This is a genomic window from Pseudomonas sp. No.21 (assembly GCF_054558415.1).
This window is the reverse complement of record NZ_BAAJNO010000001.1, coordinates 115,344-227,725: the sequence shown is the minus strand read 5'-3', so window position 1 is coordinate 227,725 and position 112,382 is coordinate 115,344. Positions and strand designations below refer to the sequence as shown.

At 67.5% G+C, this 112,382-nt stretch carries 101 protein-coding genes and 3 pseudogenes (2 of these 104 cut by a window edge); 56 read left to right on the top strand and 48 right to left on the bottom strand.

Translation table 11 applies throughout. From position 1 onward, the window contains the following. Both ACYJSS_RS01000 and ACYJSS_RS00995 read left to right on the top strand, forming a co-directional pair. A protein-coding gene (locus ACYJSS_RS01000; RefSeq protein ID WP_236205225.1) for an HAD family phosphatase crosses the window boundary here: on the top strand, positions 1-594 show its 3' portion. Its footprint begins 147 nt before the window's first position; only the last 594 of its 741 coding nucleotides appear in the window; its start codon lies beyond the left edge, outside the window; it ends in the stop codon at positions 592-594. Positions 595-722: 128 nt separating this feature from the next. Beyond that, positions 723-986, top strand: coding sequence for a DUF4404 family protein (locus ACYJSS_RS00995; protein WP_111261538.1), 264 nt, complete (start codon positions 723-725; stop codon positions 984-986). Positions 987-1,074: 88 nt separating this feature from the next. Here the strand turns inward: ACYJSS_RS00995 and queF are convergent, their stop codons facing one another. The 4 genes from queF to copI all read right to left on the bottom strand — a co-directional run bounded on the left by queF (position 1,075) and on the right by copI (position 4,890). Continuing rightward, positions 1,075-1,905 (bottom strand): NADPH-dependent 7-cyano-7-deazaguanine reductase QueF, encoded by an 831-nt coding sequence (gene queF, locus ACYJSS_RS00990; RefSeq protein ID WP_236205224.1) that lies wholly within the window; start codon positions 1,903-1,905, stop codon positions 1,075-1,077. A gap of 78 nt (positions 1,906-1,983) precedes the next feature. Next, a complete protein-coding gene (locus ACYJSS_RS00985) occupies positions 1,984-2,685 on the bottom strand; it encodes a copper resistance protein B (protein ID WP_236205223.1) in 702 nt (233 codons plus the stop codon). Further along, on the bottom strand, positions 2,672-4,345 hold the full coding sequence (locus ACYJSS_RS00980) for a copper resistance system multicopper oxidase (RefSeq protein ID WP_236205222.1): 1,674 nt from the start codon (positions 4,343-4,345) through the stop codon (positions 2,672-2,674). Before ACYJSS_RS00980 ends, ACYJSS_RS00985 begins: the two co-directional genes overlap by 14 nt. Beyond that, the gene (gene copI, locus ACYJSS_RS00975; RefSeq protein ID WP_236205221.1) at positions 4,342-4,890 is read right to left on the bottom strand and encodes a copper-resistant cuproprotein CopI; all 549 of its coding nucleotides are present in this window, start codon (positions 4,888-4,890) and stop codon (positions 4,342-4,344) included. The genes ACYJSS_RS00980 and copI overlap by 4 nt, the downstream gene beginning before the upstream one ends. Positions 4,891-5,034: 144 nt before the next feature. On the opposite strand from copI, the gene ACYJSS_RS00970 reads away from it, so the two are divergent. Both ACYJSS_RS00970 and ACYJSS_RS00965 read left to right on the top strand, forming a co-directional pair. Continuing rightward, positions 5,035-5,715, top strand: a complete 681-nt coding sequence (locus ACYJSS_RS00970) for a heavy metal response regulator transcription factor (protein ID WP_111261543.1) — start codon at positions 5,035-5,037, stop codon at positions 5,713-5,715. Then, on the top strand, positions 5,715-7,052 hold the full coding sequence (locus ACYJSS_RS00965) for a heavy metal sensor histidine kinase (RefSeq protein ID WP_275672225.1): 1,338 nt from the start codon (positions 5,715-5,717) through the stop codon (positions 7,050-7,052). The genes ACYJSS_RS00970 and ACYJSS_RS00965 overlap by 1 nt, the downstream gene beginning before the upstream one ends. Here the strand turns inward: ACYJSS_RS00965 and ACYJSS_RS00960 are convergent. Next, positions 7,041-9,086, bottom strand: coding sequence for a WG repeat-containing protein (locus tag ACYJSS_RS00960; RefSeq protein WP_236205220.1), 2,046 nt, complete (start codon positions 9,084-9,086; stop codon positions 7,041-7,043). The two genes, ACYJSS_RS00965 and ACYJSS_RS00960, sit on opposite strands and share 12 nt — an antisense overlap. Positions 9,087-9,193: 107 nt before the next feature. Continuing rightward, entirely contained in the window at positions 9,194-9,937 is a 744-nt protein-coding gene (locus ACYJSS_RS00955; RefSeq protein ID WP_236205265.1) for an SDR family oxidoreductase, read from the bottom strand. Positions 9,938-10,329: 392 nt separating this feature from the next. On the opposite strand from ACYJSS_RS00955, the gene ACYJSS_RS00950 reads away from it, so the two are divergent. Then, a complete protein-coding gene (locus ACYJSS_RS00950; RefSeq protein WP_236205219.1) occupies positions 10,330-11,331 on the top strand; it encodes a TRAP transporter substrate-binding protein in 1,002 nt (333 codons plus the stop codon). A gap of 6 nt (positions 11,332-11,337) precedes the next feature. Here the strand turns inward: ACYJSS_RS00950 and ACYJSS_RS00945 are convergent, their stop codons facing one another. Both ACYJSS_RS00945 and ACYJSS_RS00940 read right to left on the bottom strand, forming a co-directional pair. Further along, the gene (locus ACYJSS_RS00945) at positions 11,338-12,534 is read right to left on the bottom strand and encodes a CynX/NimT family MFS transporter (RefSeq protein WP_236205218.1); all 1,197 of its coding nucleotides are present in this window, start codon (positions 12,532-12,534) and stop codon (positions 11,338-11,340) included. Further along, entirely contained in the window at positions 12,521-12,982 is a 462-nt protein-coding gene (locus ACYJSS_RS00940; protein ID WP_236205217.1) for a nucleoside deaminase, read from the bottom strand. Before ACYJSS_RS00940 ends, ACYJSS_RS00945 begins: the two co-directional genes overlap by 14 nt. 105 nt (positions 12,983-13,087) lie before the next feature. On the opposite strand from ACYJSS_RS00940, the gene ACYJSS_RS00935 reads away from it, so the two are divergent. Beyond that, the gene (locus tag ACYJSS_RS00935; RefSeq protein ID WP_236205216.1) at positions 13,088-13,945 is read left to right on the top strand and encodes a LysR family transcriptional regulator; all 858 of its coding nucleotides are present in this window, start codon (positions 13,088-13,090) and stop codon (positions 13,943-13,945) included. A 603-nt stretch (positions 13,946-14,548) separates the two neighbouring features. On the opposite strand, the gene ACYJSS_RS00930 is transcribed toward ACYJSS_RS00935, so the two are convergent. The 4 genes from ACYJSS_RS00930 to ACYJSS_RS00915 all read right to left on the bottom strand — a co-directional run bounded on the left by ACYJSS_RS00930 (position 14,549) and on the right by ACYJSS_RS00915 (position 23,640). After that, positions 14,549-16,036, bottom strand: coding sequence for an efflux transporter outer membrane subunit (locus tag ACYJSS_RS00930; protein WP_236205215.1), 1,488 nt, complete (start codon positions 16,034-16,036; stop codon positions 14,549-14,551). Then, entirely contained in the window at positions 16,033-19,140 is a 3,108-nt protein-coding gene (locus tag ACYJSS_RS00925) for an efflux RND transporter permease subunit (RefSeq protein WP_236205214.1), read from the bottom strand. The genes ACYJSS_RS00930 and ACYJSS_RS00925 overlap by 4 nt, the downstream gene beginning before the upstream one ends. A 118-nt stretch (positions 19,141-19,258) precedes the next feature. Continuing rightward, on the bottom strand, positions 19,259-22,354 hold the full coding sequence (locus ACYJSS_RS00920; protein WP_236205213.1) for an MdtB/MuxB family multidrug efflux RND transporter permease subunit: 3,096 nt from the start codon (positions 22,352-22,354) through the stop codon (positions 19,259-19,261). Beyond that, on the bottom strand, positions 22,351-23,640 hold the full coding sequence (locus tag ACYJSS_RS00915) for an MdtA/MuxA family multidrug efflux RND transporter periplasmic adaptor subunit (protein WP_021219152.1): 1,290 nt from the start codon (positions 23,638-23,640) through the stop codon (positions 22,351-22,353). Before ACYJSS_RS00915 ends, ACYJSS_RS00920 begins: the two co-directional genes overlap by 4 nt. Before the next feature lie 236 nt (positions 23,641-23,876). Here ACYJSS_RS00915 and ACYJSS_RS00910 point away from each other — a divergent pair, with 236 nt between their 5' ends. Then, a complete protein-coding gene (locus tag ACYJSS_RS00910) occupies positions 23,877-25,307 on the top strand; it encodes a TldD/PmbA family protein (protein ID WP_236205212.1) in 1,431 nt (476 codons plus the stop codon). Next, a complete protein-coding gene (locus ACYJSS_RS00905; protein ID WP_236205211.1) occupies positions 25,307-26,644 on the top strand; it encodes a TldD/PmbA family protein in 1,338 nt (445 codons plus the stop codon). Before ACYJSS_RS00910 ends, ACYJSS_RS00905 begins: the two co-directional genes overlap by 1 nt. Positions 26,645-27,074: 430 nt before the next feature. Here the strand turns inward: ACYJSS_RS00905 and tpx are convergent, their stop codons facing one another. The 6 genes from tpx to ACYJSS_RS00875 all read right to left on the bottom strand — a co-directional run bounded on the left by tpx (position 27,075) and on the right by ACYJSS_RS00875 (position 32,971). Further along, a complete protein-coding gene (gene tpx, locus ACYJSS_RS00900; protein ID WP_043244675.1) occupies positions 27,075-27,572 on the bottom strand; it encodes a thiol peroxidase in 498 nt (165 codons plus the stop codon). A 179-nt stretch (positions 27,573-27,751) separates the two neighbouring features. After that, a complete protein-coding gene (locus tag ACYJSS_RS00895) occupies positions 27,752-28,006 on the bottom strand; it encodes a DUF2790 domain-containing protein (RefSeq protein ID WP_236205210.1) in 255 nt (84 codons plus the stop codon). A gap of 202 nt (positions 28,007-28,208) precedes the next feature. Further along, positions 28,209-29,093, bottom strand: coding sequence for an efflux RND transporter periplasmic adaptor subunit (locus ACYJSS_RS00890; RefSeq protein ID WP_111261557.1), 885 nt, complete (start codon positions 29,091-29,093; stop codon positions 28,209-28,211). Positions 29,094-29,100: 7 nt separating this feature from the next. Further along, positions 29,101-29,301: a DUF1656 domain-containing protein gene (locus tag ACYJSS_RS00885; protein WP_111261558.1), complete on the bottom strand. Its 201-nt coding sequence runs from the start codon at positions 29,299-29,301 to the stop codon at positions 29,101-29,103. Then, complete coding sequence (locus tag ACYJSS_RS00880; RefSeq protein ID WP_236205209.1) at positions 29,291-31,456, bottom strand: FUSC family protein; 2,166 nt, start codon at positions 31,454-31,456, stop codon at positions 29,291-29,293. The genes ACYJSS_RS00885 and ACYJSS_RS00880 overlap by 11 nt, the downstream gene beginning before the upstream one ends. Positions 31,457-31,465: 9 nt before the next feature. Next, complete coding sequence (locus ACYJSS_RS00875; protein ID WP_236205208.1) at positions 31,466-32,971, bottom strand: efflux transporter outer membrane subunit; 1,506 nt, start codon at positions 32,969-32,971, stop codon at positions 31,466-31,468. A 170-nt stretch (positions 32,972-33,141) separates the two neighbouring features. Here ACYJSS_RS00875 and ACYJSS_RS00870 point away from each other — a divergent pair, with 170 nt between their 5' ends. From ACYJSS_RS00870 to ACYJSS_RS00825, 10 genes are all read left to right on the top strand, one after another. Further along, positions 33,142-34,095: a LysR family transcriptional regulator gene (locus tag ACYJSS_RS00870; RefSeq protein ID WP_236205207.1), complete on the top strand. Its 954-nt coding sequence runs from the start codon at positions 33,142-33,144 to the stop codon at positions 34,093-34,095. 213 nt (positions 34,096-34,308) lie between these two features. After that, entirely contained in the window at positions 34,309-34,872 is a 564-nt protein-coding gene (locus ACYJSS_RS00865) for a hypothetical protein (RefSeq protein ID WP_236205206.1), read from the top strand. A gap of 9 nt (positions 34,873-34,881) precedes the next feature. Then, positions 34,882-35,169, top strand: a complete 288-nt coding sequence (locus tag ACYJSS_RS00860) for an EF-hand domain-containing protein (RefSeq protein WP_236205205.1) — start codon at positions 34,882-34,884, stop codon at positions 35,167-35,169. Positions 35,170-35,186: 17 nt separating this feature from the next. Continuing rightward, positions 35,187-35,759 carry a sigma-70 family RNA polymerase sigma factor gene (locus ACYJSS_RS00855; RefSeq protein WP_236205204.1) on the top strand — a complete coding sequence of 191 codons (573 nt, stop codon included), beginning with the start codon at positions 35,187-35,189 and terminating at the stop codon, positions 35,757-35,759. Beyond that, on the top strand, positions 35,749-36,051 hold the full coding sequence (locus ACYJSS_RS00850; RefSeq protein ID WP_236205203.1) for a hypothetical protein: 303 nt from the start codon (positions 35,749-35,751) through the stop codon (positions 36,049-36,051). The genes ACYJSS_RS00855 and ACYJSS_RS00850 overlap by 11 nt, the downstream gene beginning before the upstream one ends. Next, the gene (locus ACYJSS_RS00845) at positions 36,048-36,479 is read left to right on the top strand and encodes a periplasmic heavy metal sensor (protein ID WP_111261566.1); all 432 of its coding nucleotides are present in this window, start codon (positions 36,048-36,050) and stop codon (positions 36,477-36,479) included. Before ACYJSS_RS00850 ends, ACYJSS_RS00845 begins: the two co-directional genes overlap by 4 nt. A 5-nt stretch (positions 36,480-36,484) precedes the next feature. Continuing rightward, on the top strand, positions 36,485-37,789 hold the full coding sequence (locus tag ACYJSS_RS00840; RefSeq protein WP_111261567.1) for a DUF1800 domain-containing protein: 1,305 nt from the start codon (positions 36,485-36,487) through the stop codon (positions 37,787-37,789). Positions 37,790-37,798: 9 nt separating this feature from the next. Continuing rightward, positions 37,799-38,917: a DUF1501 domain-containing protein gene (locus ACYJSS_RS00835; protein ID WP_236205202.1), complete on the top strand. Its 1,119-nt coding sequence runs from the start codon at positions 37,799-37,801 to the stop codon at positions 38,915-38,917. Positions 38,918-39,027: 110 nt separating this feature from the next. Further along, entirely contained in the window at positions 39,028-39,795 is a 768-nt protein-coding gene (locus ACYJSS_RS00830; protein ID WP_236205201.1) for a substrate-binding periplasmic protein, read from the top strand. Positions 39,796-39,910: 115 nt separating this feature from the next. Continuing rightward, positions 39,911-41,524, top strand: coding sequence for an FMN-binding glutamate synthase family protein (locus ACYJSS_RS00825; protein WP_111261570.1), 1,614 nt, complete (start codon positions 39,911-39,913; stop codon positions 41,522-41,524). 40 nt (positions 41,525-41,564) lie between these two features. Here ACYJSS_RS00825 and ACYJSS_RS00820 read toward each other — a convergent pair whose 3' ends face one another. From ACYJSS_RS00820 to gcvA, 3 genes are all read right to left on the bottom strand, one after another. Continuing rightward, on the bottom strand, positions 41,565-42,053 hold the full coding sequence (locus ACYJSS_RS00820; RefSeq protein WP_111261571.1) for a DUF7689 domain-containing protein: 489 nt from the start codon (positions 42,051-42,053) through the stop codon (positions 41,565-41,567). Between the two features lie 99 nt (positions 42,054-42,152). After that, entirely contained in the window at positions 42,153-42,620 is a 468-nt protein-coding gene (locus tag ACYJSS_RS00815; protein ID WP_236205200.1) for a GNAT family N-acetyltransferase, read from the bottom strand. A gap of 10 nt (positions 42,621-42,630) precedes the next feature. Further along, positions 42,631-43,512 (bottom strand): transcriptional regulator GcvA, encoded by an 882-nt coding sequence (gcvA, locus tag ACYJSS_RS00810; protein ID WP_236205199.1) that lies wholly within the window; start codon positions 43,510-43,512, stop codon positions 42,631-42,633. 133 nt (positions 43,513-43,645) lie between these two features. Here gcvA and ACYJSS_RS00805 point away from each other — a divergent pair, with 133 nt between their 5' ends. From ACYJSS_RS00805 to ACYJSS_RS00795, 3 genes are all read left to right on the top strand, one after another. Continuing rightward, complete coding sequence (locus ACYJSS_RS00805; RefSeq protein ID WP_236205198.1) at positions 43,646-44,602, top strand: DMT family transporter; 957 nt, start codon at positions 43,646-43,648, stop codon at positions 44,600-44,602. 202 nt (positions 44,603-44,804) lie between these two features. Next, on the top strand, positions 44,805-45,086 hold the full coding sequence (locus ACYJSS_RS00800) for a hypothetical protein (protein ID WP_111261574.1): 282 nt from the start codon (positions 44,805-44,807) through the stop codon (positions 45,084-45,086). Between the two features lie 121 nt (positions 45,087-45,207). Next, positions 45,208-45,684 carry a DUF488 domain-containing protein gene (locus tag ACYJSS_RS00795; RefSeq protein WP_236205197.1) on the top strand — a complete coding sequence of 159 codons (477 nt, stop codon included), beginning with the start codon at positions 45,208-45,210 and terminating at the stop codon, positions 45,682-45,684. On the opposite strand, the gene ACYJSS_RS00790 is transcribed toward ACYJSS_RS00795, so the two are convergent. Beyond that, positions 45,641-46,459 (bottom strand): hypothetical protein, encoded by an 819-nt coding sequence (locus tag ACYJSS_RS00790; protein ID WP_236205196.1) that lies wholly within the window; start codon positions 46,457-46,459, stop codon positions 45,641-45,643. The genes ACYJSS_RS00795 and ACYJSS_RS00790 overlap by 44 nt on opposite strands. Positions 46,460-46,686: 227 nt before the next feature. On the opposite strand from ACYJSS_RS00790, the gene ACYJSS_RS00785 reads away from it, so the two are divergent. Further along, a complete protein-coding gene (locus ACYJSS_RS00785) occupies positions 46,687-48,690 on the top strand; it encodes a peptidase U32 family protein (protein WP_236205195.1) in 2,004 nt (667 codons plus the stop codon). 60 nt (positions 48,691-48,750) lie between these two features. On the opposite strand, the gene ACYJSS_RS00780 is transcribed toward ACYJSS_RS00785, so the two are convergent. Continuing rightward, complete coding sequence (locus ACYJSS_RS00780; RefSeq protein ID WP_236205194.1) at positions 48,751-49,641, bottom strand: oxygenase MpaB family protein; 891 nt, start codon at positions 49,639-49,641, stop codon at positions 48,751-48,753. Positions 49,642-49,725: 84 nt separating this feature from the next. Between ACYJSS_RS00780 and ACYJSS_RS00775 the strand changes: the two genes are divergently transcribed. Then, positions 49,726-50,334, top strand: a complete 609-nt coding sequence (locus ACYJSS_RS00775; protein ID WP_236205193.1) for a TetR/AcrR family transcriptional regulator — start codon at positions 49,726-49,728, stop codon at positions 50,332-50,334. A 249-nt stretch (positions 50,335-50,583) separates the two neighbouring features. Here ACYJSS_RS00775 and ACYJSS_RS00770 read toward each other — a convergent pair whose 3' ends face one another. Continuing rightward, positions 50,584-51,432 (bottom strand): CAP domain-containing protein, encoded by an 849-nt coding sequence (locus ACYJSS_RS00770; RefSeq protein ID WP_236205192.1) that lies wholly within the window; start codon positions 51,430-51,432, stop codon positions 50,584-50,586. Between the two features lie 258 nt (positions 51,433-51,690). Here ACYJSS_RS00770 and ACYJSS_RS00765 point away from each other — a divergent pair, with 258 nt between their 5' ends. The 7 genes from ACYJSS_RS00765 (at position 51,691) to ACYJSS_RS00735 (ending at position 59,164) form a co-directional block, all read left to right on the top strand. Further along, positions 51,691-52,449 (top strand): class I SAM-dependent methyltransferase, encoded by a 759-nt coding sequence (locus ACYJSS_RS00765; protein ID WP_236205191.1) that lies wholly within the window; start codon positions 51,691-51,693, stop codon positions 52,447-52,449. Between the two features lie 385 nt (positions 52,450-52,834). Continuing rightward, the gene (locus ACYJSS_RS00760; RefSeq protein ID WP_236205190.1) at positions 52,835-53,332 is read left to right on the top strand and encodes a BRO-N domain-containing protein; all 498 of its coding nucleotides are present in this window, start codon (positions 52,835-52,837) and stop codon (positions 53,330-53,332) included. A 683-nt stretch (positions 53,333-54,015) separates the two neighbouring features. Next, the gene (locus ACYJSS_RS00755) at positions 54,016-55,212 is read left to right on the top strand and encodes a hypothetical protein (protein WP_236205189.1); all 1,197 of its coding nucleotides are present in this window, start codon (positions 54,016-54,018) and stop codon (positions 55,210-55,212) included. Beyond that, on the top strand, positions 55,209-55,664 hold the full coding sequence (locus ACYJSS_RS00750; protein WP_236205188.1) for a hypothetical protein: 456 nt from the start codon (positions 55,209-55,211) through the stop codon (positions 55,662-55,664). Before ACYJSS_RS00755 ends, ACYJSS_RS00750 begins: the two co-directional genes overlap by 4 nt. Beyond that, positions 55,661-57,490, top strand: coding sequence for a DUF3732 domain-containing protein (locus ACYJSS_RS00745; RefSeq protein WP_236205187.1), 1,830 nt, complete (start codon positions 55,661-55,663; stop codon positions 57,488-57,490). Before ACYJSS_RS00750 ends, ACYJSS_RS00745 begins: the two co-directional genes overlap by 4 nt. A gap of 70 nt (positions 57,491-57,560) precedes the next feature. After that, positions 57,561-58,148: a hypothetical protein gene (locus ACYJSS_RS00740; protein WP_236205186.1), complete on the top strand. Its 588-nt coding sequence runs from the start codon at positions 57,561-57,563 to the stop codon at positions 58,146-58,148. A gap of 206 nt (positions 58,149-58,354) precedes the next feature. After that, positions 58,355-59,164 carry a DUF6602 domain-containing protein gene (locus ACYJSS_RS00735; protein WP_236205185.1) on the top strand — a complete coding sequence of 270 codons (810 nt, stop codon included), beginning with the start codon at positions 58,355-58,357 and terminating at the stop codon, positions 59,162-59,164. Positions 59,165-59,281: 117 nt separating this feature from the next. On the opposite strand, the gene ACYJSS_RS00730 is transcribed toward ACYJSS_RS00735, so the two are convergent. Continuing rightward, a complete protein-coding gene (locus ACYJSS_RS00730; protein ID WP_236205184.1) occupies positions 59,282-60,253 on the bottom strand; it encodes a helix-turn-helix domain-containing protein in 972 nt (323 codons plus the stop codon). 262 nt (positions 60,254-60,515) lie between these two features. Between ACYJSS_RS00730 and ACYJSS_RS00725 the strand changes: the two genes are divergently transcribed. From ACYJSS_RS00725 to ACYJSS_RS00700, 6 genes and pseudogenes are all read left to right on the top strand, one after another. Then, positions 60,516-61,049: a 2,4'-dihydroxyacetophenone dioxygenase family protein gene (locus ACYJSS_RS00725; RefSeq protein ID WP_021221744.1), complete on the top strand. Its 534-nt coding sequence runs from the start codon at positions 60,516-60,518 to the stop codon at positions 61,047-61,049. A 44-nt stretch (positions 61,050-61,093) separates the two neighbouring features. Further along, a pseudogene (locus ACYJSS_RS00720) lies at positions 61,094-62,364 on the top strand (MFS transporter). Beyond that, positions 62,364-63,422 carry a 2,3-butanediol dehydrogenase gene (locus ACYJSS_RS00715; RefSeq protein ID WP_236205183.1) on the top strand — a complete coding sequence of 353 codons (1,059 nt, stop codon included), beginning with the start codon at positions 62,364-62,366 and terminating at the stop codon, positions 63,420-63,422. Before ACYJSS_RS00720 ends, ACYJSS_RS00715 begins: the two are co-directional and overlap by 1 nt. 2 nt (positions 63,423-63,424) lie before the next feature. Further along, a complete protein-coding gene (locus tag ACYJSS_RS00710; RefSeq protein ID WP_236205182.1) occupies positions 63,425-64,159 on the top strand; it encodes an SDR family NAD(P)-dependent oxidoreductase in 735 nt (244 codons plus the stop codon). Between the two features lie 108 nt (positions 64,160-64,267). Continuing rightward, complete coding sequence (locus tag ACYJSS_RS00705) at positions 64,268-65,569, top strand: carbohydrate porin (RefSeq protein ID WP_236205181.1); 1,302 nt, start codon at positions 64,268-64,270, stop codon at positions 65,567-65,569. Between the two features lie 17 nt (positions 65,570-65,586). Then, positions 65,587-67,254: a GMC family oxidoreductase gene (locus ACYJSS_RS00700; protein WP_236205180.1), complete on the top strand. Its 1,668-nt coding sequence runs from the start codon at positions 65,587-65,589 to the stop codon at positions 67,252-67,254. Between the two features lie 206 nt (positions 67,255-67,460). Here ACYJSS_RS00700 and ACYJSS_RS00695 read toward each other — a convergent pair whose 3' ends face one another. Further along, positions 67,461-68,012, bottom strand: coding sequence for a TetR/AcrR family transcriptional regulator (locus ACYJSS_RS00695; RefSeq protein ID WP_031288592.1), 552 nt, complete (start codon positions 68,010-68,012; stop codon positions 67,461-67,463). 106 nt (positions 68,013-68,118) lie between these two features. On the opposite strand from ACYJSS_RS00695, the gene ACYJSS_RS00690 reads away from it, so the two are divergent. Beyond that, positions 68,119-69,054, top strand: a complete 936-nt coding sequence (locus tag ACYJSS_RS00690; RefSeq protein WP_021221736.1) for an alpha/beta hydrolase — start codon at positions 68,119-68,121, stop codon at positions 69,052-69,054. A gap of 101 nt (positions 69,055-69,155) precedes the next feature. Here ACYJSS_RS00690 and ACYJSS_RS00685 read toward each other — a convergent pair whose 3' ends face one another. The 3 genes and pseudogenes from ACYJSS_RS00685 to ACYJSS_RS00675 all read right to left on the bottom strand — a co-directional run bounded on the left by ACYJSS_RS00685 (position 69,156) and on the right by ACYJSS_RS00675 (position 71,214). Further along, positions 69,156-69,605 carry a methyl-accepting chemotaxis protein gene (locus tag ACYJSS_RS00685; RefSeq protein ID WP_373874047.1) on the bottom strand — a complete coding sequence of 150 codons (450 nt, stop codon included), beginning with the start codon at positions 69,603-69,605 and terminating at the stop codon, positions 69,156-69,158. A gap of 78 nt (positions 69,606-69,683) precedes the next feature. Beyond that, positions 69,684-70,454, bottom strand: a pseudogene (locus tag ACYJSS_RS00680) (PAS domain-containing protein); the annotation flags it as partial. 316 nt (positions 70,455-70,770) lie between these two features. Further along, positions 70,771-71,214, bottom strand: a complete 444-nt coding sequence (locus ACYJSS_RS00675) for a hypothetical protein (protein ID WP_236205178.1) — start codon at positions 71,212-71,214, stop codon at positions 70,771-70,773. A 365-nt stretch (positions 71,215-71,579) separates the two neighbouring features. Between ACYJSS_RS00675 and ACYJSS_RS00670 the strand changes: the two genes are divergently transcribed. Further along, on the top strand, positions 71,580-72,722 hold the full coding sequence (locus tag ACYJSS_RS00670) for a hypothetical protein (protein WP_236205177.1): 1,143 nt from the start codon (positions 71,580-71,582) through the stop codon (positions 72,720-72,722). An 18-nt stretch (positions 72,723-72,740) separates the two neighbouring features. Beyond that, positions 72,741-73,514, top strand: coding sequence for a hypothetical protein (locus ACYJSS_RS00665; protein ID WP_236205176.1), 774 nt, complete (start codon positions 72,741-72,743; stop codon positions 73,512-73,514). A 15-nt stretch (positions 73,515-73,529) separates the two neighbouring features. Here ACYJSS_RS00665 and ACYJSS_RS00660 read toward each other — a convergent pair whose 3' ends face one another. From ACYJSS_RS00660 to ACYJSS_RS00650, 3 genes are all read right to left on the bottom strand, one after another. Continuing rightward, a complete protein-coding gene (locus ACYJSS_RS00660) occupies positions 73,530-74,189 on the bottom strand; it encodes a hypothetical protein (RefSeq protein ID WP_236205175.1) in 660 nt (219 codons plus the stop codon). A gap of 71 nt (positions 74,190-74,260) precedes the next feature. Continuing rightward, positions 74,261-74,653, bottom strand: coding sequence for a hypothetical protein (locus ACYJSS_RS00655; protein WP_111261592.1), 393 nt, complete (start codon positions 74,651-74,653; stop codon positions 74,261-74,263). A 26-nt stretch (positions 74,654-74,679) separates the two neighbouring features. Further along, positions 74,680-75,228: a hypothetical protein gene (locus tag ACYJSS_RS00650; RefSeq protein WP_111261593.1), complete on the bottom strand. Its 549-nt coding sequence runs from the start codon at positions 75,226-75,228 to the stop codon at positions 74,680-74,682. Positions 75,229-75,476: 248 nt separating this feature from the next. Between ACYJSS_RS00650 and ACYJSS_RS00645 the strand changes: the two genes are divergently transcribed. Then, entirely contained in the window at positions 75,477-76,727 is a 1,251-nt protein-coding gene (locus tag ACYJSS_RS00645) for a hypothetical protein (RefSeq protein ID WP_236205174.1), read from the top strand. A gap of 61 nt (positions 76,728-76,788) precedes the next feature. On the opposite strand, the gene ACYJSS_RS00640 is transcribed toward ACYJSS_RS00645, so the two are convergent. The 5 genes from ACYJSS_RS00640 to ACYJSS_RS00620 form a co-directional block, all read right to left on the bottom strand. Further along, a complete protein-coding gene (locus ACYJSS_RS00640) occupies positions 76,789-78,228 on the bottom strand; it encodes a catalase (protein ID WP_236205173.1) in 1,440 nt (479 codons plus the stop codon). 12 nt (positions 78,229-78,240) lie between these two features. Continuing rightward, a complete protein-coding gene (locus tag ACYJSS_RS00635; protein ID WP_236205172.1) occupies positions 78,241-78,852 on the bottom strand; it encodes a cysteine hydrolase family protein in 612 nt (203 codons plus the stop codon). 129 nt (positions 78,853-78,981) lie between these two features. Then, complete coding sequence (locus ACYJSS_RS00630) at positions 78,982-79,551, bottom strand: cysteine hydrolase family protein (RefSeq protein ID WP_236205171.1); 570 nt, start codon at positions 79,549-79,551, stop codon at positions 78,982-78,984. Positions 79,552-79,604: 53 nt separating this feature from the next. Next, positions 79,605-80,429 (bottom strand): alpha/beta fold hydrolase, encoded by an 825-nt coding sequence (locus ACYJSS_RS00625; protein WP_236209414.1) that lies wholly within the window; start codon positions 80,427-80,429, stop codon positions 79,605-79,607. Positions 80,430-80,574: 145 nt separating this feature from the next. After that, on the bottom strand, positions 80,575-81,603 hold the full coding sequence (locus tag ACYJSS_RS00620; protein WP_236205170.1) for an SMP-30/gluconolactonase/LRE family protein: 1,029 nt from the start codon (positions 81,601-81,603) through the stop codon (positions 80,575-80,577). Between the two features lie 319 nt (positions 81,604-81,922). Here ACYJSS_RS00620 and ACYJSS_RS00615 point away from each other — a divergent pair, with 319 nt between their 5' ends. Further along, positions 81,923-82,306: a helix-turn-helix domain-containing protein gene (locus ACYJSS_RS00615; protein WP_236205169.1), complete on the top strand. Its 384-nt coding sequence runs from the start codon at positions 81,923-81,925 to the stop codon at positions 82,304-82,306. On the opposite strand, the gene ACYJSS_RS00610 is transcribed toward ACYJSS_RS00615, so the two are convergent. Beyond that, the gene (locus ACYJSS_RS00610; RefSeq protein WP_236205168.1) at positions 82,293-83,249 is read right to left on the bottom strand and encodes an AraC family transcriptional regulator; all 957 of its coding nucleotides are present in this window, start codon (positions 83,247-83,249) and stop codon (positions 82,293-82,295) included. The genes ACYJSS_RS00615 and ACYJSS_RS00610 overlap by 14 nt on opposite strands. Before the next feature lie 228 nt (positions 83,250-83,477). On the opposite strand from ACYJSS_RS00610, the gene ACYJSS_RS00605 reads away from it, so the two are divergent. Genes ACYJSS_RS00605 through ACYJSS_RS00585 form a run of 5 tightly spaced genes read left to right on the top strand, consistent with a single transcriptional unit; the run spans position 83,478 to position 86,588 of the window. Next, complete coding sequence (locus ACYJSS_RS00605; protein ID WP_236205167.1) at positions 83,478-84,029, top strand: chalcone isomerase family protein; 552 nt, start codon at positions 83,478-83,480, stop codon at positions 84,027-84,029. Between the two features lie 11 nt (positions 84,030-84,040). Then, positions 84,041-84,577 carry a DUF3833 domain-containing protein gene (locus tag ACYJSS_RS00600; RefSeq protein WP_236205166.1) on the top strand — a complete coding sequence of 179 codons (537 nt, stop codon included), beginning with the start codon at positions 84,041-84,043 and terminating at the stop codon, positions 84,575-84,577. 30 nt (positions 84,578-84,607) lie between these two features. Then, a complete protein-coding gene (locus ACYJSS_RS00595) occupies positions 84,608-84,913 on the top strand; it encodes a DUF6482 family protein (RefSeq protein WP_111261602.1) in 306 nt (101 codons plus the stop codon). Continuing rightward, positions 84,907-86,451, top strand: a complete 1,545-nt coding sequence (locus ACYJSS_RS00590) for a cryptochrome/photolyase family protein (RefSeq protein WP_236205165.1) — start codon at positions 84,907-84,909, stop codon at positions 86,449-86,451. The genes ACYJSS_RS00595 and ACYJSS_RS00590 overlap by 7 nt, the downstream gene beginning before the upstream one ends. Further along, the gene (locus ACYJSS_RS00585; RefSeq protein ID WP_236205164.1) at positions 86,448-86,588 is read left to right on the top strand and encodes a DUF2256 domain-containing protein; all 141 of its coding nucleotides are present in this window, start codon (positions 86,448-86,450) and stop codon (positions 86,586-86,588) included. The genes ACYJSS_RS00590 and ACYJSS_RS00585 overlap by 4 nt, the downstream gene beginning before the upstream one ends. Positions 86,589-86,610: 22 nt before the next feature. Here the strand turns inward: ACYJSS_RS00585 and ACYJSS_RS00580 are convergent. The 3 genes and pseudogenes from ACYJSS_RS00580 to ACYJSS_RS00570 form a co-directional block, all read right to left on the bottom strand. Beyond that, positions 86,611-86,808 (bottom strand): annotated as a pseudogene (locus tag ACYJSS_RS00580) (cytochrome c); the annotation flags it as partial. A 119-nt stretch (positions 86,809-86,927) separates the two neighbouring features. Continuing rightward, a complete protein-coding gene (locus tag ACYJSS_RS00575; protein WP_236205163.1) occupies positions 86,928-87,512 on the bottom strand; it encodes an HD domain-containing protein in 585 nt (194 codons plus the stop codon). Between the two features lie 113 nt (positions 87,513-87,625). Next, positions 87,626-88,183, bottom strand: a complete 558-nt coding sequence (locus ACYJSS_RS00570; protein WP_236205162.1) for a helix-turn-helix transcriptional regulator — start codon at positions 88,181-88,183, stop codon at positions 87,626-87,628. A 338-nt stretch (positions 88,184-88,521) separates the two neighbouring features. On the opposite strand from ACYJSS_RS00570, the gene ACYJSS_RS00565 reads away from it, so the two are divergent. After that, positions 88,522-89,037, top strand: coding sequence for a thioredoxin family protein (locus tag ACYJSS_RS00565; RefSeq protein ID WP_236205161.1), 516 nt, complete (start codon positions 88,522-88,524; stop codon positions 89,035-89,037). 26 nt (positions 89,038-89,063) lie between these two features. Here ACYJSS_RS00565 and ACYJSS_RS00560 read toward each other — a convergent pair whose 3' ends face one another. Beyond that, on the bottom strand, positions 89,064-89,813 hold the full coding sequence (locus ACYJSS_RS00560) for an SIR2 family NAD-dependent protein deacylase (protein ID WP_111261608.1): 750 nt from the start codon (positions 89,811-89,813) through the stop codon (positions 89,064-89,066). A 163-nt stretch (positions 89,814-89,976) separates the two neighbouring features. Between ACYJSS_RS00560 and ACYJSS_RS00555 the strand changes: the two genes are divergently transcribed. Continuing rightward, positions 89,977-92,088: a hybrid sensor histidine kinase/response regulator gene (locus ACYJSS_RS00555; protein ID WP_373875109.1), complete on the top strand. Its 2,112-nt coding sequence runs from the start codon at positions 89,977-89,979 to the stop codon at positions 92,086-92,088. A 2-nt stretch (positions 92,089-92,090) separates the two neighbouring features. On the opposite strand, the gene ACYJSS_RS00550 is transcribed toward ACYJSS_RS00555, so the two are convergent. The 6 genes from ACYJSS_RS00550 to zapE all read right to left on the bottom strand — a co-directional run bounded on the left by ACYJSS_RS00550 (position 92,091) and on the right by zapE (position 103,027). Next, a complete protein-coding gene (locus tag ACYJSS_RS00550) occupies positions 92,091-92,702 on the bottom strand; it encodes a LysE family translocator (RefSeq protein WP_111261609.1) in 612 nt (203 codons plus the stop codon). Positions 92,703-93,167: 465 nt separating this feature from the next. Continuing rightward, positions 93,168-93,920: a substrate-binding periplasmic protein gene (locus ACYJSS_RS00545; RefSeq protein ID WP_111261610.1), complete on the bottom strand. Its 753-nt coding sequence runs from the start codon at positions 93,918-93,920 to the stop codon at positions 93,168-93,170. A 28-nt stretch (positions 93,921-93,948) separates the two neighbouring features. Further along, positions 93,949-95,559, bottom strand: a complete 1,611-nt coding sequence (locus ACYJSS_RS00540; protein ID WP_158545604.1) for an ATP-binding protein — start codon at positions 95,557-95,559, stop codon at positions 93,949-93,951. Further along, entirely contained in the window at positions 95,556-97,094 is a 1,539-nt protein-coding gene (locus ACYJSS_RS00535) for a DUF3369 domain-containing protein (protein ID WP_236205159.1), read from the bottom strand. The genes ACYJSS_RS00540 and ACYJSS_RS00535 overlap by 4 nt, the downstream gene beginning before the upstream one ends. Positions 97,095-97,470: 376 nt before the next feature. Continuing rightward, complete coding sequence (locus tag ACYJSS_RS00530; RefSeq protein WP_236205158.1) at positions 97,471-101,847, bottom strand: DEAD/DEAH box helicase; 4,377 nt, start codon at positions 101,845-101,847, stop codon at positions 97,471-97,473. Between the two features lie 61 nt (positions 101,848-101,908). Further along, positions 101,909-103,027: a cell division protein ZapE gene (gene zapE, locus ACYJSS_RS00525; protein WP_111264125.1), complete on the bottom strand. Its 1,119-nt coding sequence runs from the start codon at positions 103,025-103,027 to the stop codon at positions 101,909-101,911. A gap of 189 nt (positions 103,028-103,216) precedes the next feature. Here zapE and ACYJSS_RS00520 point away from each other — a divergent pair, with 189 nt between their 5' ends. The 8 genes from ACYJSS_RS00520 to ACYJSS_RS00485 all read left to right on the top strand — a co-directional run. Beyond that, positions 103,217-103,870 carry a hypothetical protein gene (locus ACYJSS_RS00520; RefSeq protein WP_236205157.1) on the top strand — a complete coding sequence of 218 codons (654 nt, stop codon included), beginning with the start codon at positions 103,217-103,219 and terminating at the stop codon, positions 103,868-103,870. A gap of 483 nt (positions 103,871-104,353) precedes the next feature. Further along, positions 104,354-105,466 (top strand): tetratricopeptide repeat protein, encoded by a 1,113-nt coding sequence (locus ACYJSS_RS00515; RefSeq protein ID WP_236205156.1) that lies wholly within the window; start codon positions 104,354-104,356, stop codon positions 105,464-105,466. 201 nt (positions 105,467-105,667) lie between these two features. Continuing rightward, positions 105,668-106,309, top strand: coding sequence for a response regulator (locus ACYJSS_RS00510; RefSeq protein ID WP_236205155.1), 642 nt, complete (start codon positions 105,668-105,670; stop codon positions 106,307-106,309). A 10-nt stretch (positions 106,310-106,319) separates the two neighbouring features. Continuing rightward, entirely contained in the window at positions 106,320-108,563 is a 2,244-nt protein-coding gene (locus ACYJSS_RS00505; protein ID WP_236205154.1) for an ATP-binding protein, read from the top strand. Positions 108,564-108,660: 97 nt separating this feature from the next. Further along, complete coding sequence (locus ACYJSS_RS00500) at positions 108,661-110,307, top strand: hypothetical protein (RefSeq protein ID WP_236205153.1); 1,647 nt, start codon at positions 108,661-108,663, stop codon at positions 110,305-110,307. Between the two features lie 323 nt (positions 110,308-110,630). Beyond that, on the top strand, positions 110,631-110,954 hold the full coding sequence (locus ACYJSS_RS00495) for a hypothetical protein (protein WP_146603068.1): 324 nt from the start codon (positions 110,631-110,633) through the stop codon (positions 110,952-110,954). Positions 110,955-111,138: 184 nt separating this feature from the next. Further along, positions 111,139-111,660 (top strand): sigma-70 family RNA polymerase sigma factor, encoded by a 522-nt coding sequence (locus ACYJSS_RS00490; RefSeq protein WP_021220946.1) that lies wholly within the window; start codon positions 111,139-111,141, stop codon positions 111,658-111,660. Positions 111,661-111,665: 5 nt separating this feature from the next. Further along, positions 111,666-112,382, top strand: partial view of a FecR domain-containing protein gene (locus ACYJSS_RS00485; protein WP_236205151.1) — the 5' portion only. 264 nt of this gene lie beyond the right edge of the window; 717 of the gene's 981 nt are visible here — the first part of the coding sequence; the start codon lies at positions 111,666-111,668; its stop codon lies off the right edge, out of view.

Below are 112,382 nucleotides of genomic sequence, written 5' to 3'. Positions count from 1 at the left end.
CTGCCGCCGACCCAGGCCCTCGGCCATGCCCTGCAGCGCCCGGCCAAGGCCGCCGAGCTCGCCCGCTTCGCCGAAGCCCTGGCCAGCGCCGCCGACGAACACGCCGAAGCGGCCCCGGGCCTGGACCAGCTCCTCGACCTCCTGGCCACCCGGCAGATCCCCGGCGCCTGGCTGGACGAACTGCCCGAAGGCACCACCCACGCCCTCTCCGGCCCCCTGGCCAGCACCCTGGCTGCCGGCAACGACCCCGACTGCCGCCCCTGGCCCGCGCCCGACGCCTGCTGGAGCGCCCTCGCCAGCCTAGGCGTCGACCGCCTCGAAGGCTGCGTGCTGGTCAGCGGCGAGCCGCGCCTGATCCAGGCCGGGCTCAACGCCGGGCTGTGGACCGTGGGCCTGGCCACCAGCGGGCGCCTTTGCGGCCAGGCCCTCGGCGACTGGCAGGCCCTGCCCAGCAGCGAACGCGACCCGCTACGCGCCCGCGCGACCCTGGAGCTGTACCGCCTGGGCGCCCATTCGGTGATCGACCACCTGGGCGAACTGCCCGCCTGCCTGGACGACCTGGCAGCGCGCCGGCAGAAGGGGGAAAAGCCCTGAGCCGGCAATTGTTACAGCCTTGATCGGGATCAGGCACGCCTCTCACTCCTGGATTAATCTCAACGACACGAGGGACCTTTTGGCAGCCGCCGGAGGTCCACTCCAAAGTCTTATGAAAGGAGAACGCCATGTCTGAACGTCTGCAGCAGCAACTGCAAGAACTGCGCGAGCAGTTGGCCAGCGACGCCCCGATGGATGAAGAGGAACGCGCCGAGCTGAACACGCTGATCCAGGACATCGAACTGCAACTGGCCACCGAGCCGGCCACCCCGCCCGACGACAGCCTGGTGGATGGCGTCAACCTCGCGGTCGAGCGCTTCGAGATCAAGCACCCGACCCTGGCCGGCACCTTGCGCAACATCGTCCAGAGCCTGGCGAACATGGGCATCTGACGGCAGCTGCAACCAAAAACCCCGGCCTTGTGCCGGGGTTTTGCGTTCTGGGGCCGTAGCCGGGCCTCAGCCCGGAAAAATGGGCCGCCTACTGCCGTGCCAGCCGCCCGTTGTCCGGCACCAGCACGTGGGTGCTGCGGTAGGGGTTGATATCCAGCCCGCCCCGGCGCACGTAGCGGGCATGCACCGTCAGGTACTCCGGCTTGAGCAGGCGCTGCAGGTCGAGGAAGACGCGCTCCACGCACTGCTCGTGGAAGTCGCAGTGCTGGCGGAAGCTGACGATATAGGCCAGGAAGCTGGCGTGATCCAGGCGCGCGCCCTTGTACTCCACCACCAGGGTGCCCCAGTCCGGCTGGCTGGTGACCGGGCAATTGGACTTCAACAGGTGGCTGTGCAACGCCTCTTCCACCACCTCGCCAGCATCGGCGCGCAGCAGCTCCGGCTGTGGGTGCTCGTAGTTGGCGATGGTGATATCCAGGTCGTCGATGCAGACGCCGGCGGCACGGGCCACCCCGTCGGCTTCCACCTCGGCCAGGCTGCGCACCCGCACCTGCACCGGTGCACCGGCGGCGGCGGACAGGTCCTTCTGCAGCACCGCCACCAGCGCGGCGGCATCGACGAAGGCGCTCTGGTTCAGCGAGTTGAGGTAGAGCTTGAAGGACTTCGACTCGATGATGTTCGGCGAATCCGCCGGGATGGCGAACTCGCCGATGGCCACCACCGGCTTGCCGGACGGGGTCAGCCAGGACAGCTCATAGCAGTTCCAGAAATCCACGCCTTTATAAGGCAAGGTCTCCGCCGTCAGCCCCAGTTCGTTCCACTTCGCCACGCGGGAGATGGGGAACAGCAGTTGCGGGCTGTAGGTACTGATGTACTCGCTGGATTTGCCCAGCGGCGAGTGTTCGGCGGGATGCTGCATGAGGAAGGCGACCTGAGCGGGAAAACCCGGCAATTGTATACAGGCCGCCGCCCGCCGCAAAACCCGCCCGGTGCCCGCTCAGAACCAGGCCCGCAGCCCCACCACCCAGGCGCCCTCCTCGTCCGCCTCGCCCGCCTCACGCAGCCAGTCGCCGCTGCGCCCATAGGTGCGCTCCCACTCGTAGCCGACATAGGGCGAGAAGTCCGGCGCCAGCCGCCAGTGCAGGCGCAGCCCGGTCTCCAGCGTGCTGCCACCCGCGCCGCGCCCCAGGTCGCGGTCATCCGCCAGGGCCAGGTCGTATTCCAGGCGCGGCTCCAGCACCAGGCGCCGGGTCAGCAGCAGCTCGTACTCCGCCTCCAGGCGCAGGGAGGGGTCGCCCCGCTCGCTGACGAACAGGTTCGCCTCCACCTCGAACCACTGCGGCGCCAGGCCCTTGATGCCGAGCACCCCATGGCTGCGCGAAGGCCCCGGCTGGTCGTCATGGCGCAACCCCGCCTGCCAGTCGAAGAACTCGCTCGCCATGCGCCGGTAAAGCAGCTGCGTCTCGCTGTCCACGGTCGGGCCACCGGCGTCGCGCAGCCCCTCGCTTTTCAGCACCAGCTTGTGCAGGTCGGTGCCGTACCAGCCCTCCGCCTCCCAGGCCAGTTGGGCGTCGTTGCCATGCAGGCGGCTCTCCAGGCGATCGAAGCCGAAGTAGCCGACGGGCATGGCATCCATGTCCATCGCCAGCGCCGCCGGGCTGGTCAGAACCGCCAGCAACCCCCATTCAATGCTGCGCATGGGCGGCCTCCTTCATGTCCATGGCATCGCCCAGGGACCGGCTGCTGCCGTCGGGCGCCTCGACCACCACCTTGCGGAACATGCCGCTGGCCATGTGGTAGATCAGGTGGCAGTGGAAGGCCCACTCGCCGATGGCGTCAGCCGGCACATCCACCTCCAGGGTGCTGCCCGGAGCGACGTTGACCACGTGCTTGAGCGGGTTGAGCCGGCCGTTGCCCTTGTCCAGCTGCATCCACATGCCGTGCAGGTGCATGGGGTGGTTCATCATCGTCTGGTTGACGAAGCGGAAGCGCACCCGCTCCCCGTAGCGCAGGCGGATGGGCTCGGCCTCGGAATACTTCACCCCGTCGAAGGACCAGAAGTAGCGCTCCATGTTGCCGGTGAGCTTCAGCTCGATGGTGCGGTCCGGCGCGCGGTAGCGGGCATCCGGGCGCATCGCCTTGAGGTCGCCGTAGACCAGCACCCGCCCGCCCTCGGCCTCCGGCGCCACGCCGCTGCCCGACGCATAGTCTGGGTTGCCCGCCGGGGCTGCAGGCATCCCGTGGCCCATCGCGGCATGGTCCATCCCGGCCATGGCCCCGTGGTCCATGCCAGCCATGTCGCCCATGTCGCCCATGTCGTGGGCCATGCCCATGTCCGCCATGGTCAGGCGACGCGGCGCCCCCAGCGGCGGCACCTCGCCGGCCATGCCCTCGCGCGGGGCCAGGGTGGCGCGCACCAGGCCGCGCCGGTCCATGGCTTCGGCCAGCAGCGAATAGGCGCGGTCCTCGGTGGGCTGCACGATCACGTCGTAGGTCTCCGCCACCGCCATGCGCAGGCGGTCCACGGTCACCGGCAGCACGTCGTTGCCGTCGGCCTGCACCACGGTCATCGGCAGGCCGGGGATGCGCAGGTCGAAGTAGCTCATGCCCGAGGCGTTGATGATGCGCAGTCGCACCCTCTCGCCGGGCTTGAACAGCGCCGTCCAGTTCTGCGCGGTGTCGCGGCCGTTGACCAGGAAGCGGAAGCCGCTGACATCGGCGATATCGGTCGGCGACATGCGCATGCCGCCCCAGGCCCAGCGGTCCCTCAGCGTCGCCCAGACGCCATCGCGAACGGCATCGCGGAAGAAGTCCCCCACCGTCAGCTTCTGGTCGTTGTAGTACTCGGCGTCCTTCTTCAGGTTGGCCAGGGTGCGTTCGGGCTTCTCGTCCTGCCAGTCGAACAGCATCACCGTGTATTCGCGGTCGTAGCGGTACGGCTCGCGGGCACGGGGCTCGATGACCAGAGGCCCGTACAGCCCCTCCTGCTCCTGGAAGTCGCTGTGGGCGTGGTACCAGTAGGTGCCCGACTGCTGCAGGCGGAAGCGGTAGGTGAAGGTCTGCCCGGGCTTGATGCCGGGGAAGCTGATGCCCGGCACGCCGTCCTGGTCGTAGGGCAGGATGATCCCATGCCAGTGCAGCGAGGTGTCGCGGTCCAGGCGGTTGGTCACGCGGATCGCCACCTCCTCGCCCTCCTTGAAACGCAGCTCCGGGGCGGGGGACTGGCCATTGATGGTCAGCGCCGGCCGGCTGCCGTCGCTCAGCTCCACCCGGCCTTCATCGATCACCAGGTCGTAACTGCCGCCCAAGGCGTCGGCGGCCAGGGCCAGCAGCCCGGCGCCGATCAGCGTGCGCTTCATGGCGTGACCTTGAGGCGGCCCACCATCCCCGCCTGGTAATGGCCGGGGATGTTGCAGGCGAACTCCAGCCCGGTGGCGGCGCTGAATGTCCAGGTCAGCTCGGCGGTCTTGCCCGGCTCCACCAGCACGCTGTTGGGGTCGTCGTGCTTCATCATCGCGCCGTGGTCCATGCCGGCCATGTCGTGGCCCATCTTGCCGGGGTCCATCTGGCCCATGCCGTGGTCCATGCCGGTGGGGGTGAGCATGCCCATCTGCTGCATCTGCAGCATTTCCTTCTGGTGCGCCGCATGCATGGCGGCGTCGCCCAGGTTGAACTCATGCAGCAGGGCGCCGGTGTTCTTCAGCACGAAGCGCACCGTCTCGCCCGCCTTCACGTCCAGCTCGGCCGGCTCGTAGTACATATCGCCGAGGGTGATCTCCACGGTGCGATCGGCCTCGGCGGCCTTGCCCGGGTGACCGAAGCCGTAGCCCCCGGCCGGGGTGTCGGCCAGCACCGGCAGGCTGATGGAAAGGCCCAGGGCCAGGGCGATGAGGGAGGATTTCATGAGGTGCTCCTTGAGTGACGATGGCGCCACCTTAGGCACCCCAGGCTGGCGCCTGGCTGACCGCGACATTACAACTTTGTCAGCTTGCGCCACCGGCGGCCGCCGTCGCGGTATAAAGCAACCGTTCCCCGCCACGAGTACTCCATGAAACTGCTGATAGTCGAAGACCAGCCCAAGACCGGCCAGTACCTGCGCCAGGGCCTGGGCGAGGCCGGCTTCCTCGTCGACCTCGCCAGCGATGGCATCGCCGGCCAGCACCTGGCCCTCACCGGCGATTACGACCTGATCATCCTCGACGTGATGCTCCCCGGCCGCGACGGCTGGCAGGTGCTGCGCACCCTGCGCGAGGCGGGCCTGGAGATACCCGTGCTGTTCCTCACCGCCCGCGACGCCGTGGAAGACCGCGTGCACGGCCTGGAGCTGGGCGCCGACGACTACCTGGTCAAGCCCTTCGCCTTCGCCGAGCTGCTGGCCCGCGTGCGCACCCTGCTGCGCCGGGGCAGCGCCGGGCAGCAGGACACCAGCCTGCAACTGGCCGACCTGCGCCTCGACCTGCTGCGCCGCCGGGTGGAGCGCGACGGCCAGCGCATCGACCTCACCGCCAAGGAATTCGCCCTGCTCGAACTGCTGCTGCGCCGCCACGGCGAGGTGCTGCCCAAGTCGCTGATCGCCTCCCAGGTCTGGGACATGAACTTCGACAGCGACACCAACGTCATCGAGGTCGCCATCCGCCGCCTGCGCGCCAAGGTCGACGACGCCTGGCCGACCAAGCTGATCCACACCGTGCGTGGCATGGGCTACGTGCTCGAGGCGCGGGACGCCTGATGCGCCGCCTGTCCCTCGGCGCCCGCCTCAGCCTGCTGTTCGCCGCCAGCACCGCCGCCGTCTCGCTGATCGCCGGGGTGCTCTTCGACCGCGCCAGCGAAGCCCACTTCATCGAGCTCGACCGCCAGTTGCTGGGCGGCAAGGCCGAAGTGTTCCGCAGCATCCTCGGCCCCGCCCGCCAACCCGGCGACCTGGCGCCCCATGAAGACCAGCTGCGCACGGAGCTCGAGCGCCACCCCGACCTCGCCCTGCGCATCGTCGGCGCCAACGGCGAGCCCTGGTTCGACAGTGAGGCCGCGGCCAGCGCCGGTCACGACAGCCACGGCGACATCGCCTGGCGCCGCTTCGAAACCCCGCTGGAGCCCGCACGTGCGGACTCGCCACGGCTGGAACTGCGCCTGGACATCACCCACCACCAGCATTTCCTCGAACGCATGCAACGGCTGATCTGGCTCACCGTCGGCCTCAGCGCCCTGGCCACCGCCCTGCTCGGCGCCTGGGCCGTGCGCAGCGGCCTGCGCCCCCTGCGACGCATGGCCGAAGTGGCCGCCGGCGTCTCTGCCGACTCCCTCACCACCCGCCTCGCCGAAGACCCGGTGCCACCCGAGCTGGCCGAGCTGACCCGCGCCTTCAACGCCATGCTCGGCCGCCTGGACGACGCCTTCCAGCGCCTCTCGGCCTTCTCCAGCGACATCGCCCACGAGTTGCGCACGCCGCTGTCCAACCTGCTCACCCAGACCCAGGTGACCCTCGCCCAGCCGCGCGACGGCGACACCTACCGCGAAGCCCTGCACGCCAACCTGGAAGAGCTGCAGCACCTGGCGCAGATGGTCAACGACATGCTGTTCCTGGCCAAGGCCGAGCACGGCCTGCTGGCCACGCGCCTGGAGCCGCTGCAACTGGGTGACGAGTTGGATGCCCTCGCGGAGTTCTTCGCGCCCCTGGCCGAGGACGGCGAGGTGCGCCTCACGCGCCACGGCGACGCGCCGCTGCCCGCCGACCGCGCCATGCTGCGCCGCGCCCTGTCCAACCTGATCGACAACGCCCTGCGCTTCACCCCGCCGGGCGGCCACATCCGCCTCAGCGTGCAGCGCGAGGCCGCAGGGGTGCGCCTGGAAGTGGCCAACGACGGTGCGCCGATCCCTGCCGAACTGCTGCCCCGGCTGTTCGACCGCTTCTTCCGCGCCGACCCGGCGCGCCGCGAAGGCCAGGCGGAACACGCCGGCCTCGGCCTGGCCATCACCCGCTCCATCGTCCATGCCCACGGCGGCAGCATCCGCTGCGAATCGGCCGGCAGCTGGACGCGCTTCGTGCTGGAGTTCCCCCTAGCGCCCTGAGTCGGGGCCGGCAGGCTTGCAGTCGTAGGCGAACAGCACATCCGTGCCCCAGGCCTGCCAGCACGACGCCTCCAGCACATAGGCCCTGCCATCGAAGCGCCAATCGGAAACGCCCTGCCCCTGGTCCGCATAGAGGCGCACCGGCGCATGGCCTTCGCTCAGCGGCCCGGCCACCCTCCCGAGCAGGCCCGCCCCTTCCAGCAGCAGGCGCGGCGTCCCGGCGGCGTCCATCTCGAACAGCCACTGGGCGTTGCTGCGCTGCACGTTCTGCGACACCAGGATGCCCGGCCTGCCCTGGCCCAGGTCGACCAGGCCGAAACCCAGGCCCGCGTCGCCCCAGCCATCGCCCATGTCCTCGTCTTCGGCCGTGTAGCTGCCCGACTGCGCCACCTGCTGGCGCAGGAGTTCCTGGGTTGCCGGCGGTACCGTGCCCGGCAGGTCGGGCAGTGCCGAGCTGGCTTCGCCCGTCCCTGGCGGCGCCCAATGCGGGTCGCTCAACCCTTCCTCCAGCAGCGCCCGCTGGCACGCGGCATCAGCCTTGCAGTCACGCAAGCGCTGCGGCCAGGCCTCGACGGCAGCGGCCCACTGGAGGATGGAACGCTCCGGCGTCAGGCTGCCGTGCAGGCGCAACGCCATCTGCTGCGCTTTCGCGCGCAATTGATCGTCACTGCACAAACCCGCCCAGTCACCGCCCTGCCCGGCCAGCGCCACCCGCCGCTCCTCGGGCGAGAGGTAGTTCGCGCCGCTCAGCGCGCAGGGCAGGAAAGGCAGGGGCTCCGGCAACGGCTCCAGCTGCGGGTCGGCGAAGTGGCGCGCCAGCAGTTCGTCGTAACGGGCCAGCACCTGCCCGTCGCGGTCGATCAGCGCCTCGACCCCGCGCGCGTTGGCGGGCCCCAGGCTCACCACTGCCCGCCCCTGGTCGAAGTCCTCGATCACGGCGGCGTAGGTCGGGGCGATCACCCAGGCGCCCTGGTGATCGATGAAGCCCCACAGGTGGTTCTGCGGCGAGCGCGCCGCCGCCAGGCCCTCGTGGAAGCCGTGGGCGTCCTCGAAATCGCCCGGCAGCGGGTAGCGGCCGTCCGGCGCCATGAAGCGCACCGTGCTCGGCGATTGCACCTGGCCCAGGTTCTCGCCGGTGGGCAGGCGCACCGGCAGCAGGCCTTCGCGCACCCTCAGCTCCAGCGGTTCGCTGTACAGCCGGGGCGCCGGGCCGAACAGCGGCTTGCCCTGCTCATCCAGCAGGCCCCAGCCCCAGGGCCCGTCCGTCGCCATCACCCGCACGCCTTCGTGCAGGGCATGCACCTGGGTCACCTGCAGGTGCAGCCACTCGCTGAACAGCGCCGCCAGGTCCAGTTCCAGGGGCGGCACCGCCTCCAGCGCCTGGGCGCAATCGCCCAGCGGGTGCTGGGCATCGGCCCCCGGCAGCGGCAGCCGCCCATCCGCCGGCAAGCGACCCAGGGCGCGGGCGGAACGGGTCTCCAGCACCCAGGCGTTGCAGCGCCCGGCCGCGCTCGCGCCCGGCTCCTGGCGGTTTCCGCTGCCGTCCATATAGAAGTTGCCCCGACCGCCATCGGGGGCCGCCAGGGTCTGGCCGCCCCGGTAGTCACGGAGGAAATACAGGCCCTCGACCAGCGGGAAGGCCGGCTCGCCATCCAGGCCCAGGTAGCCGCAGAAGCGTCGGTCGGCTTCCTCGCGGCAGACCATCGCCCGCCCCTCGACGAAGGGCCGGGCGATGCTGAACGAAGGCGCCGCCAGCACCCGCCCGTCACCCTCGGCATAGCCCCAGAGCTCATCGCGCTTGAAGGCGAAGCGGCCGGCCTGCAGTCCCCCGCCCACCTGCTGGAACAGTTGCGGCACGCGCAACGCCCCCTCCGCCGTCACCAGCATGCAGTCGCCCCCCAGGCGCTGGTCGACCGCCTCGTTGGCGCTCGACCAGCGCATCCCGCACAGCAGCTGCGACGCCGCCTCGGCAGTGCCCGCACCGCCCAGCAGCAGCGCCAGGCCCCCCAACAGCGCCTTGCTTCCCTTCACCATGCCAACACTCCATGCACCTGTATCGATCGACCGCCGAGCGGGATTCCGCGGCGCGACTGTACAGGGCTTGCAGGTGTTTTTCCCGGTTCCGATAGCGTCGAAGCGGTTCAGACGATGCCGCCGTTGACCCGCAGCGTCTGGCCGTTGATCCAGCCGCCCTCGTCACTGGCGAGAAAGGCCACCACACCGGCGATGTCCTCAGGGCGGCCGAGGCGCTGCAAGGGCGCCTGGTTGGCCAGGCGCTCCACCGTGCCGGGGTCCTTGCCATCGAGGAACAGCTCGGTGGCGGTCGGCCCCGGCGCCACGCAATTGACCGTCACCCCGCGCCCACGCAACTCCTTGGCGAACACCCGGCTCATCGCCTCCACCGCCGCCTTGGAGCCGGCATAGGCGGCGTACCCCGGCAGCGCCAGGCCCACCACGCTGGTGGAGAAATTGATGATCCGCCCGCCGTCGCGCAGGCGTCTGGCCGCGAGCTTCATGGTGTTGAAGGTGCCCCGGGCGTTGACCGCGAAGATGCGATCGAACAGCGCCTCGCTGGTGTCGGCGAGATCGATCTGCCCGGGCTGGATGATGCCGGCATTGTTCACCAGCACGTCGAGGCCGCCGTACTCCATCTCGGCGTGGTCGAACAGCGCGGCCACCGCCGCCGGGTCGCTGACGTCGGCGAGGATGGCGTAGGCCTTGCCGCCGGCCTGGGTGATCGACCTGACCACCTGCTCGGCGGCCTCGGGACGGGCGGCGTAGTTGACCACGACCTGGAAGCCGTCGAGGGCGAGGCGCAGGGCGACGGCGGCGCCTATTCCTCTTGAAGCGCCCGTGACGAGTGCGGTTCTGGCAGGGTGCGACATGGAGCCCTCCGGGAAGGCCACGGCGACTTCGGGCAGGCCGGGCCTCCACTGGGTATAGCTGGCCGGGTCGCGACCGTCCTGCCGGTCATCCGCCAGGGGCACGGGCGAGGCGGCCAGCCGACGACACGTCACCCCGGCACGCGGCGACTTGCCAGAACTGAGCAGTGCTCCGCTCATTGGAGCGCCGGCTCTGGGAGATAATCGCCGGTCCGTCGCAGTCGATGGCCACCCGCCAGCCCCTGCCCGATACCGCCCCGGCAAACTACCGGAGCGGGAACTACCATAACGACAAGGACGCAGCCGGACGCTCAGCCATGGACGCCACTGCGCCTGCCGCCCTCGCCCACCGGCGACGGCGCATTTATCTGCCCGATAACAAGAAAGGGACATCAATGATCAAGAAGTACATCGCCGTCCTGGCCTGCGTCCTCAGCCTGCCCATCGGCCACGCCGTGGCGGACGAAGCCCCCATCACCCTGCGCTTCTCCCACGTGGTCGCCGACGACACGCCCAAAGGCCAGGGTGCGCTCATGTTCCAGAAACTGGTCCAGGAGCGCCTCGGCGGCCAGGTGAAGGTGGAGGTCTACCCCAACTCCACCCTGTTCGGCGACGCCGACGAACTGCAGGCCCTGCAGGACGGCAAGGTGGACCTGCTGGCCCCGTCGCTGGCCAAGTTCGACCAGTACACCAAGCAGCTGCAGATCTTCGACCTGCCCTTCCTGTTCGACGACCTCGAAGCCGTCAACCGCTTCCAGAAGCGCGCCAAGGGCCGCCAGCTGCTGCGCTCCATGGAAGACAAGGGCATCATCGGCCTCGCCTACTGGCACAACGGCATGAAGCAGATGTCGGCCAACCGCGCCCTGCACACGCCGGCCGACGCCCGCGGCCTGTCCTTCCGCATCCAGGCCTCCGGCGTGCTCGAGGCGCAGTTCGCCCAGCTCGGCGCCAAGGCCGTGCCGATGCCCTTCGCCGACGCCTTCGCGGCGCTGCAGAGTGGCAAGGTCCAGGGCACCGAGAACACCTGGTCCAACCTCTACAGCCAGAAGATCAACACCGTGCAGCCCTTCATCACCGAGACCAACCACGGTGTGCTGGACTACATGCTGGTGAGCAACGCGCGCACCTGGTACGCCATCCCGCACAAGACCCGCACCGAGCTGGAAGCCATCATCGACGAGGTCACCTTCGCGGTGAACCACGCCGCCGAGCAGCAGAACCAGGCCGACCGCCAGCGCATCCAGAGCAGCGGCAAGACCCAGCTGGTGACCCTCAGCCCCGAGGAACGCCAGGCCTGGCGCACCGCCATGCAACCGGTGTGGGAGCAGTTCACCCCCGACATCGGCGCCGACATCGTCAAGGCCGCGCAGATCGTCAACCGCAAGCAGTCGCAGTAACCCGCCTCAGGCCCGGGCCGGCACCTCGCCGCCCGGCGCCACCCCATAGCTGGCCGGGCTGAACACCCGGGTCAGCACCAGCATCGCCAGCACCATCACCACCAGCACCACCCAGGCACTGGTGAAGCCCCCGGTGACTTCCCGCAGCCAGCCCGTCAGCCAGGGCGAGACCGCATTGATCAGGAAGCCGACGCCCTGCACGAAGGCCGCCAGCTGCCCCGCCTCGCGCGGGTCGCGACGGTGATCGAGGGTGAGGATCAGGCTCAGCGCAAAGCACGCCCCCAGGCCGAAGCCGATCAGCGCCACCCACAGCAAGGTGGCCTGCTGCGGCGCCCACACCAGGCCGGCGAACCCCACCGCCTGGGCCGCCAGGCACAGCGTCAGCAGCGGCCGGCGGTCCACCCCACGCTGGGCCAGGGCCGGCATCACCAACGCCGCCAGCACCTGGAACACCGTCATGAAGGCCAGCAGGGAGCCGCTGCGGGTCGGGCTCCAGCCCAGTTGCTGATAGAAAGCCGGCAGCCAGGCCACCATGCTCATGTAGCCGCAATTGATCAGCCCGAAGTACAGCGCCAGCGTCCAGGCGCGGCGGTCTCCCAGCAGCCCCGGCCCAGCGCTTGCATGCGGCGAATCGGCCCGCGCCAGCGGCAGGCGTAACCACAGCAGCAGCGCCAGCGCAGCCGGCACCAGCCAGAAGCCCAGCCCCGCCTGCCAGTGGCCGAAATGCCCGGCCAGTACCGGGCTGAGCAAGGCCGACAGCCCGCCGCCGCTCATCAGCGACGCCGAATACAGCCCCATGGCCAAGGCCACGCGGCCGGCGAACTGGCGCTTGATCACCGCGGGCACCAGTGCCTGGATCAGCGCCACGCCGATGCCACCCAGCAGCGCCGTGCCCAGCAGCGCACCGCCCTGGTCGCAGAGCCAGCGGGCCAGGCAGGCACCGAAGATCAACGCCAGCCCGATGGCCACGCCACGCCGCTCGCCCAGACGCGCTTCCAGGCGCACCGCCGCCAGGGCCACCAGGCCCATGCAGATCACCGGCAACGTGGTCAGCAGCGCCGTGCCCTGGAAGCTCAGGCCGGTGGCCGCGCGGATCTCGCCCAGCAGCGGGCTCACCGAGCCAAGAATCGGCCGCAGGTTCAGGCCCAGGGCCACCAGCAGCAGCCAGGCGACCAGTGGGGCGCGGGTTTCAGCCTTGTGCATGCAGGTCCTTCCAGCGCTGGTAGAGCGCGGTGGCACCCGCCTGGGGCAGGTGCCGCACCGGCAGGCGCTGCTGCGCCAGGGGCAGCGCCAGCTGCTGGTAGATGGCCGCCGTGGACAGGCCGAAGGGCTCGCCTTCTTCATTGGCGATGGCGAACACCGCGCGGCTCACCCCGCTCAGGTGCATGGCGGCCAGGCACATCGGGCACGGCTGGCCGCTGGCGTAGATCACGCAGCCCTCCAGGCGCGGGCCCAGGCTCTGGCTGGCGGCACGCATGGCCAGCAGCTCGGCGTGGGCGGTGGGGTCGCCGCTGAGGTGGATCTCGTTCACCGCCTCGGCCAGTACATCACCGTCCTTCACCAGCAGCGCACCGAATGGCCGGCCGCCGCGTTCGACGTTGGCGCGGGCCAGCTCCACCGCCCGCTGCAGGAATGCCTGGTCATCCGTCATGGAAATCGCTCCGAAGGTGAGGAAAACCTGCGGATTATGTCCAGCCGGCCAGGTATTCTGAAATTAAATATGACCATGCAAACCAGTGGCAGAGGGCATGATTCCATGTTCGACCCGCAACTCCTGCGCAGCTTCGTGGCGGTGGCCGACTGCGGCAACTTCACCCGCGCCGCCGAGCGCCTGCACCTCACCCAGTCCACCGTCAGCCAGCAGGTGCGACGCCTGGAGGAAGACGCCGGTTGCCGCCTGCTCGACCGCAGCCAGCGTCGCGTGGTGGCCACGGTCGAGGGCGAACGGCTGCTGGGCTACGCGCGACGCATCCTCGCCTTGCAGGAGCAAGCGCGCGACGCCATGGGTGACCTGGAAAGCGCCGGTGTGCTGCGCCTGGGGGTGCCCGAGGACTTCGCCGCCGAACGGCTGATGCCGCTGCTGGCCGCCTTCGCCGCCAACCACCCCGGCACGCGCCTGGAAGTCACCAGCGGCCTGGGCCCGGACCTGCGCCGTGCCTGGCTGGGCGGCGAATTCGACCTGCTGCTGGTCAAGCAGATGGGCGAGAGCGACGACTGCCTCGCCTCCTGGCCGGAACCCATGGGCTGGTTCGACAGCCGCGACAACCCGGCTCTGGGCCGCGAGCCCCTGCCCCTGGTGGCCTTCCCCGCCGGCGGCCTGTATCGCAACGAGATGCTCCACGGCCTCGACGTGCAGGGCCGCCGCTGGCGCATCGCCTACTCCAGCGCCAGCCTCGCCAGCGTCTGCTCCGCCGTCGCCGCGGGCCTCGGCATCAGCCTCCTGCCCCTGCGCGTCGCCACCGACCAGCACCGCGTGCTCGACGCCGCCAGCGGCCTGCCCGACATCCAGGGCGTACGCCTGGCCCTCTACAGCCGCCAAGGCCAGGGCAGCGCCGGCCGCGAGCTGGAAGAGCGCCTGGTCAGGCTCCTTAGCCCAGATGGCGCAGACCTGTAGGGGCATCCGCGACAAACCCACTTTCCCGCGGCGCAGGGTGGATGGCGCTCTTTCATCCACCGAGCGAAGTCGACCCCATGCACAGAGGCATTGGGTCACCGCACAACCGCATGGGTTTCGCTTCGCTCTACCCATCCTACGGGCTGGTCAGGCTCTGTGGTGGGGGCAGCCAATAACCGCGATGCCCGGCACGAACGCCGTTCGCGAATGAATTCGCTCCCACGACGGATGGACATGACCGCTGCGTAGGGTGGATGGCGCTCTTTTCATCCACCGAGCGAAGCCGATCCCATGCACAGAAGCATTGGGTCACCGCACAACCGCATGGGTTTCGCTTCGCTCTACCCATCCTACGGGCTGGTCAGGCTCTGTGGCGGGGGCAGCCAATAACCGCGATGCCCGGCACGAACGCCGTTCGCGAATGAATTCGCTTCCACGACGGATGGACGTGACCGCTGCGTAGGGGGGATGGCGCTCTTTTCATCCACCGAGCGAAGCCGATCCCATGCACAAAGGCATTGGGTCACCGCACAACCGCATGGGTTTCGCTTCGCTCTACCCATCCTACGGGCAGGATGCAGGGCAACGCGCCAGCCGCCCCGCTCAGGGCGCCGGCTGCCCTTCGTCGTCGGAGTCCACCTGTTCCAGCCGGGCCTGCTCCCAGCCGCCGCCCATGGCGGCGATGAGCTGGACGCTGGCGGTGAGGCGGGTGCCGGTGAGGCTTAGCACGGTGCGTTCGTTGGACAGGGCGGTGGCCTGGCTGGAGACCACGCTGCTGTAGTCCTGCAGGCCGGCCTTGTACTGGTTGGTGACCAGGCGCAGGGCCTCGCGGGCGGACTCCAGGGCCTCCTGCTGCACGCCGCTCTCCTCTTCCAGCACGCTGAGCTGGACCAGGTAATCCTCCACCTCGCGGAAGCTGTCGAGCACGGTCTGGCGGTAGCTGGCCACCGTCTGGTCGTAGCTGGCCTCGGCCTGGTCGACCTGGGAGCGGATCAGGCCGCCGTCGAACAGGTTGAGGGCGAACTCGGGGCCGATGGACCAGAAGCGGTTCGGCGTGCTGATCCAGTCGCTCAGGCCACCGCTGCGGTAGCCCCCGGTGGCGCTGAGGTTGAGGCTGGGGTAGTAGGCGGCCTTGGACACGCCGATCTGCGCGTTGGCGGCGATCACCTTGCGCTCGGCCGAAGCCACGTCCGGGCGGCGCTCCAGCAGCTGCGACGGCACCAGCGCCGGCACCTGCGGCAGGCTCGGGACGCTGTCCACCTCGGCCAGGTCGAACTCTGAGGGCGGCACGCCGATGAGCACGGCGATGGCGTTCTCCAGTTGCGCGCGCTGGTACTTGAGGTCGATGGCCTGGGCCTGGGTGCTCTTGAGCTGGGTGCGCGCCTGGGCCACGTCGGCGCGGGTGACGATGCCGGCGCGGAACTGGTTCTCGGTGAGTTTCAGCGAGCGCTCGTAAGCCTGCACGGTGGCATCGAGCAGGCGCTTCTGCGCGTCCATCACCCGCAGTTGCAGGTAGTTCTGCGCCAGCTCGGACTGCTGGCTCAGGCGCACGGCGGCGAGGTCGGCGGCGCTGGCCTGCATGCTCGCGCTGTCGGCTTCCAGCTGGCGGCGCAGCTTGCCCCAGAGGTCCAGCTCCCAGCTCACGCCGAGGGTGGCGCTGTAGCTGTTGGAGATGCCGCCGCTGCCACCGCTGGTGACGGTGGAGCCATCGGACAGGCGCACCGTGCTGCTGCTCCCGCCCTGGCCGGAGCGGGTCTTGCTGGCATTGGCGCTCACCGAGGGGAAGAACGAGGCGCGCGCGCCACGGGCCAGCGCCTGGGCCTGGCGGAACTGGGCGACGGACTGCGCCAGGGTCTGGTTGGAGGTTTCCAGGCGCTGCTGCAGGTCGTTCAGGGTGGCGTCGCCGTACAGCTCCCACCAGGCGCCACGGGCCAGGGCGTCGGCGGGCGCGGCGGCCTTCCAGCCCTCGGCGTGCTTGAAGCGGGCGGGCACGGCATGGTCGGGCTGCTGGTAATCCGGCCCCACGGCACAACCGGCCAGGGCGATGGCCAGGGCCAGCACCGGGAAAAGACGGCGGGTTTGCGGACTCATAGCGGTGTCTCCAGCGAAGCGTCGGTACGCACGCCGCGCCAGCGGTTGAAGCGATGGCGCAGGCGGTCGAGGTACAGGTAGACCACGGGGGTGGTGTAGAGGGTGAGGATCTGGCTCAGCACCAGGCCGCCGATGATGGTCACGCCCAGCGGCTGGCGCATCTCCGCGCCCTCGGCGCCGCCGATCAGCAGCGGCACCGCACCGAGGATGGCGGCCAGGGTGGTCATCAGGATCGGTCGCAGGCGCAGCAGGCAGGCGCGGTGGATCGACTCCGCCGGCGAAAGGCCGTCGTTGCGTTCCAGTTGCAGCGCCAGGTCGATCATCAGGATGGCGTTCTTCTTGACGATGCCGATGAGCAGGAACAGCCCCAGCAGCGAGATCAGGCTGAACTCGCCGCCGATCAGCTGGATGGTCAACAGCGCGCCCACCCCCGCCGACGGCAGCGTCGAGAGAATGGTCAGCGGGTGGATGTAGCTCTCGTAGAGGATGCCCAGCACCAGGTACACCAGCACCAGGGCGGCGAGGATCATCCACGGCTGGTTCTGCTGGGTGCTGGCGAAGGCGTCGGCGGTGCCGCCCAGGCGCGCGACCACCGAGCTGGGCATGCCGATGGCCGCGACCGCCTTCTCGATGGCCACGGTGGCCTGGTCCAGGCTCACGCCCGGCGCCAGGTCGAAGGAGATGCTTTCCGAGGCGAACTGGCCCTCGTGGTTGACCCGGTCCTCCTCAAGGCTGCGCTCGTAGTGGGCGAAGCTCGACAGCGGCACGCGCTGGCCGTCGGCGGTGATCACCTGCACCTGCTCCAGGGTCGCCGGGTCCTGGGCGTATTTCGGGTTGACCTCCATCACCACCTGGTACTGGTTGAGGCTGTCGTAGATGGTGGAGATCTGCCGCTGGCTGTAGGCGTTGTTGAGCACCGCCGTGACCATGTTCATGTCGATGCCCAGGCGCTTGGCCGTCTCGCGGTCCACCTTCAGCGTCACCTGCTGGGCGCCCTCGCCTTCCTTCGCGTCGATGGCGGTCAGCTCCGGCAGCGACTTCAGCGCGGCGGTCACCTGCGGCAGCCAGGTGCGCAGGTCGCCCAGGTCCTCGGCCTGTAGCACGTACTCGTACTCGGAGCTGCGCTGCTCGCGGGAGCCGCCGGTCATGATGTCCTGGTCGGCCATCAGCATCAGCCGGCCGCCGGGCACCAGGGGCATCTCCTTGCGCAGCCGCTCGATGACCTTCTGCGCCGACAGCTTGCGCTCCTTGATCGGCTTCAGGCGCACGATCATGAAGGCGTTGTTGATGCCGCCGCTGCCGCCGATGAAGCCGGCGACGCTTTCCACCGCCGGGTCCTTGAGCACGGCACGACGGAAGATCTCCATTTTCGGCTGCATCACGCTGAACGACAGGCCGTCGTCGCCACGGATGAAGCCGATCAGCTGCCCGGTGTCCTGCTGCGGCAGGAAGGTCTTGGGCACCACCACGTAGAGCGCGACGTTGAGGCCGATGGTGATGAACAGGCTGAGCAGGGTCAGGCGCGGGTGGCGCAGGGCCCAGCCGAGGGTGACGTCGTAGAGCCGCGTCATGCGCTCGTGGATGGCCTCGCTCCAGCGCTGCATGCGGCTGTCCTTGTCCGGCACGTGGGGCTTGAGCCAGCGCGCGCAGAGCATCGGGGTCAGCGTCAGCGACACCAGCAGCGACACCAGGATGGCCGCCGCCAAGGTCAGGGAGAACTCGCGGAACATGCGGTCGATGATGCCGCCCATGAACAGGATGGAAACGAACACCACCACCAGCGACAGGTTCATCGACAGCAGGGTGAAGCCCACCTCGCGGGTGCCCTGCAGCGCCGCCTTGAACGGCGGCATGCCGTCGTTGATATGCCGCGAGATGTTCTCCAGCACCACGATGGCGTCGTCCACCACCAGCCCGGCGGCGAGGATAAGCGCCATCAGCGACAGCACATTGAGGGAGAAGCCGCACAGGTACATCACCGCGAAGGTGCCCACCAGCGACACCGGCACCGCCAGCGCCGGGATCAGCGAGGCGCGCAGGCTGCCGAGGAACAGGTAGACCACCAGAATCACCAGCACCACGGCGATCAGCAGGGTGCGCTCGGCCTCGTGCAGGGTGGCGCGGATCACCGGCGAGCGGTCCATCGCCTGGTTCAGCTTGACGCTGGCCGGCAGCACCGCCTGCAGGGTCGGCAGCTGTGCCTTGATGCTTTCGATGGTCTCGATGATGTTGGCGCCGGCCTGGCGGTTGATCACCAGCAGCACCGCGTTCTCGTCATTGAAGAAGCCGCTGTTGTAGCGGTCCTCCACCGCATCGCGGACCCGGGCCACATCGCCCAGGCGCAGGGCCGAGCCCTCCTGGTAGCGGAGGATCAGCGGCGCGTAGTCGGCGGCCTTCTCCAATTGGTCGTTGGCGCCCACCTGCCAGTGCCGCGCGTCGTCCTCCACCGCGCCCTTGGGGCGGCGCTGGTTGGCGGCGGCAATGCGGCTGCGCACGTCGTCCAGGGACAGGCCGTACTGGTTGAGCAACTGCGGCTCCAGCTCGACCCGCACCGCCGGCAGCGAACTGCCGCCGATCTGCACCTCACCCACGCCCTTAACCTGGGACAGGCTCTGGGCCAGGATGGTCGAGGCCAGGTCGTACAGCTGGCCCTTCTCCAGCACATCGGAGGTCAGCGACAGCACCATGATCGGCGCCTGGGACGGGTTGACCTTCTTGTAGGTGGGCATGCTGCGCATGCCGCTGGGCAGCAGGTTGCGCGAGGCGTTGATCGCCGCCTGCACATCGCGGGCGGCACCGTTGATGTCACGGTCCAGGTCGAACTGGATGATGATCCGCGTCGAGCCCTGGCTGGTGCGGCTGGTCATCTGGGTGACGCCGGACATGGTCCCCAGCGAACGCTCCAGCGGCGTGGTCACGCTGGAGGCCATGATCTCCGGGCTCGCCCCGGGCAGGCTCGCCTGCACCGTGATCACCGGGAAATCCATCTGCGGCAACGGCGACACCGGCAACAGCCCGAAGCTCATGCCGCCCAGCAGCATGATCGCCAGGCTCAGAAGCATGGTGGCGACGGGGCGGTGGATGAACGGGGCGGATAGGTTCACGTCCGTGCTCCGCACTGAGCCGGAAGCTGGAAGCTGGAAGCCGGAAGCGAAAAGCTCACCCCCAGACGACTGCTCTGCCCCTTCAAGCTTCCAGCTTCAAGCTTCAAGCTCGCCCCTCTCATACTTCGACTCCGGCGGCACTGCGGCCGGCGAAGCGCCGCGACAACCGATCGAAGGCCAGATAAATAACGGGCGTCGTAAACAACGTCAGCACCTGGCTGACCAGCAAACCACCGACCATCACCAGGCCCAGGGGCTGGCGCAGTTCGGCGCCGGAGCCGGTGGCGAGCATCAGTGGCACGGCGCCGAAGAGCGCGGCCAGGGTGGTCATCAGGATCGGCCGGAAGCGCAGCAGCGCGGCCTGGTAGATGGCGTCCTCGGGGCTCATGCCCTGGTGGCGTTCGGCCTCCAGGGCGAAGTCGATCATCATGATTGCGTTCTTCTTGACGATGCCGATCAGCAGGATGATGCCGATGATGGCGATCAGGCCCAGGTCGTTGCCCGAGAGCAGCAGCGCCAGCAAGGCGCCGACGCCTGCCGAGGGCAGCGTGGAGAGGATGGTCACCGGGTGGATGTAGCTCTCGTAGAGCACGCCCAGGACGATGTACATGGTCACCACCGCCGCCAGAATCAGCAGCAGCGTGCTCGACAGCGAGGCCTCGAAGGCCGCCGCCGCCCCCTGGAAGCGGGTCTGGATGCCTTCCGGCATGCCGATCTCCTGCTGCACCCGCTCGATCACCGCCACCGCCTCGCCCAGGGCGACGCCGGGGGCCAGGTTGAACGACAGGTTCACCGCCGGGAACTGGCCGATGTGGTTGATCGCCAGCTCCGTCTGCCGCTCCTCGATGCGCGCCAGGGTGGCCAACGGCACCTGCACGCCGTCGGTGCCGGCGACGCGCAGCTGCTGCAGCGCCTGCGGGCCGATGCGGTCGCCAGTGGCGGACTCCAGCACCACGCGGTACTGGCTGGCCTGGGTGAAGATGGTGGAGATCTGCCGCTGGCCGAAGGCGTCGTAGAGCGCGTCGGTGATGGCGGAAATCTCCACCCCCAGGCGCCCGGCCATGTCGCGGTCGATGTCCAGGTACACCTGCAGGCCCTTGTCCTGCAGGTCGCTGGCCACGTCCGAGAGTTCCGGCTGCTGGCGCAAGGCGTCCACCAGCTTGCCGGTCCACTCGCGCAGCAGGTCGGCGTCCGGGGACTCCATGCTGAACTGGAACTGGGTGCGGCTGACCCGGTCCTCGATGGTCAGGTCCTGCACCGGCTGCAGGTACAGGCGGATGTCGCTGAGCGTGTCCAGCTGCGGCTGCAGGCGCTGGATCACCTCGCTGGCGGTCAGGTCGCGCTCGCCATGGGGCTTGAGGTTGATCAGCATGCGCCCGCTGTTGAGGGTGACGTTGTCGCCGTCGACACCGATGTAGGAGGTCAGGCTGGCCACCGCCGGGTCCTTCAGCACCAGCTCGGCGAGGCGCTGCTGGCGCTCGCTCATGGCGCGGAACGATACCGATTGCGGCGCCTCGGTGATGCCCTGGATCACACCCGTGTCCTGCACCGGGAAGAAGCCCTTGGGCACCGCCAGGTAGAGCACCACGGTCAGGCCCAGGGTGGCGACCGCCACCAGCAGGGTCAGCGCCTGGTGGCGCAGCACCCAGCGCAAGCCGTGGGAATAGCGCTCGATCATGCCGTCGATGAAGGCACCGCTGACGCGGTAGAAGCGGCCCTGCTCCTTCTCTTCCGGCTCGGGCTTGAGCAGCCGCGCGCACATCATCGGCGTCAGGGTCAGCGACACCACCAGGGAAATCAGGATGGCCACCGCCAGGGTGATGGCGAACTCGCGGAACAGCCGCCCCACCACATCGGCCATGAACAGCAGCGGGATCAGCACGGCGATCAGCGAGAAGGTCAGGGAGATCAGGGTGAAGCCGATCTGCCGGGCGCCCTTGAGCGCGGCCTCCAGCGGCGTGGCGCCCTCCTCCAGGTGGCGGGCGATGTTCTCCAGCATGACGATGGCGTCGTCCACCACGAAGCCGGTGGCGATGGTCAGGGCCATCAGCGTCAGGTTGTTCACCGAGAAGCCGGCCAGGTACATCACCCCGAAGGTGCCCACCAGGGACAGCGGCACGGCGATGGACGGGATCAGCGTGGCGCTGACCCGGCGCAGGAACAGGAAGGTCACCATCACCACCAGGGCGATGGCGATCAGCAGCTCGTGCTGCACGTCGGTGACCGAAGCGCGGATGGTCTGGGTGCGGTCGGTGAGCACCACCACGTCCAGGCCCGCCGGCAGGTTGGCGGTCATTTTCGGCAGCAGTTCCTGGATGCGGTCCACCACCTCGATGACGTTGGCGCCGGGCTGGCGCTGGATGTTCAGCAGCACTGCCTCGTTCTGGTTGGCCCAGGCGGCCAGGCGCTCGTTCTCCGCGCCTTCGGCGATCTCGGCGACGTCCTTCAGGCGCAGCGCCGCGCCGTTCTGGTAGGCGAGGATGAGGTTGGCGTATTCCTCCGGCGACTTCAGCTGGTCATTGGCGTCCAGCATCGAGGTGCGGGTCGGGCCGTCGAAGTTGCCCTTGGGCTGGTTGACGTTGGAGGCGCTGACCAGCGAGCGCACGTCCGAGAGGTTCAGGCCGTTGGCGGCGAGCGCCTCCGGGTTGACCTTGATCCGCACCGCCTGGCGCTGGCCGCCGGCGATGCTGACCATGCCGACACCGCTGATCTGCGACAGCTTCTGCGCCATGCGCGTGTCGACCAGGGTGTGCAGTTGCGGCAGCGGCAGGGTCCTGGAGCTCACCGCCAGGGTCAGCACCGGGGTATCGGCCGGGTTGACCTTGTTATAGACGGGGGGCGCCGGCAGGTCGTTGGGCAGCAGGTTGGTGGCCGCGTTGATGGCCGCCTGCACCTCCTGCTCGGCCACATCCAGCTGCACCTCCAGGCTGAAGCGCAGGGTGATCACCGAGGCGCCGCCGGAGCTGGTGGACGACATCTGCGTCAGCCCCGGCATCTGCCCGAACTGGCGTTCCAGCGGCGCGGTCACGGCGCTGGTCATCACGTCCGGGCTGGCGCCCGGGTACAGGGTCATGACGCGGATGGTCGGGTAGTCCACCTCCGGCAGCGCCGAGACCGGCAGCAGGCGGTAGGCGATCAGGCCGGCCAGCAGGATCGCCAGCATGCTCAGCGTGGTGGCGACCGGCCGCAGGATGAACAGGCGGGAGATGTTCATACGCCGCCTTTTTCAGCCTTGCCGCCCTTCTCGGCGCCCTTGTCCGCGCCTTGCAGCTGCTCGCTGGGCTGGGTCGGCACTTGGCCGCTGTCGTGCACCACCTCCACCTCGCTGCCGTCGCGCAGGCGGTCGGTGCCTTCCAGCACCACGCGCTCGCCGGCCTTGAGCCCGGCCTTGATCACGGTGCGCTCGCCATCGCTCGGCCCGGTTTCCAGGGCCTGCACGCGCACCTTCTTGTCGCCGTCCATCACGTAGGCGAAGGTGCCCTGGTTGCCGAACTGCACGGCGGCGGACGGGATCAGCACCGCCTGCTTGAGGGTGTCGGCCAGCAGGCGCACGTTGACGAACTGGTTGGGGAACAGCGTCTCGCCCTCGTTGGCGAAGCGCGCCTTGAACTTCAGGGTGCCGGTGGCGGTGTCGATCTGGTTGTCCAGGCTCTGCAGCACGCCCTCGGCCTGCTTCAGGGTGTCGCCACGGTCCCAGGCCTCCACCGCCATGGAGTCACCGGCGCGGAAGCGCGTGACCACCGACGGCAGCTGGTTCTCCGGCAGGGTGAAAACGACGCTGATGGGCTTGGTCTGGGTGATCACCACCAGCGGCGTGGTGTCGCCGGAACTCACCTGGTTGCCCAGGTCCACCTGGCGCAGGCCCACGCGGCCGGTCACCGGGGCGCGCACCTGGGTGAAGCTGAGGTTGAGCCTGGCATCGGCCACCGCCGCCTGGTTGGCCTTCACCGTGCCCTTGTACTGGCCCACCAGCGCTTCCTGGGTGTCCAGCGTCTGCTTGGCGATGCTGTCCTCGGCGTACAGGCCGCGGTAGCGCGCCAGGTCGATCTCGGCGTTCTTCAGCTGCGCCTGGTTCTGCAGCAGCGTGCCCTCGGCCTGTTGCAGCGCCACCTCATAGGGGCGCGGGTCGATCACCGCCAGCAGGTCGCCGGCCTTCACCTGCTGGCCTTCCTCGAAGGCCAGCTTCATCACTTCGCCGTTGACCCGGCTGCGCACGTTCACCGTGTTCAGCGAGGTCACCGTGCCCAGTGCCTTGTAGAACACCGGGAAGTCACCTTCGCTGGCGGCCGCCACGCGCACCGGCACCGGCCCGCCGAACGCGCCGAAGCCCGGGCGCGCCATGCCGGCGGGGCCGGGTCGGGTGCGGGTCGCCTCCCCTTCCGGGTGCTTGGACGAGGCCGGCCAGAACCACCACACCAGCGCCACCAGGGCGGCCAGGCAGAGGGTGATGATCAGCCAGTTGCGGGAAGGACGGGGGCGCGAGTCTTGTATCGAGGACATGATTCAGGGTCGGTCTGTGCGAGAGCGTGCACGATAAGCACTCGGCGCCCATAGGCAAAGTCTCTTTACCGCCTATTTACCCATTCCTTACCGCAGCGATGGCGCGCCCTTGAGCGGTGGCGGCCCTTGGCGGCTCCCTGCGCAAATGTCACATCTCCTTTCCGCGCCCGCCCTTGTCCATGAAGCCGCCCCGCGCGACCATGCGCGCTTGCCTTGCCGATGATTGGGAGCGCCCCGTGTTCGAACGACTCAAGCAGCAGTTCTCCACCCTGCGCAGCCGCGCCGACTTCCACGCCCTGCGCATCGTCCGCCAGAGCGGCGAGCACTGCCGGGTACGGCGCAATGTCGCCGAGCCGCCGTTCTTCTCCAGCGACCTGGGCGCCATGCTCAGCGTGCGCATCGATGGCGTCGAAGCCTATGCCGCCACCAGCGACCTCAGCGCCGAGGGCCTGCAGCGCGCCCTCGACCTGGCCGAAACCCGCGCCCGGCTGATCGCCCCGTACAACCTGGTGGACGCCCGCGTCACCCCGCCCCAGGGCCGCGCCGAGTACCGCTCCCCGGGCCTCGACACCCCGCTGCCCGGCATCGCCGAGCGCATCGAGCTGCTGCGCGAGGAGTCCGCCGCGGTGCCCACCGACCCGCGCCTGGTCAACTGGACGCTGCTGCTCAGCGTCAACCGCCACGAGCAGCTCTACCTCAACAGCGCCGGCGCCGAGCACTGGCAGGAACTGCAGTTCGTCTACCCCGGCGCCAGCGTCACCGCCTTCGACGGCCACGACAGCCAGACCCGCAGCTTCGGTGGCTACCACGGCGGCCAGCAGGGCGGCGCCGAGGTCATCCAGCGCCTGGGCCTGCGCGGCTCGGCGCCCCGCGTGGCCGACGAGGCGCTGCAGCTGCTGCTGGCGCCCAACACCCCGGAAGGCCCCCGTGACCTGCTGCTGATGCCCGAGCAGATGATGCTGCAGATCCACGAATCCATCGGCCACCCGCTGGAGCTGGACCGCATCCTCGGCGACGAGCGCAACTACGCCGGCACCAGCTTCATCCGCCAGGAAGACTTCGGCCACTACCAGTACGGCTCGGCGCTGCTCAACGTCAGCTTCGACCCGGGCATCCCCGAGGAGCTGGCCAGCTACGGCCACGACGACGACGGCAGCGCCGCGCAGAAGACCCTGCTGATCGAGAAGGGCCTGCTCCTGCGCCCCCTCGGCGGCGCCCTCTCGCAGCAACGCAGCGGCTTGCCGGGCGTGGCCAACAGCCGCGCCTGCAACTGGAACCGCGCACCCATCGACCGCATGGCCAACCTCAACATCGAGCCCGGCAACCAGCGCCTGGAGCAACTGGTCGGCGGTATCGAGCGCGGCATCCTGATGACCACCAACCGTTCCTGGTCCATAGACGACGCGCGCAACAAGTTCCAGTTCGGCTGCGAATGGGGCCAGCTCATCGAAAACGGCGAGCTCAAGGGCGTGGTGAAGAACCCCAACTACCGGGGCATCTCCGCCAGCTTCTGGCGCAGCCTCGCCGCGGTGGGCGACGCCAGCACCTTCGAGGTACTCGGCACGCCCTTCTGCGGCAAGGGCGAGCCCAACCAGGTGGTGCGGGTGGGCCATGCCTCACCCGCCTGCGTGTTCAGCCAGGTCGACGTATTCGGAGGTGCCGCCTGATGAGCGTCCATATCGACTCCCGCGAAGCCGGCTTCGCCGCCCTCGCCGACGCCCTGCGCCAGGCCATGCGCCCCGGCGAGGACTTCACCCTCTGGTACAGCGCCGAGGAATCCGACTTCATCCGCTTCAACCACGCCCGCGTGCGCCAGGCCGGCCATGTGTCCCAGGCCGGCGCCACCCTGCAGCTGATCGCCGCCGAGCGCCAGGCGCAGATGGCCGTCACCCTCTCCGGCCAGCCAGACGAAGACCGCCAGCGCCTGGCCGACGGCCTCGAACGCCTGCGCGCAGTGATCGGCCAGCTGCCGCCCGACCCCTACCTGATGCCCGACCGCACGCCCTGGCAGCGCCGCCATGTCGACAGCCAGCCGCTGCCCGACCCGGCCGCCGTGCTGCCCTGCATCAGCGCCGCCGCCGAGGGGCTGGATATGGTCGGCATCTACGCCGCCGGCCCGCTCTACCGGGGCTTCGCCAACAGCTGGGGCGCCTTCGGCTGGCACAGCGCCCACTGCTTCAACTTCGACTTCAGCCTGTTCCACGCCAACGGCCAGGCGGTGAAGGCCGACTACGCCGGCCAGGGCTGGAACGACGAGGAATTCCTCCGCCGCTTCGCCGCCGCCCGCGCCCAGCTGGAGCACCTGGGCAAGCCCCTGCGCATCCTCGCCCCGGGCGGCTACCGCGCCTACATCGCCCCGGCGGCGCTGGAGGAAATCACCGGCATGCTCTGCTGGGGCGGCTTCTCCGCCCGCGCCCTGGCCAGCAAGGAAAGCCCGCTGCAACGCCTGGACGACGGCGCCCGCTTCAGCCCGTTGCTGGGCCTGCACGAGCAGGTGGCCGGCGCCCTCTCGCCGCCCTTCACCGCCGAGGGTTCGCCACGCAGCGATGTCGCGCTCATCCAGCAGGGCCGCCTCACCGGCCGCCTGGTGGGCTCGCGCAGCGCCCGTGAATACGGCCTGCCCGGCAACGGCGCCAGCGGCGACGAAAATCCCCTGGCCCTGGTGATGGACGCCGGCACCCTGCCCGAAGCCGACGCCCTCGCCGCCCTCGGCACCGGGCTCTACATCGGCAACCTCTGGTACCTCAACTGGTCCGACCTGCCCGCCGCCCGCATCACCGGCATGACCCGCTTCGCCACCTTCTGGGTGGAGGACGGCCGCATCCAGGCGCCGGTCAGCACCATGCGTTTCGACGACAGCCTCTTCGACCTCCTCGGCGACCAGCTCGAAGCCCTCACCGCCGAACGCCAGCTGCGCCTCTCCGCCAGCACCTACGACGAACGCCAGACCCTCTCCTCCCTCCTCCCCGGCGCCCTGGTCAAGCGCCTGCAGCTCACGCTATAGCGCCACACTCCCCCGTAGCCCGGGCTTCACCCGCCCTACGGAGCCGACCGCTGCGTAGGGTGGATGACGCTTCACCCATCCACCATCGGCGCCCCACCACACACCGCTGGTGGAGGTAAAGAGCGACCTCCACCCTACACACGGGTCAACGCCGCACATGGCCCCGCGCAACCCCGTCGGTCGGCCCTGGCACGCCTCGTAGGAGCGAGCTCTGCTCGCGAAGCTGTTGCTCGAACCCGTGGGAGCGAATTCATTCGCGATGAAACATCCGCCCACTCGCAGCCCGGTGCCGGCGGTGGGTCCTTCGCGGCTGAAGCCGCTCCCACAGGGAATGCCCGCAGCGAGGCCATACATCGCGGCGTTGGGCCATGAAATCGCGCCCAAAGAAAAAGGGAGGCCAATGGCCTCCCTTTTCGTCACCCTCGCCCGATCAGAGCGCGGCGATGGCGGCTGCGTAGTCCGGCTCGTCGGCGATTTCGCCGACCAGCTCGCTGTGCAGCACCTTGTCGTTCTCGTCCAGCACGACCACGGCGCGGGCGGCGATGCCGGCCAGGGGGCCGTTGGCGATGGCGACGCCGTAGTCCTTGAGGAACTGCGCGCCACGCATGGTGGACAGGTTGATCACGTTCTCCAGGCCTTCAGCGCCGCAGAAGCGCGCCTGGGCGAACGGCAGGTCGGCGGAGATGCACAGCACCACGGTGTTGGCCAGCTTGCTGGCTTCGGCGTTGAACTTGCGCACGGAGGTGGCGCAGGTGGGGGTGTCGACGCTCGGGAAGATGTTCAGCACCTTGCGCTTGCCGCTCAGGCTGGCCAGGGTCACGTCCGCCAGGTTGCCGCCGACCAGGCTGAAAGCCGGTGCCTGGGCGCCTTTGGCCGGCAGTTGGCCATCGACGCTGACGGGGTTGCCCTTGAGGGTTACTTGAGCCATGGAGTTGATCCTTTTATTGATGGGTTGTTCTGTACTGCAAGCAAGAGTGCCGCAGGATAATGAATTCCGACCGGCAAGTCAGATATTTAATCCAAACGTCACACGCACCCGATGGCTCCCCCAGAAACGACAATGCCCGGCTCATGAGGCCGGGCATCTGTCACGTCGAGCGGCTGGGCTCAACCGTTGGAGCACCCATTGCCGAACACCATGTATTCGAGGCGGTGGACCTTGCCCTGGTGATCCTCGTAGGTCAGGTAGGCCGGCACCACGCCGCAGACGTCGGGGACTTCGCTGCGGGAGATGACCCGGGCGATGTCCAGCTCCATGCCGTAGTGGTACTGCTCGGCCTGGGTGGTATCGGGTTGTTCGGGGGCGGCAGCGAAGACGAGAGGAGACAGGCCGGCCAGGGCCAGCAACATGAACGCTTTCATTGATCTGTTATCCGAATTGCCTTGGGAGGTGGCTTCGGCCCGCTCTCCACGAACGGGCCGAAGGTACAGCGCAACACCGCAAACACGGTGAGGTAGATCAGCATGTGCCTCGTCGTGGGAGGCAGGACGATTTTAAGGAGCGCCACCCGGTGCTTACAGAGCGATCCAGCACAAGGACTGTGGCCGCTGGATCAACAATCCCTCAGCCCCGCGAGGCGTCCGCGCCCTGCCCTTCGTCCACCACCACGGTGCAGGTCATCCCGGCGGACAGCGCCAGCCCCTCGGGCACCTCGTCCAGGTGGATGCGCACCGGCACGCGCTGGGCCAGGCGCACCCAGTTGAAGGTCGGGTTGACGTCCGCCACCAGCTCGCGGCTTTCCGGGTTGTCGCGGTCGTAGATGCCCCGGGCGATGCTGTCGACATGGCCCAGCAGGCGTTCGCCGCTCATCAGGCGCATCTCCACCTTCGCGCCCACGCGGATGCGCGGCAGGCGGGTCTCCTCGAAGTAGCCGTTGACGTAGAACGAGCGCCCGTCCACCAGCGCCATGCTGGCCTGGCCGGTGCGCGCGTAGTCGCCCCGGTAGACGTTGAGGTTGGTGACGTAGCCGTCCACCGGCGCGCGCACCTCGGTGCGCTCCAGGTCCAGCCGCGCGGCATCACGCCGGGCCAGGGCGCGGCGGTAGCGTGCCTCGGCACCCGTGGCGATGTGGCCGGCGTCCTCGCGGCTCTCCCGCGACACCACCAGGTCGTCCATGTCGGCGCGGCGGCGGGCGTTGAGGCGGCGCATGTCCAGCTCCGCGCGGGCGGCGTCCACCTCCGCCTCCGCCTCGCTCACCGCCAGCGCGTAGTGCGAGGGATCGATGCGCAGCAGTACGTCGCCGGCCTTCACCGCCTGGTTGTCGCGCACCGGCACCTCCACCACCAGCCCGGCGACGTCGGGGGCGATGTTGATCACGTCGGCGCGCACCCGGCCGTCGCGGGTCCAGGCCGACTCCATGTAGTGCTGCCAGAGCTGGTGCACCACGGTCACCGCCAGGGCGAGGATGAGCAGGGTCGCGACGACACTGATGATTCGTTTCACGGACAGGGGTCTCTCAACGGTAGGTGGCCAGCGCCAGGGCGCCGTACAGGCAGGTGAACAGGCTGACCCGCAGCAGCACCGGGTGCCAGGCGTGCCGGTACAGCCCCAGGCGCGCGGCCAGGCGGTCGAGCACCCAGCCGCCGGCCAGGGCCAGGAGGAACAGCAGCGTCAGGCTCGGCAGGTAGACGCCGTGCAGGGCGATCTCACGGGGCATGGGCGAGTACCGGGGCAGGTGCCGCCTCGTCCGCCTCGGCCCAGGGCGCCAGCGGGTCGAGCAGCGAGGTGCGGATGAAGTGCAGGTAGCTCTGCAGGCGACGCAGCGGCGAGGTCTCGAACTGTGGCGCGCAGGGCTCGGGGGTGGCGCGCACCGCCTCGATGGCCTGCTCCACCGCCTGCAAGGCGCGCTGGCGGTTGGCTTCGCCCGGCTGGATCAACAGGCGGATCAGCGCGCGGCCCATCACCCGCACCGCCTGGCGCCAGGGCATGGACTCGGCGTAGCACGACAGCGCCGGCAACCGCGCCTGCTCCAGGCGCAGCTCGATCACCGCGTGCCCCACTTCCTGCACCGCATACATCCAGCGCAAGAGGCGACGCTGCACGTCGGGGCGCCCGGCGGAGAAGGCGTAGGCCTGGGCCAGCAGGTCCCGGGTGCCGCTCTCGAAGCCGCTCACCAGCCCACGGATTCGCCCACTCACGGTGTGCACCGCGCACAGGCGCAGGTCGTGCTCCAGGCGCCGCCACAGCCAGGGCCGGTTGGGCGGCAGGATCAGCGCCGCCGCCAGGGTGGCCAGGGTCATGGACAGCAGCACCGCCAGGTACTCGTTGAACAGCCGGTAGGGGTCGTAGTGGGTCAGGTTGGCCGGCAGCGACAGCAGGCAGAACCACACCAGCAAACCGACGCCGTAGCCCGACCACTGGCTGCGCGAGAGCAGCAGCGCGCCCAGGGCGAAGGTGGGTGCCAGGGCGCAGCAGAGCATGGCGAAGCCGTCCAGCCAGGGCAGCACCCAGAAGGTGGTCGCGATACCGGCCACGGCGCCGCCGGTGGCGCCGATGGTCAGCTGCAGGGCCAGGCGCTTGGGGTTGGAGGATGACGACGCCAGTGCCGAGATCATCCCCACGGTCATGGTGAAGGTCTCCCCGGCCGGCCAGGCGGTGGCCATCCAGAAGGTGCCCAGGGCGAGGATCAGCAGGCTGCTGCGCATGCCGGCCACGGCGGCGGCCAGGGGGTTGGCGCGGGGGCGGAAGCTCTCCCGCCAGTCCTCGCGGGCGTGGCGGTGGTCCAGCAGCGAGGCCAGGGTCAGGGCGTAGCCGTGGAGGTCGTCGACGAAGCGGAACAGCAGCTCGGCGGCGGTATCGAAATCCAGCGCGCCGGCCTCGTCCACCTGCTGCACGGCCAGGCGCCCGCGCCCGGCGCGGATCAGCTGCATCAGTTCCTGCCGGCAGGCTGCCAGGCGCCCGGCGAACTCCGCCGCCTCGGCGTCGCTGCCCAGGCGCTCGCGCTGGGCGGCGAGCAATGCCGCCACCTCCGCCAGGGGCGGGGCCAGGGCCTCGCGCACCCGTTGACCGCCGGCCGGCTCGGCCAGGCGGTTGAGCAACTGGTGCAAAGCGTGGAAGCGCGTGGAAAGCACCATGAACTCGTTGTTCAGCCGCCCCAGGCGCCCGGCGCGCAAGCGCATGTGCGGGTCCTCGAAGGCGGTGGCGTTGCGCAGGTTCTCCAGGCCCACGGCGGCGGCGGCGAAGCGCGCGTTGAGCGCCTCGAAGCGCTCGCTGTCCAGGCGCCCGGCCAGCCCCTCGCAGGCGAAGGCGGCGAAGTCGCGGAAGCGCGCCTGCAAGGTGGCGCGCAGGTCGGCGCTGCTGGTCTGCGGCAGCACCAGCGCACTGACCAGCCCGGTGCAGAGGATGCCCAGGGTGATCTCCAGCACCCGCCACAGCGCCGACATGAAGGCCCCTTCCGGGTGCAGGGTCGCCGGCAGGCCGATGATCACCGCCGTGTAGCCGGCCAGCACGCAGGCGTAGCCGCGAAAATCCCGGTAGCGCGCGGCACCGGCGGTGCACAGGCCGATCCAGATGGCCACGGCGAGCATGAACAGCACCCGCTCCTGGTTGAACAGGGCGATCAGCGCCACCATCACCGTCAGCCCCAGCAGGGTGCCGATGATGCGGTAGAAGCTCTTGGCCAATACCTGGCCGCTCTGCGGCTGCATGACGATGAACACCGTCACCAGCACGGTGCCGGGTTGCGGCAGCTCCAGGCGGTAGGCCAGCCAGAGGGCGATGAAGGCGGTGAGCAGGGCCTTGAGGATGAACACCCAGGTCAGGCCCTCGGTGCGCGCCCAGTTGGCCAGGTCGCGGCGCAAGGTTGTGGTCATGGTCGTTTCTCAGGGATGGGGGATGTGCAGCGTGGGTTCGCTGGGCGTCAGTCGCTCCGGCTGTGGGCCGGCGGCAACCGGCAGCACGCCGCCGCCCAGTTGCAGCAACAGGTCGGCCTGGGCCACCAGGCGTGCGGCGCGCACCTGCTGCTGCAGGCGCTGGGCCTGGAGCAGCGCCGGTTGCGCCTCCAGCACCGCGCGCTGGTCGGTGAGGCCGCGCTGGCGGGCCAGTTGCGCCAGGTCGAAGGCGTGCCGGGCCTGGGCCACCGACTCGGCGGCCAGGCGCTGCTGCTCGCGCAGGGACTTCAGCCGCACCAGGGCATCGGCCACGCCCTTGATCGCCAGCACCAGCGCCTGGTTGTAGCCCTGCACCGCCAGGTCGTAGCCGGCCCCCGCCTCGGCCAGGCGGCCACGGCGCAAGCCACCGTCGTAGACGGGCAGGGACAGCGCCGGGCCCAGGCCCCAGGTCAGCTTGTCGTAGCGCAGGAAGTCCAGCACCCCACCCTGCACCGCCGAGGTGCCGAGGCCGCCGAGCAGGTCGACGTTGGGGTAGAAGTCCGCCTTCGCCGCCTCGATGCCCCGTGCCTCGGCCGCCACGCGCCAGCGCGCGGCCACCAGGTCCGGCCGGTGGCCGAGCAGCTCCAGGGGCAGGCGCGGCGGCAGGCCCAGGTCCAGCAGCGGCGACAGGGCCGGGCGTTGCAGCGCCTCGCCCTCCCCCGGGCCGGCGCCGGCCAGGGCGGCGAGCTGGTTGCGGTCCAGCGCGATGGCCTCGTGCAGCAGGTCGATCTGCCGGTGGGCCTCGGGCAGGCCCAGTTGCGCGCGGGTCTCCTCCAGGCCGGTGCCGATGCCGTCATGGCGGCGCTGGCGAACCAGCGCCAGCAGCTGTTCCTGGCGGGCCAGCTCGGCTTCGGCGATATCCAGCTCGGCGTGGTGCAGGGCCAGGCCTATGTAGCTGCGCACCAGGTTGCCTTGCAGCTCCAGGGCCGCCAGGCGCGCCTCGCTCGCCGTCGCCCGGGCCTGGTCGAGGGCCGACTCGCCACGGCTGCGCTCGCGGCCCCAGATATCCAGCGGGTAGGAAAAGCCCAGCTGGCTGGTGTTGTTCCAGCTGCTGCTGCGGGCCAGGTCGCCGGGGCCGTAGAAGGCATCGTCGGGCCAGCGCTTGCGTTGCAGGCTGGCGTCCAGGCCCAGTTGCGGCGCCTCGTCGGCTTCCACCACCCCGGCCCGCGCCCGGGCCTGGCGCACCCGCGCGGCGGCCATGGCCAGGCTCGGGCTGCCGGCCAGGGCGCGGTCCATCCAGCGGTCCAGCTGCGGGTCGCCATAGGCGCGCCACCACTGCCCGGCGGGCCAACCGGCCTCGGCCCGAGCGGCGGTGATGGCGGCGCCCGGCGCCAGTTCATGGGCGTCCAGGGGCCGGGAGGATGGCGCGAGGCCGGAGGAATCGATGCAGGAACACAGAAGCGGGAAGACGGCGAACAGACTGGCTCGGGTCAACCCGGGCCGACGATTGCGGGGCACGTGCGGCACATCCTGAGGCAAGGGCCGAGAGGCCCGAAACGGCGGCGATTCTATGTGCGGCCCGGGGTCAGGATAAGCGCTCGGATAGGCGATTCATTGTGTACTGATCGGCCATAATCCCCTCGGCACTTCATGCCAGAATTCGCATCCCTTCCAGGTCGGAGCCCTCAATGGACATCCTCTTCAACATGCGCGCCTTCGTCTGCGTGGCCGAAACCGGCAGCTTCACCGCAGCGGCGGCCCGTCTCGACCTGACCACCTCCTACGTGTCGCGCGCCGTGGCCACCCTGGAAACCCACCTGCGCACCCGCCTACTGCACCGCACCACCCGTCGCATCGCCCTCACCGAAGCCGGCCAGCGCTACCTGCTGCGCTGCGAGCAGATCCTCGGCTACATCGAAGAGGCCGAGGCCGAAGCCAGCGAGGCCCACGCCCGCCCCGCCGGCAACCTCAAGGTCCACGCCATGACCGGCATCGGCCAGCACTACCTGATCAAGGCCATCGCCCAGTACAGCGAGACCTACCCGGACGTGAGCTTCGACCTGACCCTGGCCAACCGCACCACCGACATCCTCGACGAGGGCTACGACATCTCGGTGGTGATCGCCCAGGAGCTGCCCGACTCGGGCTTCATCTCCAAGCAGCTCGGCACCACCTACAGCGTGCTCTGCGCCTCCCCCGCCTACATCGCGAAAAACGGCGCCCCGCGCCAGCCGTCGGACCTCACCCAGCACCGCTGCCTGCGCCTGGTGAACTCGGTGATGGCCCTGGATAAATGGCTGTTCGAGGGCCCGGACGGGCAGCAGATGATCTCCATCAACCACACCCCTTTCCAGGCCAACACCGCCGACGCCATGACCGAGGCGCTGATCGCCGGCATGGGCATCGGCGTGCTGCCGGTGTACTCCGCCGTGAAGGGCCTGGCCGACGGCAGCCTGGTGCGCGTGCTGCCGCGTCACAGCCTGTTCCCCCTGGGCATCTACGCCCTCTATCCGTCGCGGCAGTTCCTCGACGCGAAGATCCGCACCTGGGTGGAATTCCTCCGCGACTTCCTCCCCGACCGCCTCAAGGCCGACGACGCCGTGATCACCGCCTGCAGCAACGCCTTGCCACCGCAGCCGTAGGCTGAACACCGCCTCACCAGCCCCGCATCCGTCGTCACGCCGGGCTCCGCCGGTGGATGACGCTTCACCCATCCACCAAGCGGAGCACCCGATCACACGGAGCTGTACCCGGCGTCCGCCCCATCCCGGTGCCTTCAAAAAATAAACGCAGGGGCTTCCCCATCGCCGTCGTACAACCCTCGAACCCGCCCTTTTCCCGGCAACGAGGCTCCCATGAACGCCACCCTGCGCAACGCCCTGCCCTACCTGCCCTACCTGCTCTGCCTGCTCCTGCTGTGCGCCGGCCTGGCCGAGGCCAGGGAACGCCAACACACGGGTGGCTTCGTCACCGGCCGTGGCCAGGCCGGCACCTGGCAGACCCAGCGCAGCGGCAACCTGGCCGACGGGCTGACCCGCCAGCGCAGCGTCACCGGCGACGGCGGCCGCAGTTCGAGCCGCACCAGCACCACCCGCTACGACCGCGACAGCGGCCAGTTCAGCCGCAGCAGCAGCGGTGCCGATGGCCGTGGCGTCACCCTGGAAGGCACCCACGCCGACGGCCAGAGCAACGGCACCTGGACCACCAGCGACGGCCGCAGCGGCAGCTTCAGCCAACAGAGCCAGCGTGGCGACGACGGCCTCACCCGCCAGACCCAGGTCACCAACGCAGCAGGCGAGACGGCGCAGCGTTCGGCCGGCTACAGTTTCGACCGCGACAGCCACACCCTTTCCCGCAGCGTCACCGGCAGCCAGGGCGAGACCCGCACCGGTAGCCTCACCCTGACCCCGAACCCCTGAGGTGACTTCATGAAACCCTTCCACAGCCTGTGCCTGGCCCTGCTCCTCGGCGCCAGCCTCAGCGCCCAGGCCGCCGGCGACGGCAGCCGCCGCGAGATGCTCCAGGAGCGCATGCAGGAGCGCGTCAAGGCCATGGACAGCAACGGCGACGGCGCCCTCTCCCGCGAGGAGTACCTGGCCCACGCCGAGAAGCAGTTCCAACGCCTGGACGCCAACCACAACGGCCGCATCACCCAGGATGAAATCGGCAAGCTGCGGCAGCAGGCGCAACAGCGCCAGGGCGGCCAGTTCCCCTGAAGCCGGCCCACTGACGGATGGAACTCGATGACGAGCAGTTGATGGCCGCCGTGGCCGAAGGCGACCCGCGCGCCTTCGCCGCCCTGGTAAACCGCCACCTGCCCCGCGCCTACGCCATCGCCCGGCGGGTGCTGCCCGAGCAGGCCGATGCCGAGGACGCCGCCCAGGAAGCCTTCACCCGCATCTGGACCCACGCCGCCGACTGGCAACCGGGCCGGGCGCTGTTCACCACCTGGCTGCAGCGCATCCTGGTCAACCAGTGCCTGGACCAGCTGCGCCGCCGCAAGCGCCGCCCCGAGCAGGACATCGACGCCCTGCTGGAGGAGCTGCTCGACCCCGACGCCGACACCGCCGCCGAAGTGCAGCGCGCCCGCGAGGCCGCCGAGGTACAACGGGTGGTGCAGCGCCTGCCCGACAAGCAACGCATGGCCGTGGTGCTCTGCTACTTCGAGGAGTACAGCAACCCCCAGGCGGCGGAGCTGATGGGGGTGCATATCAAGGCACTGGAGGGGCTGCTGGGCCGCGCCCGCGCGCAACTGCGGCGCTGGCTGCCCGGCCGCCCGAACGAGGAGAACACCGATGAACGATGAACAGGACCTGCACCGACACCTGGCCGCGCAGCCGCAACCGACGCCGCCGGCGGGCCTCGCCGCGCGCATCGTCGCCCACGCCACCGCGCAACCCCAGCGCCAGGGCTGGCGCCGCCAATTGGCGAAGGCCCTGGAGAACTGGGGCTACGGCTGGCAGGTGAAGCTCGCCAGCGTCGCCCTGTGCGGGGTGCTCGGCCTGCTCGCCGGCCACTTCACCGGCCCGGGCCCCGACGACGACCTGGCGCTGGCCGCCCAGGCCGTGGACCAACTGCTGTGGACGGAGGAACCATGAACAGGACCTGGCTACTCGGCGGCGCACTGTTGCTGTCCATCGCCGCCAACGCCTTCCTCGCCGGCTGGCTGATCGCCCGCCCGGCCACCGCCGTCGCCGGCCTGCAGAGCCAGCCCATGCGCCAACTGCTGGCGCGGGTGCAGGAGCTGCCGCCCGAGCAGCGTCGCGAGGTGCGCGGCATCGTCCGTGAGCACGCGGCGGAGCTGCGCCGGCTGGCCGCCGCCAACCGCGACAACCGCCAGCAGTTGCTGCAACAGCTGGGCGAGCCCAGCCTCGACCGCGCCGCCCTGGAACAGAGCTTCGCCCGCCAGCGGCAGGCCACCGGCGAGCTGCAGGCCGCCGCCCAGGCCATGCTGCTGGAGATCGCCGACACACTGCCCGCCGAGCAGCGCCGCCAGCTGCTGGCGCGCCCAGCCCTGCTGCGCTAGCCGCCATGGACCGGGCCACGAGCCACGCCCTGCAACGCTTCGGCCTCGGCCCCCGGGGTGACGAGGCCGTGTCTATCGGCGAGCCCCGCGCCTGGCTGCTGGCCCAGCTGCGCCCAGCCCCGCTGCCCGAGGCCCTGCAAGGCATCGCCAGCACGCCACCTGCCGCCCTGGGTGCCCGGGGCGACGCCGCCGCCCGCCAGCAGCTGATGCGCGACGCCCGCCAGCGCTACCTGGAGCAGAGCGCCCGGCGCTTCGTCGTGCAGCTGCAAAGCGAGCGTCCGCTGCACGAGCGCCTGGTGATGTTCTGGAGCAACCACTTCTGCGTCTCGGTGCAGAAGCCGGTTGTGGCGGGCCTGGCCAACCGCTACGAGGTGGAGGCCATCCGCCCCCATGTCAGCGGCCGCTTCGCAGACATGCTGCTGGCCGTGGCACGCCACCCGGCCATGCTGCTCTACCTCGACAACGCCCAATCGGTGGGCCCCGACTCCCGCGCCGGGCGCCGCCGCGACCGTGGCCTGAACGAAAATTTCGCCCGCGAGCTGCTGGAGCTGCACACCCTGGGCGTCGACGGCCCCTACGGCCAAAACGACGTCATCGCCCTGGCGCGCATCCTCACCGGCTGGAGCCTGGCCCGTGGCGACGACGGTCCGGTGGCGCGCCACGCCTACCGCCCGGAACTGCACCAGCCCGGCACCAAGACGCTGCTGGGCCAGTCCTTCGGCGAGGCCGGCGAAGCCGAAGGCGAACAGGCCCTGCGCCTGCTCGCCCGCCATCCGGCCACCGCCCGCCACCTGTGCACCAAGCTGGCCCGCCACTTCGTCGCCGACCAGCCGCCGCCGGCCCTGGTGGAGCGCCTGGCGCGCACCTGGCAGGACAGCGACGGCGACCTGGCCCGGGTGATGGCCGCGCTGATCGGCAGCGACGAGGCCTGGGCCCAGCCCCTGGCCAAGCTGAAGACCCCCTACGAGTTCGCCCTGGCCAGCCTGCGCCTGTGCCAGCTGGTGCCCGAGCCCATGCAGGTGATCCAGGGGCTGGAGGCGCTCGACGCCCGCCCCTTCAACGCCCCGTCCCCCGCCGGGCTGCCGGACACCGCCAGCGACTGGAACGCCCCCAACGCCATCCTCAAGCGCGTCAGCTGGGCTCACCGCCTGGGCCAGCGCCTGCCACCCGCGCCAGACCCGATGGCCATCGCCGACCAGGCCCTGGGCCCGCTGCTGGGGGACAACAGCCGGCGCACCATCGCCCGTGCCGCCAGCGCCCAGGACGCCTTCGCCCTGCTGCTGGCCAGCCCCGAATTCCAACGCCGCTGAGGTGCCCCCATGATCAGCCGCCGCCAACTGCTCATCCACGCCGCCCTGCTCGGGGTCGCCGGCGCCCTGCCGCTGCGCCTCGCCGCCGCACCGGGGGACGCCCGCCTGCTGGTGGTGATACTGCGCGGCGGCATGGACAGCCTCGGCGTGCTGGTGCCCCACGCCGACGACCGCTACCACGACCTGCGTCGCGAGCTGGCCGGTGGCGCTCCCGGGCTGCTGGAGCTGGACGCCACCTTCGCCCTGCACAACGCCCTGGGGCCGCTGCAGCCACTGTGGCGCTCGGGCGAGCTGCTGCTCCTGCCGGCCTGCGCCACCCCCTACCGCGAGCGCTCCCACTTCGACGCCCAGAATGTGCTGGAGAACGGCGGCGACAAGGCCCACGGCCTGGACAGCGGCTGGCTCAACCGCACCCTCGGCGCCCTGCCCGGCGCCCACGCCATGGCCCTGGGCGCCAGCATGCCGCTGCTGTTGCGCGGGCCGGCCCGTGCCGGCTCCTGGTCGCCCTCCACCCTGCCCGGCGTGGACGAGGACTTCCTCCAGCGGGTGATGGCCATGTACCAGGAAGACACGCTGCTGGCCGGCACCCTCGACGATGCCGGCCCCATGGGCGGCATGGAGGGCGGGCGCGGGCCCCAGGCCTTCGTCACCCTGTGCCGCCAGGCTGCACACTTCATGACGGGCGAGGCGCGCCTGGGCAGCCTCGACCTCAATGGCTGGGACACCCACGTCAACCAGAACCGTCGCCTGGCCACCCAACTGGAACTGCTGGCCAAGGGACTGCTGGCCTTCCGCGAAGACATGGGCGCGCACTGGCGCAACACCGCCGTGCTGGTGGTCACCGAGTTCGGCCGCACCGCCCGGGGCAACGGCAGCGGCGGCACCGACCACGGCACCGCCAGCCTGGCCATGCTGCTGGGCGGCGGGCTCAAGGGCGGCCGTTGGCTGGGGGACTGGCCGGGCCTCGCGCGCCTCTACCAGGATCGCGACCTGCAACCGGCGAACGATCTGCGCGGGCTGATCCACGCCGTTCTGGAACAGCACCTGGGGCTGCCCGACGCGCTGATCGCCGAGCGCATCCTGCCCGGCAGCCGCGCGCTGGGCGGCCTGGGCCGGCTGTTCGCATGAACCACAACAGAGCCCCGATGAACATGCCGTGACGGGCTGGCGGGCCGGCACGCCCTGTGCTTGGCTGAACGGGCGGCATGCCGCCGCGCATGCATCGCCGGGAGAATTCGATGTCCCGATTCCGGGTCCTGCTGCTCATCTGCCTCCTCGCCCTCGCCCGCCCGCTCTTCGCCGAGGGGCACATCCGCATCGCCATCGGCGAGTGGCCGCCCCTGATCAGCGCCTCGCAACCCGGCAACGGCGTGATCCCCACCCTCATCAGCGAAGCCTTCGCCACCCAGGGCATCACCGTGGAATACGGCTTCTTCCCCTGGAAGCGCGCCTTCGAAGAAGTGCGCCAGGGCCGCTGGCAGGCCTCGGCGGTGTGGGGCCGCAGCCCCGATCGCGAAGCCTGCTGCCTGTTTTCCGAGCAGGTCTACAGCGACGAGGTGGTGCTCTTCTACAACCGCGCCCACCCGGTGCACTGGGACGGCACGCCCGCCGAGATGGAGCGCCTGCGTGGGCTCACCATCGGCCTGCCCCTGGGCTCGGCGAAGACCCCGCTGTTGGAAGAGGCCGAGCAGCGCGGCCTGCTGAAATACGAGGTGGGCGGCGATGAAACCAGCAACCTGCGCAAGCTCGCTGCCGGGCGCATCGACGCCGTGGACATGGTCAAGGGCACCGGGCAGTGGCTGGTGAACCGGAAGCTGGAGGCGGACGAAGCCGCGCAACTGACCACCACCGCGCCGCTGCAAAGCTGGGAGTACTTCGTGCTGTTCGCCGCGCAGCCCGCCGGCAACCGCCACTACCTGGAGGCCTTCAACAAGGGCCTGGCCACCCTGCGCGCCAGCGGGCGCGAGGCCGAGTTGTGGCGGCGCTTCTTCGCAGCGCCGCGCTAGCCCATGGCGCCTGGCGGGCTCACCCGACGAGCTTCAGGGTGCCACTCGCCGCGCTACAAGGCGTACCCTTGCCGCTCCGCTACCCTGACCCCGTGCCCTCTCACAAGGAATCCGCATGAGCCTGTCGCTTCTAAGCCGCTACGCGTTCTTCGCCTTCTGCGTGCTCTTCACCCTCGCCACCCTGCCCTTCATCCACCACGAGTGGCTCTGGCCCTTCACCCTGGTCACCGGCGTGCTGTCTCTGGTCGGCCTCCTCGACCTGCTGCAGACGCGCCACGCGGTGCGGCGCAACTACCCGATCCTGGGCAACATCCGCTACCTGGTGGAAGGCATCCGCCCGGAAATCCGCCAGTACCTGCTGGAGGCCGACGGCGACAAGCTACCGTTCTCCCGCGCCCAGCGCTCGCTGGTCTACGCGCGGGCCAAGAACGAGGGCGCCGACAAGCCCTTCGGCACCCTGCTGGACGTCTATGAGGCCGGTTTCGAATTCATCGGCCACTCCATGCGCCCGGCGCCGCTGAGCGACCCGTCGGCCTTCCGCGTGGAAATCGGCGGGCCGCAGTGCAAGCAGCCCTATTCGGCGTCGATCTTCAACATCTCGGCCATGAGCTTCGGCTCCCTCAGCGCCAACGCCATCCGCGCCCTCAACCAGGGCGCCAAGCTCGGCGGCTTCTACCACGACACCGGCGAAGGCAGCATCAGCCCCTACCACCGCGAGCACGGCGGCGACCTGGTGTGGGAGCTGGGCAGCGGCTACTTCGGCTGCCGCACCGCCGCCGGCCTGTTCGACCCGGAGCGCTTCGCCGCCCAGGCGCAGAACCCGCAGGTGCGGATGATCGAGATCAAGCTCAGCCAAGGCGCCAAGCCGGGCCATGGCGGCATCCTGCCCAAGCACAAGGTGACCCAGGAGATTTCCGAGACCCGTGGCGTGATGATGGGCGAGGACTGCATCTCCCCCTCGCGCCACAGCGCCTTCTCCACGCCCATCGAGATGATGCAGTTCATCGCCCAGCTGCGTGAGCTGTCCGGCGGCAAGCCGGTGGGCTTCAAGTTCTGCCTGGGCCACCCCTGGGAGTTCATGGGCATCGCCAAGGCCATGCTGGCCACCGGCATCTACCCGGACTTCATCGTCGTCGACGGCAAGGAAGGCGGCACCGGCGCCGCGCCCCTGGAGTTCACCGACCACATCGGCGTGCCGCTGCGCGAGGGCCTGCTGTTCGTGCACAACGTGCTGGTGGGGCTGAACCTGCGCGACAAGATAAAGCTCGGCGCCAGCGGCAAGATCGTCAGCGCCTTCGACATCGCCAGCGTGCTCTCCATCGGTGCCGACTGGGCCAACTCCGCGCGGGGCTTCATGTTCGCCATCGGCTGCATCCAGTCGCAGAGCTGCCACACCAACAAGTGCCCCACCGGCGTCGCCACCCAGGACGCCCTGCGCCAGCGCGCCCTGGTGGTGCCGGACAAGGCCCAGCGCGTGCACAGCTTCCACCGCAACACCCTCAAGGCCCTGGCCGAAATGCTTGCCGCCGCCGGCCTCGACCACCCCTCGCAGCTGGAACCGCGCCACCTGGTGCGCCGCGTCTCCGACAGTGAGATCCGCCTGTTCTCCCAGCTCCACGTGTTCCTCAAGCCGGGTGACCTGCTCAAGGACACGATCGAGGCCGACTTCTACGGACGCATGTGGGAAATGGCCCGCGCCGACAGCTTCGAGGCCGCCTGCGGCTGGTGACGTTCTTGTTGGCTGCGCCTTGGGGACAAGGACGTCCCCTTCACGCTTTCCTGAACGACTTCACGAGCACACCGTAAGTCTCCCCCGCAAGCTCCAGGCGCCCGTGGGTGACCCGTGCGCCGGGATAGAGCTTCGACTCCCACAGCCCGTCCGGCATCCCCTGCACCCTGGGGCCGGTGTACTTCTTGGTGGCATGGCTGGCGAAATGGCCGTTGGAAATGGCCATGAGGTCCACATCGGCGGCCCCATCCCCCGCCGGCACCTCGAGGAACCCCTTGCTCAGGTAGAACTGCACCATGCCAGTGACCGCCTCCACATCGAACTCGAGCGTGGTGTCGCCCACCGTCCAGCCGATGCAGTTGTAGCCGTCATAGCAGCCAGGGGAGGTCACGTAGACGTTGGCGCGGGTCAGGCCGGGGAAGGCAGTGCTGTAGTCCGCCCATTCCTCATCGGTGACCGGCCTGGGTAGCGAATCATGTTGCACGGTGCCAACGGCGGCGGTATTCACGGGTTTCTTCTTGGGCGGCATAGGGCACTCCATCGCTGGGCCGGGTCGTCAGTGGCAGCCTCCTAGCCCATCTGCGAGAGGATCGCTGCCAAGGACTTCTTATAGACCACCGCACATCACTCACCCAGGCTGAGCAGCCGCCAACGAGCGCTCCATCACGATGGTGCGCTCCTCGCCCCGGATGATCTGCTGCACGGCCTGAAAGCCGAGCCCCGCATAGAAGCCTTCGGCGGTGATCGACGACGGCACCTTCAACACCGCGACACCGCGCTCCCGCGCCAGCGCCTCGACCTGTTCCATCAGCCGCCGGCCGACGCCCAGCCCCTGGGCACCTGGCGCGACGAAGACGGTGCGCACCACATCGCCATCCAGGCTGGCAGTGCCGATCACGCAGCCCGCCTCCTCCGCCACCAGCACCTCGCGCGCTGCCAGCAGCCCCCGCACCTGCTCGGGGCCGAAGTTCGCCTGCACCGAGGCGATCACCTTGGGCGGGTAGTCGCGTGCGTTGCTCTCGGCCAGCGCCGTGAGCACCACCTGGCTGATGGCCGCAGCGTCGTCAGGGGTGGCGGTTCTGATCAGGTATTCCATGTTCGATTCCTCAAGCCCTGCCCGCCTCGGCCAGCAGCCATTCGCGGAACGCCGCCACTGCGGGACGCTCCAGAACGCCGGCCGGGTAGACAAGAAAATAGGCCAGGGCGCTGGCAACGCCCTGGTCGAAAAGCACCGCCAGGGTACCGGCCGCGAGCTCGCGATGCACAAGGGAGCGCCGCACCAGCGCCACCCCGAGACCGGCCCGGGCCGCCTCGATGACGCCGTTGCTGTCGACGAACAGCGGCCCGCGCGTGGCGTCCACGCCCGGCACGCCGGCCGCCTCCAGCCACAGGGGCCAGTCATGGCGGTGTTCGTCGTGCAGCAGCGTGAAGCCCGCCAGCTGCGCGGGCGTCGACAGGCTTGTACCGGCGGCCAGCGCCGGGCTGCACACCGGCACCAGCTCGTCGTCCACCAGCCGCTCGGCCACCAGCCCCTCGTAGCGGCCGAAGCCGTGGCGCACCGCCAGGTCGATGCCGTCGAGGGCGAAATCCATGCGCCGGTTGGACGGGCTGATGCGCACGTCGATCCCCGGCATCCGCGCCTCGAAGCCACCCAGCCGGGGCACCAGCCACTGCAGGGCGAAGCCCGGCGTGCAGGCCAGGGTGAGCACCGCCGGCCGCGCGCGGGCGGTGATCTCGGCGGTGGCTTCACGCATCAGGCGGAAGGCCGTGCGCAGGGTGGCGAAGTAGTCCGCACCCTCGGCGGTCAGGGCCAGGCTGCGTGGCCGGCGCAGGAACAGCTGCACGCCGAGGGCCGCCTCCAGCTCCTTCACCTGCAGGCTCACCGCCCCCGGCGTCACACAGAGTTCACGGGCGGCCAGGGTCACGCTGAGGTGGCGCGCCGCCGCTTCGAAGGCGCGCAGCGCGCTGAGGGAAGGCAAGGTGCTCATGCTTTAGAAAAACTCGATCATCCATGGAACAAAGCTCGTTTGTCATACCGAGCCCCGTCCGAATAATAGGGAGCCACAGACGGCATTCAAGCGACCGCCTGCAACGAATGGAACTCAAGCAAGGAGACAGGCGATGAACACGCAGAACGTCATGGGCGCACGTGAATGGGGCATGCTGGTGGCCCTCTCCATCCTCTGGGGCGGTTCGTTCTTCTTCGTCGGCATCGCCGTGAAGGAATTGCCCCCCTTCAGCATCGTCATGGCCCGCATCGGCCTCGCCGCCATCGCCCTCCTGGCCCTGGTGCACCTCATGGGCCTGCGGATGCCGCGCGATCCCCGCGTGTGGCTGGCGTTCTTCGCCATGGGGCTGCTCAACAACCTGATTCCCTTCTGCCTCATCGTCTGGGGCCAGACCCACATCGCCAGCGGCCTGGCTTCCATCCTCAACGCCAGCACGCCGCTGTTCTCGGTGCTGGTGGCGCACCTGCTGACCCAGGACGAGAAGATGACCGGCCGCAAGCTCGCCGGCGTGCTCATCGGCCTGGCCGGCGTCGCCACCCTCATCGGCCCCGCCGCGCTGTCGGGGCTCAGCAGCCACATCTGGGCACAGCTGGCGGTGCTCGGCGCCGCGCTGTCCTATGCCTTCGCCGGTATTTTCGGCCGCCGCTTCAAGGCCATGGGCGTGCCGCCGATGATCACCGCCACCGGGCAGATCAGCGCCTCGACCCTGCTGCTGATCCCCGTCGCCCTGCTGGTGGAGCACCCCTGGACCCTGCCCCTGCCCGGCCCCGCCACCTGGGCCGCGCTGGCCGGCATCGCCCTGCTCTCCACCGCCCTGGCCTACGTGCTGTACTTCCGCATCCTCGCCAGCGCCGGCGCCACCAACCTGATGCTGGTGACCTTCCTCATCCCGGTCAGCGCCATCCTCCTCGGCGCCCTCGTGCTGGGCGAACAGCTGGAGGCCCAGCACTTCATCGGCATGACCCTGATCGCCGCCGGCCTCGCCGCCCTCGACGGCCGCCTGGTCGACACCCTGCGCCCGAAACCGCGCCACACCGACCGCGACAGCTTCCTCGGCAAGGACATCTAGCCCCAGGCCCCGGTGCTTGGGGCCTGGCACCCCACCCGACACAAGGCTCGAATAATTCTGCAACTCGCCTTCCGGCACCCGGTCTATGGTTATCGGGATCGTCCCGCCCGGCACCCAGTGGCCAAAGAGCCGCGATGGCGCGCCGGTCTGCGGCGACATCCCATTCAAGCCTGCCGTCGACCGGACAAAGGAGTTGCCCCACGTGAAGTGCTTGATCTGCGAACACGAAGCCAAACCCCTGGATTCGGGCGGCCCCGGCCTCGCCCTGCGCTGCCGGGAATGCGGCAGCTACCAGGTGGACGATCGCCTCCTGGCCCGTTTGCGCCAGGGGCGCGACATCCTCGATGAACAACAGGCACGCATCCGCCTGCACGTCCGCCGCGCCGGCCACCACGGCCTGCCACGGCTGGACGCCGCCGACGCCGACCTGCTGCAACCGCGCCCGCGGATCGACGACTGGATTCGCGATATTTCCAGTTGCTGAGGGCTGTAGGACATTCACCGGTCCAATGGGCCGCCCATCGTAGGCCAGCCCAGCCTCAGGGCTGCGGTGATATAGTCCGCCGCGATTTTGCGGCCAGGTCGGCACGGAAGCGGAGGACATCATGAATATCTACACAGCGGGTTATGAAGGCCTCTCCATCGACACCTTCATCGCGCGCCTGCAAGAAGCCGGGATCGACAAGGTCCTGGACGTTCGTGAATATCCTCTCTCGCGCAAGCCGGGCTTCTCCAAGAAGGCCTTTGCCGAATGCCTGGCGAAAGCCGGCATCGCCTACGAGCACGAGCCCGCCCTCGGCTGCCCCAAACCGGTACGCAAGCGTTACAAGGAAGACGGTGACTGGGCCGCTTACGAACGCGGCTTCAATGCCTACATCAAGACCCAGGATGAACGGCTCCATGGCTTGCTGGCCGACGCAGCCAGTGAGCGGATCTGCATGGTCTGCTACGAAGCGGACGCCCGGTTCTGCCACCGCAACCTGATCGCCCAGCGCGCCCACAGCCTGGACAGCGCCCTGCAGGCCGTTCACCTCCCCCTCAAAGCAACGGCAGTTGCAGACCTATTCCCGGCTGTAGCCTAGGCGGGTAGATCAGGCTGACGATCAACCACTGCCCCGGGAAACGGTGCATGTTGCCCATCAGGAACATCAGGTCCCGACTCGGCAGGACCCTCTCGATTTTTTCCCTGAAAGGCGCCTCCCAGTCGGAGCCGTGTTTTCGACGCACCTTCCGATACAACTCGCAGGCCTCCCAATCCGAAATCTTGTGGGTATGGCTGACCATCTGCCCGCCGACCTGGCATTCGTAATCGTAGTAAAAGTCGAACGGCACCTTTTCCAGGCGCTTGATGCTGGCAACCTCGTCCTCATCGAACAGGCTGGCCTGGCGCTGCATCTGCTCCAGCTTCTCCAACTCCTCGGCCGTCCACTGTTCGGTGCCTGCCTTGCGAATCTGCAGGCCGGTTATCCGAGCGGGCCTCAACAGCCCCAGGGTGATACCGTCCCTCAACCGCGCCTGCTCCAGCGCCTCGAAGCTGTCGTACAGCGGTAACTTCTCCAAATGGCGCCTGCGCTGCAGCCAGTCACCAGCGGGCAATGATTCTTGAGGCTGGATAGTGTCCACGCCGATCTTGTGGCTCTCAGGGCGATGGTCCTGGGTGCTCTTCTCGATAACAGCCTTGATCCATTGCCACTTGGCGAACTGCTGATCCTCGCCGATGAGGCGGAACGGCACGGGAAACAAACGGATCAACGCGCCGTGCTCATCCATGCCGGCTACGCAGGAGGTCTCGGCATACTTGGCACTGGGGCTGGGGTAGGTCTTGCAGAGAATGAGAATGCGGGCCTTTCGTCTCATGGGGGCAACTCCTTTTGTCCAGCTGACTACTCTAGACAGCGCCCCTAGCCGGAACCAGGCTACACCGCCGCCGCTCCAGGCTCCGTTTTCCCATTACAGGGGCAGGATCAACGGCGCGGGCGTGCAGGCGTTTGCGGCCGACCCGCTATTCGTCGCCGGACCGGGTGCCGAGCGGGCACCGGACCGGTACAATTCGCGCCCTGCACCGTGCCGGAAGCCTTTTTGCCATGTCCCTACCCAAACACCACCTCGAACTGCTCAGCCCTGCCCGCGATGTACACATCGCCCGCGAGGCCATCCTGCATGGCGCCGATGCCGTGTACATCGGCGGCCCGAGCTTCGGCGCGCGGCACAACGCCTGCAACGAGGTGGCCGATATCGCCCAGCTGGTGGAGTTCGCCCGGCGCTTCCACGCCCGCGTGTTCGTCACCATCAACACCATCCTCCACGATGACGAGCTGGAGCCGGCGCGCGCGCTGATCCACCAGCTGTACGACGCCGGCGTCGACGCGCTGATCGTCCAGGACATGGGCGTGATGGAACTGGACATCCCGCCGATCGAGCTGCACGCCAGCACCCAGACCGACATCCGCACCCTGGAGCGGGCCAAGTTCCTCGACCAGGCCGGCTTCTCCCAGCTGGTGCTGGCCCGCGAGCTGAACCTGCAGCAGATCCGCGCCATCGCCGACGAAACCGACGCCGCCATCGAATTCTTCATCCACGGCGCGCTGTGCGTGGCCTTCTCCGGCCAGTGCAACATCTCCCACGCCCAGACCGGCCGCAGCGCCAACCGCGGCGACTGCTCCCAGGCCTGCCGCCTGCCCTACACCCTCAAGGATGACCAGGGCCGCGTCGTCGCCTTCGAAAAACACCTGCTGTCCATGAAGGACAACAACCAGAGCGCCAACCTCAGCGCCCTGGTGGACGCCGGCGTGCGCTCCTTCAAGATCGAAGGGCGCTACAAGGACATGGGCTACGTGAAGAACATCACCGCCTACTACCGCCAGCGCCTGGACGGCATCCTGGAAAACCGCCCGGACCTGGCCCGCGCCTCCAGCGGCCGCACCGACCACTTCTTCGTGCCCGACCCGGACAAGACCTTCCACCGTGGCAGCACCGACTACTTCGTCACCGACCGCAAGATCGACATCGGCGCCTTCGACTCCCCCACCTTCACCGGCCTGCTGGTGGGCAACGTCGAGAAGGTCAACAAGCGCGACCTGCTGGTGGTGACCCAGGAGCCTCTGTCCAACGGCGACGGCCTCAACGTGCTGGTCAAGCGCGAAGTCGTGGGCTTCCGCGCCAACATCGCCGAGCCCAAGGGCGAGTTCGAGGAAGACGGCCAGAAGCGCTACCGCTACCGCGTCGAGCCCAACGAAATGCCCGAGGGCCTGTTCCGCCTGCGCCCCAACCACCCGCTCTCGCGCAACCTCGACCACAACTGGCAACAGGCCCTGCAGAAGACCTCGTCCGAGCGCCGCGTCGGCCTCTCCTGGGTCGCCAAGCTGCGTGAAGAACGCCTGGAACTGACCGCCACCAGCGAGGAAGGCATCACCGCCAGCGTCGCCCTGGAAGGCCCCTTCGGCGCCGCCAACAAGCCCGAGCAGGCCCTCGAACAGCTGCACGACCTGCTCGGCCAGCTGGGCACCACGATGTACCACGCCGACGCCGTGGAGCTGGACGCGCCCCAGGCCTTCTTCATCCCCAACTCCCAGCTCAAGGCCCTGCGCCGCGAAGCCATCGAAGCGCTGACCGCCGCCCGGGTCGCCGCCCACCCGCGCGGCGGCCGCAAGCCCGTCGCCGTGCCGCCGCCGGTGTACCCGGAGGCGCACCTATCCTTCCTCTACAACGTCTACAACCAGAAGGCGCGTGACTTCTACCACCGCTACGGGGTGCAGCTGATCGACGCCGCCTACGAGGCGCACGAGGAAGCCGGTGAAGTGCCGGTGATGATCACCAAGCACTGCCTGCGCTTCTCCTTCAACCTCTGCCCCAAGCAGGCCAAGGGCGTGACCGGCGTGCGCACCAAGGTCGCGCCGATGCAGCTGGTGCACGGCGACGAAGTGCTGACCCTGAAGTTCGACTGCAAACCCTGCGAAATGCACGTGGTGGGCAAGATGAAGGGCCACATCCTCGACCTGCCGCAACCCGGCAGCGCCGCGACCCAGGTGGTCGGCCACATCAGCCCCGACGACCTGATGAAAACCATCCGCAACCGCGCCCCGCACTAAGGCCCCGCCCAACCACGCCACCCCGTAGCCCGGGCTTCAGCCCGGGACCGGTGAAGCCCATCAAGCCCCGGGACTCCGCTGCTCTGCTGGGGCAGCCAGGCGCGCACGCCGTATCGCCCGCCGCGCCCGGGGGAAATAGCCCCACTCCCCAGGCAGCACACGCCAGGCCAGCCGCAGGAACCCGGCGAGCAGGCGCAGCCGGCGCTGGTCCGACGCCGTCCACCGCAGCCCCAGCCGCTCCCGCAATACCGGCGGCAAGGTGCCCCGCGCCACCCAGCGCACGCCGCCCACCAGCACCGGCTGCAGGCACCACCACAGCGGGCCGCGCATCCAGGGATAGGGCGCCTGCAAATCCCCGGTCGAGCCGAAGTACCAGGTGGTGATCTCCGTCGCCTGGAGGCGTTGCTCCAGCATCCGCTGCCAGTAGCCCTGGAAGGCGACGTAGCTCTCCGGCACCTGCCCCATCGGCAATCCATAGAGGGAATACCAATGGACGGACTCCTGGTAGAGGCGCTCGCATTGCTGTTCGTCCAGGGGCGTACCGAGCCACTGCTGCAGGGCGATCTGCGCCTCGAAGAAGGTCGCATGAGCCCAGTAGAACAGCTCGGGGCTGAGGGCGTGGTAGGGCCGCCCCTGCCCGTCCTGGCCCTTGATATCGCGATGGAAGGAGCGCACCTGCAAAGCCGTGCCCGCAGCCTGGCCGCCGTCGTAGACCACACCGAGGATGGGCGGGATGGAGCGCAGCAGGCGGTTCCAGGGGTTGGCGAACAGGTCGGAGTGCTGCAGCACGCCGGCGGCCAGGCCCGGGTGCATGTTCTGCAGGATGCCGGTGCGCCCGATCAGCAGCAGGCCGCGCAGGTCGCCGAAGTAGCGCCAGGTGAGCGAGTCCGGCCCCAGCGGGCTCGGCTGGGCAGGTTGATGGGCGGGCTGAGCGAGGTCTGCTGTATGCATGGAAGCGGCTCCGGCAATGGCTTGGAAACGCCCTCACGCTAATGCGACTATCCGCTCGCATTCAATTCGCGTCCGGAGCCTGTCATGCGCAAGCAGCCCCGCCAACAACGCTCGCAACAGATGGTCGCCGACCTGGTGGAAGCCTGCGCCCGGGTCATCGCCCGCGACGGCCTGCCACGCCTGAGCACCAACCTCATCGCCGCCGAGGCCGGGGTCAGTGTCGGTTCGCTCTATCAATACTTCGCCAGCAAGGAAGCCCTGGTCGAGGCCCTGCTCGACCGCATGAGCCAGGAGCTGGCCGGCGTGGTCCGCGACAACGCCACGGCCTTGCTGGCGGACGACGTGCACACCGCCGTGGAGCGCCTGCTGCAGGCGGTATTCGCATTCATCGACCGCAACGCCAGCCTGCACCTCGAACTGGCGCGCCATTGGCAGGACTTGCGCACGCTGAAGGTGGTCGACGAGATGGAGCGGCACCTGTTCGACTTCTGCCGCCTCTACCTGCTGCGCCACCTGCGGGAAATCCCCATCGACAACCCGCTGCCCACGCTCTACGTCGTCATCAACAGCGCGCTGATGACCATCATCCGCTTCATGAGCCACCCCCATCCGCCGCTCACGCGCAGCGAACTGATCGGCGCCTTGAGCGACATGTTCGCGGCCTATATGGCCAGCCTGGCCAAGGCGAAGTAAGGGCTACGCCCCGACAAGCCACCAAAAAAGCATCAGCGCTGCCAAGGTCGAAAGGTCATGTAGCCTGGGCTTCAGCCCAGGAATCGATGCGCACAAAACTCCCGGGCTGAAGCCCGGGCTACGCCCTGTGACGATGCGAATCAAGAGCAGGACAAACACGCGCCGTAGGGTGTGCCGCGCGCACCTCCGCACGGTGCTTCCGACGGGCTCCCCTGCTTTCAACGCCTCGATGGCAACGCAGCTAGGTTTTTACGGAGCGCCCAGCAGCAGCGTCCAGTAGACCCCACCCGCCTTCACCGCCGGCGACTGGGCGCCGCCCAGGTCGGTGAACAGCGGGCTCATCAGGCGCGAGCACTCCTCGGGGCTGGCCAGCCAGCCCTGCACCGCGCTGGCCGCCGAGCCCATGCCGGCGGCGATGCTTTCCGCCACCCGCGTGCCCGTATAGCCAGCACTGCGCGCCCGGTCCGCCGGCGCGCTGCCGTCGGTGCCCTGGTGGGCGAAGAAGCCGTTGAGCGCCATCGACTGGCTGTGAGAGGTCGCCGCCGCAGCCAGGGCCTGGTTCCAGGTCAGCGGCGGTGCCGAGGCGAAGGGCTCGCCCCCGCAGAGGCGTGGCTGCGCCCGCGCCGCGTTCACCTGCTCCAGCAGCGCCGAAATGGGTGACGGCCCGCCGGTCAAGACCGCGCTGTGCAACGGCCGGGCGAAGGTCACCCGCCACACCGGCCCCGCCTGGCTCACGCCCACATCGACGAACTGCGGATTCAGCAGCACATCGCAATACCCCTGCATCGCCGCGAACGCCGCCTGCGCATTGGCCGGGCCGGAAAGGCGGATGGTGCGCACATCCCCGATGCGGTAACCGGATTGCCCCAGCGCCGCACGCCAGGCCTCGCCGTTCTCGGTCGGCAGCACCAGGCGCGGGTCATGGGTCAGGGGCGTGAGTACAGCGGTGGGCTGGTTGCCGCAGTTCTGCGGCTGGGCGCGGTAGGCATTGATGGCATCGACCAGCATGGCCTCCTCGCCAGCGGAAGCAGCGGTGGCGAGCAACAGGCCGAGCAGGAAAGCGAACGGACGGATGGGCAAGGCAGCAAGTGGGCGCATGGTTCGAACCTCATATGAAGGAAGTCGGGCAACCACGGCGCCAGCCCGGGCGCCACGGCACCCGGGGTTCGCAAGCCCGTGAAGGTTGGAACCGCAACGGCGCCGCCGAGTTCAGCGGCGCCCGAAGGGGGCGGCTCGCCTGAGCGCCAACCTCATCGCCATATGGCCAACCTGGCAAAGGCGAAGTAAGGGCTATGCCCCTATGAAGGCAGGGCCACAGAGTTGCGGTAGCATCCCCCGCTTGCCATGGAGAGTGAAATGCAAAACCGATACGGAAGACTCGCCTCGTGGATTTATCACCTGGATAAACCCATCGGCCATTCATTTGGAGATCTGGAGTACTACCAGCAGCGTCTGGCGGACGTTGATGGCCCGGTACTGGAACCTGCAGTGGGTAATGGACGGATCTTCATACCGCTGCTGGAGAGGGGCCTGGCCATCGAGGGCTTCGATGCCTCCCACGAGATGCTCGAATACTGCCGGCAGGAATGCCGCGAGCGGGGGCTGCCCGCTCCCCTCACACAGCAGAAGTTCGAGCAGTTCAGCTACGACCAGCCATTTGCGGCCATCATCATGCCCGCCGGCTCATTCCAGCTGATTACCGAAACCGCCTCCGCGATGGCCGTGCTCAAGCGGTTCTGGAATCACCTGCAGCCCGGCGGGAAGTTGATCATGGACATCGACCCCATCGAGAGCATCATCGGGGAGGCACACGCCGCACGGAGCTGGAAAGTGGATGGCAACAGCCTGCTCACACTGACCAGCCATCGAGCCGAAGTGGATTACCGCAAGCAAACCACGCTCTCTCATCTGCAGTACCAGCATTGGCAAGATGGCACCTTGCAGTCCGCCGAACTGGATCTGTTCCACCTGCGTTGGTGGGGCGTCGACGAACTGGCATTCGCGCTACGCGAAGCAGGTTTTGTGGATGTAGTGGCCTCAGGTGGCTACCAGCATGGCCGCTCCCCTTGCCAGAACGACCACATCATCAGCTTCGAAGCACGCCGCCCAGGTTGACGATGCCTCGGACAGAGGCCGTGGCAAACATGGCGTGCACCTGATCGAAAGCGGCCACGCCGCTCAGTGCACCCGAGGCGGTTGTTCAAGCAACCGCCTCACCCGGTCAGTGGCAGACCATGAACCCGCCCTGACGTAACGCTTTCCGTCCCAAGGCCCGCCACGTTCTCCCGAGCAAGACGGCAGCCTGTCGCCCTGCCGGCCCCCTCCTCCCCTTGCCCTCGGGCTCGCCCGTCCCTATCCTGCGCCGGTCACGGTCAATCCCGTGGCCGGGATTGACAGCCCGATTTAGTAGGCGAGTTGCCTTCAGCTACACCCGCAAAGCCGTAACGGCTCGGCTGGCCTAACTGACGGTAAGCAAATGGACCTTAATTGGAACTTCGCCATGCATGACGCACTTACCCCCATCACCTTCCAACGCCACTGCCATCAACTGCGCGCCGTCATGATCGACAACCGCCCCTGGTTCGTCGCCTTCGACTTCGCCCTGATGATCGCCGCCGCCCGGCCGTATCGGCTGACCAAGCGCCTCTACCCGCACCAGTTCCGCTTCGCCTACCTGCGCTACAGCACAGGCCTTTGCGAAGAAGTGGAACTGATCAGCGAAGCCGGCCTCTACCGCGCCCTCTACCGCTTCGGCCACCCCGAGCATTGCGCCCTCAGCCAATGGCTCAGCGACGAAGTGATCCCCACCCTCCACGACTACCACCGCGACCCGCAGGCCAGCCCGCGACGCATCCTCATGACCTGGGCCAACCAGCGCATCGCCGCGCTGCACTGGCAAAGCGAAACCTGGATCGCCCGGCAGGACCTGCCGCGCTTCATGGCCGCGCACGATGATCCGCGGCTGGGGGATGGGCCGAGTTGGAAGCGGTTTTTCTAAAGGTGCAGAAATAAAGAACGCCGCATTGGGATGCGGCGTTTTTAAGAGCGGTAGCTCTCGGCCCGAAGCAGCCCCATGGCAGGGGGGGCTTAGCTAGCAGGGAGAGATGTGACCTGATCAAGGCATATCTCCAAGCTGTATGCATAGACAGTGATGGCATTTGGTCGATGGAGGATTATTCTTCGACTACGCGAAACAAATTCATCTCGCAGTCTAGCCAGTTCATGCACAGGGAAGTCGCATAGCAAATGACCAAGCTCGCTCAACGTCCGCCCTCCGAAACTATACGTGCAAGTCAGAACTGCGATGCAACTTGGAAGGAGTCGGGCCAGGCGCTGATCAAGCGCTGGGAAACCGGCCGCCTCCCTTTCCATTAAAGCCCCTGAACTACTTGTGCGCTGTAGGGGGAAGAGTTACTACCAATGCACTCGAAAGGTGGAGTGTCTCGTGTATTGAAGTAGGATAAATTCGGCGCGCTGCACTACCTAGCTTGGACTACGTGGCGAAGACCTGATACTGATCTAGCACGGCAGAAAGCTGACTTAAGCATTGTAGAAAAACCAGATTTTTAATAGTGAGAGTGAAATGCTCAACTCTTGGCTTTGCTGCCAAGCTCTCGCTGATGGACGCCTTAAATATGTACAACTAACAATTTTTTGATTTATAGCTCAGGGTAGATGTCTATGGGTCACTTAGAACAAACCGCGGCAGATAAGAGCTCTTTAGGATTTGAGTACCAAGACCTCGTGCTTGTGAATAATTTGCTGGAATTAAAACCCGAAGAGAAAATTGGCCTGGAAGTATTTGACGATATTCACACTGAAAACATCAGCAATGACTTGTGTCTCATTCAAGTAAAACATAGCCTTTTGGGTGGCAATATAACAGAGCGGGATATTGATCTCTGGAAGACACTATACAATTGGCTGAAATCACTACCCGAATTACCTCAAGAAAAAAATATCACATTTAAAATTTACTCAAATAAAACTCTCAACAACCAAAATTTGATAGCGCTACTTACCTCCGCAAAAGCCAACAAAGATAATATTATAATTGCAATTGGCAATATTTATGAAGAAATAAAAACGAAAGAGTCACTAAAAAATACAACAGACTCGGCAAATCCAATTTTTAAATACGTGGAAGCGCTAGCAACAGCAAAGAGAGAGGATATAGAATTTATCTTGGAGCGATTCCAATTCCACACCGACACGGTTTCCGCGATCCAGCAAATAAACGACAAGCTTTTGTATTTAGCTATACCAGAAAGCAAATTGGATGATACGCGAAAGTACGTTCTGGGAGCTTACAAAGAATATAAGATTGCAAGCATCGTGAGTGGCGAGAAAATAATAATAACGTATGAGGATTTTAGAATCCGAATGGGGCTTGATCGAATATTGCGGTCTTCCCGAAGCAATGAAGTAGATTATGATCGATTTTATGATAAATATTATTACTTTCAGCGACTGGGTGACTTTTCGTTTCTAGACAGCACCTTTAGTTATCAATTGAAAGATATCGGTTTGCCTGATGAAGATGTCATTGAGCATGGGATTGAGATGCTTGCAACGACGGAACTAATTCAGGACCTAAAAATAGAAGGGGATTTCACCCATCAAGATGATGCCCGCCTTGCAGTACAATGTGAATCTCTTTGGAAGAACATCCATCGTAAAGCACATAGTGAACTTAATCAGGAATCATCCCAGTCACTACTTGCTGCGCAAATGTGCTACGAAGCCACTTTGAAAAAAGAGCTGAAATTAAAAAACATTTCTCTTCCTGATGGATTTAGCAAGGGTAAATTTATCGCGCTATCCGATGTTCCTTCAATAGGATGGAAGGTGAACTGGAAGGAGCTATATTTCAAATGAACCCACTTGCAACTAATGAAGTACTTGGTGCGCTAGCTATTCAAGCCACGTTGGCATGCCTGCCAAATCGACAATTAGACCTGACCAAGGCGCTATTGATTCTGCCGCTATTATATAACAAAAGAGTCAGGAGTATTCTTAAAAGCAAAAAAGTGGTGCATTTAGGAAGTCGCGACTTAGTGCTTTCATTTCCAAAAGATTTTGCGTCTGTGAAGAGCCATTATGTTGACATGTCGATTACATCAATAAACACAATCCTGTTAGCATGCGAAATGGGCATCACTACGTTAAGCGAAAGTTCGGTATCTCTGAATACAGAAATCTTTACGTCAACCTCTTCAAAATCTATCGGACTGTTAGGCAGTGAGATTTTTACTGCGGCTCCATGTCTTGCAAAAATACTGCAAGAAAGCGCCGAAGAACTTTATCAGAACTTTAGGATAGTGCTATGAGCGGCATACAGATTACCAACATTCTTCTCTGGCAAAAAAATGGAACTCTAAGAAATCTTGAATTTTTGGAGAATCACGTCAATGTCATAACGGGTGATTCGGGCAAAGGGAAGTCGTCAATCCTTTATATTGTTGATTATTGCCTGTTAGCCAGCGAGACCAAGGGGATATCCAAGGCGAATATCGACTCAAAAATAACTTGGTATGGGTTGAAAATTAATATACATGGGCGCAAGTTTTTGATTGCCCGTCCATCGGGGGAAAATGAAGAGACCTCCCAAGCCTACTTGTCGGAAGCTGAGGAAATTCCTGAAATACCATCATTTAACATCAAAATAGAAAATCTTAAAAAGATTCTAAATGATGCTTTCGGTATCGATTCTGAATTAAAAATCCCGTATGGAGGAAGACACATACGCACTGGCACAAAGGTTTCTTTTCGCAGTTTTCTACCTCATAGCTATCAAGATCAGAACGCTATAATTGCACCAGAATATTTGTATATCAGGCCAGCTGACGGGCGCTATCAAGAATCAATTGAAAGAACTTTTCGAATGGCACTTGGTGTCGAAAACGTCAAGACATCTACTGCAAAAACAAAATTGCTCGAATTAGAGCAGCAGCGCTTAGCCTTTGAGCGGAAGAAAGAGATATTCGAAAAAAACAAGCTTGCATTTTCCGACGAGCTTCAAAGTCTCGGTCAAGAAGCAGCGGCGCTAGGGATTTTAGCTAGTGTTCCAATGGATACAGATATGCTTTTGCAGAAGCTTAAAGAGGTCGTAGTTGACTCAGAGATACCACCTCTAGGGAAAAGTGAAACTGATGAAATAGAAAAGAAATTGTTATTGCTTCGTGCAAAAAATAAGAAATACGAGGCGTTTGCCGATAGGGGGTCCGAATTTATCACCTCAACAAAACAGTCAGAAGATGCTCTTCGTCCAATTGAGTTTTTAAATGAAAATCCGAGTTTAGTATTTCCATCCGAAATGGCAAACAGTCTCATTCATCATCTACAGAGGGAGTTGTCTCGTCTGCGCTCGTCATTGAGGAGCAAAAAGCAAGCTCCATTTCTTGCTGAAGTCACCGAATTGATTTCTGAGAATGCCAAAGAAATCTCAAGACTTGAGAAAGACTTGGCCGCGATTCAAAAAAATCAAAAAACTCGATCAACACCAAAAGAATACTATAAATATATTGGCCGCCTAGATACCAAGATTCAGCTATTCAGTGGCGCGGACAGCCATACCTTCAATTATGATCCGGAAGATTACAGCACTAAAGCCGAGCAACTCAAAAGTGCGATAGAGGAAGACAATCTAAAAGTTGAGCTGGCGGAGCAAAAACTCAATGAATTCATCAATGAAAAACTTAAAAGGCTAAAACTAAAAGGATATGATAAATTTACTGCTCGGTTCAGTGAGAGGGAAAAACTAATTCACTTGTTTTCTGAAGACCTGTCGTTTACTGAAAAAATGCCGGATATAGGTAGTGCATCCAACTATCTTTACCTGCACTTGGCTTACTTTCTCTCTATACATGAAGTCGCAAAGAGGCACAAAGTTTCATGGATGCCATCATTTATGATTCTTGATCAACCAAGTACGCCTTATTACTCTACTGAAGGGAAGCCGAATGATGATGTTGTCAGTCTTGACGCTGCTTTAATTGAGATGAATGAATTTGTAAAAAAAATGGATCAAGAAGGTGGGTTCCAAATAATACTCCTAGAGCATATCGAGGAGTCGCACTGGAAGAAGCTAAAGTTAGAGAGATTCCACTTAGTAGATAAAGAGTTGCGTGGAGATTACGGACTGATTCTTGGCTAAGATCTTATTTTATAGCACTTACTAGTTCAGCTGGTCTCTGTTCAGCAACAGTAAAACGAAGGATTGCCATATGGCCAAAGGATCCAATGGAGCTGCAGCACCGTCACAGACATTCAGTGATCATGACGTGATGGAAGCGAGTTTTCGCCTGGAAGCCGTAACTGAAGCGGGCGCGCCTGTACGAAAGCTTTATATACAGACATACGAGCTTGCAGATGCTCAGACTCGGACTTGGCATGCAACGCCTGAGAGCGAATGGCCACTGCTGGCTGCCATCGCTCCAAACCAGATCATCATGCGGCCTATCCATGTGAATCCGCATGCAAAGCGCTATCTGTCGTCAAAAAACGGTTGTTTTACAACGGTCATCTATGCAAGTGAAGTCGGCACCAAGTTGCCAGATGACGCAGCCACTGCGGCGAGTCATATTGAAATGCATTTACCTCGGAAGCTATTTGATTCTCCGGAGTACGGCCTCGGTTTGCATAGGGATCTTGACCAAGTGTGGCAAGGCCTCTCACGAATTCCGAATGCAGGCACCCTAGTAGTTAGCCAGCAGCCGGGGCAGCACGCGGACGACGGAGTAGTCTCCATAAGTGTTGAGGAGCTCGACAAGCTGCACCGTGGCTTCAATAGGATCACGAAGAACGGCCGCTAGCTAATCCGGCAAAGCAAGCAAGGTCTCGTGCACGACGATGTGCTCAACCGAATTGACCCCGAGCGATTCCAGCGAACAGTGCAGGTGGCTCCGCCCCTGGTCGAAGTTCGAGAAGAGGGATCAAAGCATGCCGCAAATCGATTTCGCTTCGCTAAACATGTGCCACAGAGCGCGGCATTAGCCTTCTACAGCTGACTACTCATCGCATGAAAACATACAAACATTGCCACGGCACACCAAATCAGATAATTGCTCAGGAAGAGGCTTCAATATTGCTGTGCGTTGAGCGTGCGCTTGCATCTTCTAGCAACTCGCAAACGGTCGGCAAAAATGGCGAGCTCCCTTTTATAAGATTCTTGCAACGATATTTACCCAATACACTTCGCGCCGTTTCTGGTCATTTCATCACACCGAACGGTGATATTTCCCCTCAGCTTGATGCCATTGTTTTTGATGCGCGATATCCGCTTCTCTCCGAGAACACCGATGGCTCAGCGCTCCTAATGCTGAACTCCGTTATTCATATATATGAATTAAAGACCAATCTAACGGCTAGAGACATACGCAAAAGCATCGAGAACTCGAAGAAAATAACGACACTTACGCAACAGGTCAAAGAATTCGAAACGCCTGATAGCTGGAGCTCACCTCGCCAAACCTTATTGGCCTATCGCACTAAGCAAAAACTTGAGACGCTTGAAGCAGCATTCTTCGGTGCATCCAGCCCTGCAGTTTCCCCCATGGATAGTATCGTGCTGCGCTGTCTTCCTAGTGACGCAACAATCATTGGAGGAGTGGGAGGAACTCTCCATTTGGAGCCGCCGCTTCCTGAAGAAAATGGTCGCGGACCTCGTCCAGATGGATACTTCCCTGTGTTTATACCAAGTCACACGCCGCTTTCTGATCTCTATTACACGCTTGTTCAAGACGCCTACTACACATTGGGCAAAAGAGATTATTCATTCAACGATATCGGCGGACATTTCAACGATTACATGAACTGGGCAACAGCATGACTAAGGGCCGAGCAGCTGTCTCTAGGCAAAAGCCCGCCCCTTAACAAAACGCAGGTGTCAGCATTTGACCGAGGTCTGCCTGCAACGACTGTCCACTTTTGGCCGAAAGCCGCCTCCCTACCTCTCCCCCACCTCCCCCCTCACCTCACTCGGCGTCCTTCCATACCTCGCTTTAAAGCTCCGCGCGAAATGCGCCTGGCTCGAATAGCCGTGCCGGTAGGCCACCTCGCTGATATCCAGGCCATTGGCCTGCGGGCTGCTGAGCAGGCGGTGGGCGAGTTCGAGGCGGCGTTCGGCGATGTAGCGGCTGGGTGAGCCGCCTTCCTGGGCGAACAGGCGGGTGAGGTGGCGCACGGAGATGCCGATGCCCTGGGCGACGCGCTCGCAGCTGAGGGCCGGGTCGCCCAGTTGTTCGGCGATCAGGCGCTTGGCGGCCAGTAGATAGGAGGCGCCCTGGGCGCTGACGCGGTGTTCGCCGGTGCTGCCGGCGATGATGCTGGAGAGCAGCTCCAGGGCGTCGTCTTCGAAGTGCTCGGCCTCGCGGTTGGCAGGGCGCTGGAAGAAGCCCTGGGTGCGCTCGCAGAGGGTGCGGGTGAGCAGGCGTTGCAGGCGGGTTTCCGCGCCCACCTTGAGCGGGCCGTCGAGGCGGCCGAGGCAGCGTTCGCCGAACAGGTCCTGGGGGATGTCGAAGATGAACTGGCGCATGGCGCCGGAGAAGCCGAACAGGTAGGGCTTGTCGGTGCGGTAGATGATCATCTCCCCCGGCTCCAGCAGGGTGCAGCCCTCGCCCTGGTAGAAGAACGAGCGGCTTTCCTGCACCAGGGAGACGAATACCGATTCCTTCGGCACCGAGCGGATCATCGAGCAGTCCCGCTCCACCACGTGCTGGTTGCCGCGCACCAGGGCCAGGCTCATGGCGCCCAGTTCGAGGTTGGACTGCGAGGCGGCCAGGCCGCCGTCGGCGTAGGAGGAGCATTTGAGGCCGACGAGGATGGAGGCGTTGTACTGCTCCCAGAACCTCAGGCGCTGTTCGACCGGGATGTCGCAGGTACTGGCTCGCCGGGTCTCGAGCAAGGCGGGTGTGGTCATTCTTATTGTTCTCGTGGGTCGCCGCGGATCGAACCCCCGGGCCAAACATCGGCAGCTCCCGGGGACCGGGCGTCGCGCATCCTCTGTGGGTGTGGGCGACGCCCGGTCATTAACATCTGAACGCTGCCCGCCGTCAATCGCCCCCCGCCCGCTGCCCGGGCCCTGTCCGAAAAGCGCAAACAACAGGGCCGAGGCGATCAAACCCGCTGCCGCCGCGCCCTCTAGAGTCGGCCCCAGTCCATAACAACAACGAGACTGGAACATGGCCGAGCCTGCCCGCAACGAATTCTGGAAAGACCTGCAAGCCATCCCCAACTGCTTCAAGCCCGACGCCAAGCCCGAGGTTTATCTGCCCAACGCGGCGAGCGACGACCTGAGCCTGTACGTGCCCTTCACCGAGACGGTGTCCTCGCGCCCGCTGTGGATCTCGCCGAGCGAGAACCGCTGGTGCGACATCCTCATGGCCCGCAGCGCCGGCCTGGTGAACCGCCACTACCACCCCCACGAAGTCTTCGCCTACACCCTCTCCGGCAAGTGGGGCTACCTGGAGCACGACTGGACCGCCACCGCCGGCGATTTCGTCTACGAGACGCCCGGCGAGGGCCACACCCTGGTGGCCTATGAGCACGAGGAGCCCATGCGCGCCTTCTTCATCGTCAAGGGCCCGCTGATCTGGCTCGACGAGCGCGGCGAGCCGGAGGGCTACTTCGACGTGCACTCCTACATCGCCATGTGCCGCGAGCACTACGAGAAGATCGGCCTCGGCGCCGCCTACATCGACTCCCTGTTCCGCTGACCCCTTGCCCGGGGCGCCCGCGCGGCGCCCCGGAGGAGAACGACATGGCGCCCACCACCTCCAACGCCCGGTATGAAAACGTACTGCTCGGCGTGCTCTTCCTCACCTTCGGCTTCGTATTCTTCGACCGCCTGGCACTGTCCTTCCTGTTCCCCTTCATGGCCGAGGAGCTGCAGCTCGGCAACCGCCACCTGGGCATGCTGTCGTCGGTGCTGGCCCTGGCCTGGGCGGTATCCGGGGCCCTGGTGGGCCTCTGGTCCGACCGCAACGGCGTGCGCAAGCCGCTGCTGATCGCGGCGGTGATCCTCTTCTCGCTGTGCTCGGCGCTGTCCGGGCTGGTGGGCGGCTTCCTCAGCCTGCTGCTGTTCCGGGCCGTGATGGGGCTGGCCGAGGGGCCGATCCTGCCGCTGTCGCAATCGCTGATGGTGGAGGCCTCCTCGCCCCACCGGCGCGGCCTCAACATGGGCCTGCTGCAGGGCTCGGCCGCCGGCCTGCTGGGCGCGGTGATCGGCCCGCCGGTGCTGATCGGCCTGGCCGAGGCCTTCGGCTGGCGGCATGCCTTCGTCATCTCCCTGGTGCCGGGGCTGCTGATCGCCTGGCTGATCTGGCGCTACGTGCGCCCCGACGACCGGGTACGCAAGCCCGACGCCAGCACGGCCGGCAACGGCGTCGGCCTCGGCGGCCGCCTGGCCCTGCTGAAGAGCCGCAACATCCTGCTGTGCACGCTGATCAGTTGCGTGTTCCTCACCTGGTTCATCGTGCTGATTTCCTTCACCCCCACCTTCCTGGTCAGCCAGCGTGGCTACAGCCCGGCGAGCATGGGCGGGATCATGAGCTGCCTGGGCGTGGCCTGGGTGTTCTGGGCTTCGCCGTGGCGGCGATCTCCGACCGCATCGGCCGGCGCCCGACCCTGGTGCTGTTCTCCCTGGTCGCCGCCTGCTGCCCGCTGGCCCTGCTCTATGCGCCCTCGCCCTTCAGCCTCGGCGCGGCGATGCTGCTGACCTACACCGGCCTGGGCTGCTTCACCCTGTTCATGGCCACCATCCCGGCGGAGACGGTGCCGCGCGGCTTCATCGCCACCGCCCTGGGGCTGATCATGGGCATCGGCGAGCTGGTGGGCGGCTTCATCGCCCCGACCATCGCCGGCTTCGCGGCCGACCGCTACGGCCTCTCCATCGTCATGTGGATGAGCTGCGGCGGCGCCCTGCTGGCCGCCCTGCTCTCGCTGTTCCTCAAGGAAACCGCGCCCACGGTGCTGGCCCGCCAGGCCGGCCGCCCCCTCGCCGACACCGCCAACCTGCAAGGACAACCCTGATGAACGCATTGCGCTGGCATGGCGCCCGGGACCTGCGCCTGGACGCCCTCGACATCCCCCCGCCCGGCCCCGGCGAGGTGGAACTCAAGGTGGCCTATTGCGGCATCTGCGGCAGCGACCTGCACGAGTACCAGGACGGCCCGCACTCCATCCCCCAACAGCAGCCCCACCCGCTGTCCGGCTGCCGCGCACCGCTGACCCTGGGCCACGAGTTCAGTGGCGTGGTCACCGCGCTGGGCGCCGGGGTGCAGGGCTTCGCGGTGGGTGACCGGGTGGCGGTGGAGCCCATCTACCGCTGCGGTGATTGCCACTACTGCCGCGTGGGCCAGTACAACCTGTGCAGTTCCATGGGCTTTATCGGCCTGATGGGCGATGGCGGTTTCGCCGAGCGCGCCCGGGTGCCGGCCTACATGCTGCACCGCCTGCCGGCCGGCGTGAGCCTGCGCCAGGCCGCCGTGCTGGAGCCGGCCGCCGTGGCCCTGCATGCCCTGCGCCAGAGCAGCCTGCAGCCCGGCGACCGCTGCGCGGTGTTCGGCCTCGGGCCCATCGGCCTGCTGCTGATCGCCCTCGCCCAGCTGCGCGGCGTCGAGCACATAGTCGCGGTGGACGTGGCCCCCGAGCGCCTGGCGCGGGCCCTGGAGTTCGGCGCCGAGCGCGTGCTCGACGCCCGCCAGGTGGACGTGGCGCAGCAGCTGCAGGCCAACGGTGGCGTGGATTGCGCCTTCGAGGCCGCCGGCACCCAGGCCACACTGGACGCGGCCCTGCACGGCCTGCGCAAGGGTGGCGAGGCGGTGCTGGTGGGCCTGATGGGCGAGGCGCGCTTCGACGCCTTCCACCTGGTCAATAACGAGCTGCGCATCACCAGCAGCGTCGGTTACCGCGACGTCTACCCGGAGCTGATCGCCCTGCTGGACAGCGGCCGCCTCGACCTGGGCCGCGCGGTGACCCGCTGCGTGCCACTGGAGCGCGCCGTCAGCGATGGCTTCGAAGCCCTGCTGGCCGACAAGGCGCAGATCAAGGTGCTGGTCAATCCCAACCCCGAACTGGCGGAGGCCTGAACATGCACGCATCGACCTTCAACCCCGGGCTGTTCCGTGATCGCCAGGTGCTGGTCACCGGCGGCACTTCCGGCATCGGCGCCGCCATCGCCCTGCAGTTCGCCGAACTGGGCGCCTCGGTGCTGGCCATCGGGCTTAACGCCGATGGCGCGCTCACCCCGCGCCACCCGCTGGTGCGCCCGCAGGAGCTGGACGTAAGCGATGCCGCCGCGCTGGAGGCGGCCATCCAGGCCCTGCCCCGGCTGGATGTGCTGGTCAACTGCGCCGGCATCAGCCGCGACCGCGAGGAATACCAGCCGGCGAGCTTCGAGCGCGTGCTGCAGATCAACCTCGTCGCCGCGATGCGCGCCAGCCAGTGCGCCCGCGAGCTGCTGGCCCGCCAGGGCGGCAGCATCGTCAACATCGCCTCGATGTTCAGCACCTTCGGTTCGGCCGACCGCCCCGCCTACAGCGCAAGCAAGGGCGCCATCGTGCAGCTGAGCAAGTCGCTGGCCATCGAGTACGCGGCCCTCGGCATCCGCGTCAACGCCATCGCCCCCGGCTGGATCGACACGCCCCTGGGCGCCGGCCTCAAGGCGGACGCGCAAGCCACCCGGCGGATCATGCAGCGCACGCCGCTGGAGCGCTGGGGCGAACCGGCCGAGGTGGCCGCCGCCGTGGCCTTCCTCTGCAGCCCGGCGGCCAGCTTCATCACCGGCGCCGTGCTCGCCGTGGATGGCGGCTACCTCTGCACCTGAAGCCCTGCCCCACCCGAGAACGCCCACCCCGGAGCCCGCGCCCCGGGGCGAGGCCCTGCTGCCCAAAACAACCGCGCCTTAACAACAACAAGAAAGGACCGCCCAACCATGACCCGCACCCTGGCCCGCAACGCCCTGCTCCTGAGCCTGCCCCTGCTGCCGCTGCCCGGCCTCGCCGACGAGGCCCCCGGCCCACTGGCGGAGCTGGGCAGCCAGCTCGCCGAACATGGCATCAAGACCCACGCGGTATTCCTCAGCCTGGCCGTGAAGAACCTCGACACCGGCCCGCGCCCGCACAGCTTCGGCAACAGCGGCGACCTGTTCCTCGGCGCCGACCTGGACCTGGGCAAAATGGCCGGCCTGGACGGCGCCGCCCTGCATATCGAGCAGACCCAGTTCATCCTCGACCGCAACACCGGCCAGCCCACCTCGGGCGCCTGGCAAGGCGCCGTCGGCAGCTACTTCGGCGGCGCGCCGATCCACAACGACATCGGCGCCAGCCAGCTGAGCCTGCTGACCTGGGAGCAGCAATGGCTCGACGGCAACCTGGAAACCCACCTGGGCCGCACCAACGCGCGCCGCTATTTCTTCATCTACAACTGCGAGAGCCAGGTCACCTGCAACGACCCGGTGATCGACGCCTCCACCGGCGTGCTGCCGCCGCCCTACGGCGCCTGGGGCGGCTACCTGAAGTACCGCCTGACACCGGACCTGTACCTGCACGCCGGGGCCTTCGAATCCAACCCCTTGGACTACCTGAAGAAGCGCCACGGGCTGGACTTCAGCACCACCGACGCCAGCGGCACCAGCCTGCTCTACGGCATCGGCCGCCGCGAAGGCGCCGAGCGCAACCCCTACAGCTCCCACTACGAGCTCAACGGCTACCACAACACCTCCCGGCAGACCGACCCGCTCACCGGTGCCAGCGAGCACGGCAGCAGCGGCGCCTTCTTCAAGTTCCAGCAAACGGTGTGGCGCGCCGACGGTGGCCAGGGTGATGCGCCCCAGGCGGCGCAGCTGTTCGGCTCGCTGTCGGCCGCCGCCGACGACAAGCAGCCCTTCCGCCACTTCGCCGAGGCCGGCATCAGTTGGCTCGCGCCCTTCGAGCGCCCCGGCGACACACTCAACCTCAAGGCCAGCTACCTGCGCCTCAACCCGCACCAGCTGGAGTTCCAGCGCCAGAGCCGCATCGCCGCCGGCGGCGACCCGAGCCAGGGCTCGCGGGATGTCTACGCACTGGAAGGCAACGGCCACTTCGCCCTTACCCGCCACCTCGCCCTGGAACCCAGCGTCCAGTACCTCTTCAACCCGGACAACTACTACAACCCCGGCGCCACCGAGATCAGTGGCGACGGCTTCGTCGTCGCCCTGCAGCTGACCCTCGACGTCGGCTCGCTGCTGGGCCTGTGAACCGCAAGGAACCCGTCATGACCTCACCCCGTCGCTTCGACTACATCATCGTCGGTGCCGGCTCGGCCGGCTGCGTGCTGGCCAACCGGCTCTCCGCCGACCCGGGCCTCTCGGTCTGCCTGATCGAGGCCGGCCCCAGCGACCGCAGCCTGTTCCCCGGCAGCTACATCCGCACACCGGCGGGCATCATCCGCCTGATCGCCAACCCGAAATGGAACTGGATGCACCGTTTCAGCCACGCCACCGGCAGCGGCGAAGTGGAGGTGCCCTGCCCGCGCGGCCGCGTGTGGGGCGGCTCCAGCGCCATCAACGGGATGATCTATATCCGGGGCCACCGCCACGACTACGACCAGTGGGCCGCCCAGGGCAATCGCGGCTGGAGCTACGACGAGGTGCTGCCCTACTTCCGCCGCTCGGAACACTTCGAGCCCGGCGCCTCGGCCTGGCACGGCCAGGGCGGCGAACTCAACGTCGCCGAGCTGCGCAGCCCCAGTGCGGTGAATGCAGTGTTCTACCAGGCCGGCGAAGAACTCGGCTGGCGCTACAACGCCGATTTCAACGGCAGTGATCAGGAAGGCATCGGCCCCTTCCACGTCACCCAGATCAACGGCGAGCGCTGCAGCGCCGCACGGGCCTTCCTCCACCCGGTGCTCGCGCGCCCCAACCTGCAGGTGCTCAGCGGCGCCCTCACCCACCGCGTGCTGCTGCAGGGCGACCGCGCAGTGGGCGTGGAAGTGAGCCAGGGCGAGGAATTGCTGCAGCTGTTCGCCGAGCGCGAGGTGATTCTCAGCGCCGGCAGCATCAACTCGCCGCAGCTGCTGATGCTCTCCGGCATCGGCTCGGCGGTGGAGCTGGCCCGCCACGGCATCGCCCTGCGCCACGAGCTGCCCGGCGTGGGCCAGAACCTGCAGGACCACCAGGACGTGGTGCTCATGTACCGCAGCGACGCCGCCCTGGGCTACGGCCTTTCCCCGCGCGGGCTCTGGCCGCTGCTGCGCTCGCCCTGGCAGTACCTGGCCGGCCGGCGCGGCCCGCTCACCTCCAATACCGTGGAAGCGGGCGGCTTCCTGCGGCTCGACCCCAACGCACCAACGCCCGAATTGGGCCTGATCGTCGCCCCGGCGCTGAAGAACCAGCCGCAGCGGCTGATCCCTTTCGGCCACGGCATCAGCCTGCATGTGGCGGTGATGCACCCGCAAAGCCGCGGCGAAGTGCGCTTGAACTCGGCGGACCCGCGCGACAGACCGCACCTGGCCGCCAACTTCCTCAGCCACCCCGAAGACCTGCGCAAACTGGTGGAAGGCGTGCGCCTGGTACGCCGCCTGGCCAGCACCGCCGCCTTCCGCCAGCACCTGCGCGGCGAGCTGGTGCCCGGCAAAGCCATCGACAGCCAGGCGCAGATCGAGCAATGGATACGCCAGAACCTCGGCACCGTGTTCCACCCCGTCGGCACCTGCAAGATGGGCCACGACCCGCTCGCCGTGGTCGACGACCAGCTACGCGTGCACGGCATCGACGGCCTGCGCGTGGTGGACGCCTCGATCATGCCCACCCTCATCACCGGCAACACCAACGCCCCGGCAATGATGATCGCGGAGAAGGCGGCGGAGATGATTCTGGGAACGGCACGCAAGGCGCCTGATTCGAAACCCAATGACGTCACCCTGCCCGCGCTCACTTCCTAGGGTGCGCGGCATGTAGGGGCTACTTCAGTCGCCAAGCAGACCGCAGGTCTGCCACTCGGTATCGCAGGGGGGATGCTGCGCATCCCTTGGCGACTGAAGTCGCCCGTACAGCGCTCCTTCGTTAGCCGGCGCCCTTCGAGCACCTATGCCACGCGTTCTTCCTGCTGGGTTAACAATTCGAGATGAATCAGAGCGCGGGCTTTGTATCAGGCCAGGTCTGTAAAGGAGTGTTGGGAAAACCATTCGAGAATATCGTCACGCTGCTGCTCGGTGTGCGGATGTGCCAGGAGGCCTTCTACGAGAAACGTTGCGACCGTAGCCAACATCCTGGCTCGCCCTTCACTGACGCCTTTGGCTTTCAACGCGCGGACCACTGTAGTTTCTAGAATTCGGTGAAATCCCTCATGCCAATCCTGAATCACTGCGGATTGGCCAAGTTTGCCGTGAACCGTATTTACCAGCGCTCGGCTTTGTTCAAATTCCTGTAACGCCCAGGCAATCTGGTCCTTCAGGGGTAATCCCACTATCGAGGGCAGCCGCTTTAGACTGTCCGACACCAGGCGGTTGAGCACCCCAACCAGAAGTTCGTCTTTGCTGCCGTAGTACCAGTAGAGGGTATTAGGGGTCACTCCCAGCTCTTGGGCAATTCGACTCATGGAGGTAGCGTCGTAGCCACATGTGATGAACAGCTTGGCGGCGGTTTCTTCCAGCTCCCCTCTTTTCACATCCAGATCAATGTCACGCTTATTCTTGGCCATGCTGCCAACTCCCACTGTCGCCCGGGCCATTCTTGAATTGCATTCAAGAGGAGTAGATTTATCTCTTGAATGCCATCCAAGATAATTCTGCCTCTGGAGCTGCGCCATGGAAAAACTGAGACATAACCCTGAAGACCTTACGTGCCAAAGCGAACGAACAGGCTTCTATTCGGAGGGTACTTGGTGCGCAGCCACGCTGCATTGGCCGGCAAACACCAACAAACACGCCAGGCCGGCCATTCTCATGGTGCACGGATGGGGAGGCATCCAGAACGCACTGACGGTGCCATTCTATGAAGAGTTCACGCGCGCCGGGTATGCGGTCATGACGTTCGACTACCGCAGTTGGGGTGAGAGCGCTGGGCTTCCTCGGCAGACCATTTCGGCTCGTCAGCGCATGCAAGACGCCGATGCAGCGCTCGCCTTCTTGAAATCCCATCCACGCATTGACCCAACCAAAATCGTCGTTTGGGGCTCTTCTTTCGGCGGTGGCCATGCGGTGGAGCTAGCAGCAGATCATCCAGAACTGGCAGGTGTGATCGCCCAGGTCCCCATGTTGGACGGCATGGCTACGGTATTGGCGCTACCTGCCCCCCGCCTGATGAAATTCGCTGTTTACTGTTTGTCCGATCTGATCAAACCCGGGCGGCCCATTTATATTCCGGTTGTCAGCGAACCTGGGGCGTTTTCTTCGATGGATAGAGATGACGCCCATACGGCACTGCAACTCGCTGAGCGCAGCTTGAGGCGCAAGTACGACAATCGTGTCGCTGCGCGCTCCCTGATCACAATGGGTCCCTATCGCCCGCTCAAACGATTGAAGGAAATTCAGGTTCCCACGTTATTGCTGGGAGCAACGGAGGACACAGTCGCCCCCTTCGTAGAGCCCGCAATTAACAAAGTGAAAAATCCTTACATCACCGTAGAAACGATCAAAGCCAACCATTTCCAACCTTACTTTGAGCCTTTCTTCAGCGAGGTTATATCCAAGGAACTGGAGTTTCTGAAGGGCCTGCATCACGCGACGGCCCTGGTCTCGTAGACACCCTCAAGCCTCAACAGAGGCCACCAGCCACTGCGAAATAATCCGTTCTTGGCCAATAGCGGCCCTTCAAAAAAACTGGCCCGGTGCCGGGGTCGACGTTACTTGAAGAGCGCCGAAACCACCTTGGCGACGTGTTCGGCGCCCCGGCTTATCTCGCCCATGATGGTGGCGACGGTGGAGATCTGCGCGTTGTTGTCCTTGGCGCTGGCTTCGATCTTCTTCATGTAGTCGTCGATCTGCTGGGTCATCTTCACGTTCTCGGTGACCACGCTCTTGATCTCGACGGTGGCGCCGCTGGTGCGCCCGGCCAGTTGCCGCACTTCGTCGGCCACCACGGCGAAACCGCGCCCCATGTCCCCTGCCCGCGCCGCTTCGATGGCGGCATTGAGGGCCAGCAGGTTGGTCTGCTCGGCGACGCCCTGGATGGTAGTGACGATGTTCTCGATGTCCTTGGCCTGCAGGCTCAGCTTGGAGATGAGGTCCACGGCGGTGTTCACCATGGTCAGGGTGGTGGCGGAGATCACCACCGACTGATCGAGCGAGTCCATGCCCCGGTTGGAGATCTGCGCAGTCTCCTCGGCGGTGGAGAAGGACAGTTCGGCGGCACGCCGGACCTCTTCGTTGCGGCGCACCTGTTCGGTGACGTCGATGGCGAACTTGACCACCTTGAACACGGTGCCGGACTCGTCCTTCACCGGGTTGTAGCTGGCCTCGATGTGCACGGTGTTGCCGGAGGCGGTCTTGCGCTCGAAGTGGCCGCGATAGAAGTTGCCGGCCTTGAGGTTGGCCCAGAAGTCGGGGTTCTCCTTGTAGAACGTGTCGAGGCACAGCATGCGGTGGTGGCGGCCCTTGAGGCTGCCGAGGCTGTAGCCCATCAGGTGCAGGAAGTTGTCGTTGGCGTCGATGATCTCGCCGTCGGGGGTGAACTCGATCATCGCCATGGAGCGGCGCAGCGCGTCGCTCAGCGCGGCCAGCACCAGCAGGTCGGAGTGTTTCTGGGTGACGTCGCTGGCGATCTTGAGGACCTCAGTCACGCGGCCGGACTCATCCTTGACCGGGAAGTAGGTCGCCTCCAGCCAGATCACCGAGCCGTTCTTGGCGATGCGCTTGAACACCCCGCGCTGGGAAATGCCGTTGGCCAGGGATGCCCAGAAACGCTCATAGGCGCTGGAACTGCGGAAGCTGTCCTCGCAGAAGATGCGGTGGTGCTTGCCTACGATCTCCTGCTCGGTGTAGCCGACCACCTGTAGGAACAGGGGGTTGGCAGTGATGATCTCGCCCCGGGGGGTGAAGCAGATGGACGCGACGTTGTCCTCGACGGCACGCAGCCGCTGGAGGTTTTCTTCGTCCTGGGGGGTCTTGATGGCAGGGCTGACTCGGCTCTTTCTGAACAGCATGATGAGCTCCTCGCGGTATGGGGTCGGAACGTTTTGCCCTTACTGCCCGCAGTAGTCGTCCGGTAGCCGGAGCGGCCTTCCTCAGAGTAGCCAAGCCAAACGGAATGAGAAGCTGATGCAACCCCAAACCCATCGACTTGGGGTTGTCTTCAGTTCCGCTTCATCTTGCTGTGATCCGGACTCAATGGTTATCGGCACTTCCCTATTTTCTGTAGGGAAATCCTTAGCAGCCAAAATGCCGCTGCGCTTGATGAATGCACAAGGCAGAGGGTCGAGGGCCGCAAACTCCCCATCTGAAGCCTCCCGTACGTTCGGGTCAGGCGAATGACAGGCCCCGAGATGGGCGAGGCGCCAGCAACAGGGCCAGCCACAACCAGACGAACGGCACCGCCGCCCCTATGAGCAGAGGCGAGGCGTAACCGCTCAGCGAGAAGGCGCAGAGGCTGGCTGCCAGCACGGCAAGTCCCCAGAGCAGGCCGGCCCGCGCGCGCCGGCCCAGGCTGCGGGCCAGGGCGTGGACGATGAACCGCCCGATGACCGAGGCAACGACGAGCACCTGCTCGACGCCCAGGATGGCGATACCTGTCATGAAGGCGGGCCCTTCGGTCGCCTCCCGCTCCACAGCCCGGAAGAACCAGGCGACCTGCGCCCCGTAGAGCACGGCCACCCCGGCCAGGGCCACCAGAAACGCTCGCCATCCAGGGAGCAGCGCGGGCAGCGTGCCCACCAGCAACATCCCGATCAATGCCATGCCGTGCATGTGCCAACCTCCTTGTGTGGATCATCCTCGACGCCCGGCGAGGCGGCTTCCCTGCCTGCGGTTGGGCGTACCCAGGGCGCCATCATCGACGGGGCACGCGCCAGGTCAATCCCCGGGATGAGTTCCCGTCGATGGGTTCACAGAGGGGAGGCGCACGGCTCACCTAGGCTCACCCTCGGCGTATCCCAGCACCCTTTCACAGATCCGTGCCGCCTCGATTTCCAACCTGCATTGGCAGTGGCACTATCGGCCAGCTGCATGGAAATGGATGTCGCCATGCGCGCTCGCCTGCCGAGGCGCTCTACCCGATATCCCACGTGCTCACTTTCACTTGACCCGCTCGGTTGCCGAGATAAGGACATCTCATGAACACCCTCGCCCTGCTGACCGACATCCTGCGTAAAACCAAGGCCTTCTCCGGCCGGGTGCCCAACAGCGCAAAGGACAAGGCCACTGTCGTGGAGATATTCCGCGAGCTGATTCCGGCAAACGTTGCCTCGCTGGACCCCGACGTGATCGATGAGCCGCAAGACTACGAAGTGCTACTCGCACGCCTGGCGGCCATCAGCAATGGCGACCTGGCACCGGAGGGCGTGCAGATCAAAGCCGGCCGCACCGGCAAGCTCACCCTGACCTTCACCCAGCAGCAGGAAACCCACTCGCTGACGTTCACCCACGAGGGCGGCACCTACATCGATCAGAGCTTTCTCGATGCGCTGCACAAGCACTGCAAGAAAAAGCTTCCCGGCACCTTTCTCTTCACCTCGGAAGCGGAAAGCATCGAGGCGGTGTATTTACCCTTGAAGGCATTCAAGCGGGTGAACAACGAACTGCTCAGCACGCAAAGCACCGATGCCCTGGCCACGCTGATCCAGGCAGGCAATGTCTTCTCCATCGGCTGGGACAACATTCCGTACGACGTGGTGGAAGGGTTCACCCGGGACGGCGAGACCCTGATAACCGCGCTGATCAAGGCACCGTTCGCCGAGAAGCCCGGCAGCTGGGGCGCGACCCGTCGCATCGAGATTCTCGAAGGGCTCCAGGGCATGGCGAATGTCTTCCGGGCCAATGCCCACGGCGAGACGCCCCGCGAAATTGCACTGGCCAAGGGCTGGGATCACCTGGTGCCGGAACTCAGCGGCTGGCCCGTGAAAACCGTACCTGTCACGGCCATCCGCGAGCGATCCGGCAACGGCTTTTCGTGTTTCGAGGGTGATCTCAAGGAAGCATTCGAACGGCTGGATGCGAAGGGCCTGTTCGAATCGATTCACTTCGACCCGAACAACCCCTTCCAGCACCTCCATATCTCCCACACACCCGACTTCATCTATGGCGAAGACACGCTGCTCGTCTCCCGCTATCGATTTGGCGGCGCCGTGGTCGGCTATTGCGTTTTCAGCCAGAAGCTCGACGAGAACGGCTGGTCGATCAGCCGATTCGTGCCGCTGGGCGAGGTCGATCAGCTGTGTGAGGTGATCGAGCGCTACTGCACACACTCATTGGTCTAAAGAGAACGGATATCTCCCATGCAACGCATTGCAATCGCTGCACTCTCAGCCCTGATCTCCATGACGGCGGTCGCAGGCCCCCTCGAAAGCGAACTTCAAAAGAACGGCCTGGTAGCCCAGGCTATACCGAAAAGCGGCATCACCGAGAAAGTACTGGACCTTGGCTCTTATCAGGTTACTGCCGACGGTGGCGGGCTCCTCATCAGTCACGATGAGCAGAGCCTGGAGCGGCCCCTGACCGAGTTGCAGGTCGATGGCGTGAAGATCATGGGCACGGACCATGGTGAATGGGGAGGTGAGCTGACCGTCACCTCGCAGGATGGAACGACCAGAACCTTGCTGAAGGAAAATGTCGTCAGCATCCAGAAAGTCGACGGCTCGATCTTCGTGTTTACCGGGCTCAGCCACATGGGGATCAACGTTGGCGCCATGTACGAGCTGACGGATATCGCAAGCGAACCGAAGTTGACCAGGGTCACCCTGCTTCCCTCCGCCCCGGAGAAGATCCTTTTTGAAAAAGGCGTCGCCTACATCCTGACCTTCGACAGCCTTATTGCCGTAAACCCATCCCCTGAGCAGGCGTCGATGGAGATCATCGCCTACAAAGCGCCCTGGTCGCGCTTTGCGCCCAATAGCCTGGTCAAGCGAGGCGACACCTTTGTAGTGGGTATGTATGCAGGCGTTACGGTGGTTAACACCAGCCGGTTTGGAATTCAGGACGTGAGGTTCTATGGGCCGCAGGGGGCAGAAGAACTGCTCAAACCGGAGACGATCAATCATCGCCTCCGCTGAGCCGCCCCCCTCGGCTCACTGCGCCCTGACGTATACCCCATCGAAGCTCACATTCATGCCGCCGCAGTTATTGTTGTCGTCCACCATCAGGAAGCGGCCGATGCGGGTGTACTCGACCGCGCAGTCGTACTTGCCGTCGCCGTCCTTCGTCATGGCGTAGCGGCCTTTGGGCTTGAAGGTGCCGTCGATCTGCCCGATGTGGGTGCTGGCGCCGCTGCCCCAGGTCGAATCGCCGGTCACGTGCAGGCCCGGCCCCTGCTCTTGCTGCTCGATGGTGATGGTGCTGGCCCGGGCCTTCCAGGTGCCCAGCCAGTCGGTGGATGCGGGCAAGGGATCAGCCGCCGGGGCGAGGTTCTCCAGCACGATCCAGCCGACGGTTTCGCGCGTCCTGCCCTGGTACCAGGCACAGGCCCAGTCGCCTTCGATCTTGTTGACCAGCACTTCGTCGCCCTCGATGACGTAGGCCTTCTTCATGCACCCTTCCGACTCGGGGCAGCGCTCGTCGTCCTTGAAGAAGTGCGTCTGGTGCTTGCCCACGACCTTGTAGAGCTGGCTGAACCTGCCCTCGGTGGGGAAGTAGCCGCTGTCGCAGCTGAACGTCTCGCTGCCCTGCGCCTGGCTGGTGATGCAAAGCAGCGCCAGGGCGCCGGTCAGAGCGGTGGTGATCGTGTGCATGGTCTGGCTCGGCTCCAAGGGTCGAGGGGCAAAAAAGCAGGGAGGCCGCGAGGACGGGCCGATGGAGCTGGCTAGGGAACCAGATCGACGCTGCCGCACCGGTTGCCGCGGGTCGTCAGGAAATCCACCTGCCTGGCCCGGTTGATGGCGATGCGCAGTTCGCAGCTGCCGGAATGGAAGACGTCGCCCCAATATTCGGTATGAACGACTTGTCCGTTCTGTGGCCCGGTGGAGGTGCCGAGTGCCTCACGCGATACATAGGATGTGTCGTAGCCATAGACCAGCACCACCCAGTCCTTTTCGGGCACGCCCAAGATCTGGCGCGGGGCGCCGAAATAATCGATGACCTCGGCTACCGGACGGTTCTTCCACGCACTGCGTGCCTGGGCTTCCGGCAGCGACGGGACGACGCCACAGCCGCCGAGCAGGGTGGCTGCCAGGGCGAGGGCGAGAACTCCTTTCATCGTCTGTTCCCCACGAAATAGCGTGTTCACTGCTGGGCCATCCTGTCGAATGCGTCATCGATGGTTTTCAGGATGGCCGCCTTGTATTGCTCGCGCCCCAGGGCGCTGAAGACCTCGCGGGATTCGTCGATCATGGCCAGGGGCGACATCTTGCCCAGGTGGCGCATCGATGCGCGCTCGCCCGGCTGGCACAGGAAGTCCCGGCTGCGGGCCAGCCAGGCATCGGGCTGGCTCTGCCATTTGCTGGAAACCTTGACGGGGGTCCAGTCGTTGAAGACGCCGAAATCCTGGGCGTCGTTGATCCGCACCCGGTTTTTGCCGCAATCGATCTCGACGTCGTAGGAGGTCAGTTTCTTCCCGGTCTTCTCATACACCTGGTACACGCCCAGCGACTGGATGCCGCCCGGGCGGTCGACGATGTGCGCGGCGTCGCCATCGGCGACAAACAGCTCATTCACACCCAGGTCGCCCTGGTGGTGAACGATCCAGTAATCGCCGACCAACTGTTCGGCATGAGCGGTAACGGAGCTGCTCAGGAGCAAGGCGGGCAGCAGGAGCCTGGGGGAACAACGCATGGCGGGCCGATCCTTTGCCGTCGTGGTCACTGCGAGGCGGGATGCTCGGCAGCGATGAGGGTCCGGAATCTAGCGACGCCCGCCTGGGAGGGTCAATTAGCACAGCTGTACTAAGGCGAGCCTGCACTGGACGCCTCGAGGGTGGGGTGATTAGGCCGGAAATGTCGGCCATGCACGCGCGGTTCACGGCTGCGCCCCGCAGAATGCAGGCACTCGCGGTCGTGCGATCGTCACGCAGGAAGTCTTGGTTGAAAAAACACCCGTTCGGCACTCACTGGCTGAAGAATGCCCACCGGCCCTGCCTCGCCCTGCTGCTGGCGGCCTGCCTGGGCGCCGCCCTGCCCTGCGCGGCCCAGCGCCTGGCCGCCGAGAACCACCGCGTCAGCCTGCAGGTGCTGGCTCCCGACGCGCCCCCGGTCGGCACTTGGCGGGTGAAGGTGCACGCGACCTATCGCCCGCTGGTGGACGGTTCGCCGAACACCACGGAGACGACCACCTCGCGAGCCAACTGCGCCTCGCCTTCGCGCTTCGGCACCTTGCCCTCCTTCAGGCGCTGCACGCGCACGCGGGACCGCACGGTGTGGCTGAAGCTGCCGGCCTCGCAGGTCATTGCGGCCGGCCCGCGCACCCTGGAGCTGGATTTCGCCCCGGTCATCGAGGACCAGGGCGGCACCTTCCGCATCGACGACCTGTCGCTGGAATACATGACCTGCGCCAAGGGGTGCGAGGAGCAGCGCATGGACATCCGCCTGAGCTGCTTCGCCGGCGACACCGAACGCGGCGAGGTCCTCTCCAACGGCCTGTTGCTCACCTATTCGCGCGGCGCCAGGGCGGCGCCCGAGGTGGCCGATTGCGGGCTGAAGGTCGGCGATGAAATCAGCTGGGCGAACCGGGAGACGGTGCTGGAGCGCGTCCGTGGCCATTTCGGCGATGACCAGCAACTGGTCAGCGACGAACTGCTCGATGTGTTCTCGGGGATTCCCGCCCCCGATGGAGGCTGGCGCTGGAACCCGGCGACACGCCTCGACTCGCTCCGCGACCACTGCCCGCTCCCCGACGGCCAGGGCTACGAGAACAGCCGCTACCTCGCCACGCTGCCCGTCTCCACGGGCTGGCCGTATCGCCACGAAGCCGAGGTCTACGTCACCAACAAGCCGAACGGCGAGGTCTGCACGATCTGGCTTACGGGCACCGATGACGAGATGTACCTGCGCTACTTCTACACCTACCAGGCCGGCGCGCTGGTCAAGGTCGCCACCCGCGGCGAGCCGGACGACGTCTCGCGCGAGTGGCGCTGGGCGGGCGGCGAGCCCTGGGAGTACACCCGCCGGCAGATGCCGGACTCCGTCGCGGGGCACGACGCCATCCTCTACTGGCACAAGACCGCCGCCCAGCTGTGGCCCAGGCGCATGGACCACGCGCCGGACTTCGCGGAGTTCGACGCGCTGCGCGGCTTCTCACGGCAGCTGCTTGAGCGCTTTCCGGCACAGCCGCAATAGCGCCCCGGCATTCTGAGCAGGTGAATGGGCGCTCGCCTGGTTCGGGCGGCGCCCCCGCAGGCTATCTCGCCAGGCGCCCGATGGCCTCGCGCACCCCGGCGCCGTAGGCCGGATCGGCCTTGCTGCAGTGGCCGATGTGCCGCTCGATCACCTGTAGCGAGGCGCCGCCGATGGCCCGGGCGGTGTTGTCGAACAGCGCCTGCTGCTGCGACGGCGACATCAGGCGGAACAGCGCGCCGGGCTGGGAGTAGTAGTCCTCGTCGACGCGGTGGTTCCAATGATCGGCAGCGCCCACAAGGCTCAGCGGCGGCTCGGCGTACTCCGGCTGCTCGGCCCACTCGCCCTGACTGTTCGGCTCGTAGGCCAGGCGTGAACCCTGGTTGCCATCGACGCGCATCTGGCCGTCGCGGTGGTAGCTGTGGTACGGGCAACGCGGCGCGTTGACGGGAATGTGCGTGTGGTTGACGCCAAGCCGGTAGCGTTGCGCATCGCCATAGGAGAACAGCCGGCCCTGCAGCATCCTGTCCGGCGAGAAGCCGATGCCGGGCACCACATGGGCCGGGTTGAAGGCGGCCTGCTCGACCTCGGCGAAGACGTTCTCCGGGTTGCGGTTGAGTTCCAGCACGCCGACCTCGATCAGCGGGTAGTCCTTGTGCGGCCACACCTTGGTCAGGTCGAAGGGGTTGATCGCGTAGCTGTCGGCGTCCTTATCCGGCATCACCTGCACGTAGAAGGTCCAGCGCGGAAAATGGCCCCGCTCGATGTTGTCGTACAGGTCGCGCTGACTGCTCTCGCGGTCGCCGGCCACCACTTGCCCGGCCTCGGCGTCGGACAGGTTGCGGATGCCCTGCTGAGTCTTCCAGGTGAATTTGACCCAGTGCCGCTCGTTGGCCGCGTTGATGAAGCTGAAGGTGTGGCTGCCGAAGCCATGCATGTGCCGGTAGCCATCGGGAATGCCGCGGTCGCTCATGACGATGGTGACCTGGTGCAGCGCCTCCGGCAGGCTGGTCCAGAAGTCCCAGTTGTTCTGCGCGCTGCGCATGCCGGTGCGCGGGTCACGCTTCACCGCGTGGTTGAGGTCGGGGAACTTCAGCGGGTCACGCAGGAAGAACACCGGCGTGTTGTTGCCCACCAGGTCCCAGTTGCCCTGCTCGGTGTAGAACTTCACGGCGAACCCCCGGATATCACGCTCGGCATCCGCCGCGCCACGCTCACCGGCGACGGTGGAGAAGCGCACGAAGATGTCGGTCTGCTTGCCCACCCGGGAGAACAGCGCGGCGCGGGTGTAGTGGCTGATGTCGTGGGTGACGGTGAAGGTGCCGTAGGCGCCGGAGCCCTTGGCATGCATGCGCCGTTCGGGAATCACCTCACGGTCGAAGTGGGCGAGCTTCTCCAGGAACCACACGTCCTGCAGCAGCGCCGGGCCACGGGGGCCGGCGGTCTGGGTGTTGTTGTCGACGACGGGCGCGCCGACTGCGTTGGTCAGTTTGTGCTTGGGCATCACGGTAGCTCCTCAGACCAGTTCGCCGAGCAGCTCGGCGGTGGTGACGATGGCGTGGGCGAAGGTCGGCCCATTGATTTCGTGGGCGGCGTGCAGCGCCTCTTCGGAGAAGGCCGCCGTGGCGTCACGCACCAGGGTCACGTGGTAGCCCAGCTCGGCGGCGAAGCGCGACGTGGCCTCGATGCAGGTGTTGGCCAGCAGGCCGATGACGATGACCCGGCGCACCCCGTGCTGCTTGAGCTGCAGGTCCAGGTCGGTATTGGCGAAGCCGCTGCCGCCCCAGTGTTCCTGCACCACCACGTCGCCGGCCTGGGGCCTGAAGTCCGGGTGCCACTCCCCTCCCCAGCTGTCGACGGCGAACACCTGGGCCCGCGCCGCCCCCACCTGGTAGGGGCTGGGATGCAGCCAGCCCTGGAAGTCGTCGGGCCGAGCGCGGTGATGCGGCACGTAGAACACGCGGATGCCGGCCCGGCGCGCGGCCCCCACCACCGCGCGCAGGTTGGCCAGGGTGCCGAGGCGATCGGCCACCGGCCTGGCCAGCCCGGTGAGCTTGCCGCCCTCGCTGAGGAAGTCGTTGTAGGGGTCGACCAGCAAAAGGCCGGTGTCCTGTCTCGAGTCACTCATGCTGCCCTCCATGGAGAAAGGTGGCGCCGCAGCGCCGATCACTGGTCGACGGCCTTGCAGGTCGCTGGCAGGCTCAGATCGCCCGAGGCCACATCCCGCACGCTGGACACGCACAGCACAGGGTGCGCCTCATGCGGCATTCCTCGCGTGCTGGCCGAGGTACTCGGCGGTGGAGATCACCGGCGCATAGCCGAATCTGAGCGCCGCCATGAAGGCCGCATGCACATGCGCCGCCGGCACCTTCACGCCATCGAACTCCAGGTCGAGGGTGGCGCAGGCATCGTGCAGCACGGTGGTCCGGTAGCCGAAATCGACCGAGGCACGGGTGATGCCGTCCACGCACATGTGGCTCATGTTGCCGACCACCACCACCTCGCTCACGCCGGCCTTGTCGAGGATCGGTTTCAGCTCGGTCTCGCGGAAGGAGTTGATGAAGTGCTTGAGCACCACCGGCTCGCCCGGGCGGTTGATCACGCTCGGGTGCAACTGCGCGCCCTCGCTGTGCGGCCGGAAGAAGGGGGCGTCCTGGCTGGTGAACTCGTGGCGGATGTGCACCACCAGGTCGCCGCTGTCGCGGAACGCCGCGATCACCTGGGCCGCCCTGGCCGCGGCCTCCTCGACCTTGTCGAGGGTCCACAGGCCGCCGGGGAAGTAGTCGTTCTGGATATCCACCACGATCAACGCTTTCTTGCCGCTCATCTCGTCTCTCCTTTTGCCGTGGCCCGCCGGGAATTCGGCGGGCACAGGGGGGCTCAGTCACGCAGGAAGGCCAGCATGTCCGCGCCGAGTTTTTCCTTGTGGGTGTCGGTGATGCCGTGGGGCGCGCCGGGGTAGATCACCAGCTTGGCGTGCGGCACCAGCCTGGCCGAAGCGCGCGCGGCGGCGTCCACCGGGACGATCTGGTCGTCATCGCCATGCAGGATCAGCGTGGGGATGGAGAACTTCTTCAGGTCCTCGGTGAAATCGGTTTCGGAGAAGGCCTTGATGCAGTCGAGGGCATTCTTGTGCCCGGCCATCATGCCCTGCATCCAGAAGGCGTCGATCACGCCCTGGGAGGGCTTGGCGCCCGGCCGGTTGTAGCCGAAGAAGGGACCGCTGGCGACGTCCTTGTACAGCTGCGAGCGGTCGGCGATGGAGGCCGCGCGAATGCCATCGAACACCTCGAGCGGCAGGCCGCCGGGATTGGCCTCGGTGCGCACCATCAAGGGTGGCACCGCCGCGATCAGCCCGGCCTTGGCCACCCGCGCCGTGCCATGGCGGCCGATGTAGCGCGCCACCTCGCCGCCACCGGTGGAGAAGCCGAACAACGCGGCGCCGCGCACATCCAGCTGGTCGAGCAGCTGGGCCAGGTCGTCGGCATAGGTGTTCATCTCGTTGCCGCTCCACGGTTGGCTGGAGCGGCCATGGCCACGGCGGTCATGAGCGATCACCCGGTAGCCGTGGCTGGCCAGGAACAGCATCTGCGCTTCCCAGCTGTCGGCGTTGAGCGGCCAGCCGTGGCTGAGCACGACGACAGGGCCGCTGCCCCAGTCCTTGTAGTAGATCTCGGTGCCATCGCGGGTGGTGATAGTGCCCATGGTCTTGCGCTCTCCATTCTCAGGTTGCGGGCGGCCTGCGGCGAGGCCACTGCCGCGCACGCATCCACCCAGGGGTAACAGCAGCGCCGTGGCCAGTGCTGCGGAGCCGAGCAGCAGGTGGCGACGGCCGTGGTTCATCGGTGCATCAGGGCTGTGCGGCATTGGCAGACTCCGCTTCGTTCGATGCTGGCGGCAGGCGCACGCGCATCAGGTTCCAGGTACTGACCCGCTCCTCCCACTCGTCCCCTTCGACGGGCGTCAGCGGCAGGGCCAGGTTGCTGACCAGCATCCACTCGCCCTGCACCACGCTGCTGGCGGGAAACAGCAGGCCACGAGGCGCACCGTTGCCGGCGATCCCCTCGAAGCCGCCCGCGCGCGCACGGATCAGGCCGTGTTCGTCGAGGCCGAGCAGCTGGTCGACCTGATTGGCCAGCAGCCACAGCAAGCCGTCATGGAACAGCAGGCCATCGGCTCCCGGCAGGCTCTCGGCCACTACCTGCAGCTCGCCGCTCGCCAGGTCCAGGCGCAGCAGGCGACCGTCGCCGGCGTTGTTGATGTAGAGCCGGCTCTCGTCGGCGTTGAAGGCCAGGCCGTTGGCACCGAACGGCAAGAAGCCCGCGGTGGCCAGCAGCGGGTCGCGCGACTTCACTTCCAGCGTGCAGGGTTTGCAGCGCGTGGCGTTGGCGATGCGGTACAGCGCGCCCTGGAAAGAGTCGGAAACGTAGAGGTCACCATTGCCGGCGAACACCAGGCCATTGGGCGCCGGCATGCCGCCGGCACCGAAGTGGATCAGGTCCTGGCTGCCGTCCGGGTTGGCCACGCTGCGGGCAGCCGGCGCGGCGGGATCGAGACGGGGGAATTCGAGAAGGTCCTCCACGGGAGAGTCGGCCGTGAAGTCGGCCGCGATGCGCTGCAGCTTGCCGGCGCCGAAATTGAGGATGTAGACCCTGCCGTCGGCGTAGCCCAGGCCGGTCAGAGGCGTTGCGGCAAAGGCACGCTGTGCGAGTAGCCGCCCCCCGGCGCTGTAGCGCAGCAGCTGGTTGTTACGCCGTTCGGCGGGCTGGCGGGCATCGAAGGTACCGACGAATATCTCGCCGCTGTCAGGGGCGACGGCCAGGCCCTCCGGGTAGCGCACACCAGCGGGCAACTCGATGAAGGGTTCGACTTCAAGCAACGTCGGGCCCTGAGCTTCAGCGCGCGGATGCACGGCGGCCACAGCCAGGAGCAGGCTAAGAATGCCCGCGCGGCACCTCGACAGTCTCATATCGCCTCCATTCGCGCCGGCACGGGGCGGGCGCTTTCGGGGGCTCGTCAGGACGCCGAATGCCGGGGCAGCGGGTGGCGAGCGATGACGTGATGCTCGCGGCTGGCGGCAGGAGGTGGCTACGTAAAATCGGCAAATCGGCACGACGGCCGGCACGTGCCTGTTTTACGTAGCCGTGGCACCCGCACCGGCGCACCGTGGAGGTGCCTCTCCTGGCCAGGACACCGCCATGCAACCGCGCAACACGCCACGCGAACGCCGCCGCCGGGCCGCACAAGAACGCTTGCTGAAAGAGGTGCTGGACGTGTTGCCGCAGGGTTGCGGGCGCCCACCGCGCCTGGCGGAGCTGTGTCGCACGGTCGGGGTCAGCGAGCGCACCCTGCGCAGCGCCTTCGTCGCCATCCTGGGCGTGGCGCCGGCGCGGTATCTGCGCCTGCGCCGCCTGCACCTGCTGCGGGCCGCCCTGGCGGTTGCCGACCCACACCAGACCGGCGTCGCGGAAATGGCCCGCCGCTTCGGCTACACCGATGGCGGGCGCATGGCGGCGGACTATCACGCCCTGTTCGGCGAGTACCCCAGCGCCACCCTGCAGCGCCGCATCAGCCCCGCCTAGGCGGCAGGGAGCGCCGGCTGCGCAGCGATTGCGACGGCAGTTCGCCGAAATAGCGCCGGTAGAGCCCGGCGAAGCGGCCGAAGTCCCACACGCCGAAACGTGCGCAGATCTGGGTGATGGTCTCCTCCGCCGAGGCCCGCAGGATGGCGCGGCGGATGGCGTGCAGGCGGTGCTGCATCAGGTAGCGATGCGGGCTCATCCCCAGGTAACGGGTGAAGAGGTTGCGCAGCGTGCGCTCGGAGCTGTTGCAGGCCTGGCACAGGTCCGTCATGTGCAGCGACGTATCCGGCATGCCGTCGAGCAGCTCCAGGGCGCGACGCAGGATCACCTGGTGGTTCTGCCGGCCCGCGCTATCGGCCTGGGCCGGTGTCGCGGGCAGGAGGCTGCGGAACACCCGGTCCAGCAGATCGCCACGCGCCGCGCACTCGGCCGCCGGGGCGTGCAGCTCCTGCGGTGCGCAGTGATCGATGCGCAACAGGCGCAAGGCCAGCCACACCAGCGGCGCCAGGTCCTGCTGGGCCACGCAGACCAGATTGCGCGAGAGGATCGACACGTCGAACTCGTCCTCGTGCTGCTGCGCCCAGCGCAGCACCAGCTCGCAGGACATCGCCACGGTCATCCAGCTCGCCGGCTGGCTGGCGTCGATGTGGAACATCGCCTCGGGCACCATCCAGCCGATCAGCCGTCTATCCAGGCGCTGCCCTCCCAGCACGGTGGCCTCGTGCCGGCTCAGCGGCAGGAAGATATTGAAGAAGCCGCTCAGGCCGACCCCGCTGTAGACGGTGCCCGCCCCCTCGCGACCGAACATCAGCGCCACGCCGTTGAGCTCGACGACGCGCAAGCGCCAGTCGCGCTGCTGCCGTGTACGCAGCAGGTAGCGCCCCTCGACGCCATAGAGGGCTTCCTCGAATTCATCGAAATCAGCGCAGACGAGCCTGCTCATGCCTTCCCCCAGTCGAGACGCACGCGGTGTTTGTCGGGATCAACGAACGATAGTCCAGCCGCTGCGGCTGTCGCGGGCGGCAGGCCTTCGCGGGGCCGTTTGCCGGGCGGAGCCGCCGCTGCGGGGCGGGTCGCCTGAGTCCACCTCCGCAAAGCTATACAAATACCTATACATAACTATTATTTGTACAGGTATCATCGCCCCATGAACTCACCTGGAGAGCCCATCATGCGCCTGGCATCGCCCGCCATCTCGGCGTTACGCACCCTCGCCCTGCTCGGCCTGCTGCTGGCCGGCTCGCCGAGCTGGGCCGACTGGCGCAGCGAGCTGCCCGAGGCGAAGCTGGTCGGCCAGGGCGACTTCACCTGGTTCGGCCTGCGGGTGTACCAGGCCCGGCTGTGGAGCCCGGTGGCGCCCGTCGACTGGAAGCAGCCCTTTGCCCTGGAGCTCATCTACAGCCGCGAGCTGTCGCGGGACACCCTGGTGCAGGCCAGCCTGGACGAGATGCGCCGGCTGGGGGGCGCCTCGGTCGATGAGCAGCGCCTGGCGGCCTGGGATGGCGAGATGCGCCGGGCCTTCGTCGACATCCAGCCGGGCCAGCGCATCACCGGCCTGTACCAGCCCGGCCGGGGCAGCCGTTTCTACGTCGACGGCGCGTTCCGCCATGCGATCGCCGACACCGACTTCGCCCAGGCGTTCTTCGCCATCTGGCTGGATGCCCGCACCCGTAATCCCGAGCTGCGCCGCGAGCTGCTCGGGCTCAATGAAACAAGCCAATGAGGAGGCCGATGATGCGTGCCGTAATAGGGTTGCTGTGCTGCCTGCTGCTCGCCGGTTGCGGCGGTGTGGATGTCCATCACTACGCGAAGGAGCGGCCGCAGCTGGACCTGCCGGGGTTCTTCTCCCGGCCGGTGCAGGCCTGGGGCATGTTCCAGAACCGCTCGGGCGAGGTGGTCAAGCGCTTCAAGGTCGACATCACCAGCCGCCGCGAGGGCGAGCGGCTGATCCTCGATGAGCGCTTCCTCTACAGCGACGGCACCCGCCAGCAGCGGGTGTGGACCCTGACCCCGGCCGGCGAAGGGCGCTGGCGCGGCCGCGCGGGGGACGTGATCGGTGAAGCCGATGGCGAGGTGGCGGGCAACGCCCTGCGCTGGCGCTACACGCTGAACCTGGAGGTGGACGGCTCGACCTGGGAAGTGGACTTCGACGACTGGATGTACCTGATGGACGAGGACACCCTCATCAACCGCTCGAGCATGAGCAAGCTCGGCGTCGAACTGGGCCAGGTGACCCTGTTCTTCCGCCGCGACTCCGCATTGCAACACTGACTGACCGGGCGTGAGCCGGAGGACTGGGCGATGAATCTCCAACAACTTGGCGAAGCCGCACTGGCGGGCCGTATCGAAGGGCTCGACGTGGTGTCCCTGGAAGGCGGTTTCTACATCCTCCAGGCGCGGCTCGCCTCGGGCCTCGAAGGGGTGCTGGACGATGAGGGACAGGTCTTGCGCCTGCGCTCGACGACCCAGCTCCGCGATTTGCTGCAGGGCTTGCCACGGTTGCCCTGTGACCTGGTGCAACACTGCGTCCACGACGAGATGTGCGGCGTCCGCGAGGGCCCGCTGGAGCCGATGCGCCTGCCCCTGTCGCTGGACTCGCAATGGTGAACGGCAAGGTACGCCGGCTCGGCCTGGTGCTGGGCGACCAGCTCAGCTTCGACCTCTCGCTGTTCGATGAACTCGACCCGGCCCATGACGCGGTGCTGATGGCCGAGGTCCAGGAGGAGGCGAGCTACGTACCGCACCACCCGCACAAGATCGTGCTCATCTTCAGCGCCATGCGTCACTTCGCGGCGGCCCTGGAGGCACGCGGCTGGCGGGTGATCTACGTGCGCCTCGACGCCCCCGACAACAGCGGCAGCCTGGCTGGCGAGCTGCACCGCTGGCACGCCGCCCTGGGCGAGCCGGCGCTGCACCTGACCGAGTGCGGCGAATGGCGCGTGGAGGAGGCGGTGCGCGCCACTGGCTTGCCGCTGGCCTGGCACGCCGACCGTCGCTTCCTCTGCTCCCGCGAGGCGTTCGCCAAATGGGCGGGCAGCCGCCGGCAACTGCGCATGGAGCTGTTCTACCGCGAGATGCGCAAGCGCAGCGGGCTGCTGCTGGAGCCGGACGGCCAGCCGCTGGGGGGCAGCTGGAATTTCGACGCCGACAACCGCAAGGCGCTGCCCAAGGGCGTGCGCGGCCCCTTCCCCGCGCGGTTCGCGCAGGACGCGATCACCCGCGAGGTGGTGGCCCTGGTGGGCGAGCGGTTCGCCGGGCACTACGGCCGCCTGGAAGGCTTCGACTACCCGGTGACCCACGAGGAGGCCCAGGCGCTCTGGCAGCACTTCCTGGCGTTCGCCCTGCCCGCCTTCGGCGACTATCAGGACGCCATGGCCGAGGGCGAGCCCTACCTCTTCCATGCGCGCATCAGCGCCGCCCTGAACATCGGCCTGCTGGACCTGCGCCAACTCTGCGCCGACGTGGAGAACGCCCACCGCCAGGGCCAGGTGCCGCTCAACGCGGCGGAAGGCTTCATCCGCCAGCTGATCGGCTGGCGGGAATACGTGCGCGGCATCTACTGGCTGCGCATGCCGGAATACGCCGCGCTCAACGCCTTCGGCAACCAGCGGTCGCTGCCGGCGTTCTACTGGACCGGCCGCACCGACATGCGCTGCATGGCCCAGGCGATCGGCCAGACCCTGGAGCTGGGCTATGCGCACCACATCCAGCGGCTGATGGTGACCGGCAATTTCGCCCTGCTCGCCGGCATCGCCCCCGCGGCCATCTGCGAGTGGTACCTGGCGGTCTACCTGGACGCCTTCGAGTGGGTCGAGCTGCCCAACACCCTGGGCATGGTGATGCACGCCGACGGCGGCTACCTCGGCTCCAAGCCCTATTGCGCCAGCGGCCGCTACATCCAGCGGATGTCCGACCATTGCGCCAGCTGCCGCTACAACGTGGAGCGGGCGACCGAGGACGACGCCTGCCCCTTCAACGCGCTGTACTGGCATTTCCTGATGCGCCATCGCGATCGCCTGGGCGGCAATCCGCGCCTGGCCATGGTCTACCGCAACCTGCAGCGCATGGCGGATGCGCGGGTCGAAGCCCTCTGGCAGCGCGGCGAACGGCTGCTGGCGCGGCTGGATGCCGGCGAGGCCCTGTGAAGAAGACCCACCTGCCGCACAAGACCTGCGCGGTGTGCGGGCGCCCCTTCGCCTGGCGCCGCCGCTGGGCACGCTGCTGGGACGAGGTGCGCTACTGCTCCGAGCGCTGCCGCAACCAGCGCCGCGAAGCCCGCTGACGCAGCTCCCCGCCTCCTGCGCTCAGCGCCGCTGGAGGATCACACCGCTCATGTACTGGTTGAGATCGCGAAAGTCCTGGACGCTCCAGGCGTGCGGCGGGATCTTCACGCCGTTCTCCTGCAGAGTGCGGGGAATCAGGTTGCCGTTGGGGCGGAGAATCACCGACGAGACGATGACGCCCGGGTAGTCCGCGAGCTGCTGCCGGAAGGCAGCCGTCGTCCATCGGCACCGGGCTCACGGGAGGGTGACAGGCACCGCGCCAGGGTCCCACAGGCGATGGTACTGCCGTGAGTATCCCCTGCTGGCGAGCGCGTCGACGTGACGGGGTCGAACGCTGCTCAGCGAGCCGCGCTTGCCCGCGCCTCCATCCGCCGCTTCGTGTCCTCGTCCAGCTGCTCACGGATGGCCGCAAACAGCGGTTCGCCGCTGGTGTAGCGGCGCCCGTAGCCGAGGTTGAAGGCGTAGTCGAAGTCCGCCGGGTTGGCGCCCTGGGTGTGCTGCAGCAGGGTCTCCAGCTTGTCCAGCGCCTTGACCGCCAGCGCCTCGGGGGACGCGGCATTCTCGTAGTCGTCCCACAGCGCGAGGATCTCGTCGCGCAGCTCGGCATCGAGGGTACGGGTCAGGGTCAGCAGGTCCTCGCGTTCCTGGGCGCCCTTGTCGGGATGGCCGCCCTGTTCGATGGCGGGGATGTCGCCGTGGATGGCTTCGCCCAGGTCGTGGACCACGCACATCTTCAGCACCCGCAGCAGATCGAGCCCGGCCAGTTCATCGGCGAAGGTGATGGCCATCAGGCACAGGCGCCAGCTGTGTTCGGCGGTGCTTTCCGCACGCCCGCTGGAGGTATGGGCGCTGCGCAGTACGTCCTTGAGGCGCTCCGCCTCGCGGAGGAAGTCGAGCCGTCCCTTGATCCTGTCGATGTTCATCTCTCACCCGCGAATATGGCCGTCGGGGCGCAGGGGGCGCCCTCGCAGTCGCACAGCCTAGGCGCGGGGGCGATGCCGCGTCCACGCATGGATTATGCGTGGGCGACTGGGGCTCAGAGGGTTTCCACCAGGCGCGTGGCGGTGCCGTCGGAGAGGGTCATGCGCGTCCAGCGGCACAGGCCCTGGCGGATCGGCACGATGGCGGATTCGTTGCTGCCGCTGCCGAACTCCAGCGCCGGCGGCATCAGCAGGTCGCGCCAGCCCAGCGCGTCCAGCGCGGCCTCCTTGCGCACGATCTCCGGCGTCGCGTAGCGCCACAGCGAGCGCCCCATCAGCTCGGAGAGGGGCACGCTGAACTCGGCGGCGCGCAGGGCGGAGCAGGCCAGCAGGCGATGGCTGAGGTCGCAGACCAGGTGCACCGCGCGCGGGCTGTCGCCCACCAGCCGCGCCAGGGCCTGGTCGGCCGCCGCCTCCAGCCGGGCGGCCAGCATCTGCTCCACCCGCGCCCGCTCGGCGGGCTCCATCTCCTGCACGCCGCTCTCCCAACGCGAGATGGTCGATTGCGCCACGCCGAACAGCTGCGCGGCGTGGGCCTGCTTGACCCGGTGCAGCAGGCGCCAACGGCGCAGCGCGATGCCGAGTGAGGCCGGTTTCGGGAGGCTGTCGTTCATGGTGCGGGCCCATGGAAGTCCGAGGAAGGAGATCGGAATTTTGCAGCCTCGCGGGGAGCGCAGCCAGGAAATCCTGCATTCCCCGACGTTGAACCAGGTGCTTCGGCGGCACCGCTGGTGGATGAAAAGAGCGTCATCCCCCCTACGCTCCAGGCGGCCCCGTGGTTTGGGTTGCGCCCGGTCCCGCAGGTTGGCGCCCAGCACAGCGAAGCCCAACAGGGCGATACCCGGCCTCGCAGGCTGGATGAGAAACGGCAAGCGCCGCGCCAGCACTTGATGCGAGCGCCACTTTTCTGCTGGGATGCCCGCCTCTTCCCATCGTTCCCAGGAGGCCTTCCATGGCGTCATACCAGCAGTTGTTCGAGATCGGCCAGGGCTTCGCCGACTTCCTCCGCAGCGGCCTGCCCGGCGAGCGGGACGCCGCCAACGTCGTGGTGCAGAAGCTGGCGACACCGGGCAGCATCGGCCCGGCGGCGCTCGCGCGGCTGCAGCGCCTGGAACGGCGCTACCACCTGCTGGTGGCCGGCGAGATGTGGTGCCCGGACTGCCAGATCAACGTCGCCGTGCTCGATTTCATCTGCCGCACCCAGCCGCTGGTCGACCTGGCGGTGATCACCAAGGGCCGCGCCGAGGACGATCTCAAGGCCCGCCTCGGCCTGGACAAGGTCTCGATCCCGCTGGTGGTGGTGCTCGACGCCGCGTTCGAGCCGGTGGGCCTGTTCGTCGAACGCCCGCAGGCGGTGATCGGCGCAGGTGAGGCGGTGCTGCGCGACTACAAGGCCGGCCAGTACCTGGAGGCCACGGTCGAGGACCTGCTGGCGCTGCTCGAAGGCGCCGAGAACCGCCCCCTCTGACCCTTCCGGCCCGGGCGCCGGCCGGCTCAGGCGCCGAAGGCCTGGCGCAGCAGTTCCGGCAGCCGCTCGCCGGCCTTGCCCGCCAGGGCGAACTCGCGCTCGGCCTGCACCGCCACCGGCTGGGTATTGAGGTGCAGCACCGTGGCCCCCGCCGCGAGCGCCAGCCGGGGAATGCGCGCGGCAGGCTCCACCACGCCGGAGGTGCCGATGGACAGCAGCAGGTCGCAGTCCTGGGCCGCCGCGAACGCCGCACGCAGCACATCGGCCGGCAGCTGCTCGCCGAACCACACCACGCCCGGGCGCAGCTTGCCGTTGCAACGGGTGCAGCGTGGCGGCTCCACCCGGCGCCCTGCATCGGGCTCGTCCGGCACGGGGATCTCCAGCGCCGGCCGCGTACAGGCGAAGCAACGCAGCGCATCGAGGCGGCCGTGCAGGTGCAGCACCGCCTGGCTGCCGGCGCGCTCGTGCAGGTCGTCGACGTTCTGGGTGATCAGCGTGAGCCGTGGCACCCGCTCGGCGAGTTCGGCGATGGCCCGGTGCCCGGCGTTGGGCTGGGCGCGATGCACGGCGGTGCGCCGCCACTCGTACCAGCCCCAGACCAGCGCCGGATCGCGGCGAAAGCCTTCGGCGCTGGCCAGCTCGCCAGGCTCGAAACGCTCCCACAGGCCGGTCAGCCGGTCACGGAAGGTGGGAATGCCGCTCTCGGCGGAGATGCCGGCGCCGGTGAAGACGACGAGGTGCCTGGCCTTGGCCAGCAGGGTCGGGTCGAAGGTCATCGAGGGCTCCAGGGGGCGACTGCGGGATGGCCACCCTGCCAGCATCGGCACGGCCGGGCAATCACCCTCCGCGATGCGACGAACGATCACCCGCTGCTGTGCGCCAGTGGGCGTTTTTATCGCCCCGCGCAGTGGCCAATCGGCCCGCCATGACCGATATTGCATGCTGGTTCCGATGGACACTGACATGGACGCTAACTCCTTCCCCGCAGCCCCCGGCTTCATGAGCCGGCGGGTGCGCGGCCACGATTGGGCACGGACGCCCCTGGGCCCCATCAGCGGCTGGCCGACCAGCCTGCGGGTGGCAGTCGAAATGATGCTCGCCTCGCAGTTCCCCAACTGCCTGTTCTGGGGCCCCGCACGCATCACCCTGTACAACGACGCCTTCAGGCCCATCCTCGGCGCCAAGCCCGAAGCCCTGGGCCGCCCCTTCGACGATGTGTGGCGGGAGGCCTGGCCCAGCATCGGCCCCATCGCCGACCGCGCCTTCGCCGGGGAGGCCACCTTCATCCAGGACTTCCCCCTGGAGATCGACCGCAACGGGCGCAGCGAACGCTGCCACTTCACCTTCTGCTACAGCCCGGTGCGCGATGAGGCCGGCCAGGTGGTCGGCGTGCTCGACACGGTGATCGAGACCACCGCCGAGCGCCTCGCCCAGCAACAGCTGCGCCAGCTCACCAACTCCCTGGAGCGCCAGGTGGCCGAGCGCACCCGCGACCGCAACCGCCTGTGGAACCTGTCGCCGGACGTGATGCTGATCACCCGCCTGGACATGGTCATCACCGCCGCCAACCCGGCCCTGGAACCGGTACTGGGCTGGACCGAGAAGGAACTGGTGGGCACCAGCTACCTCGACCTGGTGCACAGCGAGGACCTCAACCGTGCCTGGGGCGCCTCCCACAGCCTGATGCAGGGCGAATCCCTGCGCGACTTCCAGTGCCGCATGCGCCACAAGGACGGCAGCTACCGCTGGATCAACTGGTCCTCCAGCCCCGGCGAGGGGCATATCTGCGCCATCGGCCGCGACATCACCCAGGAACGCGAGCGCGCCGAGACCCTGCACCAGACCGAGGAACTGCTGCGCCAGAGCCAGAAGATGGAAGCCGTGGGCCAGCTCACCGGCGGCCTCGCCCATGACTTCAACAACCTGCTGGCGGGCATCAGCGGCAGCCTGGAGCTGCTCAAGCTGCGCATCACCCAGGGCCGCACCGCCGACCTGGACCGCTACATCTCCACCGCGCGCACCGCTGCCGAACGCGCCGCCACCCTCACCCATCGCCTGCTGGCCTTCTCCCGCCGCCAGGCCCTCGACCCCAAGCCCACCAGCGTCAACCGCCTGGTGGCCGGCATGCAGGAACTGATCAGCCGCACCATGGGCCCGATGATCGAGGTGGAAGTGCTCAGCGGCCCCGAACTGTGGACGGTGCTGGTCGACCCCAACCAGCTGGAAAGTGCCCTGCTCAACATCTGCATCAACGCCCGCGACGCCATGCCCGATGGCGGCACGCTGAGCATCGGCACCTGCAACCAGCGCCTGGACGGGGCACGCGCCGATGAATGCGGCCTGCCACCGGGCGAGTACATGACCCTGTACGTCACCGACACCGGCACCGGCATGGCGGACGACGTGATCGCCCGGGTCTTCGACCCCTTCTTCACCACCAAGCCCTCCGGGCAGGGCACCGGCCTCGGCCTGTCGATGGTCTACGGCTTCGCCAAGCAGTCCGGCGGCAGCGTGCAGGTCGCCTCGCGGCTCGGCCAGGGCACCAGCCTCTCCATCCACCTGCCGCGCCACCACGGCGAGGAGCGCCTCGAACGCGCTGCCCAGCCGGAAGCCGCACCCCGCGCCGAACGCCAGGCCACCGTGCTGGTGGTGGACGACGAGGCGCCGCTGCGCATGCTCATCGGCGAAGTGCTGCGTGACCTGGGCTACAAGGTGCTGGAGGCGGTGGACGGTGCATGCGGGCTGGCGCTGCTCGAAGACGAGCAGCGCATCGACCTGCTGCTGGCCGATGTCGGCCTGCCGGGCGGCATGAATGGCCAGGAGATGGCGCGGATCGCCAGGCGCCTGCGCCCGGACCTGCGCGTGCTGTTCATCACCGGCTACGCGCAGAACAGCCTGTTCGACAACGAGCAGCTGGAGTCGGGCATGGAGGTGCTGTCCAAGCCCTTCGCCATCGAGTCCCTCGCCTCACGGGTCAGGGGGCTGCTGCAGAAGCCGGTGCTGCCCCGCCGCCACGACCGGCCGGCCGACCCGTCCGCCCGGACCGGCTGAACTCAGCGGGTCAGCGGCAGGGCCAGGCCCGCGGCGCCGAACAGCGCGCCGCAGCAGCGGTTGAAGCCCTTGCCGCTGCGTGCCAGCCACGGCCGCACACGGTGGGCCAGGCGCGCCAGCAGGTACTCCACCAGCGCCTCGATTCCCACGAAGGTCAGGGTCATCACCAGGAACTGCAGCCACAGCGGCTTGCCCGGGTCGAGGAACTGCGAAAGGAAGGCGCCGAAGAACAGGATCACCTTGGGGTTCGAGACCGCCGACAGCATCCCCTGGCGGAACAGGCTGGCGCCGCTGCGGCGCCCGGCTTCACCGGCGGTCGAGATTTGCACCGGCGGCGAACGCCAGAGCTGGATGCCGAGCCAGATCAGGTACAGGCCGCCGGCGATCTTCAGCACCGTCAGCGCCTCGGCCGACGCCTTGAGCAGCGCGCCGATGCCGAACATCGACAGCGCCATGATCAGCACGAATCCCAGTGCGCCCCCGGCGATGGTGAACAGCGCCCGACGGTGCCCGTGCAAGGCCCCGTGGGACAGCGCCAGCAAGGCATTCGGCCCGGGCGTGAGGGAAAGCCCGAGAACGGCCAGCAGGTAGATCAGCCAGGTGTGCAGTGCCATGGGGTCGGCCATCGAAGCGGGAAGAGGCGGCCAGTCTAACGAGCCGGCAACCCCCTTGAAATCCCCCTACCCGTCATTCCCGTAGGAGCGAATTCATTCGCGATGGAACACCCGGCCACTCGCCGCCACGTGCCGGCTGCAAGTCCTTCGCGGCTGAAGCCGCTCCCACGGGAGACACCAGCGACGCCGTGCCGTTGTAGGGCGCTGACCGGTGTGTAGGGTGGATGGCGCTCTTTTCATCCACCAAGCGACCTTCCAGCCCACACGCATGCCACGCCTCGTGGGAGCGAATTCATTCGCGATGGAATAGCCGACCACTCGCAGACTCGTGCCGACTGCAAGTCCTTCGCGGCCGAAGCCGCTCCCACAAAGAGCGCCCGCAGCGAGACCGGACAGGGTTGTGTCGGGCCTCGCTGCGCTCGGCGCCAACCTGCGGCATGTGCCGTTGGGAGTCGGGGCACCCCATCAATGCTGGTAACGCTTGCGCAAGTCCGCCTCCATGCTCGCGTAGCGCCCGCTCTTGTGCAGGGCCTGGAGGCCTGTTTCGAAGGCCTTGGCCATGCGCGCGCCGTCGGGGTGGGCCTTGGAGAACGCCACCCAGAAGCCATCGGTCTGCAGCACCCCCGTGAGCTTCACCTTGCCGCGCAGGTCGGGGTCCTGCTCGATGCGCATGTAGCCGGGCATGGTGTTGAGCAGGATGTAGTCCAGGCGCCCGGCCACCAGCATCTGCAGCAGCTGGCTGTCGGAGTTGGCGCTGTGGCGGCGGATGGCCGGGTCCTCCATGAAGGAGGTCGGGTAGGTGTAGCCGTTGGTGATGCCCACCAGCTTGCCGGCCAGGTCCTTGGCGCCCATCCCGGTGTGCGGATCATCGGCGCGGCCGAAGATCGCCAGGCCCTCCTCGAACAGTGGCGTCGGGTGCCAGATGTACTGGTCGCGATTGGCCTCGGTGATGGTCACGTCGAAGCAGCCCACCGCCCGCGTGCCCTGGGCGTAGAACAGGCAACGGGAAAAGGGCACGGTGAGAAAATCCACCTCCACGCCCTGGGTGGCGAAGGCCTCTCGCACCAGGTCGACGGCGAAGCCCTGCGGCGAAGTGCCGTCCTGGCCGATCACCGAATAGGGTGCCCAGTCGTCCTCGGCGGCGATGGTCACGCGTTCGGCGCAGGCGAGCCCCGGCAGCAGCCAGGCCAGCAGCACCGCGACAGCTGTCGACTTCATCGAGATCCCTCCGGATGGCAGATGCGTTTCAGGCCGGCTCGGCGGACTCCAGCCGGCGTGGCAACCAGAGCAGGAAATGCACCCCGGCACCTTCTTCGGAGTGGAATTCCAGGCGCCCCTGGAGCTTGCGGGTAACCAGGTTGTAGACGATGTTCAGGCCCAGCCCCGTGCCCCCCGTGCCACGGCGGGTGGTGAAGAAGGGCTCGAAGATCCGCTCGTGCAACGCCGCCGGTACGCCGCAGCCATTGTCGCGGTAGTCCAGCTCCACGCCCTCCCCCTGGCTGCGTATGCGCAGCGTGATGCGTGCCTCGGGGGTATCGGCGAAAGCATGGCGCACGCTGTTGATGATCAGGTTGGCCACCACCTGGGTCAGCACCCCCGGCAGGCTGCGCATGTGCAGGCCGCTCTCGCAGTCCAGTTCCACGGTCACCGGCACCTTGCGCGTCTCCGGGTGCAGGCTGGCGATCAGCGCCTCCAGCGCCTGCTGCACCTCGAACTCGCAACGCGCCTCGGACACCTGGTCCACGGCCGTCTGCTTGAAGTCGCTGATCAGCTTGGCCGCACGCGCGATGTTGCTGGCCAGCATGGCATTGCTGTCCTGGGCCAGCTCCAGCAGCGCCTGGAAGCTGTCGCTGGTCAGGGTCTGCGCCTGGAACTGCGTGCGCAGGTCCGCCAGCGCCTCGGACAGCACCGAGGAGGCGGTCACCGCGATGCCCAGGGGCGTGTTCACCTCGTGGGCCACCCCGGCCACCAGCCCGCCCAGGGCCGCCAGCTTCTCCGACTCGATCAGTTGCCGCTGCGCCGCCTGCAACTGCTGCACGCTGCGCGACAGCTCGCGGGTGCGCTCGGCGACCGTGGATTCGAGCTGCTCGGAATGGAACTGCAAGCGCCCCTCGGCCTCGCGCACCTGGCGCAGGTTGTCGCCGAGGGCCTGCAGGTGCTGGTTGGTCGAGCGCACCAGCACGCCGATCTCGTTGTCGGCGTGGCCGGGGGGCTCCTGCAGGCGGGTGTTCTCCGGGTCGTCGATGTCCACCCGGGCAATGGACAGGATCAGGCTGCGCAGCGGCCTGGTCACCCGCAGGTAGAACACCAGCAGCAGGATGGCGGAGATCGCCAGCGCATAGAACAGGCTGCTCAGCAGGGTGACCCAGGCACGGTCGAGGAAGTCGTGCCCGTAGCGGTAGGTGTCCACCTCCACCTGCAGGGTGCCCAGCTCCTCACGCTGGCCGGCGCCGGGCAGGTCCGCCTGCAACGGCCAGGCGTAGTGACGGGTGGCGCCGAACAGCAGGTCATTGAGGCGTCGCCCGCCCTGCTCGCCCAACTCGCGGCTGTGCTCGGCAAAGACCCGCCCCTCGGGCAGGAGGATGCGCGCCGAGGCCAGCGCCGGCTGCTTGAGCATGCCGCTGAGCAGGTCGCCGGCGGTGCGCGGGTCGAGGCTGAAGACCACCGCAGTGACCGGCTCGCGGACCAGGCTGAACAGCGCCTGCATGTCCTCCTCCGGCTGTTCGCGGGCGCGGTAGTAGTCGAGGCTGACCTGCACCACGCTGATGGCCAGCCCGAGCAGGCAGGCGCACAGGAGGTTGATGCGGACCAGGCTGGAGGACAGGCTGCGACCGATGCGCGCCGGTGCCGCATTCATGGATGCGGCTCGTCCGGGTAGCGCTCGCGAATGGCCAGGAACTCGTCGTGATGGGCCACCAGCAGGTCGACCAGGTGCGGGTCGAAATGGGCACCCCGCTCGGAACGGACCAGCTCCAGCACCTGTTCCGACGTCCAGGGCTCCTTGTAGCTGCGTCGCGAACCCAACGCATCGAACACATCCGCCAGGGCGACGATGCGCCCGCACAGGGGGATCGCGTCGCCGACCAGCCCACCCGGGTAGCCGCGGCCGTCCCAGCGCTCGTGGTGGCTGCCGGCGATCAACGCGCCGACACGCATCAGCTCGCGGCGCGAGCGCTGGAGGATGGCCACGCCGTAGTCGACGTGCTTCTTCATCAGCGCCCACTCCTCGTCGTCGAGCTTGCCGGGCTTGTGCAGGATGGCATCGGGGATCGCCACCTTGCCGATGTCATGCAGGGGCGATGCGTGCTGGATGAGCTGCACCTCGCGCTCGGGCAGGCCGTGCAGGCGCGCCAGCAGCTCGCTGAACAGCGCCACCCGCTGCACATGGGCGCCGGTCTCCTTGCTGCGGGCCTCCACGGCGTTGGCCAGGGTGTAGACCAGCTCCTTGGAGGTGGCCTGCAGGTCCTCCATCAGGTGGATGTTCTCGAAGGTGATCGCCACGCTGCGCACGTAGATTTCCAGCAACTGCCGGTCCAGCGTGCTGAGCGGCTCGATGTGGGTGACGTAGAGCAGGCTGGCGACGCCGCGATCGTTGCGCCGGAACAGCACGTAGGCGTCGTCGAAATGCTGCGAGGCGCCCTGCGCCAGCACCTGGTCGAAGCGACGGGCCACCTCGGCCGGCAGGTTGTCCAGCGCCGCGTTCGCCTCGTAGTGGACGAACTCGCCGGTGGCCGCCAGGGTGCGGGTCTGCGGCTCGTGGTCGTCGGTGCGGATCAGGCAGTAGAGCGCGGACTCCCCCAGGCACAGCAGCGAGGTCAGCTGCTCCAGCACCGTGGAGGAGAACAGCTTGAGCGTGGCGGCGCTCTGCACCTGGGCGCAGGCCTCCAGCACGTTGCTCAGGCCCTTGCGCTGGGCGTCGATCACCCCCAGGTCACGGTAGGCGCGGAGCATGGAATACAGCAGGGTGCGCAGCTTCTGCGTGGTGAGCTCGGTCTTCTCCTTGTAGTCGTCCACCTCGTACTCGCGGATCACCTGGTCCTCCGGCGCCTGCCCGGCCTGGCCGGTGCGCAGCACCAGGCGCGTCATGCGGTTGCCACAGGCCTCGCGCAGGTAGCGCACCAGGTCCAGCCCGGCGTGCTCGGACTCCATCACCACGTCCACCAGGGCCAGGGCGATGTCGTCGCGCTGGCGGAAGATCTCCTGCGCCTGTGCCGCCGAATAGGCCGAAAGCAGCTCCAGCGGCCGCTGCTGGAACTCGAAGCCGCGCAAGGCCAGGCGCGTCACGGCGTGGACCTCCGGGTCGTCGTCGACCACCAGCACGCACCAGGGCGGCACGGGCCGGCTGGCGGGGGACGGTGACGGGGGCGAAGCGGGGGTGGCGAAGAAATCCATTGCTCTGACTCCTCGAACGAGCTCACAGGGAGCATAGCTGCCGTCGAAAAAGATCATGTCCGGATCAAGCGGTAACTTCTGAAAAACCTCGATGAAAATTCCGAATAAGCCGAGACGACACAGTGGCGCCTGTCCGATAGCGCGGGCCTATGGGAGCGGATTCATGGGCTGTGTCTGCGTTAGCTGTCGTGGAGGCATTTATGGCGCCCTGTCACGCCCACCGCGTGGGTTTCGCTTCGCTCTACGCCACCCTACGGACGCTGTTGCGCCCCGAACGTAATGCGCACCCAGCCCACTCGCAGCCTCGTGCCGGCACCGGTCTTTCGCGGCTGAGGCCGCTTCCACACGGAAAGCGCGCCGCGAGGCCGAACAACGTTCAGGGCCGCAGCGTCATCCGCCGGGCGCCGGGGCCCTGCATGGCGCTGGCGGTCGGCTGGCGGATCAGCGCGGCCTGCCACTGGCTGGCGGTGAAGCCGTCGGCCTCCTGCAGCAGGGCGTACTTGCCGGCCACCAGGGTCGCCACCGGCACGCCATCGCGCAGCAGCAGGCGGTTGCCGGCCACGGCGGGCACCTTGGCGCCAGGCAGCAAGGTGCCCTGCAGGTTCAGCGGGTCGCAGGCGGAGAGGCTGATCAGCTCCCCGGAAAGCGGCCGCTTGCGCACCTCGCGCAGCAGGCCGACGGCTTCGGGCAGGGCGAACTGCTCGCCCGCGACGCCAGCGACGAAGCGCCCGCCGCGAATCTCCCCGCGCGCCTCCAGGCGGTGATAGACGCGCAGCAGCTCGCGCCAGCTCGGCAGCCAGTCCGCCTCGCGCTCGAGCAGGCGCCAGCAGACCACGCCGTAGCGGCGCAACAGGGTGCGGGCGACATGCTCCAGGGCTTCGGCCGGCACCTGGCCGGGACGGTCCTCCTCACCGCGCCCGTCACCGCGCCCGCGCAGCAGCGACCAGCGCCCGGCATCCTGCATGCTGGCCAGCGCCAGGCGCGCGCGGCGGTCGGTGCGGCTGCGCCGGGCGGCGGGCATCAGCAGCGAGCGCAGGCCGGCGAAGCTGTCGGCGCTGGCCAGGCCCAGGGCCACCAGTTCGCCGAGGCAATCCTCCAGTTCGCTGCGCAGCAGGCGGGTCTCCTCCAGCAGCTCGTCGAAGAACAGGGCGCCCTGCCCCGCCAGCACCTCGCGCACCCGCTCGGCCCGGGGCGAGGGCTCGGCGACCACCGCCGTGCCCACGCAGGCACGCCAGAGCCCCTGGCTCTTGCGCGGCAGCAGCAGGATCGGCGTGCTGCGCAATGGCCCGCCGGTGGCCCGCGCCGGGGCGGCGAGACGACTCCAGGCGATGCGCCCGGAACGGCACAGGTCGTCCAGCCAGTTGATGCCGTAATCGGCGACGCGGGCCGGCAGCAGCTCGCCTTCCCAGGCACCGGCGGCGGCCTGGAAGCCTTCCAGCAGGCCGAGTACGCCGGCCAGCGCCTCGGCACCGCGCATGCGGGTGGCACTGGAGAGGTGCTGCCAGTCGCAGAGGAAGCGCATGAAATCGGCCCGCTCCACCGGCTCGATCTCCCGGCGCAGGCGCTTGACGGTGTAGCGATGGATGCGTGCCAGCAGGTGCCGTTCGCACCACTCTTCCTCCCGCGCACCGGGGCTGAAGCGGCCCCGCAGCACGTGCCCTTCACGCTCCAGCGCGGCCAGGGCGAAGGCGATGTCGCCCGGCGCCTGGCGCAGGTCGGCGGCGATGCGCGCCAGGGTCAGCGGGCCGAAGCCGCCCAGGCGCGAGCGCACCAGCTCCAGCAAGGCGGCCTCCGCTTCCCAGCAGCTGTCGAACCCGGCCGGCGCGGTGATCGCCGGCTTCAGCGAGCCCAGCGGGTGCAGGGCCGACAGCTGGGGCAGGCGCTCGGCGGCCAGCCAGAATGCGGGGCGGTCCTCCAGGTGCAGGCAGGCGGCACGGCGCGCCCGGCCCAGTTGCGCCAACCAGCCCGCCCAACCGCCGTTGGCCTCCACCTCCGCCGGGGTGACGCAGCCCAGCGCCAGCAGCGCCTCGTGCATCTCGTCGGCGTCGCGCACCTGGGGCCAGGCCTCCTCGGCGACGGCGGCGATGGCCTCGGCGTCCAGGGCGCCGAGGTCGTCGCCGGACTCGGGGTCGGTCCAGCGGCGGTTCTGCACGGCCTGGGTACGGCGCTCCTCCAGCGGTGCGTCGTCGAGGAAGGCATAGGGCCGCGCACCGAGGATCTCCGCCGCCAGCGCGGAGGGCGCCGGCAGGTCGCGGGCCACCCGTTCCACGGCACCGCTCTCCATGCGCCGCAGCAGATCGAGCCAGGCCTCGGCGTCCATGGCCTCGTGCAGGCAGTCGTCGAGGGTCTGCGCCACCAGCGGGTGGTCCGGCACCTCGCGCTCGCCCACCAGGTTCTCCTGGCAGGCCACCTGGTCGGGGAAGACGCTGGCCAGCAGGTCCTCGCTGCGCATGCGTTGCAGCTGCGGCGCCACCTTGCGCCCGCCCGAGGCACGCGGCAGGGCCAGGGCACTGGTGGCGTTCCAGCGCCAGCGCACGCCGAACAGCGGCGCGTCCAGCAGCGCCTGGATCAGCACCTGCTCGGCGCTGCTGGAATGCAGGTAGCGCCACACCTCTTCCAGCGGGAAGCTGTGGCTGGTGGACAGCGACAGCACCAGGGCGTCCTCGGTGGCGGCGGCCTGCAGTTCGAAGTTGAAGTTGCGGCAGAAGCGCTTGCGCAGCGCCAGGCCCCAGGCGCGGTTGACCCGGCTGCCCAGGGGCGAGTGGATGATCAGTTGCATGCCGCCGGACTCGTCGAAGAAGCGCTCCATCACCAGGCAGTCGCGGGTCGGCAGGCGCCCCAGGGCGGCCCGGGCGCGGGCCAGGTACTCGACCATCTGGCGGGCGGCGGCCTCGCCCAGGCCCAACTCGCCCGTCAGCCAGTCGATGGCCGGCTGCAGATCGCCGTCGGCGGCGGCCAGCAGGCGCTCGATCTCCCCGCGCAGGCGCGAGACCCCGGCGGACAGCTCATCGCTGCGACCCGGCGCCTCGCCGAGCCAGAAGGGGATGCTCGGCGGCTGGCCACGGGCGTCTTCCACCCGCACCCGCCCGGGCTCCACGCGCACGATGCGGTACGACTGGTTGCCCAGCTGGAACACGTCGCCGGCGATGCTCTCCACGGCGAAGTCCTCGTGCACCGTGCCCACCTGCATGCCCTGGGGTTCGAGCAGCACGTTGTAGTCACCGGCATCGGGGATGGTGCCGCCGGAGGTCAGCGCCACCAGCCGCGCCGAACGCCGGCCGCGCAGGCGGCGGTTGACCGCATCGCGGTGCAGGTAGGCGCCGCGCACACCGTTGCGGCCGTTGTAGCCCTCGCCGAGCATGCGCAGCACGGCGTCGTAGCTCGCCCTGGGCAGTTCGGCATAGGGCGCGGCACGGGTCATCAGGGCGAACAGCTCATCCTCGTCCCACTCCTGGTTGGCCACCTCGGCGACGATCTGCTGGGCCAGCACGTCCAGCGGCTGGCGCGGGATCACCAGGCTGTCCAGCTCGCCCCGGCGCACGCAGTCGAGCAGTGCCGCGCATTCGATCAGGTCGTCCCGCGACTGGGGGAACAGCCGCCCCTTCGGCGTGCCGCCGACGCTGTGCCCGGAGCGCCCCACGCGCTGCAGGAAGGCGGCGATGCTGCGCGGCGAACCCAGCTGGCAGACCAGCTCGACATCGCCGATGTCGATGCCCAGCTCCAGGGAAGCGGTGGCCACCAGCACCCGCAGCTCGCCCCGCTTCAGGCGCTGCTCGGCGTCCAGGCGCAGCTCGCGGGCCAGGCTGCCGTGGTGGGCGGCGACGGCGGCCTCGCCCAGGCGCTCGGAAAGGTGCCGCGCGGCGCGCTCGGCCAGGCGCCGGGTGTTGACGAACACCAGCGTGGTGCGGTGCTCGGCCACCAGCAGGGCGAGGCGGTCGTAGACGGTCTCCCAGGCATCGTTGCTCATCACCGCCTCCAGCGGCAGCGGCGGCACCTCGATGGCCAGGTCGCGCTCGCGGCTGTAGCCGACATCGACGATCAGGCAATCGCGGGCCTCGCCCCCGGTAGGCGCACCGCCGAGAAAGCGCGCCACCGCCTCGATGGGCTTCTGCGTGGCGGACAGGCCGATGCGCTGCAACGGTCGCCCGCACAGGCTTTCCAGGCGCTCCATGCTCAGCGCCAGGTGGCTGCCGCGCTTGCTGCCGGCGATGGCGTGGATCTCGTCGACGATCAGGCTGCGGCAGCTGCCGAGCATGGCGCGGCCGGACTCGGAGCCGAGCAGCACGTAGAGGGATTCCGGTGTGGTCACCAGGATGTGCGGCGCGCGCTTGCGCATGGCGTCGCGCTCGGCCTGGGGCGTATCGCCGGTGCGCACCGCGGTGCGGATGGCCACCTCGCCCAGGCCCTGGCGCTGCAGCTCGGCGCGGATGCCGGCCAGGGGCTCGTCGAGGTTGATGCGGATGTCGTTGGACAGCGCCTTGAGCGGCGACACGTAGACCACGAAGCAGGCATCCGGCAGCCCGCCCCCGGCAAGGCCCTGCTCCACCAGCTCGTCGATGGCGGCGAGGAAGGCGGTGAGCGTCTTGCCGGAGCCGGTGGGCGCGGCCACCAGGGTCGAGCGCCCGGCGCGGATGGCCGGCCAGGCCTCGGCCTGGGCCGGGGTGGGCGCGGCGAAGCGCCCGGTGAACCAGGCGCGCACGACCGGGTGGAAATCGGCCAGGGCGATGTCGGCGGTAGGGGAAGTCGGCTTCATGGCGGCCAATATGCGGCCGCGCCGACGCCCCCTCAAGGACCGCCCATCGTGCGCGCCGGGCTCAGGCGCGGCCGAAACGCGCCAGTTGCATCTCGCGCAGGCGGCTCAGGGTGCGGCGGAAGGGGAACTCCAGCCAGCCCTCGGTGTAGAGCTGCTCCAGCGGCACCTCGGCCTCGATGTAGAGGGGCACGCGGCGGTCGTAGCACTCATCCACCAGGGCGATGAAGCGGCGCACGCCGTCGTCCAGGGGCGAGAGCTGCGGCAGCTGGCGATCACCGGCGACCACGCGCTCGGCGCCATCCTCGGTGCCCCGGGCGATGCGCCCTTCGCGGCGCGCAGCCCCCAGGCGCGGCACGGCGCCCAGGAGGATGGCGCCGAAACGGTCGCACAGGGCGATGAAGTCCAGGGCGGCCAATGGCGCCTCGCAGAGCGCGGCGTAGTCGCACCAGAGCGCCACCGTGCCCTGCCGGTGCACGGCGATGTCGCGATGGCCCAGGTGCAGCGGGCGATCATGGCTGGCGACGCCGTCGTCCAGCTCGGCGAACACCGCCGCCAGCACGCTCGGGCGGCCCGGCTCGATCACCCAGTAACGCTGCTGTGCGGCGCCGGGGTGCAGGCGGTGGTCCTGCCCGCCATCGACCGCCACCACCTGCATGTGCCGTGCGATCGCCTCGATCGCGGGCATGAAGCGCTGGCGGTTGAAGCCGTCGGCATACAGCTGCGTCGGCGGCTGGTTGGAGGTGGCCACCAGCACCACGCCCTCCTCGAACATCACCTGCAGCAGGCCGCCGAGGAGAATCGCGTCGCCGATGTCACTGACGAACAACTCGTCGAAGCACAGCACCCGCACCTCCTGCGCCAGCTCGCGGGCCAGGGCGCGCAGCGGGTCGGCGGTGCCGGTCAGGGCGAACAGGCGGCGGTGCACCCAGCGCATGAAGTGATGGAAGTGCAGACGCCGCGCGGGCACCCGCAGCCCCTCGTAGAAGCGGTCCAGCAGCCAGGTCTTGCCGCGCCCCACCGGGCCCCACAGGTAGACGCCGGCGATGCCGCCCTCGCCCTGGTGCAAGGCCCGCTGGCAGGCCTCCAGCAATGTCGCCGCGTGCAGCTGCGCGGCATCGGGCGCGAACCCCAGGTCATCCACCGCCTGCCGATAGGCCGCCAGTGGCGATAAGCCTTCCATTCCCTCTCCCGCTCCGGTTGCGAATCGGGCGGCAGTCTACAAGGTTGCGGCAACGGGGCGGCAACGCGACGGGCGCGAGCGGCAATTCCTTGCCGCCCGGCAACCGCCAGGCCGACGGCAAAGGCTCTGGAACGGGCGTCCCAGCCACTGGCACACGCCTTGCTGAGTAGCCGCGCACAAGGACTTCCTATGGATGGATTCAGCATGAGCCTCTTCGGCACCGGCCTCTCCGGCCTCGATCGCTCCAAACTGCAGGACATGACGCACAGGCTCAAACTCGTGCGTTATGGCGACGGTCGCCCGGTCCCCTCGCAAACCTCACAACCCACCGCCACCCTGCAGCCGAACCAGGCCAAGCCCACGCCCAAGGTCGACCAGGCCGCCGCCCAGCGCGACGCCGCCTACGACGAAGCCTTCGCCCGCCTGCGCGTGGGCCTGCAGAGCGGCAGCGTGGAGAGCGGCACCTCGGCCAGCGGCGCCGACACGCTCACCAACGACGTCTACGCCGATGCCCAAAGCGCCGCCGCCAGCGTGAGCAAGCCCGCCCAAAGCGCCGCCGCCCAGGAATTCCATGACTACATGAACAAATCCGCCGGCGAGAAGATGCGCGACAAGATCCTCAAGGAACTGGGCCTGACCGAAGAAGAGATCGACGCCCTGCCGCCGGAGCAGCAGGAGCAGATCGAGAAGCAGATCGCCCAGCGCATGGCCGAGCTGGCGGCCATCCAGCAGGAAGAGGAACTGCGCAAACGCGGTGTCGACCTGGTCTCCCTCGACACCGAAGACCCGCGCCTGCGGGCGATGCTCAACCCCTCGACCCGCGCGGGGATGCTCGGCGCCTGACGCCTGGCGCCGAGCAGCCCCAGCTGGAGCCCGGGCTAGGTTCGGCTGCTCCCCCGTGGGAGCGAATTCATTCGCGATGGGGCATCCGCCACTCACGGCCCACTGCCGGCTGCGGGTCTCTCGCGGCTGAAGCCGCTCCCACGAGTAAATCCCGCCGCGAGGCCGAACATCGCACCGTTGGTGCAGCCTGTAGGTCGGGTGCAACCCGACAACCCATACCAAGGCACACCCCGTAGGAGCGAGCTCTGCTCGCGAAGCTCTTTGTGGGAGCCAATTCATTCGCGTTGGGGCATCCGTCACTCGCAACCCGGCTGCAGGCCTTTCCCGGCTGAAGCCGCTCCTACGGAGAGGACGCCCGCCTCGCCAGCCTGACGTACGGCACCGTCAATTCCCGCCTGCGGCTTGGATCGGGCGCCGCACTCTGGAATGCTATGCAGCCTCCGACCCGTCTCCCGCAATGGTTTCAAGGCTCCCCACGTTCCCATGAAGATGCGTTTCGCCCTCCTCCTGCTCGCCGCCGCGCTCTGTGCCGGCTGCAGTTCCGGCTTCCAGCCACTCAAGGCCAAGCCCGTCGTCGCCACGCGCAACCGCCCGCTGCCGCCGGAAAACCCGGTGTACGGCGTGCCCAGCTATGAAGCGCCGATGGTGTGGGTCGCCGAAGACCCGGACGAGGTGAAGGGCAGCACGCGCAACGTCGAGCCACGCCCGGAACCCGCGCGGGAAATCCTCGCCCAGGCCATGCTCGCCGAAGAGATCGGCGACACCGAAACCCTCATGGCGCGCCTCCACGAGGCCGCCGATGCCGGCAACGCCCGCGCCCACTACGAGCTGGCCCGCCACTACCTGACCGGTGACGGCGTACCCGCCGACCAGGCCGCTGCGCTGGACCACCTGAGCCAGGCCGACGCCCTGGGCAGCGCCGAGGCCAGCCGGGTGCTGGCCTGGAACTACCTGCGCGGCACCGGGGTGCAGCAGGACGTGGAGTACGGCACCCGCCTGATGGAGAAGGCCGCGCGCACCAGCGACCGCGCCCTGCGTGAAATCAGCCTGCTCTACCTCAACACCTGCGAGCCCTACCTGAACGACCCGGAGCGCGGCCTGGCCCTGCTCAAGGTGGCCAGCGACGCCGGCGACAGCGTCTCCGCACCGCTCTACCAGCTCGCCCTGCGCCAGCAGCAGGGCCAGCCGATCGAAACCTCGGTGGCCCAGGCCCACGAACCACTGCCGTGCCTGGCACCGAGCATCGCCGCGCCGGCCGAGCGCGACGCCACCGCCATCGCGCTGAACGCCGAGCCCGCCGAGAACGAGGCCGCCGCCGAAGCCACCAAGCTCGCCGCCCTCTCCGGCGACCTCGATGCCATGGTGCTGTACGCCGAGAAACTGCTCAGCGGCGAATACCCCTCCACCCAGCCGGAGCTGGAGGCGTACACCTGGTTCGCCGTCGCCGCCAGCCGTGGCAGTGGCCCCGCCGCCGAGCGCACCGCCAGCCTCGCGCCCATCCTGCAGAACGCCGAGCAACGGCAACCGGGCCTGGTGGATTCGATGATCGCGGCGCTCGACAGCGCCATCCAGCCGCCCCGCCAGCACGTCCAGTAGCGGCTTGCCTACAGCCACGGGTGTCATCCGTTTCCCGGCACCCGAGGCTTTTCCGTAAGACTTCAGGCACTCGGTGGGAAGCGCCCGACAACAAATGTCGGATTGATCCGATTCCTACCGAACTGCACGCGGGTCGCGATACCCGCGTTCCCGCCGTCCCTACCATGTGCGCCGTACCGATTCCGCGAGCCCTGGTAGCAGATGCACAGACGAACCCTGATAGTCGACGACCACCCCATCACCCTGATCGGCCTGCGCGCCGTGCTGAGCCGTGAAAGCTCGCTGCAGATCGTCGGCGAGGCACACAGCGCCGACGGCCTGCTCGAACAGCTCGCCACCCGCCCCTGCGAGCTGCTGGTCACCGACCTGATGATGCCGGACAGCCGCCAGGCGGACGGCCTGCGGCTGATCGAGCAACTGCGCCGGCGCTACCCGCAACTGGCGATCATCGTCGTCACCATGCTCGACAACCCGGCCCTCGTTGCCTCGCTGCTCAAGCTCGGCATCCAGGGCCTGGTGAGCAAGCGCGGGTTGCTGGCCGACCTGCCCCGCGCCCTCCGCGCCAGCGCCAGGCGCCCGTTCGTCTCCGGCTCCCTGCAGCGCCTGATGCAGCTCGGCGAAGCCGCCCACGGCAAGCCCCTCGCGCAGATCGACGAACTCTCCCCGCGCGAGGTGGAAGTGCTGCGCCTGTACGGCAGCGGCCTGGCCATCAACGACATCGCCCAGCGCCTCTGCCGCAGCAAGCAGACCATCAGTGCGCAGAAGACCAGCGCCATGCGCAAGCTCGGCCTCGACACCAACGCCGCGCTGTACCTCTACATCCAGGAAAACGGCCTGGCCTGAGGACTGCCCCATGACCTTCTCCCTGCGCCTCCTCCTGCTGTTGGCCCTGCTCGCCGGCGGCGGTGTCCACGCCCGCGCCGAAGCGGCCCTGAGCTGCCCGCTGCACGCCACCGACCTCGTCCCCTGCGCACCCGGGCCGGCGTGGGGCCTTGGCGGCTGCCTCGGCCTGGATGCCGTCAGCTCCCCGGGGCCCGACTATGGCATCACCCTGCTCGACGACGGCCTCAACCTGCTGGAGACGCTGGAGCGTTCGGACATCGACTGGCGCGACCTGCCGCAGACCTTCTGGCACCTGCTGGTGCTGGTGGCGGTGGTGGTGATCCTCTCGCTGCTGTGGAACTGGCGCCTGCAACGCCAGATCCACCAGCGCCGCGCCGCGCAATGCCAGCTGAGCGACCAGCTGGCCTTCCAGTTCTCGCTGCTCAACGGGCAACCGACGCCCCTCTACGTGCGTGACCTCCAGGGCCGCCTGAGCAGTTGCAATCGCGCCTACGAGCAGTTCTTCGCCAGCTCACTCGAGGAGATGCGCGGCACCACGCCACGCCAGCAGGGCATGTGCCTGGCACTGGCCGACGCCCTCGAGAGCCGCCTGCAGGAGGTACTGCAAAGCCGTCAGTCGCGCTTCTTCGACAGCTGCACCGAGGAGAACGGCCGCCAGCGCCACCTCTACCAGTGGCAGGTGCCCTTCTACAGCGCCCGCGGCAAGCTGCTGGGCGTACTCGGCGGCTGGATCGACATCAGCGACCGCAAGGAACTGGAAACCCGCCTGCGCGACGCCCAGCGCCAGGCCCTGGACGCCAGCGCGGCCAAGAGCCGTTTCCTCGCCACCATGAGCCACGAGCTGCGCACGCCGCTCAACGCCCTGGTCGGCCTGCTGGAGCTGGAGAGCCGGGCCCGACCGGGCTCGGAGAACCTGCGTATCGCCCGCCAGTCCGCCGACGCCATGATCGACCTGGTGGGCGACATCCTCGACCTCGACCGCATCGAGAGCGGTCGCATGCAGCTGGCGCCCCGCCCCGTCGACCTGGCCGCGCTGCTGCGCGAGAGCCTGGAGCTGTTCGCCGCCCGCGCGCGCGAAAAGGGCCTGGCGCTGGAACTGGACTGCCCCTTGCCGGCCCACCGGCTGTACCGCGTCGACCCCCTGCGCCTGCGCCAGGTGCTGCACAACCTGCTGGCCAACGCCGTCAAGTTCAGCGGCCAGGGCACCGTCAGTCTCGCCGGCCGCCTGCGCGACACAGGGCCGACCAGCAGCCTGCTCACCCTGAGCGTGCGCGACGACGGCATCGGCATTCCCCGCAGCATGCTGGCACGGGTGTTCGAGCCCTACCGCCAGGCCGATGCCGAAGTCGCGCAGCTGCATGGTGGCTCCGGGCTCGGCCTGCACATCTGCCGCGAGCTGGTGCAGCTGATGGGCGGGCGCATCAGCCTGGAAAGCGAACCCGGCCGGGGCTGCAACGTCACCCTGGAGATGAACCTCGAATGGCGCCCGGCGCCCTCCGCCCTGCACCGCGACGCGCCCGCCTCGGCCCGCACCGACACCCAGCCCCTGCACGTGCTGGTGGTCGACGACCTGTCCATCAACGCCCTGGTCCTGGAGCAGCAGCTGGCCAGCCTCGGCCACCGCGCCCGCGTGCTCACCGATGGCGCCTGCGCCCTCGCCGCCTGGGCCGAGGACGATTTCGACCTGCTGATCACCGACTGCAACATGCCGGGCATGGACGGCTACGCCCTGACCCGCGCGGTACGCCGCCTGGAGGACGAGAGCGGGCGCGCACCCCGGCGCATCATCGGCTACAGCGCCAGCGCCCTGGCCGACGAAGCGGAGCGCTGCCGCGAGGCGGGCATGGACGAACTGCTGGTCAAGCCCGTGACCCTGGAGCGCCTGGCCGCCGCCCTCGCCAGGCGCGGCCCCGTCGCAGCGCCGGTGCCGGCCACGGCCTTCGACCTCGGCCACCTGGAGCGCCTCGATGCCAGCCTGGTCGGGCGCCTGCTGGCCGAACTCGAGCGCAACCTGGAAGACGAACTGCAGCGCCTCGCCACGCCGCTGGCCAGCAACCGGCCTGACCTCATCGCCCAATGCGCCCACCGCCTCTCGGGCCTCGCCTGCACCATCGACGCCCCGGGCCTGATGCGCGCCTGCGACGCCCTGCGCCAGGCCGGCATCGACGCGCCCCGGTTGGCGCGCTGCCAGGCAGCACTGGTGGCCGAGCTGCAGCGCATCCTCCACGAGGCCCGCAGCCGCAGTCCGACCTGAACCCCGTCGACTGCGTCGTGCTCCTGACGCGCCACGATTGCCGCACGCCGGCCATTGCGGTAAACAGGAGCGCTTTCCCGCCGTTGTCGCCGTACCGATGAAAAACTGGATCGCCACCTTCTTCCGCATCGTCAGGGACGACAAGGGCCAGACCCAGGGGTACCCCATCCCCTGGGCCATCGAGCGCCCCAGCCTGCATGGCTTCCTCGCCGCCTTCGCCGACGCCCCCGGCGGCCTTCCGGACAGCGAGATCACCCTGCCCGACGAAGCCCCGCCCGCCACCGGCAACGAACTGCGCTGGGCCCCGGGCGCCCTCGATGGCGTCCTCGGCCACCACGCCTCCGCCGACGACATCGACACCGCCGACGAGGTGATGGCCGCCCTGCTCGCCACCCTCGACGACCCGACCCGCCACATGGCCCGCCTCTACCAGTTGGTGGCCGATGGCAGCGTGCTCGGCTTCATCGACCAGTTGGTGGAGCGCCTGCAGCAGCGCCCCGGCCTGCCACGCGCACGGCTGCATGCCCTGGCCCTGTGGCTGGCACGCAGCAGCCCCGACCGCGGCGCGGTGAAGTTCGCCCTGGCCCTGCTCGGCGTGCTCGACAGCGGCAGCCAGCGCGAACTGTTCCTGACCTTCGGCCAGCACGAGGAATTCACCCTTTTCGCCACCATCGCCCTGGGCAACACCCTGGCGCCCCCGGAGCGCGAACGCGCCTGGTGGGCGCTGGCCCGCAAGGTCAAGGGCTGGGGTCGCATCCACCTGGTGGAGCGCCTCGCCCAGAACCCCTCGCCCGCCGTGCAGGACTGGCTGCTGCGCGAGGGCTACCAGAACGCGGTGATGGTGGAATACCTGGCCTACCCCTGCGCCGTGGGCGGCAACCTGCTGGCGGCGCTGAGCGGCCAGGATGTGGACGACGCCCTGCTCGACGGCGCCGTGGAAATGATCGAGGCAATGATCAACGGCGGCCCTGCCCAGGACATCAACGACTACGCCGACGGCGCCGAGGCGGTGCTGCGCCTGCTCGACCACCTGGCGCGCCGGCCGCCACGGCACCTGGGGCACTTCCTGGTGGTCGAGGGCATCCGCGACTTCGCCCGCGACCCCCACCAGGACTGGGAGCAGCTCGCCCAGCACGGCTGGACCGAGGCCTGCCGCGAGGACATCGCCCGCCGCGCCGACGCCATCCGCGAGAGCCCGCAGTGGCCGCACCTGGTGCACCAGGGCCTGGAAGAGGAGGACGAGCGCGCCTTCTGGCTCGCCGCCAGCGCCGCCGGGCACCTGGACATCGACCCCTGGGACGCCTGGTTCGAACGCCAGCGCAGCCAGCGCTCCTCGGCCTGGTACCAGTTGATGCAGACCAGCGACCCGCAACGGGCCGCCCGGGTCATCGAGCTGGCCCGCCAGCAGCTGGACCTGGCGCACATCGCCAGCGGCCCCGGCAGCGCCCTCGGCCTGGGCCCGGAATACCGCCAGCACAGCGCGCTGGACTTCATCCTCCAGGACCTCGGCCGCTTCCCCGTGCAGGGCTGGGACCTGGTCGCCACCGGCCTCGCCAGCCCGGTGGTGCGCAACCGCCACATGGCGCTCAAGACCCTCGCCGCCTGGGGTCGCAACCAGTGGCCGGCCGACACCCTGCAACTGCTGCGACGCACCCTCGACCGCGAACCCGAGCAGAGCGTGCGCGAGCGCATCGCCGAGTTGCTGCAACCGCAGCTGGTGGAAGCGCCACGCCCGCCCGAATAAGCCCGGCGGCGCTGCACACGGCGGCGTCCGCCCGACCTCCCGTGGGATGGCGTAGAGCGAGCGAAACCCATGCAGTGGGCGTTCTGGAAGCCCGGCATCGCTCCAGACACCGCTCTTGGGCCTTTGCATTTCATCCACGACAGCTAACCCAGGCACCGCCTTGCAAATTGCCCAGGCCATGGCGGCCTCTTCATGCGTTTTGCACGAGCGTCCACGCTGCGCTTATAGCCAATCGCTTGATTCTGCTGGGCTCGCGCCGGATGCCCTCCTGGCACGCCGGCTGCAATGGACTGCAGGCTGACGACAAGAAGGAGGCCCAGCCCATGTTCACCGCCATCAAGGAAATCTACGAAGCGTTCCCCGACCATAGCGTCGCCATCACCCCACGCAGCGACGGCAAGTGGCTGCTGACCCTGAGCAAGGGCGGCGTCCAGGAGCTGAGCCGCGAGTTCGAGGGCGAGGCGGCCTTCAGCCAGCGGCGCATCCGCTGCCTGATCCGCGAAGTGGCCGAGGAGATGCTGCTGGTGGCCTGCGTGGATGCAATGAGCAAGCAGCGCAACCTGGGCGAACTCCATGGCTTCATCGGTTCGCCACTGCAACTGGGCAACGCCGCACGCGGCATGGAACGGCGCGGGCTGTCGCGCTGACCGCCAGCGCCAGCGGCGGCACCCAGGCGGGGCCCGCAAGGGCCCGACGCCAGGGCATGGGGTAGCGAACCCGGAGATCAGGGCAACGACGAAGACGGATTGCAGGGCGTAAAGCCGATCCGTATAGTTGCCACTAATTCTCATTCGCGAACGAGCGCATCCCGCGCCGGACACCCCGCTCTCGATGCCGTCGACCAACGCCCCCTTCCACGATTTCTACCTGAGCCATTCCGCCTGGCTGCTGGGTTTTCTGCGCCGTCGCCTGGGCAGCGGCTTCGATGCCGCCGACCTGATGCAGGACACCTTCCTGCGCGTGCTGCTGCGGCCCCGCACCTTCGACGGCGCCACGGGTGAGCGCTCCTACCTGGCCACCATCGCCCGGGGCCTGTGCATCGACCACTGGCGGCGCCGGCAGCTGGAGCAGGACTGGCTCGAGGCCATGGCCGCCCGCCCGGAACCGCTGCAAGCCTCCCCCGAGCAGCAGGCGCTGATCATCGAGACCCTGCATGAAGTCGACGCCATGCTCCTGCGCCTGCCGCACAAGGTGCGCCGCGCCTTCCTCATGGCCCAGCTGGACGACATGCCCTACCGCGAGATCGCCCTGGCGATCGGCGTCTCCGAACGCATGGTGAAGAAGTACCTGGCCCAGGCCTTCCTCCACTGCGCGGTACTGGAGGCAGAGCTCGACGGCCTGCTGGTGGAATGAGCGGCATGGCCAGCCCGGAACGCACCCTCAGCCACGCCAGCCTGCAACAGGCCGCCAACTGGTACGTGCTGCTCCACGACGACGCCCCCAGCGCGCAGCTGCGGGCGCAGTGGCAGGCCTGGCTCGACCAGCAACCCGAACACCGCGATGCCTGGCGCTACGTCGAGCGGGTCGGCCAGCGCTTCGCCCCGCTGCAAGCCGGCGGCGAGCGCGAGCTGGCCAGCCGCATGCTCCGCGACGACCCACGCCGCATCAGCCGCCGCCAGGGCCTCAAGACCCTGCTGGTGCTGGGCGCCGGCTCGCTGCTCGGCTGGGGCACCTGGCGCACCACGCCGCTGCCGCGCCTGGTGGCCGGCTGGTCGGCGGACTTCGTCACCGGCACCGGCGAAACTCGCGAAACCCTGCTGGCCGACGGCAGCCACCTGTGGCTGCGCGCGCAGAGCGCCGTGGACGCCGCCTTCGACACCGAACAGCGCCTGCTGCGGCTGCGCTTCGGCGAAGTGCTGATCGACACCGCCAAGGATGCCGCGCGCCCCTTCCTGCTGGAGAGCCAGCACGGCCGCCTGCGCGCCCTCGGCACGCGCTTCGGGGTGCGCCAGGACGACGGCCTCACCCGCCTCAGCGTCTACCAGGGCGCGGTGGAAGTGCGCACCGCCGACAGCGGCCAGCTCAGCGTCATCGAGGCCGGCCAGCGGGTCGACTTCGACGGCCTGTCCCTCGGC

Bases quoted from the DNA above. Each gene is read 5' to 3' on its own strand.
- ACYJSS_RS00995 (WP_111261538.1), top strand. From the start codon at position 723: ATGTCTGAACGTCTGCAGCAGCAACTGCAAGAACTGCGCGAGCAGTTG.
- queF (WP_236205224.1), bottom strand. From the start codon at position 1,905: ATGCAGCATCCCGCCGAACACTCGCCGCTGGGCAAATCCAGCGAGTAC.
- ACYJSS_RS00985 (WP_236205223.1), bottom strand. From the start codon at position 2,685: ATGCGCAGCATTGAATGGGGGTTGCTGGCGGTTCTGACCAGCCCGGCG.
- ACYJSS_RS00980 (WP_236205222.1), bottom strand. From the start codon at position 4,345: ATGAAGCGCACGCTGATCGGCGCCGGGCTGCTGGCCCTGGCCGCCGAC.
- copI (WP_236205221.1), bottom strand. From the start codon at position 4,890: ATGAAATCCTCCCTCATCGCCCTGGCCCTGGGCCTTTCCATCAGCCTG.
- ACYJSS_RS00970 (WP_111261543.1), top strand. From the start codon at position 5,035: ATGAAACTGCTGATAGTCGAAGACCAGCCCAAGACCGGCCAGTACCTG.
- ACYJSS_RS00965 (WP_275672225.1), top strand. From the start codon at position 5,715: ATGCGCCGCCTGTCCCTCGGCGCCCGCCTCAGCCTGCTGTTCGCCGCC.
- ACYJSS_RS00960 (WP_236205220.1), bottom strand. From the start codon at position 9,086: ATGGTGAAGGGAAGCAAGGCGCTGTTGGGGGGCCTGGCGCTGCTGCTG.
- ACYJSS_RS00955 (WP_236205265.1), bottom strand. From the start codon at position 9,937: ATGTCGCACCCTGCCAGAACCGCACTCGTCACGGGCGCTTCAAGAGGA.
- ACYJSS_RS00950 (WP_236205219.1), top strand. From the start codon at position 10,330: ATGATCAAGAAGTACATCGCCGTCCTGGCCTGCGTCCTCAGCCTGCCC.
- ACYJSS_RS00945 (WP_236205218.1), bottom strand. From the start codon at position 12,534: ATGCACAAGGCTGAAACCCGCGCCCCACTGGTCGCCTGGCTGCTGCTG.
- ACYJSS_RS00940 (WP_236205217.1), bottom strand. From the start codon at position 12,982: ATGACGGATGACCAGGCATTCCTGCAGCGGGCGGTGGAGCTGGCCCGC.
- ACYJSS_RS00935 (WP_236205216.1), top strand. From the start codon at position 13,088: ATGTTCGACCCGCAACTCCTGCGCAGCTTCGTGGCGGTGGCCGACTGC.
- ACYJSS_RS00930 (WP_236205215.1), bottom strand. From the start codon at position 16,036: ATGAGTCCGCAAACCCGCCGTCTTTTCCCGGTGCTGGCCCTGGCCATC.
- ACYJSS_RS00920 (WP_236205213.1), bottom strand. From the start codon at position 22,354: ATGAACATCTCCCGCCTGTTCATCCTGCGGCCGGTCGCCACCACGCTG.
- ACYJSS_RS00915 (WP_021219152.1), bottom strand. From the start codon at position 23,640: ATGTCCTCGATACAAGACTCGCGCCCCCGTCCTTCCCGCAACTGGCTG.
- ACYJSS_RS00905 (WP_236205211.1), top strand. From the start codon at position 25,307: ATGAGCGTCCATATCGACTCCCGCGAAGCCGGCTTCGCCGCCCTCGCC.
- tpx (WP_043244675.1), bottom strand. From the start codon at position 27,572: ATGGCTCAAGTAACCCTCAAGGGCAACCCCGTCAGCGTCGATGGCCAA.
- ACYJSS_RS00895 (WP_236205210.1), bottom strand. From the start codon at position 28,006: ATGAAAGCGTTCATGTTGCTGGCCCTGGCCGGCCTGTCTCCTCTCGTC.
- ACYJSS_RS00885 (WP_111261558.1), bottom strand. From the start codon at position 29,301: ATGCCCCGTGAGATCGCCCTGCACGGCGTCTACCTGCCGAGCCTGACG.
- ACYJSS_RS00880 (WP_236205209.1), bottom strand. From the start codon at position 31,456: ATGACCACAACCTTGCGCCGCGACCTGGCCAACTGGGCGCGCACCGAG.
- ACYJSS_RS00870 (WP_236205207.1), top strand. From the start codon at position 33,142: ATGGACATCCTCTTCAACATGCGCGCCTTCGTCTGCGTGGCCGAAACC.
- ACYJSS_RS00865 (WP_236205206.1), top strand. From the start codon at position 34,309: ATGAACGCCACCCTGCGCAACGCCCTGCCCTACCTGCCCTACCTGCTC.
- ACYJSS_RS00860 (WP_236205205.1), top strand. From the start codon at position 34,882: ATGAAACCCTTCCACAGCCTGTGCCTGGCCCTGCTCCTCGGCGCCAGC.
- ACYJSS_RS00855 (WP_236205204.1), top strand. From the start codon at position 35,187: ATGGAACTCGATGACGAGCAGTTGATGGCCGCCGTGGCCGAAGGCGAC.
- ACYJSS_RS00850 (WP_236205203.1), top strand. From the start codon at position 35,749: ATGAACGATGAACAGGACCTGCACCGACACCTGGCCGCGCAGCCGCAA.
- ACYJSS_RS00845 (WP_111261566.1), top strand. From the start codon at position 36,048: ATGAACAGGACCTGGCTACTCGGCGGCGCACTGTTGCTGTCCATCGCC.
- ACYJSS_RS00840 (WP_111261567.1), top strand. From the start codon at position 36,485: ATGGACCGGGCCACGAGCCACGCCCTGCAACGCTTCGGCCTCGGCCCC.
- ACYJSS_RS00835 (WP_236205202.1), top strand. From the start codon at position 37,799: ATGATCAGCCGCCGCCAACTGCTCATCCACGCCGCCCTGCTCGGGGTC.
- ACYJSS_RS00830 (WP_236205201.1), top strand. From the start codon at position 39,028: ATGTCCCGATTCCGGGTCCTGCTGCTCATCTGCCTCCTCGCCCTCGCC.
- ACYJSS_RS00825 (WP_111261570.1), top strand. From the start codon at position 39,911: ATGAGCCTGTCGCTTCTAAGCCGCTACGCGTTCTTCGCCTTCTGCGTG.
- ACYJSS_RS00820 (WP_111261571.1), bottom strand. From the start codon at position 42,053: ATGCCGCCCAAGAAGAAACCCGTGAATACCGCCGCCGTTGGCACCGTG.
- ACYJSS_RS00815 (WP_236205200.1), bottom strand. From the start codon at position 42,620: ATGGAATACCTGATCAGAACCGCCACCCCTGACGACGCTGCGGCCATC.
- gcvA (WP_236205199.1), bottom strand. From the start codon at position 43,512: ATGAGCACCTTGCCTTCCCTCAGCGCGCTGCGCGCCTTCGAAGCGGCG.
- ACYJSS_RS00805 (WP_236205198.1), top strand. From the start codon at position 43,646: ATGAACACGCAGAACGTCATGGGCGCACGTGAATGGGGCATGCTGGTG.
- ACYJSS_RS00795 (WP_236205197.1), top strand. From the start codon at position 45,208: ATGAATATCTACACAGCGGGTTATGAAGGCCTCTCCATCGACACCTTC.
- ACYJSS_RS00790 (WP_236205196.1), bottom strand. From the start codon at position 46,459: ATGAGACGAAAGGCCCGCATTCTCATTCTCTGCAAGACCTACCCCAGC.
- ACYJSS_RS00785 (WP_236205195.1), top strand. From the start codon at position 46,687: ATGTCCCTACCCAAACACCACCTCGAACTGCTCAGCCCTGCCCGCGAT.
- ACYJSS_RS00780 (WP_236205194.1), bottom strand. From the start codon at position 49,641: ATGCATACAGCAGACCTCGCTCAGCCCGCCCATCAACCTGCCCAGCCG.
- ACYJSS_RS00775 (WP_236205193.1), top strand. From the start codon at position 49,726: ATGCGCAAGCAGCCCCGCCAACAACGCTCGCAACAGATGGTCGCCGAC.
- ACYJSS_RS00770 (WP_236205192.1), bottom strand. From the start codon at position 51,432: ATGCGCCCACTTGCTGCCTTGCCCATCCGTCCGTTCGCTTTCCTGCTC.
- ACYJSS_RS00765 (WP_236205191.1), top strand. From the start codon at position 51,691: ATGCAAAACCGATACGGAAGACTCGCCTCGTGGATTTATCACCTGGAT.
- ACYJSS_RS00760 (WP_236205190.1), top strand. From the start codon at position 52,835: ATGCATGACGCACTTACCCCCATCACCTTCCAACGCCACTGCCATCAA.
- ACYJSS_RS00755 (WP_236205189.1), top strand. From the start codon at position 54,016: ATGGGTCACTTAGAACAAACCGCGGCAGATAAGAGCTCTTTAGGATTT.
- ACYJSS_RS00750 (WP_236205188.1), top strand. From the start codon at position 55,209: ATGAACCCACTTGCAACTAATGAAGTACTTGGTGCGCTAGCTATTCAA.
- ACYJSS_RS00745 (WP_236205187.1), top strand. From the start codon at position 55,661: ATGAGCGGCATACAGATTACCAACATTCTTCTCTGGCAAAAAAATGGA.
- ACYJSS_RS00740 (WP_236205186.1), top strand. From the start codon at position 57,561: ATGGCCAAAGGATCCAATGGAGCTGCAGCACCGTCACAGACATTCAGT.
- ACYJSS_RS00735 (WP_236205185.1), top strand. From the start codon at position 58,355: ATGAAAACATACAAACATTGCCACGGCACACCAAATCAGATAATTGCT.
- ACYJSS_RS00730 (WP_236205184.1), bottom strand. From the start codon at position 60,253: ATGACCACACCCGCCTTGCTCGAGACCCGGCGAGCCAGTACCTGCGAC.
- ACYJSS_RS00725 (WP_021221744.1), top strand. From the start codon at position 60,516: ATGGCCGAGCCTGCCCGCAACGAATTCTGGAAAGACCTGCAAGCCATC.
- ACYJSS_RS00715 (WP_236205183.1), top strand. From the start codon at position 62,364: ATGAACGCATTGCGCTGGCATGGCGCCCGGGACCTGCGCCTGGACGCC.
- ACYJSS_RS00710 (WP_236205182.1), top strand. From the start codon at position 63,425: ATGCACGCATCGACCTTCAACCCCGGGCTGTTCCGTGATCGCCAGGTG.
- ACYJSS_RS00705 (WP_236205181.1), top strand. From the start codon at position 64,268: ATGACCCGCACCCTGGCCCGCAACGCCCTGCTCCTGAGCCTGCCCCTG.
- ACYJSS_RS00700 (WP_236205180.1), top strand. From the start codon at position 65,587: ATGACCTCACCCCGTCGCTTCGACTACATCATCGTCGGTGCCGGCTCG.
- ACYJSS_RS00695 (WP_031288592.1), bottom strand. From the start codon at position 68,012: ATGGCCAAGAATAAGCGTGACATTGATCTGGATGTGAAAAGAGGGGAG.
- ACYJSS_RS00690 (WP_021221736.1), top strand. From the start codon at position 68,119: ATGGAAAAACTGAGACATAACCCTGAAGACCTTACGTGCCAAAGCGAA.
- ACYJSS_RS00685 (WP_373874047.1), bottom strand. From the start codon at position 69,605: ATGGACTCGCTCGATCAGTCGGTGGTGATCTCCGCCACCACCCTGACC.
- ACYJSS_RS00675 (WP_236205178.1), bottom strand. From the start codon at position 71,214: ATGCACGGCATGGCATTGATCGGGATGTTGCTGGTGGGCACGCTGCCC.
- ACYJSS_RS00670 (WP_236205177.1), top strand. From the start codon at position 71,580: ATGAACACCCTCGCCCTGCTGACCGACATCCTGCGTAAAACCAAGGCC.
- ACYJSS_RS00665 (WP_236205176.1), top strand. From the start codon at position 72,741: ATGCAACGCATTGCAATCGCTGCACTCTCAGCCCTGATCTCCATGACG.
- ACYJSS_RS00660 (WP_236205175.1), bottom strand. From the start codon at position 74,189: ATGCACACGATCACCACCGCTCTGACCGGCGCCCTGGCGCTGCTTTGC.
- ACYJSS_RS00655 (WP_111261592.1), bottom strand. From the start codon at position 74,653: ATGAAAGGAGTTCTCGCCCTCGCCCTGGCAGCCACCCTGCTCGGCGGC.
- ACYJSS_RS00650 (WP_111261593.1), bottom strand. From the start codon at position 75,228: ATGCGTTGTTCCCCCAGGCTCCTGCTGCCCGCCTTGCTCCTGAGCAGC.
- ACYJSS_RS00640 (WP_236205173.1), bottom strand. From the start codon at position 78,228: ATGCCCAAGCACAAACTGACCAACGCAGTCGGCGCGCCCGTCGTCGAC.
- ACYJSS_RS00635 (WP_236205172.1), bottom strand. From the start codon at position 78,852: ATGAGTGACTCGAGACAGGACACCGGCCTTTTGCTGGTCGACCCCTAC.
- ACYJSS_RS00630 (WP_236205171.1), bottom strand. From the start codon at position 79,551: ATGAGCGGCAAGAAAGCGTTGATCGTGGTGGATATCCAGAACGACTAC.
- ACYJSS_RS00625 (WP_236209414.1), bottom strand. From the start codon at position 80,429: ATGGGCACTATCACCACCCGCGATGGCACCGAGATCTACTACAAGGAC.
- ACYJSS_RS00615 (WP_236205169.1), top strand. From the start codon at position 81,923: ATGCAACCGCGCAACACGCCACGCGAACGCCGCCGCCGGGCCGCACAA.
- ACYJSS_RS00610 (WP_236205168.1), bottom strand. From the start codon at position 83,249: ATGAGCAGGCTCGTCTGCGCTGATTTCGATGAATTCGAGGAAGCCCTC.
- ACYJSS_RS00605 (WP_236205167.1), top strand. From the start codon at position 83,478: ATGCGCCTGGCATCGCCCGCCATCTCGGCGTTACGCACCCTCGCCCTG.
- ACYJSS_RS00600 (WP_236205166.1), top strand. From the start codon at position 84,041: ATGCGTGCCGTAATAGGGTTGCTGTGCTGCCTGCTGCTCGCCGGTTGC.
- ACYJSS_RS00595 (WP_111261602.1), top strand. From the start codon at position 84,608: ATGAATCTCCAACAACTTGGCGAAGCCGCACTGGCGGGCCGTATCGAA.
- ACYJSS_RS00590 (WP_236205165.1), top strand. From the start codon at position 84,907: ATGGTGAACGGCAAGGTACGCCGGCTCGGCCTGGTGCTGGGCGACCAG.
- ACYJSS_RS00575 (WP_236205163.1), bottom strand. From the start codon at position 87,512: ATGAACATCGACAGGATCAAGGGACGGCTCGACTTCCTCCGCGAGGCG.
- ACYJSS_RS00570 (WP_236205162.1), bottom strand. From the start codon at position 88,183: ATGAACGACAGCCTCCCGAAACCGGCCTCACTCGGCATCGCGCTGCGC.
- ACYJSS_RS00565 (WP_236205161.1), top strand. From the start codon at position 88,522: ATGGCGTCATACCAGCAGTTGTTCGAGATCGGCCAGGGCTTCGCCGAC.
- ACYJSS_RS00560 (WP_111261608.1), bottom strand. From the start codon at position 89,813: ATGACCTTCGACCCGACCCTGCTGGCCAAGGCCAGGCACCTCGTCGTC.
- ACYJSS_RS00555 (WP_373875109.1), top strand. From the start codon at position 89,977: ATGCTGGTTCCGATGGACACTGACATGGACGCTAACTCCTTCCCCGCA.
- ACYJSS_RS00550 (WP_111261609.1), bottom strand. From the start codon at position 92,702: ATGGCACTGCACACCTGGCTGATCTACCTGCTGGCCGTTCTCGGGCTT.
- ACYJSS_RS00545 (WP_111261610.1), bottom strand. From the start codon at position 93,920: ATGAAGTCGACAGCTGTCGCGGTGCTGCTGGCCTGGCTGCTGCCGGGG.
- ACYJSS_RS00540 (WP_158545604.1), bottom strand. From the start codon at position 95,559: ATGAATGCGGCACCGGCGCGCATCGGTCGCAGCCTGTCCTCCAGCCTG.
- ACYJSS_RS00535 (WP_236205159.1), bottom strand. From the start codon at position 97,094: ATGGATTTCTTCGCCACCCCCGCTTCGCCCCCGTCACCGTCCCCCGCC.
- ACYJSS_RS00530 (WP_236205158.1), bottom strand. From the start codon at position 101,847: ATGAAGCCGACTTCCCCTACCGCCGACATCGCCCTGGCCGATTTCCAC.
- zapE (WP_111264125.1), bottom strand. From the start codon at position 103,027: ATGGAAGGCTTATCGCCACTGGCGGCCTATCGGCAGGCGGTGGATGAC.
- ACYJSS_RS00520 (WP_236205157.1), top strand. From the start codon at position 103,217: ATGGATGGATTCAGCATGAGCCTCTTCGGCACCGGCCTCTCCGGCCTC.
- ACYJSS_RS00515 (WP_236205156.1), top strand. From the start codon at position 104,354: ATGAAGATGCGTTTCGCCCTCCTCCTGCTCGCCGCCGCGCTCTGTGCC.
- ACYJSS_RS00510 (WP_236205155.1), top strand. From the start codon at position 105,668: ATGCACAGACGAACCCTGATAGTCGACGACCACCCCATCACCCTGATC.
- ACYJSS_RS00505 (WP_236205154.1), top strand. From the start codon at position 106,320: ATGACCTTCTCCCTGCGCCTCCTCCTGCTGTTGGCCCTGCTCGCCGGC.
- ACYJSS_RS00500 (WP_236205153.1), top strand. From the start codon at position 108,661: ATGAAAAACTGGATCGCCACCTTCTTCCGCATCGTCAGGGACGACAAG.
- ACYJSS_RS00495 (WP_146603068.1), top strand. From the start codon at position 110,631: ATGTTCACCGCCATCAAGGAAATCTACGAAGCGTTCCCCGACCATAGC.
- ACYJSS_RS00490 (WP_021220946.1), top strand. From the start codon at position 111,139: ATGCCGTCGACCAACGCCCCCTTCCACGATTTCTACCTGAGCCATTCC.